Here is a 115343-nt window from a genome sequence, read left to right on the forward strand (position 1 = left end):
CCCCCCTCTAAGCCTGCCGATGAGGTCATTAAAACTGTTTCTTAAAAGTTATACCCTCGAAAGAAAACTGGAAATAAGACCACCTATAATAAAAAAGCGGTTAGGGATAGGGCGAAAAAAAACCGATCCTGTGCCGATTTTCTTTTCGGGAGGGTGCTGCAGTTTGTTGGAGACAATTTATTCCTGATTCAAGCAATGACAGGAAATCAAGTAAAACTGAAGCCATTGACGTATTTTCCCAGGCAATCAGTCTGCAATATTCGTCCGCCCTGCCGTAGAATGCCTATTGGCTATTTCAAGTTCAATTCATCGAACAATTTCCCCCAGCTATTTGAGCGGGCAAAGGGTTGAATCCATTTTCACCTATCACTACACCAAGGTCGGGCTTCTTTTCCAATAAAGGCTTTACGCCGCAAAGATCTGTCAGCTCTGGATTATTTGTTACCTTAAGGGCTGTGGCTGCAGTGCCGGAAATGCTCTCCAACGATTCCAGTCCATCGAGACTTTTCAATAACTCATTACCACTGATTTCCATCATATTTTTAATTGTCTTGATGCCAGATAATCCGTTGATATCCCTTAGCTTGTCATTAAAGGAAATATTCACCACTTCTATTTCTTCAGTAAAAAATAGTCCCTCCAGGCTCTCAATTTGGTCCAAACGGACTATCCCAAGCCCGCCCTTTATCCTTAGGTCTTCAGAAAAAAGACCTTTTAAATCTTTCAGGGGAATGCTGTTTAAAGAAAGAGTATTAATTTCGAGCGGCACAGGATTAAAGCTTCCCGCTAAACTTGTTAATTTATCAAGACGGAAGAGTTGAAGAGACCCAATATGTGACAGAGAGCTTGCTCCCTGAAAAGAGGTCAGTTCAGGTAATTTAGTGAGTTGCAGGAAATCCAATTGGGAAAGGGCTGACAGGCCTTCCAGGTTGACTATGCTGCTAAAGTCGTCGACTCTTAACAAACGACATTTTTCAAGATTTTCCAACCCCTTAAGGTTTCGTACTTTGGCAACATCGTTCATGTATAGCAATTCAACCTCTTTGAGCCCTCTCAACCCCTCCAGAGATTGGACATCATGCAAATATTTAAAGGAAATAACCCCCACCTGTGTGACATTGTGCAAGCCCTCCAGTGATACTAAGGTGTTCCCATTTCCCGGAAGGTACTCTGCTCCCCAAATATACAAAGTGCCTTCAATGGCCCTCAGAGAACTTAACGGTGTCAAATCGAGAGGCCGATCGAAAATGCTAATTCTTAAATCACCATTTATTTCCGTGTAGCAGAGGCTTGCAAATTCATTGATTTCGTCCTGACTAGTAAATGAAACGTTTCCTTCAAAAACCCCTCCATCGCAATCCGGACCCTCCTTAAAAGCAAGCTCAATTCCGGTTAACCCAAAATCCTCAGGTATCCATCCCAAAGTATTCAATACCTTTATGTCTTCGATGCGTTGCGTACCTTCGGAAATGGTAAAGTAAAAAGGCAATGTATTGGAAAAGTCCTTTTCAAGTGTTGAACCCTTAAGAGGAGTAGCATAAAGGACTAAACCCTCATTATCCTTGATCAATAATTCTGATAAATAATATTCTCCAGGGAAAAGTTCGATGCCTTCGACCTCCAAAGCCGTACCATTATCAACTGGCTTATCAACAGCCTTTTCAAACTTAATATCCTCTTGCTGCTCACTGCCTATAGTAAGAGAAATGGTTGAGATATTTTCAATTCTTGTATTGGTTAGCCTGCTATTTGCAGCATCAAATTCCAATAAGTCAATTGAAAAGGTAACTTTAGTGCTAACCGGGACTGGGGGGGATGTCTCTTCACTGCAAGAAAAAAACAGAACAGCACCTAACAACAATAAATGAAAGAATCTTTTAAAATAGGAATACATAAAAATTTATTAAAAGTTAAAAATCCCGACAAATTTAAATAAAAAAATAATTGTCTCAACTATAAAAGATGGAGTTTTTTTTGGGTAAATCTCATCCTTATATTTTCACTTTATACCCTGATGAGTTCGAATTTAGATCGTCAATAAATACCAATTGAATCGTCATTGCGAACCCTTTGTCATGGATATAGGAGCTGGGAAAGGGTGTGGCGGTCTCGTTTGGCCAGAGATTCCCACGGCTTTCACCGCAATAAACTCTCTCTAAGCTTACCAATTACGTTTTTTTTAAATACCTGTAAATCATCGTGTTGAAATCACAGTGTCGTCATCCTGATTTCTGCGTTTTTTAAAAAGTAAATTTTCGCTATGACAGCAATGCCCTGCCACGGTATATTAAGTAACATATAACGAATTGGTATTTAAGATGTAATCGAAAAAATCTCCCTTACCCCCTTAAAAAGGGGGATTTTGGTTGCGATCGATTTGGAAATCTGGGCTTAACTTTTCCAAAGTTTAGAACTTTGGAAAAGTTTGGAGTTACAGGTGATTTTCAGTTTTCGTAAAAAATCTCCCTCCCCCCTTGGAACCTTAGATTTGCCTATTTACCGATGACGTGTTTATTAATCCGCTGAAAATCAACATGATAAAAACCAACACCATCATCCCGATTTCTGCGTTTAAAAAAGTTAATTCTCGGAATGAAGGCTTTTTAACGAAATTCAGTCGAACTCTGGTTTATAAAAGAGATGAAGTTTAAATGTACTCAATAATACCCTGACTTAAATTTGAGCCTTTGCAGAAGGATAATGAACTTCATCCACTTTACTTTCCTATTGTTGGTTGGTTCATAGGGATAAGCCAGAACTGGCTTCACCCAAAATTCAAGCCAAACTGGGCACTTTAAAGCCCATAGGATTGTAGGATTGCTTAGATGAAGTATATACGATTTCAATTCGTTTTTTGTATATCGAATTTAAAATTAAACTGGACCATTTTACCCTGAAGATCGGCAATTTCCAATCTTGGTATGGATTCTACTACCCTTCTGCCCTCTGCCAAAAGGCTTGGATGGCTATAGGATTTTGTCTTTTTGAGTTCCTCAGCACCATTATCTGCATATCCAATAATGACTATTTCATCAAATTCCAAATAATCCTCTTCGGGCCTAACATCCAGGACTTCACTGATGTGGCCATGAGGATTGACCCTGGCATAAATACGTGCGGTTCCGGTAAGAACGGCTTTCCGTGCCTCCGTTGGATATTTTAAGTTCTCTGTAAAAAACCTAATTATCTCGCTGTTGGAATGGATAGGGTCCGATGGTCTTTCCTGCATTAGCTCAATTGATGGGTCAAGATCCGACCCGCTTTCGCTGATCCTTACCGTTTTTTTCGCCGAAAGGGATACCAGCAAAAGGGCAAATACGGGCACAATGGCCAACCTTGTCAGGCTGGAATACCGGTTTTTATTTTTTGTATTCATCATGATGATTCGTTTTTGAAGGTTACTTGAGTTAATTGCGGTAAATAGCTGAGAATTGATCCGATTCAGGGCCATGGACAGCATGGTAAACTGGTATTCCTGTTTATCTGATTCTCTGATCACCCTGTCATCTGCCCGGAATTCCAGGTTATTTCTGATGGCCTGGGCATGAAATCTGGCAATGGGGTTGAACCACTGTAGGATCAAAAGCAATTCGGCCAGGACTATATCGAAGCAATGCCGTTCCCGGGAATGAACAGCCTCATGGTTCAAAATCATTTCCAAAGACGGGTGATGGAGTAAATTTTTTCCTATTATAATATTGTCCATAAAAGTAAAAGCCAGGTCTTTTTCCTGCGCTATCCAAACTTTCCTGCCAGAGACCATTTTTTCTGTACAGCTTTTTCTTATTCTGGCAGCCTTAACAAAACCAAAAATCAACTTAGCCATACAAAATGCCAGCCCACAGAGGTACAAAAAAAATAATAAGCCTGTAATTTCCATTCCGCTGACATATGAAGCTACATTTGTCTCCGCAGGCAAAAACCCTGTACTACCATTCCCTGAAAAATAAGTGGTTGTGCCAGAGAAATAAGAGGTGGATTGAAAGGTGATCAGGGGAATGATAAAACCAACTAAAAATGACCCGGCCAAATAAATGCGGTTAAAAACGAATTGCTTGATCCTTTTTAACAAAAAATGATAGGTGCAAAAGAAAACAACCGTGGATATTGATACTTTAAGCAGGTAGTAAAGGATGGCTTCCATGGGTCATTTTGATTTAATGAGTTTGATAATCGCTTCAATTTCCTCCTTATCTAGTTTCTCCTCTTCCATGAAAGATGCCACTGCTTTGGAAAAAGAATTGTCGAAATAATCGCTGATAATTTCTTTCATGTATCGCTTCCTGTAGGCTTCTTTTGAGAGCAGGGGGAAGTATTCGTAGGTGTTGCCATATTGTTTAAACCCCACAATTCCTTTTTCCTGTAAAATCCTTACCAAAGAAGAAATGGTATTGTATGGTGGTTTTGGGTCAGGAATTTCTGCCAAAATGTCCTTTACAAAGGCTTTCTTCAATTTCCAGAGGATTTTCATGACCTCTTCTTCCTTCTTTGTGAGTTTATCCATTTGCGGTACTTTTTTAAACTGATAAAACAAATATACTCCTGATTAACCAATTTTACAATTGGTTAATCAGTTATTTCACTAATTATTTATTCTTAATCCAAAGCCCAGATGCCTTACTTCGTAAAAACCTATTCACAAAGGCGCTGGTTGGTTTACTACCATATTTCTTTAGGACGAGGTAGTTTACCGTTCTATTTCTGATTTCCATTCAGAAAATCCTTAAGTAAAATAACCTGGTTGGGAAAGTTAAGTGACTGACTGCCATGGATAATGCGACTACATCAGCATACAGAAATTGGTCCTGGGCAAAAGCAAAATCAAAAAATTCCCTTATCTTTTAGATGTCCAATTAATGATTGTTTATCGATATGGTTTACAAAAATCATTAAATGGAATTTATAAGGAGTATGGTTTTGGAAACATCTCGATCCAATTTAAGGCGCCTCCTTTTACCGAAAAAAGCCATTTGAACGGAACATAATTTAACCTATAATCCCTATGAGACCTGCCCACATCCTATTGGTGGAAGACAATGAAGGGGACATCCTGCTAACCCTGGAGGCCTTCGAAGAAAGTAAAATCAAAACTGAAGTAAGCGTGGCAAGAAACGGACAGGAGGCCCTGGACTTTCTGTATCAAAACGAAAATTACAGCCAGGCAAAAAAGCCAGACCTGATATTGCTGGATATCAATATGCCCATCCTCAATGGGCATGAGGTGTTAGAACACATCAAATCGGACCCTAAACTCAAAAAGATCCCTGTAATCATGCTCACCACCTCAGCGCACGAAAAAGACATTAATCTGGCTTATGAATACCACACCAACAGTTATGTGAAAAAACCACTAAATATGGCTGATTTTTTAGAAGCCATTTTAAAAATCGAAGAATTTTGGCTACAATTATCCACACTTGCCAATGAATAAAAATAGTATTCAGACAGTATTACAAAGTAATCCGGGCAAAAACCTTCAGATTTTGCCTGTATCCAAAATACCTTTATCCGATCTGGAAAAACCAGCTCAAAGGGTATTTATTCAGCTCAGTTTACCTGTCAGGCCCTTAAGGTTCGGATAAGTCTAAACCCGGATAATCAGTTGTTTTTTTTAGCGACCCCAGCATTACAAAAAGCTTCACATGGCTATTTTTATGCCTGGAAGCTACTTTAAATCCTCCCTTCATTCAAGCCTTGACAAGACATTTGCGAAAGCCAGGTTAAAAAAAACGGTAACCAGCTTCGAAGGTAATTTAATGCTGAACTTTGGTCTTTCAGGCAAAATCCCCCATCACTAAAACAAATTTTACAACCGCGATAAGGGTAAACATCCATTTAGCTGTCTTTAATCAAAAGACAAATTAATGGTATGAATACATTTTCTAAAATTTTTGCTTTGGCCTGCTTTTTAGTGGCTAATCCACTTGATGCTCAGACATTAACCCAAACAGTAAGAGGCAGAGTGGTTGATCTGGTCAGTAAAACCCCTTTGCCTGGTGCTACTGTCGTGCTGCTCAATACTAATCCGCTGATGGGAACCACTACTGATTTGGACGGAGAATTTAAAATTCAACAGGTGCCGGTTGGTACCCACATTTTGAGGGTAAGTTTTGTAGGGTATGAAGAAATTATCCTTCCAAACGTCATTGTAAATTCCGGAAAAGAGCTGGTTTTAAACATTCCGATTGAGGAAGACTTTAAACAAATGCAAGAAGTCCTGGTGATCGCCACTGAAAAAGACCGGACCGTCAACGATATGGTTGGGGTAAGCGGAAGGACTTTTTCAGTAGAAGAAACCAGGAAATTTGCTGCTGCCGTCAACGATCCGGGCCGGATGGCAACTTCCTTTTCGGGGGTGGTTGGCACAGATGATGGCAACAATAACATTTCTATCCGCGGCAATAGCCCGAATGGGTTGCTTTGGAGAATGGAAGGAATTGATATTCCCAACCCTAACCACTTTGTCAATCCGGGCTCCTCAGGTGGCGGGATTTCAATCTTAAGTTCTCAGTTGCTCACCAATTCTGATTTTCTCACGGGTGCATTTCCTGCAGAGTATGGGAACGCGATATCCGGGGTTTTTGACCTCAGTTTGAGGAAAGGAAATAACGAAAAGCGTGAATTTACTTTCCAGGCGGGTTTTCTAGGGACGAATATCGCCGCTGAAGGTCCGATTGGCAATAACTATAAAGGCTCCTATTTGATCAATTACCGCTATTCAACACTTTCATTTTTGTCTGAAATGGGTGTTCCTCTAGGAGACTTCGTGACCAATTTTCAGGATTTATCCTTCAATTTTCACCTCCCGGCAGGTGAAAAAAGCAGCTTCACCCTCTTTGGATTTGGAGGTTTGAGCGATCAAAACAACCATGCTTCGGAGGACTCCCTGGATTGGACTGGAGAAAACGACCGCTACAGTTCAACCTACTTTTCACATACCGGAGCAGTAGGCATTAAACATACCTACATGATCAACAAATCGAATTTTCTCCAAACCACCGTATTGGCTTCAGGAAATACTATAGGCGATGAGGTAAACCGGCTCAACGATCAGTATCATAATCAGGACTGGACGTATGAAAAATTCAGCAACTCTAAAGTCACCTACAGCAGTGTATGGAATGCCAAACTTTCCTCCCGATCCAATTTAAGGAGCGGTATATATGTCAACCATTTATTCTACAATCTGCATGAGAACGGCTATAACAAAGACTTGGATCAAATTGAAATTGCCATTGACTCTGAAGGAAGCACGCAAAGTGTTCAGGCTTTCTCCCAACTTAATTTCAAGGCCACAAAGAAATTGACTTTAAATGTAGGAATGCATTACCTGCAACTCCTTTTGAATCATTCGAATTCCATTGAGCCGAGACTAAGTGCAACTTATGCATTGGATGAAATGCAGCGATTAAATCTTGGATATGGATTGCATAGCCAGGTTCAACCTTTGGGGTCTTATTTTGCCGAATTGGAGGAAAACGGGCAGATCATCAAACCCAATGAAAACCTTGGTTTGAGCAAATCCCATCATTTCGTGCTGGGTTATGACCGACAGCTAAGTCCCTATCTCCGATTTAAGGTCGAGGGCTATTACCAGTACCTGTCCGATATTCCAATCAAGCCTGGTATCAATGAGACTTATGCGATTATCAACCAACAATGGTCTTTTGTGACAGATCCATTGGTCAACGAAGGATTTGGGAGAAATTATGGTGCAGAGTTTACCCTTGAGCAGTTTACCCACAAAAACCTCTATTTTTTATTGTCGACTTCGCTTTACAATTCACTTTACAAAACCCAGGAAAATAAGTGGAGAAATACACGGTACAATGGAAATGCAAACCTTACCCTGACTGCAGGTAAAGCATTTAATTGGAAGAAAAACCGGATTTTAGGAGTGAACATTAAAAGCATCTATGGCGGAGGATTACGGACCACTCCTATTAACCTGGAAAAATCAATAGCCCGGAGAGAAACGGTTTTTGAGGAGGGAAAAGCTTTCGAAGAGCAAAATCCAGCCTATTTCAGAACAGACCTTCGGGTTAGTCTCAAATGGAACCGCCCTAAATCAACCAGCACCCTGGCCCTTGATGTTCAAAATGTCACCAACCGAAAAAACATATTCGGAACCTATTTTGAGCCCATGGATGGAACCATCAAAACAGCGTATCAGGCACCTTTAATTCCCTTGATCAGTTACCGGGTAGAGTTTTAAATAATAAAAAGAGGTCAGTCGATAGGACTACACTTCATAACCGGAACCGGAAGACTTCAGCAGTAAGGGAATATGTAGTATTTGAAACGGAATAATATATGAATGGCTAAAAAACAGCAGGCATTGTGTTGAAACTGCCTGAAACAATATTCCTGTATTTATTACCCGTCAGGTAACATAAGATTCTCCGTATTTGGAGGCCCCCATCAATAATTTTTTATCCAACTCTTGCAGGATTGTTGGATTTGATTTAACTTTGAAATAAAAAGTACTTTTAAATGAAAAATAATTTGGATCATATACGCGATATAGCCGAGATCCGCTCCATGATGGAACGTTCCTCCAAATTCATGTCGCTTTCCGGTTGGGCAGGCATATTGGCAGGAACTTATGCGCTGATCGGAGCCTTAGTCGCGGCTAAAGTCTTTCATTTTAATCCGGTAACGATAAGCGATGCTACAGTAAATTCCGGCAGCGCGCAGCTGGTCCAATTGATTATTCTGGCACTTGTCGTACTGCTTATGGCATCCGGAACTGCCATATTTTTTTCTTACAGGAGAGCGATACAAAGAGGCGAGAAGGCATGGAATGCTACGGCCAGACGCTTATTGACCAATATGGCTGTTCCCCTGCTCAGCGGAGCAGTAATACTTATATTTCTGCTAACCAATGGTCTTCTTGGCTTACTCGCACCTTTCACCCTGATATTTTATGGTTTGGCTTTGTACAATGCCGGTACCTTTACTTACAAAGAAGTGAAGATTTTGGGCCTTGTTCAGTTAGGCCTGGGACTGATCAGCATCTGGCTTATAAGCTATGCGATCATCCTTTGGGCAATGGGATTTGGCCTGGCACACATCATTTACGGGATTTATATGCACAACAAGTACGAAAGGTGAAAATATCAATAGATGGTTTACATAAAGCGTTTGAAAGCCGAATACGGCTCGGTATCATGTCCTCTCTGGCCGTAAATGATCAGGTAGATTTCAATTCCCTGAAGGAATTTCTTGAGCTTACTGACGGTAACCTGGCAAGCCATCTGAAAGCGCTTGAAAAGGAAAAGTTTATTGGTATAAAAAAATCCTTTGTAGGCCGAAAACCCAATACAAAATATTTTATGACCAATGCAGGCAAAATCGCCTTTGACGGACATTTGGAAGCATTGGAAAATCTGATAAAAGGAATTTCCGAATAATTAAACCCGCTTCAAACCGGTATAAGGTAAAAACAAAAAAATTTCAATGACAACCAGAAACAAAATTGAATGATTAAACTGCGTATAATTACTTTGAATTACAAAGTTCTTTTAAATCACACCTCCTGCTTGAATGTGTTCTTCAGTATAAAAAAGCACTTCAAATAACGGATGAAACCGGGCATAAAGCAAGCAACATACGGTGGGATGATCAGGCATCCGGGATTCTTCCAAAAAAAAAATCCCCGAAATCGGTTCGGGGCAGGCAGGTTCAGGCTATCCCGGCCTATGGTGCAGGCAAGTAGTGGCAAATAAAAAACTATTATAAAAACATGAATCATATGAAAAAGGCAATCATCGAAAAGCGCAATGATCCCAGGGAGCTCGAAAAACTGTATCGGTCCAATAAAACCGCATTTAAAGAGGCATTCATTTCCGTTTACCCGCAAATCAAGGAAAGTCCCTTAGCGGAATATTGGAATGAACGATTAAATTACTCCACTGAGGGATTTGAATGGGGCACAAGTAAGGACCTGTTTTTCCTGTTCATTCTCTGGGCAATAGCTGGCCTTATCGCCAAATTACCCGCTTTACTTCAAATTGAAGAAGATTATTTCTATGCCAGAAATATCGGTTTTATTATTTTCCCGGCATTGACAGCCTATTTTATCCGAAAAAACCAACTGCCCACAGGTAAAATTTTACCCCTTGCCTTGGGCATCATCCTGGGTCTGGTTTTTATCAATCTATTTCCCGATTTGCCGGATAGCGACACCCTGCTCCTATCCAGTATCCATATGCTTCTTTTCCTTTGGGTGATTTTGGGTTGGGCATTCAAAGGCAGGAGGGCAAGTAATCCCGGAAAATGGCTTGAATACCTAAAGTATAATGGCGACACGATCATCATGACTGCGCTGATCCTGATGACGGGGGGACTTTTAACAGCACTTACCATCGGTCTTTTTACCACCATCGGTATCCAAATTGAGACTTTTTATTTTAATTATATTGGTATTTTCGGACTCTGTGCAGCACCCATTGCCGGCACTTACCTGACCCAAACCAACCCTCAACTCGTGGGAAAGGTGTCTCCTGTGATCGCCAAAATTTTCTCCCCATTGGTATTGGTAATGTTGCTGATATATTTGCTAACCATGATTTATTCAGGAAAAGACCCCTACAATGACAGGGAGTTCCTATTGATTTTCAATGGCCTTTTAATCGGTGTAATGGCCATCATCTTTTTTTCGGTCTCCGAAATTGCTGCCAGCACAAAACACAAAAGGGAAATCTGGGTACTCTTGATATTATCCCTACTTACCTTAATTGTCAATGGCATCGCACTTTCCGCCATCCTATTCCGGATTTCTGAGTGGGGCATTACCCCAAACAGGGCAGCTGTCCTGGGCGGCAATGTGTTGATTTTAATCCACCTGCTGATGGTTACTTTCCACCTTTACCGGGTCATTGCCAGACAGGGACAAATAACACAAGTAGGGAAAGCGATTGGCATTTACATTCCGGTATATTTTATCTGGAGCATAATCGTCACCTTTCTTTTCCCCTGGTTATTTGGGTTTGGCTGATAAAAACTGTGTTTAAAGAGATAGTTGATATAAAAGGGAAAAATTTGTATTTTGATTTACGTATTCTTCCCCAACTATGCCAGGAGAAATAAACCTACAATCACCTCAAATAGAAACCAATATCAATTATTCAAAAGAAATTATTATATATTAAAAAATTAACCTGCCTGAGATTAATCATTTGTTAATCAAGCCATGTAAATACGGTTTTTGCACCCGTACCTCCTGCCTTTTTGGGTAAATGGCTTTTGGGGCCTGTGAAACGAAGAAGGAACTTCCCTTTGAAATAGAACGCAAGTTATTCCTTGAACTGGTACAAACCTTTGCAGGTATTGAAGGTAGCCGCATTTAGCAGGTCCCCATACAGGAGGTCAGCGATCTGGTACTGACCATCGAAGAAGAGAATGGGTCAGCATCAGACTATTCCCTTAAGACCATTCCAGTACTTTGCTTTGAAGGTTAACTCATTGTATGAGGAATTAACACTTCCTCAGGAAAATTTTGGAAAAGCTTTGTAAGCAGGATTTTTGCAATGCCGCCCCTTTTACGGAACAGCTATTCAATTCCAATAGCGGTCACCTTTTGAAGCAAACATTTATAAGGGTGACAAAGGCTGTAAATTGAAAAAAATAATCCTATTTTAAAATAGGACCTAACCTACCCTAGCCAAATGGGAACATCAATTTCCCAAAACTTTTCTGTTTTTGGAAGGCTCCTCCATCTCAACTTGATCAGATAACCAGGACAGGGCCTTTAATTTTTCTGATGGGGCATAATACCTGACCTCCCTGAAGCCAAATTTTGTCACAATATCCATCCTGGGTATTTCCCAATCGCCATTTCCTACCAGGGCTATTCTACTGAAATTACAGAAATGGCTGGTATCGAATTTCATTTCCTCCCAAAATGATTGAAAAGCTTCCAGATCAAATTCCTCCATCTCCATGTAAAAAAAAGCCTCCCCATTAGAAGTTATTTTGTGGTTTAGCAAGGGCAAGAGCTTTGAATAATCTTCATGGGTGATGTTTTCCATTATTTTGACGGCGATAATTTTTCCCTCAGTTGGACCTAATATTGTTAACATGGTTTGGGTTTTCTGTATTTGATTTTATGATTGATGTAAATATCCTTTGGTTTATTTACCCTCCACTTATATGACAAAAAAAGTGAAGCACATTTATTAAAGGTTAAACTCGTAATAAAGCCGGGAAGGCCGAAAAATCAGGAAAGATAACTTCTCCAGGAATGGTGAAGCACAAAAAGCAAAACGTGGCTCCGATTGAAATATTTAATCTCCAATTGATTTAAGAAAAGCCAATGGAGATTATTTCCACTCTTCCCCAGGGACTGAAACAGATCAAATCCATGAGAATCCTCCCATTTTTTTTCATCGGTAATTTCTCTTGAATCTTCTTCCCCCATGGGCAATGGATCGTTACCATAGGGGCCAGGGAAAAGAAAGGGACTGTCACCTATCTGACTGACTTTGGTCAGGGCCCTATTATGCTCTCCCAGGGAAATACCTTGCCTGGATGAGCCTGCATACAAGACAACCAACAATCCCAAAAGTATACCGATGGAATATTTAGGAAGCCTTGTAATTTGTTTAATTGTACGGTTAATCAATCCTTACAGGGAAAATAATTATTTGAATCCTGTAAATGTATCATTTTTCCTTGTGCTTGCCAACAAATATGGTTGTTTAGGGATGAAATCCGATGGGAATAGTTAAAATAATAAATTTATAATATCATTACCGAATAATCTTTAAACACCCATTGCAATTAACCAGCGGGCTGTCAAGGTTTGCGCTACATTTCAGATCTGAGCTCCATAAATAAAAAAAGAGCACCATTCACATGATGCTCCTTTGCATGGTAGTACATAAATATTCCCGACAAAACAATACGCATCATTTTGTCAATAAATCTTAAAGATCAAGATCCAGCCTGGATCACTCCACAAGCTACTCTTGAACCAGCTGCGCCAGAAGGTTGAGAGGTGAAGTCATCCGCATCAGCGTGAATGATCACTGCTTTGTTGAGGATATCACTGCTTCCGCCATCCCCAATAGTCCAGCCTTCAACTTCCATTTCGACAGCACCTACACCATCTTCTCCAACGACCATATTGTCAATATCACCACTATGGTATTCATCTTCTCCACGCTTTCCGTGAGGGTCATCAGTTGGATTCCAGTGTCCACCTGCCGAGGTGGCATCTGCAGCACTGCAATCTCCATTTTCATGAAGGTGAAGGGCATGCTCTCCTTCTGAAAGATTTTCTACCTGGATTACCAGGCGAACCTTACCATTCTCCAATTCAGTAAAGGTTGCTGACCCGCTGACATTGCTTCCACTAGCTCCGGAAATCACAGCCACTGCAGACTGAAGCTCCATAGATTCAGTATTGTTTTCACTGTCCATAATTTCCACTTCTTCAATCGTCTCTTCGTTGGAATTGGTACTTCCAGATCCACAAGCGAAGGAAATTGATGCAATTCCTACAAGTAATATGTAATTCAGATGTTTTAACATAATTAAAGCATTTAATTTTGTTGATACGCTAATCCCCGAAAAAAATGTGCCAAGTCTTAATTAGACTCTATATTCTTTAAAAAAACAGCAAAAAATCTTGACAATTGGATCAGGTTGAAGCACCCTTGCCAGGATCAATCGTTTTATTTTGACAAATTATTCCACCCGACCAGTTTTCAACCTCGCCATATTTGCTGGTATCAGCCTGTTTTTTGAAACATTTTGTCAATTTGAAATAATTGGCATTTATTAATTGGACGAGGTTAAAAATACAGAAAAGAAAAACCGATTTTCTTTATTATCCAATTTTATCCCATATTTTTGATAGTACCATTCACAGTCAACTGTTACATTATCATGCTATTAGATTATCAGCACCCCAAAATACCTGCAGGAATAAAACATGTTGAGGTTCCTGTAATTCAAGCAACAGAAAAATCCCTGCAGGGATATGGAAAACTTGTCAGGAAAGAGGAATATTTAAACTATCCCATTGAGATTGTCCGCTGGCCTGCTTCTGGTACCCGGGTGGTAGACGAAGACACAGGAGATGAGGCAGGAACAGTATCAGGTGACTTTGATTTTTACTGGGAAGGAGATTTTTTCAAAGGGAAAAACCATGCTGTAAATTCCGAGTACCTCTTTGGATGGAGCAAGGCACCTGAAAAAGCAAGTGCCTCAGGCACAGAAGAACCTGAACGGGTGATGCTTTGGCACGCCAACTATCATCCGGATGGTGGTCAGCTGTTTTTTCCTTTGGAAGGAAAAACCTTCATTTCACCACTCGCTTTGCCAGGGGATTCGGTTACTCCAGGGGATTTCAAAGCCTTTCGGGTTGAGAATGGATTGGGCTTATACATCCATCCAAATGTATGGCATGAAGCCATAATACCTCTAGAGAAAAAGGCCAGGTTTTATGATGAACAGGGTGCTGTTCATGCCAGGGTCAGCGTCCATTTCCCCAACGAATTTGGGGTCCTACTCAGTATTCCTTTGAAACGGTAAATCCGGGGTTGTCATAAGCCAATCTTTATGAGACATGTATCTGCTGTATTTCTTTCTGGTCTTTTTGGGCAAAATCACATTTTCAAATCTTCGTGAAGTCCCTGCCATACCAACCCCTAACTCCAATACCATACAGGAAAATTTTAACCGGAGCTGCACGAAAGGCCTCCCGCCGGGTTGGGCCGTATACGGGCTGACAGGCAACCAAACCTGGACCTGTACCACTTATGGTCATAAAGCCATTCAAACGGATAATGGAATTTCATATGCCTTACAAATCAACGGCTACGCTGGAAAAGCAGAAGAAAATGAAAGTTGGCTGATCAGCCCGGTTTACGACTTAAGCCATTTCCAGTTTCCATTACTTTCTTTTTATAGCAGGGTAGCATTTGACGGGCCTCGTCCCCAACTTTTTATTTCCACAGATTATGAGGAGGGGGACCCCAATGCTGGCACCTGGACAGCCCTGGGCGACCGCTTTGCGAGAGGGGATCACTGGACGCATTCCGGAAAAATCAATCTGGCCAGTTATAAGTCAAAGATGATTAGACTTGCCCTCGTGTATTTCTCTTCTCCGGAAAAAGGAGCCGCCCGTTGGACTATAGACGACTGGACCATCACCAATGCAGACCAACCTCCGGCCCCCTTTCTCAATACCAACCTGGAAAACACTGCCTACATGCATTTTGAGACGGTGCAAGCAGGTCAATCCGGCACTGACCTTAAAAGTTTTGAGTTTTTGTTATCAGACCCTACAGGAGAATTGACCATTCGGGTAAATGAGGGTTTTGGCATTTCCAAAACGCAAAACGGATTTTCCCAGCAACTTTCCTATACCGCCGAGGAAGCGGTCCGGAACAATACTTTATGGATTCGGTTCGAACCCCAAACGGAAGGAGCCTTTCATGGACCGGTCTCCTTCTCATTCGCAGATAGTATCCAACAGGTCTCATTCCTTTCCGGATCTACCATAAATCAGGAAGAAACATTGGATATTGTTACCTGGAACATCGCCTGGTTTGGCTCGGACCTCCCCTACCAGGGGCCGGAGGATCCCGGGAGGCAATTGGAAAATGTCAGCCAATTAATCAGGGCCATGGATGCTGACATTTATGCCCTGCAAGAAATAACCAATCTGGATCAATTCCAAAAACTGGTAGCTTCACTGGAAGGCTATGAAGCCGAGATTTCCCCCGCCGCTTCCTATGGAGCATCGGATTTTGACGCAGCGCAAAAACTGGCTTTTCTCTATAAAACGTCCACCGTAATCCCTATTACCTCCAGGGTTCTGCTTCAAGGTGTTACTTCCGAAGACATCGGGCACTACCCTGCTGAACCAAATCGCTTTTGGGCCAGTGGCAGACTTCCATTTCTAATGGAAGCAGAAACCCGGGTGGGTGGGATCCAGCAAACCTTGTCCCTGGTCAATCTCCATGCCCGATCCAATGGAGGTGGGGAAAGTGCTGCTAATCCAAGGTATGCCATGAGGAAATTTGACGCAACAGTATTAAAGGATTCCCTGGATCAGTATTACGGAACCGAAGCCCTCCTTATCCTTGGAGATTTGAATGATGACCTCGATAAAACAATAGCCGATACCAATGCCTTCACCGTATCCGGCTCCGAAACTTCATTTATCCGTTTTATGCTTGACAAGGAAAATTATTTCCCGGCTACCCTGGTTCTGACACAGGCGGGTTTAAGGTCTTACATTTTATCGGACAATATCATTGACCACATCATCCTCAGCAATGAATTGGCTGAAAGTTATCTTTCCCAGTCTGCAAGAATAGTAGTGCCGGAGGATGGCATAGCAAACTTCCTGAACAATACCTCAGACCACCTGCCGGTAAAAATACGGCTAGACCTGAAAAAGAACCTGGCGAACAACCTGATTTTGGGACTTCCGGAAGAAATAAATACCAGCGGCATCAGCATATATCCCAATCCGGTAAATCAAACGCTATTTGTCCGGCTTAAAGAACAAAAGCACCAGGTAAGTTTAATCAATCCAATGGGAAAAATCATCCAAACCCGGTCCGGCCAGGACGGAATGATTACTTTTGATGTTTCCATGCTCCCAAGAGGGCTTTACCTTTTACATATCACAAGAGAAGAGTCCAGGAACATCTATAAAAAAATAATAGTCAGGTAAGCAAAACTCAGGAAATTGATCCGCTGTCCTGTAAAAAGACCGGCCACTCATGCTTCTCACAAATGGCCGGTCTGAACCAACAAATAAAACAAAAAAATCAGGACAAAGCTTTTGCCCTTTCTACATGAAAAGATTTCCAAAGAAAATATCCGAATCCCAACTGAGGGACTACCAATAACAACATCTGGGGAAATACCGCTCCGGAACCCAAAGCCAGGCTCACATTCAATAGCTGCGAAACGGTGAGAATCACCAACACAGAGACCAAAGCAAACAAATTGGCCAAAATTAATTTTGATTGATTTTTCATAACATATAAAAGTTAAAAATTTAACAATTCAACAGGTTTTTTATCCTAACAACACCTATCTGAAGGCTAAGTTGAGGCAAAAATAACATTTTTCCAAACCTCTAATAATCATGAAAATCAGCAGTTTATAGCAATTTTGATTACAAAAAATGATAAATGTAAATCGTTTTACGTAAACTGTATTTGGACTCAAAAAAATTCTGAAAAAAATTTAAAAAATTTTTGCCTGCCTTTTATTCAGGTCAATGAAAAGATGATATTTCAAAATAAAATAGTTAAATCTCTTGGTAAACCTACAACAATTAAATTAGCCATCATTTCTGTAATTTACGTATGTTTAGAATTTAATTTTGTATATTTACTTTACTGTTCATGAAAAAATATATAAATGGGATAGTATAAAATTTTCGACTGATTAAAAATGGGTTTTGTCATAAAAATAATGTTGTTGACATGCCTGGTATTGGGTGAAGCGCTAGAAAGTTTTGCCCAGAACCAGGGGCACTTACTTGATCTCAGAACTTGCGGAAAATCCTGTTCCTCCAGTAATTATACTGTGGAATCGGTCTACCTCAGTGATGTAGATGGAAAACCCATAACCAGTGATTTGCTGACTTGTACCCCGGGAGTTGAGCAAACCACTTATATTTCCTTTGTTTATAAAACAAGTTCAGGTAGTGAAGTCAGCAATGGGCGCTTATTTGCTGACCTATCGGTGGGCGATAGTACCATGTTTCTAAATTATTATTTTGGCAATATTCCCCCTGCCAAAACCATAGCGGACACCCTGACCCTATCTGCATTCCCCTTAAATTGGGTCTGTGGAGAAGAAGTAATTTTAAGCAATTCACTCCTGGCATGGACAACAAGTGGATCAGCTGATCTTTCATCAAGTTATATTTGTAACGACTACCCTACCGCCCAATGTCAGTTTACTTCGGATATAGTGGTGAATGCGCCGCTGGCTGTGCAGTTTGAATACGCCTACGATTGTCCGGAAAATGGGACGAGTACGGTATACTTCACAAGTACCACCAATGGCGGAAGGGTAGCCTACAACTATAGCTGGAGCTTTACCAATGCCACGATCAGTAGTTCCACCCTCGCTGACCCCACCGTTGAATATAACGAATCCGGCACAGCGGAGCTTACGGTCACGGATGCCAATGGCACCCAAAATTCCTATAATGTATCTGTAGAAGTACCTCAGGAAATCGATTTGACAGGTACGGTCACAGACCATACCGATGATGAAAACCCCGATGGGACCATCAGCCTGGATATCAACAGTACGGGAGATTATACCTTTTCCTGGACTGGACCGGGTGGTTTTACCAGTGATCAGCAGAACATCAGTGAACTTATTGCAGGTGACTATTTCCTCACGGTTACGGATAGTTTTGGCTGTTTCACGGAGTGGACCTTTGAAGTGCTGTATTTTGGTGCCTTGCCCATCACCTGGGGAAAGATGCGCGTTTCATTAAGTCCTGATCAGTCTGAAGCCATCCTGGATTGGTCCACTTATAAAGAAACAGCCTCAAGTCATTTTGAAATTCAAAAATCCCTAGGGAACATCAATAATTTTGAGCCCATTGCTGAAGTCAATAGCGTTGGAAACAGCCAAAATATTAGCTATTATACTTTTAAGGACAAGTTGCGGCAAGCTAAGGCGCAAAGGCTATACTACCGGATCCGGCAATTTAACCTGGACGGAAGCAGTGAATACAGTGAGACTGTTTCTGCAATTGTTTCTGAAAGGACTCAAAAGGCAGCTGATTGGATAATCTATCCCAACCCCTACAAAGACAAGGCACTCTGGTTACACTATTTGGGCCCGGTTATTCCGGATTCAAAAAAGCTAAAAATCAGGTTGATTTCTGCCACCGTGACTACTACAACGGAAATTGAATGGGACAATAACACCATAGACCTGAAGGAGAAAATGAAAAATTTACCAAAAGGCTTGGTGATTTTGGAAATCCACTATGAAAACATGATCCAACGGTTGAAGTTAATCATTAGATGAATTTTGAGGTAATTTGGCTGAATCGGGTTAACAAATGGGGATTTACTGTTTAAGCTTCACTATTGGCAGCGTATCAAATCGCAGAAGGGATCCCTTTTTTCGGCCTACCGGTTTCTTTCCCAATTTTTGCTGTTATTTTTGTGTTTTGAAAAGCAAGGCATGCCATATCAGATCAAGGAATTAGCAAACGGAATCAGAATTGTTCATCAGGAAGTCAACAGTACCAGGTTGGTACACTGCGGGTTTGTACTGGATATAGGCAGCAGGGATGAAACCCATGAGCAGCAGGGATTGGCCCATTTCTGGGAACATATGGCCTTTAAAGGCACAAAAAAGAGAAAAGCCTTTCACATCATCAACCGCCTGGACTCAGTCGGAGGCGAGTTAAATGCGTATACCACTAAAGAAAAAATCTGTTTTTACGCCACCGTACTTCAACAGCATTGGGACAAAGCCGCCGACCTGCTTTGCGACATTACCTTTCACAGTACCTTCCCACCAAAACAAATAGACAAAGAAAGACAGGTTATACTGGAGGAAATGGCCATGTACAGGGATTCGCCTGAAGATTCCCTGCAAGATGAATTTGACGCATTATTGTTCCCGGATCATTCCCTGGGGTACAATATTCTGGGAACGGAAGAAAGCGTCGGAAATTTTGGTCAGGAGGATTTTAAAGCCTTTGTGGAAAAGCACATGGCTACTTCCAGGATCGTATGCTCTGTAGTAGGAAACATCAGCTTCAAAAAAGTCCTGAATAGACTGGAGCCTTTGCTGGAAAACATCCCGGCAAAGCAAAGTTTTACAGAAAGAAAATCCACCAACGGCTACCAGCCAAAAACCAATATCCTTTATAAAGAAATTACCCAGGTGCACTGCGCCCTGGGCAAACCTGCGCCATCCTTAACTGATGAAAGACGCATTAAATTATTTTTGCTAAACAATATCCTGGGCGGGCCGAGCATGAATTCGAGGTTGAATATGGCCCTGAGGGAAAAACATGGCCTGGCCTATAGTATTGAATCCATTTACCAGCCCTTTACCGATACGGGATTTATTGGAATATATTACGGAACAGAAGAAAAAACTGCCGCAAAGGCCAGGAGAATCGTACTCAGGGAAATCAAGAAAATCCGGGAAAAAAAATTGGGCACCATGCAGCTGCACATGGGAAAGGAACAAACCATAGGCCAAATGGCCATGGCTGAGGAAAACTATTCCGGTTTGATGCTGGTATATGGCAAAAGCCTGCTGGATAAGGGCGGAATCGAATCTTTGGAAGATATTTTTTCTAAAATTCGTTCCTGTACGGCAGAAGACTTGCTAGAACTTGCCAACGAGGTGTATGATGATGAAAAATTCAGTTTTCTCACTTATTTACCCAAAGCATGATGATCAATGAAGATTTATTTACATACTGCTTGCAACATAGCGCTCAGGAAGATGATTTGCTCGGACATATCAGTCGGCAAACACACCTGAAAGTACTAAAACCCCGCATGCTTTCAGGCCCACTGCAGGGTAAACTGCTTGAAATGCTGGTAAAGTTGAGCGGCGCAAAACGGGTTTTGGAGATAGGAACTTTTACCGGTTATGCTACCATTTGCATGGGCCGGGGGCTTGGGAAAGAAGGTAAAATTGTCACCATGGATATCAATGAAGAACTGGAAACCATGGTCAGGGATTTTTTTTCCAGATCAGGTATGGCTTCTAAAATAGATTACCGTATTGGCAATGCCCTGGAATTGATACCAGAAATGGACCAGGCCTTTGATTTTGTTTTTATTGATGCAGATAAAAGAAATTATGTCAATTATTACGATCTTGTCGTTCAGGATATGGAGCCTGGCGGATTGATTTTGGCGGACAACATCCTTTGGTCGGGAAAAGTTTTGGCTCAAAATCGTAAAAAACTGGACAGAGATACGGCTGCTATTCTGGCTTTTAACAAGCGGGTTCAGGAAGATCCAAGGGTGGAAAATGTCGTTTTGCCTATCAGAGATGGTATCATGTTGGCAAGAAAGCTATAAGCAAAAATGATGAGGATATTCATTAGTTGTTTAATCATTTTATTTTTTGACTGGTCTGCTTTGCAAGGTCAGGTTGTACCTCAGGTGCCCAAAACCATTTATTTTGCAGGCATGACTTTGCGGCTCAATGCTGCTGCCCAAAAGGAAATACAGGAAGATGTAGATGCCCAGTACAGGAGCCCTTCCCATTTCCAGGTAAAATTGGACAGGATCAATCTATTTCTTCCAGTAGTAGAACGGGTATTGCAGGAAGAAGGAGTCCCCGAAGATTTTAAATATCTGGTCATTCAGGAAAGCAGCCTGATTTCAGATGCCGTTTCCACATCAAATGCCGTGGGTTTCTGGCAATTTAAAAAAGCGACAGCCGAAGAAGTAATGCTGCGGGTAGACCAGGAGATTGATGAAAGAAAAAGCATAGTAGCCTCTAGCAGAGGTGCCGCCGCCTACCTCAAAAAGCACCAAAGCTACCTCGACAACTGGGCCATTACCCTGGTTTCCTACCAAATGGGCCTGGGGGGTGCCAGAAGCTACTATAATGACAAGTACCGGGGACAGCAAACAATGGACATTGACAGGTCCACCTACTGGTACCTGAAAAAATTCCTGGCGCATAAAATAGCCTACGAAAAACAACTGAACCAAATGGTAAGTGACGGAGGGTACTTACACGAATACCCCGTAAGAGGCCCTACTGACCTGAAGGCGATAGCAAAAACCCTTGGGGTAAGTGAAAGCCATCTAAAAGAGTATAACAAATGGACAACAAAGGGAAAGATACCCGGAGACCGGACCTATGTTGTCAATTACGTTCTCAACGGTATCGTACCTGAAAGACCTGTTTTAGCCAGTAATCCGCCCATAGCTACGGATGAAGGGCTTTCTCCCATGAAAAAAAATGCCCGAGGATACCCTCAGGTAACAGGAAACATCAATAAGGCCGGCGAAGCTGGTCAGATTCGGATAAATGGGATCAAGGGAATATTGGCCTCAGGCAGCAACCTCAGCCAATTGGCACAACAAGCTGGCATTAGCGAAAGGAAGTTGAGGCGGTCAAATGACCTCAAACCTGCTGACCCGGTACAGAGCGGGAAATATTACTACACCAAAAGAAAAAAAAGCAAGGCTGAGGTAGCCGAACATGTGGTACAACCCGGCGAAACGCTTTGGGGCATTGCTCAACTTTATGGCATCCGACTGCATTCCCTGATGGCCAAAAACCGCATTTATAAAGACAAGCAACTGCTTCCTGGCATGGTATTGCGCCTTAGAAAATACTATAAAAGAAATGAAACTATTTCACGGGTAAAACTGGTTCCCGCCAGGCCCCAACAACAAGTCGCAAAATCCAGGATTGAAAAACAGGAGGTCATTGTCCCTGACAAACCTGCCAACAAGAACATCGTCGTACCCGAAAGGGGAGAGCCGGAAAAAGAGATAAGCCCGGTGTTTCATCAGGTTTTACCCGGTGATACCCTCTATGCCATTTCTAAAAAATATGATGTAACGGTCGATGAACTAAAAGACTGGAATAAAATTGGTCCTGACAACCTACTTTCGGTAGGACAAAAACTGGAAATCAGAAAATAAATAAAGGAATTGACTGTATATTTGCCCCATAGCTAAAGACAAACATGCCCGGTAGGATTATTTTATTTTTGATTTTGTTATTGATTACAAGAGCCGGCTTCTCCCAGGATATTTCCAAAGCAGATACGGTCATCATTGGAGGGGATACATTGGTCATGCAGGGTGATTCCTTGATTTTCACCACTGAAGCACCTCCTGTTTACTGGAAAAATGGGGGAAATTTTAATTTAAGCCTGCAACAGGTAAGTTTAAGCAATTGGGCAGCTGGGGGAGCAAGTTCTTTTGCCTTGAATACCGGTGTTCAGCTTTTTGCCAATTACAAAAAAGAAAATATCATTTGGGATACCAAATTATCGGTCAATTACGGCATAAACCGACAAACAGGAAGGGCCTATCCTACCCGGAAATCAAATGACAATTTCAATTTTTCGAGTAAATACGGACGACAATTGAGTGAAAAGGTTTACCTATCCACCCAAATTGATGCCCGGACCCAACTGCTTGAAGGATACCGGTACTTCCGGCCCTCAGGTGCGGAAAGAGAAAGCCGAAACAGAATCTCAGACTTTTTGAGTCCTGGATATGTACAATCCTCCACTGGTTTGAATTACCAGACGACATTTGAAAACGATGGTAAATTCTCCACCATTCTTTCTCCTTTTACCGGCAGGTTTACCATTGTAATGGATGATTCTCTAAGCAGGGCAGGTGCATTTGGTGTTGTTCCCGGAGAAAAAGTCAGGCCAGAGGCCGGTGTTTCCATGGGCACCACGGCGGATTTTCAGTTGATGGAAAACATTCGCTGGAAAACAGATCTCAACCTCTTTTCCAACTATGAAAAACTTGGAAACATGGTTGTCAATTTCAATTCGGTCATCAGCCTCAAGGTAAATAAATACATTTCTACCAGGATTGAAACCATCCTCATCTACGACGAAAGTGTCTTTATAGAACAGGATGATGGCAGCTCTTCCCGGGCCATTCAGCTACAAAATCTCATTAACTTCGGAATTGGCCTGGATTTCTAAAAATCAGTTTCCAGGCCAAAACGATTCTTAAGTTCTTTTAAGGCTGGCGATTTTTTCAAAAGGAAACTCAATTTCTCACTGGAGGTATACAGGTTTTTTGAAGGATCAATAGCCTCTTCTTTCACTTCAAAACTAACTTCCAGTTCCGGGTGTTGCAATTTTCTGCGCAGGATTCCAGTGAGTTCAGGCCTGAGTTTGGAAAAAAGATCTTCCTGAATCCCTTTGCTCAGAAAAAACACTACATGGTATCCCCTGACTTCAAAGGGCTGCTTCAATAGGGCCATCTCCATGTTTTTATGATCTTCACTAAAAGCATGCTTTACCTCTTCCAACATTTGTTGTACTGCCTGCTCAGTGAGTTCTTGTATAGGCTGAACCGAAGTTTCGGCTGATACCGATTGTTTTCCCTTTTCTTTTTCAACCTGCCCCGTCAATGGGCGCTCCTTTATTTGATTCCTGACGGCGGACAAACTGGAGGGAATTGCAATGGTCTTTTTTACAACCGATCCTTCGTTGACCTGACCACTTAAGCTTGAAGGTTTAGGCTGCTGTTTGGTTTCATCTCTATCACCCTTACCTTCAGCTGCTATACTTTTTTTTTTGAATCTGCATCAGAAACAGCCGCAAGATTGATCGCATGAGGAAGTTTGGCCAGTTTCATCAAAACCAATTCTACATGTAACCGCTGGTTTTTACTGCTCTTATAAGCCATATCTGCCTGATTACAAATGTTCAGGGCCGACAAAAGAAAAGAAAGCGGCGCTTTAGCTGCCTGAGCAGTATAGCGGCTTTTTACAGTCTCCGAAACCTCAAGCAATTGTACGGTATCCGGGTCTTTGCAAACCATCAATTCCCGAAAATGCTCACTCAGGCCTACCAAAAAATTATGACCATCGAATCCCTTCTTCAAAATTTCATCAAAAATCAACAGGGCTTTGGAAATGCTTTCTTCCAGCAATGCATCTGTCACCTTAAAGTAATAATCATAATCCAGAACATGAAGGTTATTGATAGTTTCCTGATAGGTCACTTTATTACCTGCAGAAAAAGTGACAATAAGATCAAAAATCGACAAAGCATCCCTCAGAGCTCCATCGGCTTTGGACGCTATCAGCCTTAAGGCTTCATCTTCATAGTCGATACCCTCTTCTTTTGCAATATAAGCCAGGTGTTGGCTGATATCCTGCACCTGAATTCTGTTAAAATCAAAAATCTGACATCTGGAAAGAATCGTAGGAAGTATTTTGTGTTTTTCAGTGGTAGCCAATATAAAAATAGCATGTTTGGGTGGCTCCTCCAGGGTCTTCAAAAAAGCATTAAACGCCGCTGGGCTGAGCATGTGCACCTCATCAATGATGTATACTTTGTACTTGCCCTTTTGAGGCACATACCGGACCTGCTCTACCAAATTTCGGATTTCGTCCACGGAATTGTTGGACGCAGCATCAAGTTCATGAACATTAAAGGAACTATTGGCATTAAACGCCTCACAAGAACTGCAAGTATTACAGGCCTCCCCACTGTCCTGCCTGGATTCGCAGTTAATGGTTTTGGCCAGTATCCTGGCACAGGTAGTCTTTCCCACTCCTCTTGGGCCACAAAACAAAAAAGCCTGAGCAAGGTGGTTGTTTTTAATGGCATTTTTTAAGGTGGTGGTAATATGACTTTGTCCCACTACGCTTTTAAAATCGGAGGGCCTGTACTTTCTGGCAGAAACAACAAAATTTTCCATCACCGCAATTTATAAAATTAATTGAACTTAAATCTGCTCCTCTCTCCTTTTTACCTCTCACAAAAGGTTAAAACGCTGAAAGTTTGACTTTTAAAATCAAAGTGGATTCTGATTATAAATCCATTGACCTTAGTGTAAAAAAGAATGACTCATCCGAATTCTGGTCCGGCAATCAGGTAATATTTTTCTGGCATGCCGGCGGAAGAATTGGTATGTAAATACATCCTTATCAATTCTCTTTGGATTCTAAAACCTTCCTGTTCCAACCAAGCATTCATCTCTGGTCTATTTGCAGCCATATCCAACACCAATTCCCTTCCCCCCCACTGAATCATGGCCTGTTGCAGAAGTGCCCTGGCTACGGCCTCGTTTTCTGCTATCAGTGGCCCAAGCTGTAAGTAGTTACTGCCTTTTCTGCTCAATAAAAAGCCTTTGACAATCCCTTGCTCCCTGAATAAATATGCTCCCCCGGGAAATGAGGTCCATATATGTCTGAGTACTACTTCCCTATCTGCTCCAAAAACAGCAGCATCAAAGGGAAGGATTTCATTAAAACCGGAAGAATCAAGCTTGTAAACCGACGGGGAAAGGTCACTATTTGTCAAAGCACCACCTGTCTTTCTGATCCACCTGAAAAGTGAATATTCTTTTTTGAATCCCAATTTTTCATACACTGCCTGACCTGCAGGGGTTGCATCTAATTTGATGGTTTGGCAGAAGTTCAGTCTGTGAATCACCTCCCGCATCAATCTTTTACTGATCCCTTTCCTTCTGAATTGTCGATGGACGAGCATCATCCCTATCCATGCCAGTTTGTTTTCAAAAGCAAAAGCCGACACAGTCCCCACTGTTTTTTCTTCCAACCTCGCCACAAGACAAAGATCAGGATGGTGGGTAAGGAACAGCTCCCAGTCTGTTTGGGTTTGGTTCCAGCCCTCTGCCGTTTTTAAATCCATTACAGCCGGCAGGTCTTCTTGCTGCATGGTCCTTAAGTATATTTCCGAATCCATAGCCTTGGGTATTCCTCCAAAGATGTAATATTTACCAGTAAACAGGAAATTTTTAACGGCAGTTGTTAATTTTTTTATATTTTAGAAATTGAATTTTGATTCCTAATTGATAGGCGACAATAAAAACCCAATAACGAATATGGTGAGCAACCTGATAAAACTGGAAATATTAAAAAGGATAAGAAGTACTTCCTTTGCCAGAAGCCTTGCCATTGGGATTTTTGTTTTTTTTATCGGTATTTTCCTTTTGGGTTATCTGTTGCTCCTGGGCCTGGTACTTAACAAGCTCATCAGGGAAGTACTCGGAAAAGATGATGCTGTGGTCTTTATCAACAGTTGCCTGTTGTATTTTTTCTTGTTAGAACTCATTTACCGGTATTTTATACAGCAATTGCCCGTCATCAGCCTGGGCAGTTTTCTGCATCTACCCCTGTCCAAATCCAAAATCATTCATTTCCTCCTTGGTAGCAGCTTCATTTCTCCCCTAAACATTATTTCTTTATTGGTTTTCGGACCTTTTGCACTTATGGAGATCAAACCCATTTATGGTGGATTGCCAGCGGGAATTTGGCTGGCAGCCGTAATTCTTACCAGTTGGTCCATACATTGGTTTATTCTTTGGTTCAAACAGCGATTTGAGGACAGCCTGATAGGCACATTGGCCGTTTTCACTACCCTACTGATCAGCCTTGGGGCCAATTATTTTGGTTTCTATGACCTGGGAGCCTTTTTTGAGCCTGTATTTACTTTTGCCCTGGAAAGTCCCGTACCGATTTTCTTGCTGCTCACCCTATTGATTTTGAGCTACTTTCTTTGTTTCGCCTTTTATCGCCAAAATGCCTATCTGGAAGAACTTAGTGAAAAAGAACACCTGCAGTTTGCCAATAAAAACCTGGGCTTTCTGTCAAAATTCGGGCTTGCGGGAGAAATGGCCAATTTGGAATGGAAACTGATCATCAGACATAAAAAAAGCCGGACATACTTGATGTTATGCCTGGTCTTCCTGTTATACGGGCTTATTTTTTATAACAATCCTGCCTTCCAGTCAACATCCGGCTTTAATCATCAATTTATTTTTGTGGGGACCTTTATCACCGGTATTTTCATGTTACAGTATGGACAGCTTTTTTTGAGTTGGAACTCCCCGGCATTTGATTTCTATGTTCACCAAAAAAATGGTTTGAAGGCACTGGTCAGGGGAAAATACCTTTTGTTTACAGGGATTTCCTTTTTGTGTTTCATCCTGTCCATACCTTATGTGTATTTTGGTTGGAATGTTTTACTGATCCACCTGGCCACCTTTTTGTTCAATATAGGTATCACCATTCACCTGGTCATTTACCTGGCTTTATGGAAACCCAAACCCATGGACCTGAATAAAGGTTCTATGTTCAATTATGAAGGCATGGGTTTGTCACAATTTTTGATGTTCATACCACTGATTGCCGCACCATATGCGGTATTTCTACCTTTTGCCTACCTGTTTGGTGATTATGCAGGCTTGTTGGCCATGAGCATTACAGGAGCTTTTGGATTACTGGTATTTCGAAAGGTTTCGACTTCCATGGCAGAAAAAGTCATTCAAAACAAATATGAAATTTCCTCCGCCTTTCGACAGGAATTATGATAAAAATAAATGGATTGAAGAAAATTTATGGGGAGGCCACGGTGCTTAATATTCCTGAACTGATTATCCCCAAAAGCCAGTGTTTTGGCCTGGTAGGGAATAATGGTGCCGGAAAAACTACGCTATTCCGGATCATGCTGGATTTGGTTCGGGCTACCGAAGGTGTAGTAATGGTAGATGAAGAAGATGTAAGCAAAGGTGAACAGTGGAAAACTAAAGTAGGTGCTTACCTTGACGAAAACATGTTGCTTTCCTACCTCAGTCCTGAGGAATATTTTAATGCCCTACGGAAAATCTATCACCTTTCAGATCAGGATCTGAACCTGCATATGGAAAAATTCACCGATTTCTTCAATGGAGAAATCCTTGGGAGTAAAAAATACATCCGGGACCTTTCCAAAGGGAACATCAAGAAAGTGGGCATTGCGGCAGCCATGCTAGGAAATCCCGAAGCTGTCCTTTTGGATGAGCCATTCGAAAACCTGGATCCCAGTTCACAAATCCGGCTTAAAAAACTTATCCTGAAAGAAAAAGCAGACCATCAGGTCACCTTTCTGATCTCCAGCCATGATCTCAACCATGTCATAGAAATCTGTGACCGGATAGTTTTATTGGAAAAAGGGCAAATGATCAAAGACCTTGATGAAAAGAATAAAATGACGGAGGAATTAAACAGCTATTTCAATGTAGGCTAAAACATCCACGGGAAACCGAAAGTTTATGGATTGATTGAATCCTCCACATGCTAATTTGCTTAAAAATTTAATGATATGAGAAAGCCTTCCAACAGAAGAAATTTTATCAAGAAAACATCTTTGGGTTCATTGGGCGCGCTGCTTGGTGCAAAAATTGTTTATGCCCTTCCCGAAGGATATCTTCCCCTGGCTTTAAACCAGGAAAATGATCCGGGCAAACTTTTTGGAAAACATGAGGAAATGGTGGTCCTGAATGACCAACCTTGGAATGTAGAGGCTCAGGCCCATTTACTCGATGATCCCGTTACCCCGGCAGATAAAATGTTTATCCGGAACAATGGAATAATCCCGGAAGATATAAACGTCAATTCATGGACATTAACCATTAAAGGCGAATCTTCCGGTCAGGAAAAAACCTATTCCCTTCAAGAATTGAAAACAAAATTTAACCCACACAGCTACCAATTGGTTTTGGAATGTGGTGGAAATGGGAGAAGCGAATTCTATCCTCCGGCCGAAGGTAATCAATGGACAGTTGGGGCGGTTTCCTGCGCCAGGTGGACAGGGGTCAGGTTAAGAGATGTACTTCGGGATGTGGGCATCAAAGACAATGCTGTCTATGTCGGATATTATGGCGCGGATACCCACCTCAGCAGGGACCCCAATAAAAACCCGATTTCAAGAGGGATCCCCATAAACAAAGCCATGGAAGACCAGACACTGCTGGCATATGCCATGAATGATCAGGATATCCCCATTGCCCATGGCCATCCCCTGCGCCTGATAGCATCCGGATTCCCAGCCTCCGTTTCCGGGAAGTGGATCCATACCCTGGCAGTAAGAGATAGGGTGCATGATGGAGAAAAAATGGCACCACCCTCCTATTCAGTTCCTTGCGAACCCGTACAGCCGGGGACTAATGTCGCCAATGAAGACATGTGTATCATTGAAAAAATGCCGGTAAAATCCCTGATCACCTATCCAAAATCCGGAGCCATTATCGGGGAAAACCAAAAGTTGACTATTCGTGGGCATGCCTGGACCGGTGCTGGAAATATCAGCGAAATGGAATATTCTATTGATTTCGGAGCTACCTGGAAGCCCTGCAAACTGAAAGCTGCTGTCAATCCCTACGCCTGGCAACGGTTTGAAGCAGCAATCACCTTTCCCCAAAAGGGATACTATGAAGTCTGGGCAAAAGCTACCGATAGCGAGGGAATAAGCCAACCCATGCTTACCCCTGGCTGGAATCCCAAAGGCTACCTTAATAATGCCTGCCACAGGATAGCCATAAAAGTATCTTAAAAACATGCAACATCTACCTAATAATTTAAGATTATTGATTGGCGCAGGCCTTTTGGTGCTGATTCTGATTGGTTTTGGCATTTATTTTCAGTCTTTGCCCGATGTGCCTCCCGCCGATGGAGAAATAAAAAATGCAGATAAGCCCCTTGCCGTAGAAGGGATTGAATCTGACATTCAAAACGGCATACATGAACCAACAGGATTAATTGCCAGTGAAGGTTTGGAACTGGTCATTGCCCACTGTACTGCCTGTCATTCCGCCAAACTGGTCACGCAAAACCGTGCAGACCGGGAAGGATGGGAACAAATGATTCGGTGGATGCAGGAAACCCAAAACCTTTGGGAGTTGGGAGAACAGGAAGAGGCCATACTGGATTACCTGTCAGCAAATTATGCTCCGGTAAAAACGGGTAGACGACCACCTCTTACCAATATAGAATGGTACGAGTTAAAAGACTGATTTAGGGCCTTTCGGCCAAAAATACCTGAATAAACCCTTCAATCTTTTTGTTAAAAGCCAATCTGTTTCCATTGCGTGAATAAGCCAGGGCAAAAGGGGCAGAAACAAACCCAGGACTGATCCTAATCGGAAGTCCAGGACTTCCCTGGCCATCCAATCGATTGAGGTAAATTGCATTGTCACAAACATAGGCAAATTCCCTGATTTCAGGATGCCAGCTCACCATGCTTTGTACATGGCTATCATGAAAACTTACCTGGATAGAATCCCCACCCAGACTGGGTACCAAAAACACCTGAACGATTCCCCTGTCGTCTTTGGCCAGGTAACTCACATAAGTCCCGTCCATAGATGAACTTACCCAGTGTCTGGGTTCCGGGGAGACACCAGGATATTTCCTGTTTTCGGTAAATGTCAACCTTCTCCATCTGGCATCCTTCGGAGGCATTGGCATGGTAGTCAGGGTCCCTTCCAGCGGTCCGTAAATACCGGCTTTATGAATATCCTCTGGTACATCCGCTATAAAAACCTCTGTCAATTTCTTTCCATCCCCATTTAGCAAATCTCCTAAAAAAGCCCTTGAAAGCTGCCAGCTTCCATCTTCTCGCTGATATCCTTTTTTACCAACCCACCAATCGCTATATGCACGGCTGATTTCGTCGCTACCGGGTTTAGGCGCAGCCATCACTTTGACCAATACGACGGAAAACCAACTTCCCTGAATATTTTCCACAGACTGATCCATATCCACCTCTATCACTGGAGCCCGCTTTTTGGACACCCCTACTGTTCTTAAGTCATGTACCTTGCCGGTTTTTTCCTCCAAAGCTACCATCAAGGCATCGTTATAGGTAAAGCCCAACCAGTCTCCATCACCGCTCCACTGATGGCGGTGCGTTCCTCCTCTAAGCGCTCCCGGTGTAAAAGGAGCTGAAACATCCCGGCTATCCATCCAATAAGATCGATTTCCAGCGGATTCATCAACGATCATCCCCAGACGCCTGTGTCCAGCGTAAGGAGTATCCTCATCCGAAAGGGGCAAGCCATGAATGAAAACCACCTGGTTATGGTAAGGATGGTAGCTTACCGCCCCTACTCCGGGGCCATAGGGATTCGGGGATGCTACCTGGTAAATGATTTGGGATTCTCCGTTTTCCACATGTACCTTTTCAATCCTGTCATTCAGGGCTATTCCTGCAGGATCCGGCCGGGTATCGTAAACAATCCACTGATCGTCGGGAGAAAAATTTTGGTTATGGTCCAGTTCATGATTTTGAGGTTTAAATGTCAATTGCCGGATATTCCAAAAATCCTGGGAGTAAGCAGGCTGTATCAGGAGTATCATAAAGTAAGTAAACGCACAAATTTTGAGGAAAGAATGGAGCATTGAGCAAGTTTTATCTGTATTTGTTAAATATACTTCCCAATAGCTCATTTTTACCATTTTTCATCAGCCTAATTGCAATCGGTTTTATAAATCCGATTTTTTTCTGAATATTACCAGTCTTACAATAAATCCGGAAAAATGAAATATAACATTTACTGCTTGATTTTTTTTATTGGTTTCTATTCTGTCTCCCAGGCCCAGGAAATCCAATGGGAGTCCATCGCCCCGGGAATCTGGAAAGGCACAACAGGGATTCCTGAAAGCTATGACCTTTTGTCGGCTGCGGATCCCACTACCAAAATGGCTGCCATAGAAAAATTGGGCGCGGCACCGTTCCCTCTGGATAAAAAAGAGGTTACGGCCAGGCAAAAAGATGGTAAAACCTATTTGAGATTTCCCTTAAAGAGGGAGGAACAGCTTTTTGGATTCGGTTTGAACTTCAAAACGGTCCACCAAAGGGGACGTATATTAAGACTCCATGTAGATCATTACGGAGGAGTCGATAACGGCCGAACCCATGCTCCTGTTCCATTTTATGTTTCTGATCTGGGATATGGAATTTTCATCAACTCCGCCAGGTACCTTGATATTTATGCAGGATCTGCCTCCCGGCTGGACAGCAAAGATCCCGCAATTGCAAGGGATCGCAATACAGATCCGGAATGGACCGCCAGTCCTTATTCAGATGGGGTGGAAATCCTTGTTCCTGCCGGGGGTGTCGAGTTTTACTTGTTTGCAGGCCCTTCTCCCTTAGCAGCTGTACAAAGGTTTAACTTATTCAATGGTGGAGGCCCCTTACCTCCACGCTGGGGTCTGGGATTCACGCAACGCGTTCACCGGCTTTATGACCAGGATGATGTCATCTCGGAAGTAGATGAGTTTGAAAAGAGAGGTTTCCCCCTGGATTTTATAGGTTTGGAACCCGGATGGCTGAGTAAATCCTACCCGAATACCTTTGACTGGGATGCTGGAAGGTTCCCGGATCCGGCAGCATTGGCAGCGACCTTAAGAAAGAAAGGCGTAGGCTTAAATCTTTGGATCAACCCTTATGTTTCACCGGAAGCAGATTTTTATGAGGAGCTAAAACCCTATTATGGAAGCCATACGGTCTGGGCAGGAGCTGTGCCTGATCTGAGCATGGAAAAGGCACGAAACATTTACTGGGGCAAATTTAAAAAAGACCATATTGGTGTTGGAGTGGGTGGATACAAGATCGATGAGGTAGATGGATATGACCGCTGGCTTTGGCCGGATGTAGCTACCTTTCCTTCTGGTCTGGCAGCTGAGCAGCTGCGCCAGACTTATGGATTATTGGTTCAGCAACAGAGCGCCAAACTTTTTCGGGAACAGGATCGCAGAACCTACGGATTGGTGAGGGCCTCGAATGGAGGTGGAGTTTCTTTTCCCTATGTGTTGTACAATGATTATTACAACCACAAGGATTTCATTACAGCCCTCATTAACAGTGGCTATGCGGGGGTATTATGGACCCCCGAAGCAAGGGCCTCCGATACTGCTGAGGAATGGTTGAGAAGATTTCAAACGGTGGTCTTTTCTCCCATGGCCATGATCAATGCCTGGGCAAGCGGCACCAAGCCCTGGACCTACCCTGAGGTGGAAGAAGAAGTAAAAGCCATGGCATTATTGCGCATGCAGATGATGCCTTACTGGTATAGCAGCTTTGCCGAATATCATTTTGAAGGCATGCCTCCATTCCGGGGTATGAACCTGGAACCCGGGTTTGAGGAGAAAATTCTGGTGCAGCGCAGCAATGCAATGGACCTGGAATCCAACCCTTATGAAGAAGCGCTGAAGAAAGAGATCAAAGACCAATACATGGCGGGACCCTCGCTTTTGGTAGCCCCTTTTTTTGCTGGCGAAACCTCACGGGAAGTAATACTGCCAAAAGGGAATTGGTATGATTTCTATGATGGAAGCTACGCCGGTAATGGGGAAATCATTTCCATAACTGCCCGACTGGACCAGATTCCTGTTTTTGTCAAAGAGGGAGGAATTATTCCCATGATGGAGCCTAGATTACATGCGCCTGCTAAAGGGGAATCTTTTGACCTGGAAATAAGGCATTATGGAGTAACTCCCTCCATTTATTTCCTTTACGATGATGATGGGGAGTCCTTCGCCTATGAAAAGGGTGATTTTTCATGGAGGGAAATAAAAGTTGAAAAGGATGGAAGAGGAAAATGGAAAGGGAGTGTTTCTAAAGCAGCAAAGGGAAAGCCTGATCATATTGGTGCCGTCAGCTGGAAATTTATGACCAATCAATAATTTGCATGAAAGGTATTTTTATTGGCGTCCTCACGGGGAAAAACATTGATTTAAAATAACTATATTTAAAGGAATATGTTATCCAATTAGATGTTTGGAGGAAATATTCAATATGTTACTTCATTCTTTTAATCATCCATACCTAGATATAAAATGAAAAGCACGACACATTTCAAAAAAACAAACTTATTTCTTATACTTTTTATCTTAGGGGGATTTACATCCTGCTCCACTAAAATCACCTTTCCGGTTTCAGCAGTGGTACCTGCTGCTGAACCTGCTGCCAAAATCGGAAAAAATAAGGAGGGGGTTTATGAAGTGGAGTTGAATGTTAATAATCTGGCCTTACCCGAGAGGCTATCTCCTCCTAAAAAGCATTATCTGGTTTGGATAGATACGGATCAGGGCATCAAAAAGCTGGGAGAAATGTCCAATAATAGTGGCATGTTCAGGAATAGGGGAAAAGCTGCTTTTGAGGCAACCACCCAATACCGGCCCACAATAATCCTGGTAACAGCTGAAAACGATTTGGAAATAAATTTTCCCGGGAGTCATGTGGTATTGAAAAGCCGTCCTTTTGAAGTGAAATAAAAAACGATTGAAGGGTAAAATGATTATTATGAATTCATTATCAATCTTATTTATAAATTAATTTTCAAAATATTATTCGTACTTTTGCACCTTAATTCAATTACACATGCAGAGTATCCGTAATATTGCGATTATCGCACACGTTGACCATGGGAAAACTACCCTGGTGGACAAAATCATTCACGCCTCAAAAATTTTCAGAGAGAACCAACAATTTGAGGACCTGATCCTGGACAACAACGACCTGGAAAGGGAAAGGGGCATTACCATTCTTTCCAAAAATGTTTCTGTCAGGTATCAGGATATCAAAATTAATATCATAGACACACCTGGTCACGCTGATTTTGGTGGTGAAGTGGAACGGGTTTTGAAAATGGCAGATGGGGTTATATTATTGGTGGATGCCTTTGAAGGTCCCATGCCACAAACCCGTTTTGTTCTGGGAAAAGCGCTGGAATTGGGTCTCACCCCTATTGTAGTCGTCAATAAAGTAGACAAAGAAAACTGCAGGCCTGATGAAGTGCAGGAAGCAGTCTTTGAATTGATGTTTAACCTGGATGCTACCGAGGAGCAGTTGGAATTCCATACCCTTTATGGTTCTGCCAAAAATAACTGGATGGGGCCTGACTGGAAAAACCCAACAGATTCCATTATCCCTCTGCTGGATGCTATTGTAAAATACATTCCAGAACCGAAGATTGAAGAAGGAAGCACCCAAATGCAAATCACCTCTCTGGATTATTCTAACTTTGTGGGCAGGATAGCTATCGGAAGAGTAAAGAGAGGACAGATCATAGAAGGCCAGCAATATTCCCTTTGCAAGGCAGATGGAAGCACCAAAAGAATAAAAGTCAAAGAAGTTCATGTTTTTGAAGGCCTCGGTAAAAACAGAGTTTCTGAGGTGCAACCCGGAGATATTTGTGCCATTACCGGCATTGAGGGCTTTGATATCGGAGATACGGTAGCCGACCTGGAAAAGCCCGAACCCTTACCCAGGATCACTATCGACGAGCCTACCATGAACATGCTTTTCACCATCAACAATTCTCCGTTTTTCGGGAAAGAAGGTAAGTTCGTTACCTCCAGGCACCTGAGGGACAGACTGATGAAGGAAACAGAAAAGAACCTTGCCTTGCGGGTTGAACCCACTGACAGTGAAGATAAATTTCTGGTCTATGGCAGAGGCATTCTTCACTTGTCCGTGCTGATTGAAACCATGCGCAGAGAAGGATACGAAATCCAGGTGGGACAGCCTCAGGTTCTTTACAAAACCGTCAATGGGGAGAAACATGAACCCATTGAAACTTTGGTTGTAGATGTTCCCGATACGGCTGCAGGTAAGGTTATCGAATTGGCTACCCAAAGAAAAGGTGAGCTGTTGGTCATGGAGCCAAAAGGAGATTTACAGCATCTGGAATTCAAAATCCCGTCCAGAGGATTAATTGGATTAAGAAATAATGTACTGACTGCCACCCAGGGTGAAGCCATCATGAATCACCGGTTCTCAGCCTATGAACCATTCAAAGGAGTCATTCCCGGAAGAGTCAATGGATCTTTGATTTCTATGGAAGGTGGTGCATGTACGGCTTATGCCATTGACAAATTACAGGACAGGGGCTTTTTCTTTGTAGATCCGGGAGAGGAGTTGTATGCCGGCCAGGTAATTGGAGAGCATTCCCGTGACAATGACATCGTAGTGAATGTACAAAAAGGAAAACAGCTCACCAATATGCGGGCTTCCGGCTCAGATACAAATACTAAAATTGCGCCAGCCAGAAAATTTTCCCTGGAAGAGGCTATGGAATACATTCAGAAAGATGAATATCTGGAAGTTACTCCAAAAAGTATCCGGATGCGGAAAATACACCTGAACGAGAACGAGAGAAACAAAGCTGCAAAAATGCAGGATGCATAAACTTTCAAAAAGGATGGGATTAATTTTCCATCCTTTTTTTATTTCTTGCTGAACGATTGACCATATTTCCTTAAATTTGGGCTTTGATATGAATTATTGATCCCGATTGGAAACCTTGCCATATTTCCAACTTCGGGTCCCCTACCATATAAATCCAATCATGAAGAAAATTGCAGTATTTACATCAGGAGGAGATTCACCCGGAATGAATGCCTGTATCAGGGCGGTAGTCAGAACAGGTATATACCACGAGATTGATGTTTATGGCATCATGTATGGTTACGACGGAATGATAAATGGAAGCATCAGGAAAATGCAATCCCATTCGGTAAGTAATATCCTACAAAGAGGTGGGACCATACTAAAATCTGCAAGAAGTGAGAATTTCCGAACCAAAGAGGGCCGGAAAAAAGCCTATGAGGAACTCACCAAACATGGGATAGAAGGGTTGGTGGCTATAGGAGGTGATGGCACTTTCACCGGAGCAAAAATATTCTTTGAGGAATACGGCATACCTACTGTGGGATGCCCCGGAACCATAGACAATGATATTTTTGGCACCGACTATACCATAGGTTTTGATACTGCAGTTAATACGGCATTGGAAGCCATCGATAAAATCAGGGATACAGCGGCAGCACATGACCGGATCTTTTTCATAGAAGTAATGGGAAGGGATAGTGGATATATTGCCATAGAATGTGGTATAGGTGGGGGAGCTGAACTGGTCATGGTACCGGAGACAACCACCACCATAGAGGATGTGGTAAAGTCACTCAAAGGACTTAGAAAATCCAAAACTTCAAGTATAGTGGTGGTAGCGGAAGGTGATGAAGAGGGCGGTGCAGCGCAGATTATGGATAGGGTTAAATCCCAGTTTAAAGGGGATGATAAAGAATTTAAAGTCACTACTCTGGGCCATATCCAAAGAGGTGGTAGCCCTACGGCCAAAGACAGAATTTTAGGCAGCAGAAGTGGCATGGCGGCAGTGGAGGGATTGCTAAAAGGCGAATCAAATTGTATGGCAGGAATTATTAACGATCAGGTCGTTTATTCTTCCTTCGAGGAATGTATCAATAAAAGCAAACCCCTGAAAGAAGAATACCTCAGGCTTCAGGAACTGTTAAGTATCTGAAATGGGATTCATACCAATTTTTATTTCCCTGGGGGGTTTTGTGTTCCTGTTTGTAATTCTGGTGCATTACAACCTGTTACAAAAAAGAAAAAACATGCAAACAGCCTTGCAGCAAATCTCAGGGCTTATGGGTGATTTAGGCATGGGTAAGACAGATGAACACCAGAATTCTTTCCCTGTTATTGATCTTTCAAAGGCGGAACGACTGTTCAGGGAAATGCGGAATTCGCCACGGACTGCTAATGATCCTGAGCGTACCAACCTTCTTGAAGAAAAGATTCTTCAGGCAAAACGGATAAGGTATGAATACAATAAGCTGCTTAAAACCAAGCCTTATTCCTTTGTGGCTAAACTTCTGGGTCACCGGGACATTTGAACCAATATCCAGGACAGGATGTCAGTAAATGATTGGGGGTGAAACCAAACATAGTCCGGATCCCTTCGCAGCCAGGTCAACTGCCGCTTGGCATATCTTCGGGAGTTTCTTTTCAGCAATCTGATAGCTTCTTCCCTATCATATTCTCTATCCAAATACCCAAATATTTCTTTATAGCCTACCGTCTGAAGTGCATTCAATTCCCGATGAGGATACAATTGAGCCGCTTCTTCAAAAAGGCCATTTCGGATCATTTCATCCATCCTTTGGTCTATCCTTGCATAAAGCTCTTTTCTGTCCCTGCTAAGTGCTATTTTTAAGGCCCTGAATGGTCTTGACTTTTTACTTTTTTTCCTAAATCGACTGAAAGGTTTACCGGTGCTCAGACATACCTCCAGGGCCCTGATCAGTCGCTGAGGGTTATTGAGATCCACCTGATGAAAATATTCCGGATCCAGGTCCAATAACCTATTTTGCAGCGCAGGCAAGCCGCCGTTCCGGTATTTGAGATTTAGCTCTTCCCTGATCTGCTGGTCTGTTTCTGGCATCTCATCCAGCCCATCTACCACTGCATCGATATACAAACCTGAGCCACCAGTCATGATGAGCAAATCCTGATCTATGAAGAGCTTTTCAATTAAATGAAGCGCATCTTTTTCAAAAGCTTTAACATCATAAGGATCGTGAATGGACTTGTTATCAATAAAAAAATGGGGTACTTTTTTCAAATCCTCTGTACCCGGTTTTGCAGTACCTACATTCATTTCCCGAAAAAATTGTCTACTATCCGAGGAAATAATAGAAGTATTAAATTTTTTGGCTAAATTTATGCACAAATCAGTTTTGCCTACAGCAGTTGGACCGGCGACGACTAAAAGAATTTTGTTGATGGGAGTCAAATTTTGTGAAACCTAGAATAGAATCCCGAAGTTAAGGAATTTCAGCCATGAAAAACAAAAAAGTCCTGATCGTAGATGACAATGCACTGAACCGCAGGGTTTTCGAAAATGTAATCGGACACAACTATTTTTTTGAATCTGCCTCTGATGGCATGGAGGCCATTGAGATGCTCAAAACAAAAAAGTATGACATTGTTTTGATGGACATACAGATGCCCAGGCTGGATGGAATCTCCTGTCTCAAAATAATTAAAGAAGAAGAAATCACCAATATCCCCATCATTGCCATTTCCGCCTATTCCAATCAGGGTGATCGGGAATATTTTTTATCTACCGGGTTTGATGATTTTATTGCCAAACCGGTGAAACCAAAAGACCTTTTGGAAACCATCCATTTCCATTTGCAACCAGGCCTTCAGAAAACCGATACTTCAGAAAATGATTCCAATGAAGAAGTCAATCTCAATGAATCTGTCATTCAACAGTTATTAAAATACCATAACCTGGATAACATAAAATCAGTCTATCATGACTTTTTAGAAGAAGCGGAAAGCCTGACTGAAGAAATAAAAAAATTGGCAGATTTGGAAAAATTTGAGGAAATTGGAGAAAAACTTCACATATTGAAGGGTAATTCAGGAACTTTGGGGGTAAATGTGATCCACAAAGTCACTTCCAATTTTGAAAAAAAAATCAAGCAATTGGAACATAACGAATTATACAAGGAAATTAGAAAGTTGGAAGAGGGATTAAAAACCTACCAAAAGCTTATTGAAAACGATAAAATATTTGCAAAATATGAGTGAATCCAAAAAAGTACTGGTAGCGGAAGACAGCTCTGTGATCATCAATTTAACAAAAAACGTTCTGTTATTTGAAAACTTTCATATAACAGCTGTTAAAAATGGGAAACAGGTACTGGATAAGTTGGAAAATGAGGACTTTGACCTGATACTGATGGATATCAATATGCCTGTGATGGATGGCATTGCCTGTACCAAAGCCATCCGTAAACTTCCTGATGCAAAAAAATCAGGAATCCCGATCATTGCCATCACAGGGAATTATAAAAATTTCACCCTTGATGATTTCAAAAAAGCAGGTCTTGATGACTATGTTCAAAAGCCTTTGGATTATGATTTACTGCTTTCTACAGTAAAAAAGCATCTTTTCAAGTAATAAAATGCCCATCAAGTATACCAAAAACTATTTGGACAAATTGGAAAATATTTTTGCTGCCTCTGAATATCACCTTAGGTATGAAAAAGGCAATTTTAAATCAGGTTATTGTATTCTAAAAGACACTAAGATCGTTATCATCAATAAGTATTTCACCTTGGAGGGCAAAATAAATGCTTTGCTGGAAATCTTAAAAACGCTTGATTTTAACCCTCAGTCTTTTGAAAACCAGAAACAACAAGATTTTCTGATTGAACTTAAACAAACTGAATTGAAGCTTTGAACATAACATTTTTAGGGACTGGAACTTCTCAAGGTGTGCCTGTCATTGGTTGCAATTGCGAGGTCTGCCGGTCTTTGGATTTCCGGGACAAACGATTGAGGACATCCCTTCACATTGAAGATCAGGGTACAAGTATCGTCATAGATACAGGTCCGGATTTCAGATTGCAAATGCTCCATAATTCCATAAACAGGCTTGATGCGGTGGTATACACTCATGAGCACAAAGACCATACTGCAGGTCTGGACGATATCAGGCCATTCAATTTCAAGCAGCAAACAGACATCCCCTTATTTGGCACTACTCAGGTACTGAATCAGATCAAATCAGAATTTGCTTATATTTTTGCGAAAAACAAATATCCCGGGATACCCAGGGTGATGATGCATGAAGTCAACAACCTCCCCTTTGATGTGATGGGTATCACTTTCACCCCAATTCAGGTCATGCATCACAAATTACCGGTTTTCGGGTTTAGGATAGGTGACTTTACCTATATTACTGATGCCAATTACATCTCACCCGAGGAGATTGAAAAAGTCAAAGGGACAAAAATATTGGTTCTGAATGCTTTGCAAATTAAACCACATATTTCACACTTTACTTTGGAGGAGGCCCTTGCTTTCATAGAAGAAATCAATCCGGAAAGCGCCTACCTGACTCATATTAGCCATAAGTTGGGCCTGCATCAAAAGGTTCAAACCAACCTGCCTGAAAATGTAGCCCTGGCTTTTGACGGCTTACAAATCAGCACCTGACATGCACCTGAATTATCACTTTCTCCGCTTTCTTTGCCCTGCATTGGAAAAAAAAATTCTCGGCGCCCTTACTACAGCCTGCTTTTCACAGCATAAAGAAGAATTGATACTTGAATTTCAAACCAAAGAAAACCGATCTTTTCATATCAGGGCATTATTGCTCCCATCAAATACCAGCCTGAGCTTTCCTGAGGATTTTAAAAGAAGCAAAAAAAACAATGTTGACCTGTTTCCGGAGATCCTTCACCATACCCTTACCGGCATTCACTTACTGGTATTTGAAAGGGCCTTTTTTCTGGAGTTTGACAATGGCTTGATATTGTTGTTTAAAATGCATGGAAGCAGGTCCAATATCCTGCTATACCCCTCCAGGGTTGATCTTCCTGTACGGTTGTTCAGGAAGGATCTCAGAGAAGACATGACGATTCAACTTTCTGGATTGGAAAAACCACTGGACCTGAGCTGGGCCCGGTTCAAAGCGCTGGAGGGCAATGCCAGCCAGTTTTTGCCGACCTTGGGAAAACTACCCAGAGCCTGGTTGAAAAAGCAGGGATATATTGAAGCTGATCTGGAAACGAGATTCAAATTGATACAGGAAGTAATGGACATGATGGAAAGCCCCCTGTTTTCCATTTATCAGGAGGAAGACAAATACTCACTGACCCTTCTTCCCTGCTCTAATGCGCTATTCTCTACCACTGATCCGCTGGAGGCCGCCAATAGTTATTACCAAAAAGCCGTAGTTCAACAAGCCTTTGACAACCAAAAACTAACCTTGTTGCGATCTTTAGCCGAGCAAAGGAAAAAAACGGAGAATTACCTCCAGAAAACCAGGGATAAGCTAAAAATCATGGAAAGCGAGCCAGCCCTCAGTCAAACGGCAGACATCATTATGGCAAACCTCCATCAAATACCCCCTGGGTCAGAGCAGGTGGATTTGTTTGATTTTTATTCCAATGAGGTTCGGGAAATTAAGTTAAAAAAAGGAACCAGCCCACAAAAACATGCCGAAAACCTCTACAGAAAAAGCAAAAACAAAAAAATTGAATTTGAACAATTAAGAAAAAATCTCGATGTAAAGGAAAAACAACTTGCTGAATTAAAACAGGAGGAGGAAGAATTGCTACAAGTGGAAGATTTCCGCACCCTAAAAGCAAAAACCAAAACAGGAACAATCCATGGTTCAAAACAGGAACAGGTACAATTGCCTTACAAAAAATTTGAAGTAGAGGGTTTCGAAGTATGGGTAGGAAAATCTGCCAGGTCCAATGATGAGTTGTTAAGGAGATATACCTGGAAAGAGGATATCTGGTTACATGCCAAAGATGTTGCAGGCTCTCATGTAATCATCAAACAACAATCGGGCATGGCTATTCCCAATCCCGTTCTGGAAAAAGCCGCCGCCCTGGCAGCCTATTATTCCAAAAATAAGACTACCTCCCTGGCTGCTGTGATATTCACCCCCTGCAAATTTGTCCGTAAAGTAAAGGGTTCCCCTGCGGGCGCAGTAATGGTAGACAGGGAAAAAGTAATAATGGTATCTCCGAAAGGGCCGGAAAACCTGTAAGAAAAAAAGGCAGCCTGATTTCACCAGGCTGCCTAAAAATTTATTGGTCAACTAATCGAACCTTGCGGTTTCAAGACAATCACACCGTTGGGCAGCTATCAATCGACCACATGTATTTTTAGCATATTTGTTTTTCCTTTGGCCTTTAAAGGCATGCTTGCGGTATTGATGATAATATCCCCTTCGGTCACATGGTTCTCCTCTTTCAGCTTATCCTGGATGTCCTGGAAAGTGGCGTCAGTAGAGACCCTGTTGTCGTAATAAAAGGCCCTGATGCCCCAAACCAAACTGAGTTGGGTCAAAAGTTTTTTGTTCCGGGTAAAAACAAATATAGCTGCTGAAGGCCTGTGGGAAGAAATCCTAAAGGCGGTAAATCCGGAAGTGGTGATCCCTACTATGGCCTTTGCTTTCACATTTCTTGACAGCCTGCTCGCCATCAATAACAGGTTATTGCTTAGAAAGCTCTCCGTGTCTTCAGGGATTTTGTACAGATTGTGGTAGATATCTGCATTTACTTCTATATGGTCAATGATCCTGCTCATGGCTTTCACAGCAGCAATGGGGAATTTTCCCGAGGCTGTTTCGGCCGATAACATCACGGCATCTGCTCCATCCAATACCGCACTGGCAACGTCATTTGTTTCTGCCCTGGTAGGTCTGGGGTTCACAATCATACTTTCCATCATCTGGGTTGCAATGATGACAGGCTTGCAGGCGATTTTGCATTTTTCAACCATCCTTTTTTGCCACAGAGGCACGATTTCCATGGGTACTTCCACACCCAAATCTCCTCTTGCCACCATGATGGCATCAGTGGCCGCAATGATTTCATCAATATTGTCCAAGGCCTCAGGTTTTTCAATCTTGGCCACAATTTTACAATCCTTACCGGCATTGGCAATTCTTTCCCTTAAATCCAGGATATCATCGGCTGTGCGGACAAAAGAAAGGGCGATCCAATCTACTTCGTTCTCCAGCCCAAACTCCAAATCGATAAGGTCTTTTTCAGTCAATGAGGGAGCACTGATCTTTGTATTGGGAAGGTTGATCCCTTTACGGGATTTCAAAATGCCTCCATGCACCACTGTACAATCTACATTTTTACCATCCGTCTTTAATACCACCAGCTCAAGATTTCCATCATCTATGAGTATGCGATCACCTTGCACCACATCATTTGGCAGATTCTGATAAACCGTACTTACCAGGGAGGCCGTGCCTACCACAGGATCGTTGGTAATGGTGATGGGATCTCCTTGCTTGATCAGCACACCATTATTTTCCACCTCCCCTACGCGTATCTTTGGTCCTTGAAGATCCTGAAGGATACCTATATTAAATTCTAAATCTTTATTTACCTCCCGTATGGTCTTGACCACTTCTGCGTGGATCCCATGATCTCCATGGGAGAAATTTAATCTGAAAATATCAGCTCCCGCCATTACCAATTCTGTAATGGTTTCTTTGGTGTTGCTGGCAGGACCAACGGTAGCTAATATTTTCGTTTTATTAAAAATAGGTATTCTCATTTTTATGTATTATTTAATATGTTAACAGGTTTTCTTTTGATTTTAACTTATTGATATCAATTTTTACGATGCCATGGATTCCATTAACCTTAGAAAGGCCTTCAATATACGTATTAAAATCCACTTCACAGGTTAAGTCCTGACTGAGTAAAAAGTAATCCATATTCCTGAGCTCAGGAACCAGAAATCTGGACTGCCCCCTTACCGGATATGACTTATTTCTGAGTAATTGTATGTACCCATGTTCTTTTTCTATAATAAATTGAGAAATAATTAAATCCGGCTGATGGAGAAATTCCATTTCATAATCTGCCGTTTTTTTTAAATTGATCCCGAGTGTATGGTTGATCAGCCAGGCCAGTTTATAGTCCTTTAGAGGGGCTACAAGGCCTAAAAGATCAAAATCAAATACCGTTTCGACATGAAGTTTGTTTTTCTTCATTTAGGAAGAATTTAAAAAAACAAAGTTAAAAATTTTATTCCAACTTCAATCTCTGGTGGAAAGTTCTTAATTTAGTTTGCCTTTTTTTTTGACATTCAGGTATTAAATAATTTTCTTTGCGGAGTGTTTAAACTAAACTGATCACAAAATGTCTGAAATTGCACAAAAAGTAAAAGCCATTATCGTTGATAAGTTAGGCGTCGAAGAATCTGAAGTTACTCCCGAAGCGAGCTTCACCAATGACCTTGGTGCCGATTCTTTGGATACTGTAGAACTTATTATGGAATTCGAAAAAGAATTCAACATTTCCATTCCGGATGACCAGGCTGAACAGATCGGTACGGTTGGCCAGGCGGTTAGCTATTTGGAAGCTAACGTAAAATAACCCATACTTAAAATCATTTATGAATTTAAGAAGAGTTGTAGTAACAGGTTTAGGTGCCCTTACACCAATTGGTAACACCGTTGACGAATTTTGGAACGGTTTGACAAATGGTGTAAGCGGTGCTGCACCTATTACCCGTTTTGACGCCTCAAAATTCAAAACCCAATTTGCCTGTGAAGTTAAAAATCTTGATATATCGGATTTTTTAGACAGGAAGGAAGCAAGAAAAATTGATCCTTACACCCAGTATGCCATGGTTGCTGTGGAGGAGGCCATGAATGATTCAGGTTTAAACCTGGAGAAGATTGACCTAAGCAGGGCCGGGGTGATTTGGGGGTCTGGTATTGGTGGGCTTAAAACCTTTCAGGATGAAGTCACCGATTTTGTCAATGGAGAAGGTGTCCCTAGATTTAACCCATTCTTTATCCCTAAAATGATTGCGGATATAGCTGCAGGGTTTATCTCCATTAAATATGGATTTCAGGGACCTAATTTTGCTACGGTTTCGGCTTGCGCATCGGCCACCAATGCATTAATAGATGCCTTTAACTATATCCGTTTGGGCAAGGCAAATGTATTTATCTCCGGAGGTTCCGAAGCGGCTGTAACAGAAGCAGGTGTAGGTGGTTTCAATGCCCTTAAAGCGCTTTCTCAAAGAAATGACGATCCGGCAACAGCCTCCAGACCCTTTGATAAAGACAGGGATGGATTTGTACTGGGAGAAGGTGCAGGTGCGCTGATTCTGGAAGAGTATGAGCATGCCAAAGCCCGTGGAGCCAAGATCTATGCTGAATTGATTGGGGGAGGTATGACTGGCGATGCTTATCATATCACTGCACCACACCCTGAAGGCAGGGGTGCAGCCAATGTAATGAAATTTGCCCTTGAAGATGCCGGGATTTCAGCCGAAGCCATCGACTATATCAATGTACATGGAACCTCTACTCCACTGGGAGATTTGAGTGAAGTCAAAGCCATAAAAAAAATCTTTGGTGATCATGCCTATGAAATGAATATCAGTAGCACCAAATCCATGACTGGACATTTGCTAGGTGCTGCAGGTGCTGTTGAAGCCATCGCCTCGATTCTTGCCATGAAAAATAATCTTGTCCCTCCTACCATAAATCATTTTACGGATGATGAAGAAGTGGACCCAAAATTGAACCTCACTTTCAATAAAGCCCAGGAGCGGGAAGTGAATATAGCGCTAAGTAACACTTTTGGATTTGGCGGCCATAACTGTTCCATCATTTTCAAAAAAACAAAGGAATAAATTTGAAATTACTTCGGTTGCTCAGGGTTCAGGAGCTAACTTACAACAAGAAAGAAAAAAGGCTTGCTTCCGCTATCAAGAACATAGTGGGTAGCAAGCCTTTAAATTTATCCCTTTACAGGCTGGCTTTCCGGCACGTCTCGGTATCCAAAGAAATAAAATCCGGCGTAAAAATCAGCAATGAACGTCTGGAGTATCTTGGAGATGCGGTCCTGGGTACCGTTGTAGCAGAATATCTTTTTCAAAAATTCCCCTACAGGAACGAGGGCTTCCTCACAGAAACCCGTTCCCGAATTGTTAACAGAGAATCACTGAACCAGGTGGGCCAAAAAATCGGTTTACCCATCATTGTAGAATCTGAAATGGATGGCAAAGTACCTAATTCATTTAAATCCCTTTATGGCGATACCCTTGAAGCGCTGATTGGGGCCATTTACCTGGACAGAGGATACTATTTCTGTAAAAAATTCATAAACAAAAGACTCATCAACCCTTTCTTTGATCTGGACAGCATCATCGCTACAACGATAAACTTTAAAAGTAAAATCATAGAATGGTCTCAAAAAGATAACAAGGAGATTGATTTTGAGTTAAAATCCGTAGATGGCAACCAAAGATTCAAGGAATTTACCGTAAGCTTGAATATAGAGGGCTCTTCTTTCTCGGAAGGAAAAGGGCCTACAAAGAAAAAAGCCGAACAGGAGGCTGCCAGAATAGCCTGCGAAAAATTACAAATTATCTTTTAAAAAGGTCATTCATTATTTTGGGTGAAAATCTAAATTTATGTCTTCTCTACATCTTGCAGGCGCAACAGTAAACCAAACACCCCTGGATTGGGAGGGAAACTTTCACCATATTCAGCAAGCCATTCAAAAAGCGAAGGACCAAAGCGTGGACTTGCTTTGCTTTCCCGAACTGAGCATTACAGGCTACGGAAGTGAAGATCTTTTTCTAAGTTACTGGTATCCCAAAAAAGCCCTTGCCTATCTCAAAAAAGCCCTTCCTTTCACCAAAGGAATTACCGTCTGCCTGGGTTTACCCTGCCGCATCAACCAAAAAGTTTACAATTGCATGGCTGTGCTTGAAAATGGCAAAGTCCTTGGTTTTGTCCCCAAGCAATTTTTGGCCAGTGACGGGGTACATTATGAATGCCGTTGGTTTACTCCCTGGAAAGCCGGATTGATGTCAAGCATGGATTTTGACGGGGCCTCGGTTCCTTTTGGGGACATGATATTTGAAAAAAAAGGACTTCACTATGGTTTTGAAATATGTGAAGATGCCTGGAGAGGAGATGCCCGGCCCGGTTACCGGCTGAAAGATCGAAAAGTGAACCTTATACTTAACCCCAGCGCAAGCCATTTTGCTATGGGAAAAAGCCACCAAAGGGAAATACTCGTTACAGAGAGTTCCGAAGCATTAGAGGCTGCTTATTTTTATGTCAACCTGCTGGGCAATGAAAGTGGAAGGATGATCTTTGATGGAGAAGTTCTTTTTGCTGATAAGGGAGAGCTCTTGTATAAGAACCCCTTGTTATCCTTTAAGGATTACCAACTCATTAGCTTCAAATACCCCATACCTAAAACACTAGAAACCCCTGAAAAAAGGGCAACCGAAAGCAAAAACGAAGAATTTACAGCTGCTGTTTCGCTGGCTTTGTTTGATTACCTGCGAAAAAGCAAGAGCAAAGGTTTTGTACTTTCCCTAAGTGGGGGTGCGGATTCTTCCACAATTGCCATTTTGGTTGCGGAAATGGTCAGAAGAGGCATTCTATGCCTGGGTACACCCCTTTTTCTGGAAAAAATTCACCGGTCTTCAGACATTGACCCCAAAAGCAGCGTCAAAGACATTACCGGAAAACTGCTTACCACTGCTTATCAGGGCACAAAAAACTCCTCTGCCGATACATTTAATAGTGCAAAATCACTGGCCGAAAGCATTGGTGCTGTTTTTAACCAATGGTCTATTGATGAAGAGGTAGCCTCCTACACCAGAAAAATAGAAGCTGCCCTGGGTAGAAAGCTGGAATGGGAAAAGGATGACATAGCCTTGCAAAATATCCAGGCCAGAGCGCGATCCCCGATTATTTGGATGCTGGCCAACATCAACAACAGCCTTTTATTAAGCACCTCTAACAGGAGTGAGGGGGACGTAGGTTATACCACCATGGACGGAGATACAAGTGGCAGTATCTCCCCCATTGCGGCTGTTTCAAAGGATTTTATTTTGCAATGGCTGCGATGGGCGGAGAGCACATTGGGCTATGAGGGACTAAAGGAAGTCAATGCGCTACAACCTACTGCTGAGTTGAGACCAAAGGAAAGAAAACAAACTGATGAGGAAGACCTGATGCCCTACCCGGTACTCACCGCCATTGAGCAACTGGCCATAAGAGACAAACGCTCCCCCATAGATATTTATCTGAACCTGAAAGAAGAACTTTCTCTTGAACCATCTATTTTAAAAAGTTACATTGCCAAATTCTTTCGGTTGTGGTCCAGAAACCAATGGAAGAGAGAAAGACTGGCTCCATCTTTTCATCTGGATGAGTTTAATGTGGACCCTAAAACCTGGTATCGATTTCCCATTTTATCAGGAGGGTATCAGGAAGAATTAAAGGAAATGGAAAATACCGAAGAATAACTTTAGGCAATTAGCTAAAAAAAACAGAAGCAATGATCAACAGTATTTTGTATTATGTAGTTTGGAGTCCAAATCCGGCGGTTTTTTCAGGGTTTGACAGGCTTCGTTGGTACAGCCTGCTTTTCGCCCTAGGATTTATCATTTCCCAGCAGATCATGATACACTTTTTCAAAAAAGAGGGGCAGGATGAAAACCTTGTTGACCGGTTGACCATCTACATGGTGCTGGCTACCATTATCGGTGCGCGTTTGGGGCATGTACTCTTTTATGAGCCTGCCAGATACCTGAGCAACCCCATTGACATACTGAAGGTATGGGAAGGGGGCCTTGCCAGTCATGGAGCGGCCATTGGGATACTTTTTGCGCTCTGGCTATATGCGAAAAAGACCCCGGGCCAATCTTACCTTTGGGTGGTGGACCGGATAGTGATCGTAGTTGCGCTGACAGGGGCATTGATCAGGTTTGGTAACCTCATGAATTCAGAAATTGGCGGAAAAGCCACAGGCACGGATTCAGGATTTGTTTTTGCCAGAGATACGGAGGAAATCCTGCTTACCATGAACCTTCCCATTGAAGATATCACCGCTTATAAACCCAATGACCGGAAGGAAGAATTGACTGGATCCGGAAGGGTACCTGTTAACATAGACATAAAGATCAACAAGGGGGGTTTTGATGAAAATAATCTGAGAAACGTTTTGGAAAGGGATATCAAGTATGCCCTGACCCGGTTTAGCAGTTCAAAAAAGTACATGGCAGAAGATCCTGAAGCACCTCTTGATTTGGAGATCCGGGACCAGGGCAGCCACTACCTCGCTGTGGTCAAAACTTTTGGGATAGCCAAACACCCTACCCAAATTTACGAATCCATTACCTACCTGCTGATATTTGCTTTCCTCTTTTTGGGATGGAAGAAGTATACCTCCACCATTCCCGAAGGTTTATACCTGGGAATATTCCTGATATCCGTATTTGGAATGCGGTTTGTTTGGGAGTTTTTCAAAGAAAATCAGGTAGAATTTGAGGACAACCTGGCATTCAATATGGGGCAGGCATTGAGTATTCCCCTGGTTCTTGCTGGAATCGGACTTGTATTTTATGCCCTGAAAAACGGAAGCAAAAAAAACATTGAGGAGTAAATCAGGGGACAGGATCGTGTCCCTGCCCTCCCCAGGGGTGGCACCTGCTTATTCTTTTCAATCCCAACCAGCCTCCTTTGAATACTCCATGTTTCAAAATAGCTTCCTTCATGTATTGACTACAAGTAGGATGATACCTGCAAGACCTTGGAAATAAGGGTGATAAGAGATATTGATAGACCAATATGGGAAATATTGCAATTTTCTTGACTATTTGCTTCACTTTTATCGTATTTATAGGATATAAGAAAAAAAATAACATTAAAGTTCTGTATCCACCTATCAACTTTCGGGTCATTTTGACATTTAAGCCTTTAATATCTCTTTTCTTACTTTTGGTTTTAGGTTTTTTGGCAAGCCAGCAGGGGCATGCCGGGGATATTTCCACCATAGACACTATAAAGCAGTCGAGTCCTCCGGAAAGAGTGACGGTGAACAATATATTCGTGGTAGGAAATGAAAAAACCCGCCGAAGGATCATTTTAAGAGAAATGGATATTGAGGAAGGTGGGGTATATGATTGGAATGACTTCGTACAGCTATTGCTGGCTGATCAAAAAAAAATCTATAACCTGCAGCTCTTTACTACTGTAACACTCACCCCCCTTTTTCTGGAAGATGACCAGGTGGAATTACTGGTATCCTTAAAAGAAAGATGGTACATTCTGCCCAGCATTATTTTTAACCTTGCAGATAGAAATTTTTCGGAATGGTGGATCAATCAAGGCAGGGACTTTTCCAGAGTCAATTATGGTATTAAGCTAGACCACAACAATGTAGGTGGCAGGAATGAAAAACTTCGGATCATCGGACAATTGGGCTTTACCCAGGCCATTGACCTGAATTACAGCATACCTTACTTTGACAAAAACCAGGTGCACGGATTGGCAGCCAAGTTTAACTATTATACCAACAAAAATATACCCATCAGATCTGTAGACAACAAACAATTTTTTTATAAAAACCAGGAAGAAGATGTCCTCAGAAAAACCATCAATGCTTTTTTAACTTACAACTTCAGGGGTAGTTTTTACAATACCCATTTCCTGACGCTTGGTTTTCACAATACCCGGATTCATGAAGATGTGCTGGAGCAAAATCCTGACTACTTTACCCATGACAGCCAAAGGCTCAAGTATTTTCAGGCTACCTACCGGTACCGGCACGACCATAGGGATAATGTGGCCTATGCTACCCAGGGCACATTACTGGACCTGAGCCTGACACAATATGGCCTCTTTGCGGGAGACAATATCAGTGAAACCGAATTCTCTATCCTGGCCAGCAAATACACTCCCCTGGGTGGGAAATTCTACTTTGCAACGGGAATTTCCGGATCAGCATTTTTCAGTTCCAGGCAACCATATACCCTGGTGAGGGGTATAGGTTATAAACCTGATTTTATCAGGGGCTATGAGGTAAATGTCATAGAAGGACAACAAACCTTCGTGCATAAAAACAGTCTTCGGTATGAATTACTCAATGTAGCTTTTGATATTTCTGATTTTATGCCACTTGAAGAGTTTTCCATCATTCCCTTTCAACTCTACCTGAGCGCCAATTTTGACCAGGGTTTTGTCAGGGATGCCAACAGGCTGCCGGAAAATGCCCGGTTGACGAACCGGTACCTATCTGGTTTTGGCCTGGGTCTGGACCTTATCGGTATCTATGATGCCGTTTTCCGCTTTGAATATTCTTTCACCAATACGGGTCCCGGAAGTTTCTTTATCAATGTAAAAGCCCCGTTATAAATTTCTTAATTGTTTTTAATATACATTTTTTTGTATTATATTACTTTGTCAATTTATTTTTCCCTAAGCTTTTTTGACAATGGAGAAATGGGTTTTGATAACAATACTTTTATTTACTGCCCAGATCAGGAATGGCGGGGCACAAAACAGTATGGATCATTTTCCGAAAGGTGCGCAAAGCATGGGACTAGGAAATGCCAGCCTCACCCTAAACGACCCCTGGGCCGTTTTCAACAATATTGGGGCCCTGGGTACAGCACCTGATCAGCTGATCGCATTTACAGGATATGACCATCGGTTGGGATTAAATGAATTGACCACTCTCGCAGCAGGTTTGATCATTCCTGCAAACAAACTGGGTAACATTGGAATCGGGCTTTCTACCTATGGTGCGGCGCTTTTTAACCAGCAGCAAATTGGCATAGGTATAGCCAATCAATTGGGACTGGCCAGCCTGGGAATCAAACTGAGCTATTTCCAAACCAATATTGAAGGTTTTGGCAGAAGTGCCCGGCCCGTTATTGAGTTTGGAGGTACAGCAGAACTCATACCAGGCTTATTTTTTGGTGCCCATATGTACAACCTAACCCGATCATCGATAAGCAAGGACAGCAGGGACTACCTCCCTACCACCATGAAAGCAGGCATCTCCTACCGGCCTTCGGAAAACCTCATGGTCAATCTTGAAACAGAGAAGGAATTGCTTTCACAAGCACAGTTTAAAGCAGGATTAGCATATAATTTCGAGCAAAAATTTTGGGCAAGAACAGGCATCAATACCCAACCCAACAATTTGTTTTTTGGTATTGGGTTCAAGCCCCGGAAGTATCAAATTGACTATGCTATGAGCCGCAATTACCTGTTGGGTTTTACGCATCATTTTTCCCTTAACTATAACCTCTCGGAACCTTGAAAACGCTGATTTTTTCCGGCTTATTTTTACTATTGGGCATATATCGGCTTTCAGCTCAAAATGTTGCAACCGGAGAGTTGGATTTAGAAAGTTTTGTTGAGGAACGGTTCTCCTTTCAGGAGGAAGATATTGCCTATGAAGACCTGTATGAGAGCCTTTTACAGGTGCACTTAAACCCTCTTGACCTGCAAGAAGCCACTGCAGAACAGCTCCGCTCCCTGTATATCCTCAGCCCCATACAGGTAGCGTCCTTTCTGGACTACCGGAATACATTTGGTCCATTAATATCCATTTACGAGTTGCAGGCCATTCCGGGATGGACCCTGGAAACGATCGAAAATATCCTCCCCTTCATACAACATGACGTTTATTCAGGGAATCAAAAAATGCCCGGATTTAAACGCTTACAGGCAGCAGAAAATGCCTACCTCATTTTTAGAAACCGCCGGGTTTGGCAAACCCGAAAAGGATTCACACCTGCTGATACCCTGAGCAACGGTCAACTCAGCAGCCGCTACCTGGGTGGCCCTGATGACCTATATGTCAGGTTCAGGCTACAACAGCCGGGTGACTTCAGCATTGGGTTGACTGCCGATAAAGATGCCGGAGAACAGTTTGTCTGGGACCAAAAAACCAAAAGGTATGGTTTTGATTTTTTGTCCTTTCATTTTATGCTTTTTGACAAAGGGCCATGGAAAACCCTGGCTTTTGGAGACTATCAACTCCAATTTGGTCAAGGGCTGGTATTTGGTTCTGGGTTTTCGGTGGGAAAGGGTGCAGAAACCATAGCCACAGTAAGAAGAAGCTCTCTGGGCTTGAGGCCCTATACTTCAGTTCTGGAATCCGGCTTTTTCAGAGGGGCTGCTGCTACTTACAAAACCGGAAATTTGGAATGGACCGGCCTGTTTTCCCTTGCTCCCAGGAGTGCAAATTTACAGGTAATCCAGGACAGCCTGGAAGCTTCTGAAAGTTATTTGTCTTCCCTGATCAGTTCGGGATTGCACCGCACCAAAAGTGAAATCGAGAATAAGGGACAAGCCAGGGAACAAAATATCGGCATCAACCTGCAATACCGCAGTTCAGACAAGGGTATTCAAATAGGTGCCAATTTCCTTCATTCCAGATACAGCCAGGCCGTACTTCCCTTAAAAAGAATTTACAATCAATTTGAATTCAGGGGCAAAAGCAATTACACAGGCAGTATTTACTTTTCCTACAATTTTGCCAACCACTACTTTTTTGCAGAATCGGCCATTTCAAAAAGCCGGGGAAAGGGCCATGTTTTCGGGATCATGAGCAGCTTAAATCGATTTTTGGACCTTTCTCTGGTTTGGAGAAAATTCGATAGAAACTTTCACTCTTTTTATGGAAATGCTTTCTCTGAAGGCTCCCGACCCATAAACGAAGAAGGCTTGTATTTAGGACTCAATTTTAAACCCAACAGAAAAATAAATTGGTCTGCATATTACGATTATTTCTCCTTTCCCTGGTTACGTTTCCGCATGTATGCACCCTCTTCAGGAAATGAATGGCTAAGCCGCTTCACCTACCGGCCGCATAAAAAACTGGTTTCCTTTATCCAATGGAGAGAGGAAACCAAAAGCAGAAACCTGGTTTCAGAGGAACAATCCAGCAACCAATACCAACTGGCTACCGGAAAACGGAGAAATTTTGTTTGGAGCCTTTCCTACCAACCCAATCAGTGGTGGCAATTCAAAACAAGGGTTCAACAAAGTTCATTTCAAATAAATGGACAGAAAACCAAGGGGTTTGCCATATTGCAGGACCTTTCGGCCAACCTGGGAAACTGGAAATTCAGTGGGAGACTCTCTCTTTTTGATACGGATGACTTTGAAAACAGACAATTCCTTTACGAGAGGAACGTATTATGGGCATTTTCAATACCTAATTTATATGGTCAGGGATACCGGTATTACCTGCTGGGCCAATATAAATTAAATCAACGAATCACCTTCTGGTTGAGATGGGCCAAAACCATTTATACCAACAGGGAGAGCATTGGCACAGGACTGCAGGAGATACCGGGGAATGAAATAACAGAAACCACCTTTCAGGTGCGGTACCAGTTTAACCGGTAAAAGCCACAAAAAAAGCTTTTACCGGTTATTAAACCAGGGGTATCATCCTTGCTTTTTCAATAAGTCCCTGATTTCTTCCAACAACACTTCGGTTTTATTAACCGTAGGAGGTGGAGGAGTAGGTGCCGCTTCTTCCTTTTTCTTCAGGTTATTGATGAGTTTAACGATCATAAACACAGCCAATGCGACAATTGAAAAATCAACAACAAACTGGATAAAATTACCATAATTTATGGTCACTGCTGCAATATCTGTCCCTGCGGGATCCACGTATGCCTCTTTGAGGACTACCATCAGGTCGGTAAAATCCACACCACCGACCAATAACCCGATTGGGGGCATGATAATGTCATTCACAAGGGAGGACACTACCTTTCCGAATGCCGCACCGATAATCACTGCAACGGCCAGGTCGACGACATTGCCTCTGACGGCAAAATCCTTGAATTCTTTAATCAATCCCATACTTTTGTTGGTTGAAGTAAATAAAGATTTAAGTAAAATGTAAGTTTAAAGCCTTTCAATATAGTTATAAATTGAAAACTTTTTCAAATAGCACTGAAAACAAAATTTAAAAATACAATTTAACAAGATGGCAAATCAAAAAAATACAGTTCCCCCTATCGCAAAAATTAAGCCCACAAACCTTGAATTTCACCATCATACCCGAACAGACAATTATTTTTGGATGAAAGAGAGGGAAGACCCTGAAGTTATAGACTATCTCAATAAAGAAAACGAATTTAAAGAAAGATGCCTGGAACCTACCAAAACCTTGCAGAACAACCTTTTCAAAGAAATGAAAAACCGTATTAAGGAGGAGGATTCCAGCGTACCTTATTTTAAGAAAGGCTTTTTTTATTACCAAAGGTTTGAGAAAGGGAAAGAATATCCCATTCATTGCAGAAAAGAAGGTCAACTCTCAGCTGGGGAAAGTATTCTATTGGATGTCAATAAACTGGCGAGGGGCAAAGCATACATGAATGTGAATGCCATGTCTGTTTCTCCAAATACTTACCTGCTTGCCTATGCAGCAGACGCTGTGGGGAGGAGGATTTATACCATCTATTTTAAAAACCTGACAACTGGTAAATTACTGGAAGACCAAATCAGTGAAGTTACCGGGAACGTGGTCTGGGCCAATGACAACAACACATTGTTCTACAGCAAACAGGATTCACAAACCCTTCGGCCAAACCGGATTTTTAAACATATCCTTGGCAAAGACCAGGCGTCCGATGCACTAGTCTTCGAAGAGAAAGATGAAACATTTACGGTAAGCGTAAAAAAATCCAAATCCGGAAATTACCTTTTTATCAGTAGCAATAGTACTGTATCCACTGAATACAGGTTCCTTTCAGCGGACAAGCCGGATGAAGACTGGAGGGTCATCCAGCCAAGGGAACGGGACCTGGAATACGAGGTGGATCACCACGAAGATTCCTTTATCCTACTGACCAATGCCGATGGTGCAAAAAATTTTAAGTTGGTTAAAACTCCTGTGGAAGCACCTGGAAAATCAAATTGGGAGGATCTGGTTCCGGGAAGAGAGCATGTATTACTGGAAGAATTCGAAGTATTCCGGCACCATCTGGTGATCAGCAATCGTTTTAATGGTTTGAGCCGATTGGAAATAAGGTCATGGGATGGTCAAAAAAATCATACCATCAGCATGCAGGACCCCACCTATTCGGTTTGGATCGGGAATAATCCCGAATACTATACCGACGTGCTTCGATATGGCTATAACTCCCTTACTACCCCTTCATCCATCTACGATTATCACATGGACAGCCGGGAGAAGACCCTCATGAAACGTCAGGAAGTTGTAGGTGGGCACGATCCGGGAGATTATCAATCCGAACGAATTTGGGCTATGGCAGCGGATGGACAGGAAATACCAATTTCTTTGGTCTATAAAAAAGACAGGTTTACCAAAACAGGTGAAAATCCTTTGCTATTGTATGGATATGGTGCATATGGTTTCAGCACAGATCCCTATTTCAGTTCCAGCAGACTTAGTCTCCTGGACAGGGGAATAGTCTTTGCCATGGCTCATGTCAGGGGTGGACAGGAATTGGGTAGGCACTGGTATGAAGAGGGTAAAATGTTGCATAAAATCAACTCTTTCACGGATTTTATCACCTGTGGCGAACATTTGATCCAACAAAAATATGTACATCCCCAAAAGCTTTTTGCCATGGGAGGCAGCGCGGGAGGATTATTGGTTGGAGCGGTTATAAATATGCGTCCAGATCTTTTTCATGGAGTAATAGCTGCTGTACCCTTTGTGGATGTTGTGACCACCATGCTGGATGAAAGTATCCCGCTCACCACAGGGGAATTTGATGAATGGGGGAATCCCAAAGATAAGATTTACTATGATTATATCCTTTCCTATTCGCCATACGACAATGTAAAGCCCCAGGCCTACCCGCATTTGCTGGTGACATCAGGATTTCATGATAGTCAGGTACAATATTGGGAGCCTTCAAAGTGGGTGGCCAAACTCAGGGCCTTACGAACCAATGACAACCTGTTGCTCTTACACACCAATATGGAAGCAGGGCATGGGGGCGCCTCCGGACGGTTCAGGGCATTGAAAGAACTGGCCATGGAATATGCATTCATCCTGTGGTTATCAGAAGCGGAAAATCAGCCCGGAAATTCCACCGAAAATGGGTAAAAATGGAAATATCCATTTAAAATTTGTCTTGAAAACACCATGAATTGGCCTAAAAAATTGTAGTTTTAAAAATATTTGATTAAATTTTTAAGCTATTATTTTAAAATCAACTACTGACAAATTCATTTTAAAAAACCAAGATGAAGGTAATCCACAACGACCAACAGGCCTTTTATGATGAAATGTATCATGAAAATCATTCACTTAGAGACCATTACAAAAGTTTTGGGGAACTCATTAAAACCAGTTCCGCAAAAAAACTGAGTCACCTTCAGTATTCCGCAGACAAGGCCCAGATGGCCATGGGCATGACATTCAATGTCTATCATGACAAAGCCGGTCAGGAGAAGATTCTGCACCTGGACATCATCCCAAGGATTATTCCAGGCAATGAATGGCTGATTCTGGAAAATGGGCTTAAACAAAGGATTGAGGCTTTGAATTTATTCCTTCATGATATTTACAATGATCAAAAAATTTTTAAAGACAATATAATTCCAAAGGAATTAATCCTGGGAAGTAAAGATTTCCTGAAGCCCTGTATAGGACTCACCCCTCCTAAGGGAATATGGTGCCACATCACCGGTACAGACCTGGTAAGAGATAAAGATGGTGATTTTTATGTACTCGAGGATAACCTCAGGTGCCCATCAGGTGTGTCTTACATGCTGGAAAGCAGAGAGATTATCAAGCGGGCTTTTCCGGAGCTGTTTAATAAGCTTGGGGTGAGACCAGTCTCGGATTACAGTACCAAACTGCTGGACATGTTGCAATACCTCTCCGATAAGCCAAAACCGGTCATCGGTGTATTGACACCTGGAGTATACAATTCGGCTTATTTTGAACATTCTTATCTGGCACAACAGATGGGTGCCGAATTGGTTTCGGGCCAGGATCTCCTTGTGGTGGACAAAAAAGTATACATGCAAACCACAAAAGGTCTTGAACAAATAGATGTATTGTACCGAAGAATTGATGATACCTTCCTGGATCCATTGGCTTTTAATCCGGATTCTATGCTTGGGGTACCTGGCCTTTTTGATGCCTATAAGGCTGGCAATATCGCCCTGGCCAATGCCCCGGGCACAGGCGTGGCAGATGACAAAGCTGTTTATGCCTATGTGCCCAGGATTATCAAATACTACCTGAATCAGGAACCCATTTTAAAAAACGTTCCCACCTATCTCTGTAGGGAGGAAAAAGACAGGAAGTATGTTTTGGACAATATTGCCGACCTGGTGGTCAAAGAAACCAATGCGGCAGGAGGCTATGGCATGCTCATTGGTCCCAAGTCAGATGCAACAGAACATGAAAAATTCAGGAAACTGATCAAAGCCAACCCAAAAAACTATATTGCCCAACCCACACTTTCCCTATCCACCGTACCTTCCATTATTGACAACAAGGCTATCGAAGGTAGGCATGTGGATTTAAGGCCCTACATACTTTATGGCAAAGATATAGAAGTGATTCCAGGAGCACTTACCAGGGTAGCACTCAAAAAGGGCTCCCTTGTGGTCAACAGCTCTCAGGGTGGTGGCAGCAAAGATACCTGGGTATTGTATTAACCAAGAACAACCGATATGTTAAGTAGAGTAGCGAATTCGATTTATTGGCTGGGCAGGTACCTGGAAAGGGCCGAAAATTATGCCCGGTTTATTGATGTCAATTTTAACCTGATGCTGGATCTTCCCGGTGACCTGAAAGAACAATGGGAACCACTCGTCATGGCCACAGGAGACAAAGACCTTTTCCAGGCCACAAACAAATCCTACGACATGCAGGAGGTCATCTATTTCCTCGCTTTTAGTGAGGAAAATCCCAATTCCCTGATCAGTTCTATTTCGAAAGCCAGGGAAAATGCGCGGATGGTTCGGGAAAACCTCAGCAAGGAAACCTGGGAAAAGCTGAATGAAACCTATCATTTTGTAAAAAAGGCCTCAGAAAACAAAACCTGGAAAAAGGAAGACCCGAGAAGTTTCTTTGAAAGTGTAAAATCCCAGATCCTGCTGTTGTATGGACTTGCAGACAGCACGGTGGCCAGAACAGAGGGATGGTATTTCAGACAGCTTGGCCAGTACCTGGAAAGGGCTGACAAAACTTCCAGAATACTTGATGTTAAATACCACATCCTGCTCCCCTCTCCAAAGGAAGTAGGCTCACCGCTTGACTTCCTTCATTGGATGGCCTTGTTAAAATCGGTTACGGCATTCAACACCTACAGGAGACTTTACGGTAACATCGACCCATCCGGGGTGGTGGAGTTCCTCGTACTGAACAAATACTTTCCAAGATCTGTGTTCTTTTGCCTTAAAGAAGCTGAACAGAGTCTTTTTAAAATATCAGGGTCAAATGGTGACGGTTATTCCAATAAAGCGGAAAAATCAATTGGTGAATTACGGTCCAAACTGGAGTTTGATGATGTCAATGACATCATTGCCACTGGGCTTCATGAATACCTGGAGCATCTTCAGGTTAAAATCAATCATATATCGAATCAGATAAACGACAATTATTTCCAAATAAAAGATAACTTTGTAAGCCAAACCATGGAGCAAGGATGACATTTTGTATTGGAATAAAAACGAAGAACGGGATCGTTGGTTTATCGGACACCAGAATAACCTCAGGAAATGAGACGACCACCTCAAAAAAATTATATACAGTAAACAGAAAAAAGCACGCTTTCTTTATCATGACTTCAGGACTTCGTTCAGTAAGGGACAAGGCCATCACCTATTTTGGCGAACTGATTGAAAAAGAAGATGCCTCTTATGATAAATTGTACAAAGCTGTCAATGGATTTGCCGATCAGGTGAAGCGGGTGGCGGAAGAGGACATGAATTCCCTGGAAAAATCGGGCTTTTCTTTTAATCTCTTCTCCATCATTGGTGGTCAACTGGAAGAAGACAAGGAACCCAAACTTTACCTCCTATATCCGCAGGGCAATTGGATAGAAATCAGGCAGGGAACACCCTTTGTCATTATTGGCAATACGGGCTTTGGGAATCCTGTGCTCAGAAGATCATTGAAATATGATGCCCCGCTTTATTTTGCACTTAAAAGTGCTTTCCTTGCTTTCGATGCCACCAGGATCAGTTCCAATGATGTAGATTACCCCGTGGACACTGTGGTCATGGAGAACGATAGCTATAATATTATTGAAAACAGATTCGAGCAACATGAATTAAACCATTTGTCTGAATTCTGGAACGATTCCTTAAAAGAAACCATTAACAACTTGCCGGCTGACATCCTGAAAAAAGCCTTTTCTCATGTAGAATTAGAAGAAAGTGAATAGGTGCCACAGCACTTGAGACCAATTGATGCGAGGTTTCCTTTTTAAAATTAAACGACAAACCATGCGTCTGAAAATCCAACACGAAACCATTTATGATTACCACAAGTCTGTAGGACTAAACCCCCACAGCATCTTTCTCAAACCCTTGACCAGAAACTATCTGGAAATAAGCAATTACCGCTTACAGGTACAACCTGAACCTGAAGGATTGATTGAAAGATATGACATAGAAGGCAACCCCTATTTTCAGGCCTGGTTTACGGGAGAAACCACCATGCTTGCCATAAAGGTATCTTTTGAGACAGTGCATATACCATTCAATCCTTTTCTGTTTTTGGTGGATCAATGGTTCATCAATAAACTCGATTTGTCTGCAAACACCCCCTTTCAATACCTGCAGGAGGACCTGCCTATACTTCAGGCCTACCTGGGTCACAGCGACAATGCACTGCTCAGAAAGTACGGTATGGATAAATTGACTACCAGGGATCCCATACAATTTTTGACACAGTTAAATGCCGCCATTCATGCCGACTGGCGCCACATCATCAGAGAAGAGGAAAATCTCTGGCCAGCCACCAAAACCTTTGCTGCGGGAAGAGGCTCCTGCAGGGATCTGTCCTGGATGTTGATAGAAATCCTCAGACATTTGGGCCTGGCGGCAAGATTTGTAAGTGGCTATGCCTTTAATCCCGAACTGGATGAAGGCCACGAACTGCATGCATGGGTGGAAACTTTCCTTCCAGGTGCTGGCTGGGTAGGACTGGATCCGAGTCTGGGACTAATGACCGATGAACACTACATTCCTCTGGCCTGTAGTTTTCTTCCTCAAAAAACTTTGCCTGTACATGGCACTTATGGTGGCGAAAATCTGCAAGCAGCCACCTTATCGGCCACAGTCAAGATTGAGGCCTTCTAAGCAAACACTGGGCGTTTTTAAAATACCCTGGTTTTTTTCCCTGGAAATCAAACCTTTTCTATTGGTTTGCGATTAATCAGAGTAACATAAAAACAATGCGTAAAGTGGGGGGCTCCATATTCATTATTATTCTAATGGCTGTACTGTTTTTCCTGAACTGGTATGTATACCAGGCTGTGAAAACGGTATTGCCACACAGTATTCTGGCCACAGGTAAAATGATCTATTGGTTAGTTGCCAGTGGCGTCAGCCTTTGGATAGGTTTTACTTTTTTCACCATCATGCAGGAGGGTAAAATCTCCACCATGTCCCAAAAATCCCTAAACCTTTTTCTTACCATTTCCGTGACGCAGTTTACCGTTATTCTCTTTCTTTTTGGAGAAGACATATACCGTTCACTGAGTTCTTTGTTCGGTTATATGACATCCTCCGAACCTGGCAGCAGTGCAGTCCTCCCCTCCCGGAGGAAGTTTGTGAGTCAATTGGCTTTTTCTATAGCAGCCATTCCTTTCACAGGATTTGTCTATGGCATATTCAAAGGAAAATATGATTTTAGAACGATCCGGAAAACAGTCTTCTTTAAAGATCTACCGGAGGCATTCGATGGATTCACCATCACCCAATTGTCAGATATTCATGCCGGTAGTTTTACTGATTTTGATGCTGTAAAAAGAGGGGCTGACCTGGCCGCAGCTCAAAACTCAGATCTGTTTGTGTTCACAGGAGATCTGGTAAACCACAAAGCAGATGAAATTGATCCTATGATTGCATCTTTTGCCCAGATAAAGGCCCCTTTTGGGCAATTTTCCATTTTGGGCAATCATGATTATGGTGATTACACTTCCTGGCCAAGCCCTAAAGCCAAACAAGAAAACTTTGATAGGCTTAAAGAAAAACACAAAAAGCTGGGCTATGACCTGCTGTTGGATGAAAGCAGAATTATCGAAAAGCAAGGGCAAAGAATCAGGTTGTTGGGTGTAGAAAACTGGGGTGTTGGCTTTCATGCCAAAGGAGATCTGGAAAAATCCCTTGAAAATGTAGACAAGGATGAATTCAAAATTTTACTTTCACATGACCCTTCCCATTGGGACGAGCAGGTTAAAAATCATTCCAAAAACATCCATTTGACTTTAAGTGGTCATACCCACGGGATGCAGTTTGGTATAGAAACCCCTGTTATCCGCTGGTCTCCTGCCCAATACCGGTATCCTAACTGGGCTGGACTGGCCGAAGAGGCAGGCAAGTTCCTTTATGTCAACAGGGGCTTTGGCTTCCACGCCTTCTCCGGAAGAGTAGGTATCTGGCCGGAAATTACCGTCATTGAACTAAGAAAGGGTTAAAGACCAATTATTGATTGGGTGTCTTGTCGACATTTACCTTGTTAACCTCATTCAAAATATTCGAAAGAGCTGTAATATGACTCAATCATCTCAGACAAGCACTTTTTTCTTTACCCAGCCTCTAGCCAAAAACCAATAAGCTAAGGGAACAAAATACAACGCAGTAAAGGTACCAATGGTCAATCCTCCAATGACGGAAAACACCAGTGGCCGCTGCAAATCTGCACCCAACCCTGCACTAAAAACCACAGGAAGTAAGGCCAGAATGGTAGTTACTGAGGTCATCACTATGGGTTTCAACCTGATCTCTCCTGCCATATAAAGGGCTTTTTCCAGAGCTATATCAAGTCCTTCATTGTCTTCGGAATACCTGCTTCTCAACCTGTTGATGGTGTCGATTTTCAATATGGCATCGTTGACCATGATCCCCAGCATGACCACCAGTCCTATGGCAGACATCACATTCAGGGAAGTACCTGTGAGCCAAAGCACCAAAAAAGCCCCACCAATCCCCAGGGGAAGGGTAAGCATTACAATCAGTGGCTGCAGGAAATCTTCAAACTGGGCGGCAAGAATAAAATATAGCAATAGAATAGCTACCAGCAAAATACCCATCAATTGCCTGATGGTTTCTCTGTCCTGAAAGAACTGACCCGTAAAATCGATGGAAAGATTTTTGCCCAGGGCCCATTTTCTTACCTGTGTTTCGTATTGGTTCGGATTTGGACTATCCAGTGTCAGGGACTGATAGATTCCCGCTTTGTCTGCTGTCACAAACTTGTAATTTTCATCATAGGAAAACCGGATAAACTGATCCAGGGCATAAGGAACATCATCCTCTCCATAAAGAAAATTATTTTTTAACAAGGTCTGAAAATTAACCTGATCATTGAGCAGTAATATGGGTGTAATCTCTCCAAATCGCTTGATATCCGTAATCAGGTAATTGCCAAACAATTGTTCGATCTTATCAATCAATTGTTGCACCTCAATACCATATAGCGTGAGTTTTTCCAGATTGGTTTGAAAAATCACTGAAGACCCTTTTTGCAAACCGGGGCCTTTAGACCACGAATCAACGGGAAAATCCTCCAGCCAGGGATCCATGATACTGGCTGTAACCGGCTTGTTTGCTCCCAGGTCTTTCCACCTGACTTCATAGTAAGGCCTGTCAGAATTAAATAATTGATCAAAGGCATTGGGTGCATCCCGGAGATCTATACTGGCTAGGGGAAAATTATTCTGTAGCTGCCGGACCAGGTTCGCACTGACCTGTTCCTTCTGTTCCCTGCTGGTAAACAACAGGTAAAGATCGGCCTGCTGTATGGCATTTTCTCCCTCAAATAGTAGAAACTGCCTCAGTCCTACATCGCTTTCCGCCAATTGGTATTCTCCCTCCATTTGCGTCATTAACTGCTGTATCCTATCCCTGTTTTGACTGGCACTGATGGGTTCATTCCAATCTAAAGCCAACATGACATCAAACTTTTCTATCGGGGGCAAACCTTCCACTTTGAGTAACCATCCGATGGACAATAATAGCGGAATTAGCAGCAATAAAATGAGCAGGGACCAGCCTCTCTGAGCAAATAACCCTTTGTAAACCACTTTATATCTCTTTAAAAGCCACAAAAATAAGCGACTGTCCTGTTTTGCCGCCTGCAGTGGTTTGTTTTTAAAGAACAAATGGTAAAGAAGCGGTAACAAAATAAAGGCCACCATGAGCGATACGGATAAAATAGCGGCCACAGATACTGCCTGGTCATAAAACAAGGCTCCTGCAATACCGCTTAAGAAAACCAAAGGAACAAATACAGCCAATGTAGTCAAAACGGAACTGATCAGGGCAGACATGACTTCGTTGACACCCGTAACACAGGATTCAAACAGGGAGCTCCCTTCTTTATTTTTTCTGCTGATATTATCAAGTACGATGATGGCATTGTCAATCAACATCCCCAGGCCCAGGGCCAGCCCACTCAGTGAAATCACATTGATGGAAATATCAAAAAAGTAAAAAACAGAAAAACTAATGATCAGAGAGGCAGGAAGACTTATCCCAATAATAATGGGAGTCCTATAGTTTCCCATAAATACAAACAAAATCCCAAAGGCGAACAAGCCTCCAAAAAGCAGGCTGGTCTGCAAGTTATTGATTCCGGCATTGAGTAGGGTGGATTGATCCTGAGTCAAGTCAAATTCAACCTGGGGGTAGTCTTTTTCAAACAAGCTTACTGCCTCATACACCAGCGGCATGATCTCATTCATTTTTGCAGCCGCCTGCTTGTGAACCGTCACCACCAGGCCTTCCTTTCCCTGGTAAAGATGGAAACCAGTTGGTTTTGCCAGATCATAATTTACATCCGCCACCTTTTCCAGATTTACAGTGTAACCGGAGGGGCTGCGAACAGGTAGGTTTTTCACATCTTCAGGAGTCTCTATCCTGGTCGCCAGACGCAGGTAATACCGAAACTGTCCGTCCTCCACACTGATTCCGGGCAACTCACTGTTACCCGCCTCTATGGCTCTAATAAGGTCTGCCTCCTGCATTCCCAGCCCTGCCAATACCGGCTTGTTTGGCGTGACAACAATTACTCTTTCCTGTCGGCCATTGATATCCACCAGGGCTACCCCATCCAACTGCTCAAGCCTTTTTTTGATTACATTCTCCGTAAGTAAGGAGACTTCAGCAAAATCCACCCCATCGGAAGGGACCACCTGCAAGCGGACGATTGGAATGTCATTGGTATTGATCCGAACTACCTGGGGTCTGGGCATGTCTTCCGGCAGACTATTGGTAAGGCGGTCTATTTTCTCATTAACTGCGATATAGGCCAGTTCCATTTGCGTCTGGTAGTCAAAGGTCAACCGAACATCACCTACTTCAGAACCTGCTTTGCTCTCCATCTCCTGCAATCCACTCAGTGTTACCATGCCTTCCCTGATGGGACGCAGCACATTTTGTTCTATGGATTCCGGTGAAGTATTGGGATAATTCACCTTGATGACGATCTGAGGCACATCAATTGGTGGCAAAAGAGAAACAGGCAGGGAACGAAACAAGATGATGCTGAAAATAAGCAGTGCCAAAAAGGTCATACCAACCGCGATGGGTCTGGCAAGTAAAAATCGAACCATATCTTATTCCGTTAAAACCTGTACGGGAGCCTGGTGGGCCAGCTGCACATTGTTGCTGATGATTACTTGCTGGCTGGCTACCAATCCATCGAGGATTTCCATCTCCCGGCCATTGTCCTTTCCTACCTCTACATAATTCCAGATGGCTTCATTATTATCTATGGTGAATACCACCGGTCTGCCAGAACGGTATACCACCGCCTCCTTCGGAACCACCAGACTGTTATTCTGCGGTGCGCGGATCACGGATCTTGCATTCATGCCCGGAAGCAGGCTTCCTGATTTGTTAAGGGTAAGTGTGACCTGCACCAATCCATTTTCATCCACTTTTGGGTTGATACTTGTAACAGTCCCCATGATGCCTTCTCCCGTTCCTGAAACCGGGTATACTTCAGCTTTATGCCCTTTGTTCACAAAACCGATATCTGATTCCAGGATTTTTACTTTCATTTCCAGGACATCGGTGCTGAGAACAAGACAAACCTCATCGCCCGTATTGACCAAACTTCCCTTTTTCAGTTGCAAATCTGCAATGGCCCCACTGATAGGAGCTTTTATTTCTGTTTTCTCAAGATTACGTTGGGCTTCTCTTACCGCGATCTCGGCAGATAAAAGACCGCTTGATGCCTTCCAGAATTCATCCCTTTCGGCATTCACAAGAGAATCCAACAGGGAAGTTTCTACATCTGCTGCTATCCTCCTGCTTTGGTATTCTGCTGTAGCCGACCTCAAATCCACCTGCGCCTTTTCCCAGTCCATCTGACTATCCGTCTTGTCCAGACGGGCAATCAACTGCCCTTTCTCCACCCTTTGCCCTTCCTCTACTACCACATCCAGGAGATAGCCGGGCCTTTCCACGATAACCATCACCTCATTGGCCGCTTCAATTTTGCCCGTGGCATTGATCAGGTAGTCAAAGGATTTACTTTCTGAATGCCCCACCCTTACAGTAGTGGCCTTAACCTCATCCCGGAAGGTTTCCATAGGAACTTCCTGGCTTTCTGCTTCAGGTTCGCTGCAAGAAATCAATTGCCCCATTAAAATTGGGATTGCAAAAATTAAAGTGATTTTTTTCATTTCAGGGAAAGGTTTGGACCATTGGTTTTTTTCTGCACAAGGATTTAAGAGTTAAATAACTAAATTATTAAATTATCTGCAAGTGATTGCCCTTAAATTTTGTTAAATAAAAAAATTCAAACAAGAATCAATCTTTCTAACCCTTCATCCACAGCCCGCAGTTTACCCTGGAGCAAAGTCCAAAATTCTTTATCGGGGTCTGCCTTGATTTACAGCATGTTGAAAATAAGCTATCATGTCCATTGGACAGATAATCCACTGATCTGTCATTTGCTTAAACGCCTTAAATTGTCACAAAGAACTGCTGTAGCAATCGCCACATTCAGTGATTCGGCAGCTCCAAATCCGGGAATGGTCAGCTTTTGGGAGACCAGGTTTTTCAAGTCCTCCCGAATGCCATGGGATTCATTTCCCATTAACAATATACCCTCCGGAACTCCCTCAAAATCATGAATGGAGATTCCTTCCAGAAAAGCACCATAAACGGGCACTGAGCAATCCCGGAGTTTTGAATTCAGATCCACATATTCAAAGGCCAGCCTGCTGAATGAACCCATGCTGGCATGCAGTACTTTGGGATTGTAGACATCCGCCGTCTCGGGAGAAAGCAAGATTTTCTTGATCCCGTACCAGTCTGCAATCCGTATTATGGTACCCAGGTTGCCCGGATCCCTGATATCATCCAAAGCGAGGACCAATTCTCCGGGCCGGATTTCCAGGCTTGTGTTGGGCTTGATGCTGGCTACTGCAAGGGCTTGCTCATTACTTGAAAAAATCCCCAGACTTTTCAATTCTTTCGGACTGCTTTTAATTTTTTCACCTTTAAACCTGTCTATCAAGCCCTGCTGATCAGAAAGGTACTTTTCGGTAAAAAGTAAATGAGTAATGGTGAAATCTGAAAGCAGCAATTCCGTTACATTCTTGGCTCCCTCCACAAAAAAAGCCTTTTCTTGTTTACGGAATTTTTTCTGTTGCAAGGATTTAATAAACTTAACCGTATTTTTGCTTAGCATTAGCCATGAGTGTTGAAGTGAAGAATATCAAATATATAAACTTTCTTTTTTTGATCCTGTCGTTGTGGGGCTGTTCGTTGACCAGAGGGCTAAAACAAGACGAGCTTCTGCTGTATAACATCAATACCGAAGGAATTGAAAAGAGCGATGCGGAAGCACTCAAGAACCTTATCCAACAAAAGCCCAATACGAGAATTCCTGTTTTTAATCTATCACCAGGGGTATTGGTTTACGATATGGGTACCGCTTTTTATGATAGCACCAAACTTGCCTCCAGGTTAGAGCAGAAACAACAGGAAGCCCGTGAACTTTCAACCTTGATAAATGAAGGCAATTCTTCGGGAAAAATTGAAAAACGGTACAGAAAACTGGAAGGCAGTATCAATAACCTGGAGCGAAAATTGGAATACGGGAACTGGTTTATGCGGACTGGCAATGCCAAAGTCATTCTGGACAGTACAAAGCTGGCTTCCTCCAGACAACAAATGACCGTCTACCTGCAAAATAATGGTTTTTTCGATGCAAAAGTACATACAGAAATTGACACTTCGGGTAAAAAGGCGGAAGTCAGTTACTTAATTGAAGAGAATGCCGGTTACAGGATCGATAGCATCTTTACCAAATCTGATGATTCTCAAATTTATAAATTACTCGAAAAACACCAACAGTTCAGTCTGGTAAAGGAGGGTGATATGTACACGCAGGCTGACCTAACCAATGAAAGGCAAAGGATTGAAGACCTGTTAAAAGACAATGGGTATTATACCTTTTCCAAATCATTTATCGAGTACAATGTTTTTAAAGACACGCTGGAGAAACAGGTAGTCATAGAACAATTGATCCGAAAAACAAGCCAGGGAAGAAACCATCGCATTTACACCATTGATTCCATTGTCTTTACCATTGCCAGTCCAAACGACATCATTCCCGACGAGAAAATTAGCTCTGAATTTGACAATGTGCAGTTCATCATGTACCAGGACCGATATGCCGAAAAAATTATCCGCTCCCGCATATTCCAGAAAAAAGGTGATGTCTACAGTAAAAATGCGGTCATAGAAACACAGCGGCAATTGGCCAATCTGGATGTTTTCAGGTTTGTAAACATCTCCTTTGATACTTTGGATAATCGCATCCGCACGAAAATATTTACCCGGCCCAACCAAAAATTCCAAATCACCAATCAGCTTGGTGCCAGCGTCACTGAACAGCTCCCCGGACCCTTTTTCAGCCATTCCCTGCGAAACAGAAACCTTTTTCGTGGGTTGGAAATTTTCGAATTTAATTTCAGGGCAGGCCTTGAAGGGGTGGCCTCCGCCACAACCGAAGGAGGGGTGTACAGAAGCCGGGAACTTTCCACTTCTGCTTCCATCATTTTCCCGCAATTTTTGGTCCCTTTTAATTTTGGAACGCTTGAAAAATTTGGCCGTTACAACCCCAGAACCAGGACCTTACTGGGGTACAGCTATGTCAACCGTCCGGAATATGTGAGAGATGCCCTGAATACCATTTTGGCCTATACCTGGGCCACCAGAAACCTGAGACACCAATTTTCAGTCAACTTACTGGATGCCAATCTTATCCGTTCCAACCTGGATTCCTTGTTTCAATCCAGACTGGAAGAACTTCAGGCGCAGGGCAACAACCTGATCAACTCTTTCCTTCCATCGTATGTCAGCAGTATTTCAGGTCAGGTCATCATCAATTTCAATCAGTACGGACTTTACAGAAAAAACCAGGCTTCCCTATGGCGCTTGTTTGTGGAAAGTGGCGGCACTACCTTTAATTTCCTAGACCCCGAAAGGCTGGCTGACAGAAACCTGAATTATTTCCAGTTTTTAAAATTCCAATCGGACTTCAGACGATATATTCCCCTGACCAATAACAGTACCTTTGCCTACAGGCTCAACCTGGGTCTGGCCAAGCCCTATGGTATCAGTGGAGGGGTATTACCCTACGAAAAGTATTTTTTTGCGGGGGGAAGCACCTCTATCCGTGCCTGGCAACCACGAAGATTGGGACCAGGGAGTTTTACCCCGGAAATCCGGGAGGATGGTACTTTTGACTACAGGTTTGAACAGCCCGGAGAAATTCTTTTTGAAGCCATGTTTGAATTCAGAAGGAAATTATTTGGGTATTTTGACGGCGCATTCTTTATTGATGCGGGAAATACATGGACATTTGCAGTAGATCCCTCCCGGGAAGGAACCGATTTTAAATTTAACAGATTCTATAAAGAGTTGGCCGTTGGAACGGGTTTAGGGCTCCGCATGGATTTTGACTTCCTTGTACTGCGCCTGGACATGGGAATCAAGGCTTATGACCCGGCCAGACCAGAAAAGGAGCGATTTATTTTGGACAAAATTTCTTTCAAACAGCCTTTTGGGGAAAAAGGCCAGCAAGTATTCAATATTGGGATAGGCTATCCCTTCTAAATTTTATTGTCAGCGATAAGTAATGGAAAAAATCAGTAAGGAAGCTATTTCGGAAAAATTCAAAAACATACAAAGCCATATTTGCCGTGAGCTGGAAATGGAAGATGGGCAGGGGGAATTTATAGCTGATAATTGGCAACGCTCCCAGGGTGGTGGTGGCACAACCCGTGTGATGAAAAACGGCAAAATCATTGCCAAAGGTGGTGTTGCTTTCAGCGCCGTCCATGGTCCAACTCCGGATAAAATACTGAAAAAACTTAAACTCGACAAATCAGATTTTTTCGCTACCGGAGTATCCATTGTCATTCACCCCATCAGCCCTCTGGTACCCATCATTCACATGAATATTCGCTATTTTGAAATGAGTAATGGTACTTATTGGTTTGGAGGCGGAATAGATCTTAGCCCCCATTATATAAATATGGCAGATGCACAGTATTTTCACCGGCAGTTAAAAACCCTTTGTGACAGATATCATCCTGATTTTTATCCGAAATTCAAGAAATGGGCAGATGACTACTTTTATCTTCCCCACCGGGAAGAAACCAGAGGAGTCGGAGGCATTTTTTTTGACAGGCTGACAGCTGGTGATGACATGCCATTCCCAAAATTGCTTTCATTTGTGGAAGAAGTCGGTTACCTGTTTCCGAAAATTTACCGTTCTTTAATGAAGCAGCATTCAGGTAAGCCCTATGGAGAAAAAGAGCTTCAATGGCAAGCCTTGAGAAGGGGCAGGTATGTGGAATTTAACCTGGTCTGGGATGCAGGTACCAAATTTGGTTTGGACACCAATGGCCGCACCGAAAGCATCCTTATGAGCATGCCTCCACTGGCAAAATGGGAATACAACCAAATCCCTGAACCGGGTTCAGCGGAAGCCTCTACCCTGGACCTATTAAAGAAAGACATGGACTGGATTAATGCTGCGGGATGATTGAATATATAAAAAATTGGGATGAAGCTTTGTTTCTTTTTCTAAACCAGCTGCATGCACCCTGGCTGGATCCTGTCATGTTGACGCTTACCGGGAGATTCATCTGGGTCCCTCTGTATTTATTTTTATTGTTTCTGATTATCAAAACCTACAAAAAAGACAGTGTTTGGTACATCATTGGACTCCTGCTCGTGGTTATACTGGCAGACCAAGTGACTTCCAGCATCATGAAGCCCTTTTTTGAAAGACTCCGGCCCTGTCATGATCCCAGGTGGGACGGTATTATTAACAACTATTCCGGTTGTGGTGGAAGGTATGGTTTTGCTTCCTCCCATGCAGCGAATACTTTTGCCCTGGCTGCCTATCTTTGGAAGGTAGGTAAAGACCATATCAAAGCATTCCGCTGGTTGTTTTTATGGGCTGCCATCATTTCCTACACCAGGGTATACCTGGGGGTTCACTACCCTTTGGACATAGTCACGGGGGCATTGATTGGGATGATTTTAGCCTGGTTGGTTTGGTGGTTGACCGGCAAGGCACAAGAAGCCTGGAAACGATATTTTGGTGCAGGGGCTATTGGTACCCTTTGAGAACTCTCTGGATGTACTTGCCAATGATGTCAAATTCCAGGTTTACCGTATCTCCAGGTCTTAGCAGGTGAAAATTGGTGTGCTCATAGGTATAAGGGATGATGGCGACACTAAAACTACCTTCTTTGGAATTGAAACAGGTAAGGCTGGTACCATTGACACATATGGATCCCTTTTCTACCGTAATATTCCCAGCTTGACTATCGTAGGTAAAATCAAATATCCAACTTCCTTCCTTATTGCTTACCGCTGCTAAAGTGCCCGTTTGGTCAACATGCCCCTGAACGATATGCCCGTCAAATCTCCCATTGGCGGGCATGCACCTTTCCAGGTTAACAACATGCCCCTTTTCCAAATTTCCTAAATTCGTTTTTTGCAGGGTCTCCTCGATTGCAGTAACCCGATAAATATCCTTATCCACAGCCACCACGGTAAGGCAAACTCCATTGTGACTTACTGATTGGTCTATTTTCAATTCTCCTGCCAGAGGACTTTCGATATCAAAATGCACGTTGGTCCCATCAGGTTTTTTCTGTTTGATTTTACCTATGGACTCTACAATTCCTGTAAACATATGCTTATTCTTTTATGAGAAACAAAAGAGAAACCCCAAAAGAGATATTCTTGTTTCCATAACAAAGTAAGCCATTTTTAGCATTAACTTAGCCATTCAATCGGTATAAGATAAGATCAAAAACCATGTTGAGACTGGAAGACAGCTATTTACACAAAGGGCAAAGAAGAAACCTCACGCAAACACTACGCAAAAAAGGGATTAAGGATGAAGCGGTATTAGAAGCGATCAACAACTTCCCCCGTCATTTTTTCTTTGACTCTGCTCTGCTCAGCCATGCCTATGAAGACAAGGCCTTTCCAATTGGTGAAGGACAAACCATTTCCCAGCCTTACACCGTAGCCTTCCAAACCATGCTGTTAAATGTAAAACCAGGAGACAAAATTCTGGAAATAGGAACTGGCTCAGGATATCAGGCAGGCATTTTGTACTGTATGGGAGCAAAAGTGCACACCATTGAGTTTAATGAAGTATTGTACGACAGAACCCGAAAATTTTTACCGAAGATAGGTGTAAAAGTTAAGCATTATTGTGGGGATGGAAGCAAGGGTTTGCCTGAACAGGCTCCTTTTGATAAAATTATTGTGACGGCCGGAGCACCTACGGTACCTAAAACTTTATTAAAGCAATTGGCCATCGGTGGGGTGATGGTCATCCCTGTTGGGGACAGGAATACCCAGCAAATGTTGCGCTTAACCAAGCAAACGGATAAAAAAATCCTGAAAGAAAATTTCGACAACTTTGCATTCGTACCCCTTCTGGGAGAAGAGGGTTGGCAATAAAACAGTGGTTTTATGGAAATGAAAAAGAAATATGTGGAGGAATCAAAGGTGATCATGACCGAAATGGTCCTGCCCAATGATACCAATACCCTGAATAATTTAATGGGCGGGAAATTGATGCATTGGATGGATGTGGTAGCTGCCATAGCTGCCCAGCGCCATTCCAATTCAATAGTAGTAACAGCATCGGTAGATAACATATCATTTAAAAACCCCATTGCCCTGGGAAATGTAGTCACCCTGAAATCTCAGGTTACCAGGGCTTTTGCCACATCGATGGAAGTGTATATAGAAGTATTTGCGGAAGATATTCCAGCCAACAAAAAGTATGCTTCCCATAAAGCTTTTTTTACTTTCGTAGCCGTTGACAAACAGGGAAAGCCGATACAAGTCCCGGAGTTGGTCCCTGAAGGCGAAATCCAGGAGGAATTGTATGCCGGAGCATTAAGGCGCCGGCAATTGCGGCTGATTCTGGCCAATCGCATGGACCCCCAGGATGCAACGGAATTAAAATCCCTTTTTGACCTGGATGGGGTCAGCAAGAAGCAATAATTTTTTGTAATTTATAGCTTTCTAACCCAATTGAAATGAATAGTAAAGAATTATCGCTTTTCCTTTCTGAAGACATTTTTGTTATCAAGGATGAAATCAATGAAAAAATGGCAGCTGACCGAATGGCAGCCCGTATGGATTTGGAATCCGAAACTTCAGCTGTGCTGGAAGAACCGGAAAACGAACAAATAGGAAGTAAGGAACAAGACCCTGAGCCCCTTGAGTATGAGGGTGAGTTCCAAAAATCTATTCTGGTAATTTACCAGGGGGATGTGCTCAGGGAAAGTTCGAGAGCGTTTTTATTTAAGGTATTTAGGGCGGTAAACCTTTCCCTCAGAGATATTGCCCTGGTATCGGAAAAATCATTGAAGGATTGCAATGAAGACCCTTTGTCACAACTTGATCCCAATAAAATGATTCTTTTTGGGACCTTGCATCATCCCCTGATGGGAATGAAAAAAGACAACTACCATATTTCGCAGGAACCGTTTGAATATTTCTTTGCCGATGAGTTGGAGGAATTGGAAAAGAATGAGGGACTAAAAAGAAAACTGTGGAACACCCTACAGGTTTTTTTCAACATTAAAAAACAATAACATGACAAATGAAGAAAGATTGGCCATATTGAAGCGTTTCAGGATCATCAGCCTCACCGAAGGTGTTTCCATGTTGATTCTGGTATTTATCGCCATGCCATTGAAATGGATATTTGAATTACCAGCCATGGTCACTTATGTGGGCTGGATCCATGGGATATTGTTTATCCTATACATCCTGGTATTATTTCCTACTTCCCGAAAATTGCGTTGGACTTTCCGGAATGCATTGTTTGCCCTGATCGCATCAGTGCTGCCATTTGGTCCATTTTTATTTGACAGAAAGCTTAGAAAGCAGGAAGCCCTCATAGAAGACCGAAATTAACTTCAAGGCATGGCAGTCATCAGTAAAAAGAAGATTGTATACCCCATCAGTGAAAACCTGAGGAAATACCTGATCAAATACGGCCGCGAGGTGGATATCCCCATCCATTACAAGGAGTTATTGAGGTACGGTAATTCCATAGCTTTGTATGACTTTAAGGGAAACGACACTTTATGGGAAACGGTGTTTTACGATGAGTCTGACAGAAATGAAATCCACTTAAAGGTCAAAAAAATCTATGCCCTTTTGAAGGCGGATGGAGACATGAGTGTCATGCAACACCTTTATGTGGATAGAATAGACCTTTGTACCTATGGCAATACGCAGCCTTTCAGGGTGAGAATTGTAAACCGCATCAATGATAATTTTGACTATTTTTACATCAAAAACGCAGATGCTTCACGGGTATATGGTTTGGAGCTTGAACACCTGCTCTCTCCCAATAGGATCGGTTACCTGGTCTACAGAGATTCCCTGATTGAGGAACATATTGCCGGCATTCCCGGTGAGCAATTCATGAAACAACAGATCCATGACCCTTTACTGAACCCCATCCGATTGTCAAAGGAATTTGTCAAATTCAATGAAAGGTGTTTTGTGCGACTTCTTGGCGACATGCATTCCTCCAATTTTGTCATAGATGTTACACCGGATTTTGAGGAAACGCATTACAGGATAAGGTCGATTGATTTTGACCAGCAATCCTATGAAGGAAAAAAATCCATTTACTTACCCCAATACTTTAAACAAAATAATGCATTGATACAACTGGGAATCCGGCACATCACCCCTGAATCCATGGCACAGTACCAGAAAGAAGAAAGGGCCTTAATTGCTACCCGCCTGAAAAGTTCTCCAAAAGAAATAGCGGATATTTTAAACAGCATGGAAAAGGATACCATCTCCACCGAAGCCAATACCAACCTGCTCAAACAGGAGTTGGCAAGACATTATAACAATCCGGATTTCTTGAAATGTCGCAATATGGGTGAAATACTGAGAATGAGCCTGAACCAGGTCTTGCATCGGTAATTTTTATTGTCCTTTTTCCGATTAATATTCTGTCTAGTGGGGTAACACCCCTGAAAAACCAAATGAAAATCATGTTTCCTAATGGGAGTAGCATGGAAAAAATCCATAGTTTGGCATAATATGTGTTTCTTTTCTAATGGAATTTCTTTTAAGAACCTATTAAAATAATAGACCATTATGAGCATTACAGCAGAAAAAAGAGTTTTTAAGAAACTTGGATATAATAAAGATGAATCAGAAAAAATTGTTGGCTCTTTAAACAAGTTATTGGCCAACTACCATGTACATTACCAGAAATTGAGGAATTTTCATTGGAATGTGACGGGAAGTGATTTTTTCGATTTACACGAGAAATTCGAAGAATTGTACGATGAGTCTTTTGCCAATATTGATTTGATTGCGGAAAGAATCAGGGTATTCGGAATGACTCCCTATAGTTTGATGAAAGAATACTTGCAGCACGCAGACATTGAAGAAGTAGGTACGGATTTAAGCTCTAAAGAGATGGTTGAGGAAGTCCTGAGAGATTTTCAGATCTTGGTAGACAATATGAACGAATGTGCTGTAAAGGTAGCTGATTTAGGTGATACGGCTACTGAGGACATGTTGATTGCTTTTATCAAAAGTCTGGAATTACATCACTGGATGCTGAGTTCATTTATCAAACCAGAATAAAAAAAAGCCCGGTTGGGCTTTTTTTTTATTCTTAAATTCCAAATCTACTAATAATACCTTACTTCACAATCGGGTAGATCTTCTTTGAATTTTTCTATATTTCTATTGCTAATACGGGTATTGTAGCAAACAAGATTTTCAAGGTTAATCATGTGGCTGATTGGTTTCAGGTTTCTTACGTTTGTGCTTGCAATATCCAGAAAACGCAAATCATAGAGCATTTCCAATCCTTTGAGATTGCTGATATTTGTACCTGACAAATTCAACTGTCTTATTCTACCCAGACTATTCAAAGGATTTAGGTCCTCCACAGAAGTATTGGAAACATCCAACACTTCCAAATAAGTAAGGGGCTCCAGAACTGTGAGGTCCGTAAATGGAGTTTCTACAATTTGCAAAGACTCCAGCCTTTCCAATCTAGCAAGGGCCGAAGGATCCTGCAGAGGTACGCTTTTTATACTCAGGTCCTTCAGGTTAAAAAAGGTCAGTAAAGGTTCAAGATCGTAAATATTTGCACCATCAATGGCAATTTTGTCACTGGCAGTAATCCTGTGCAGGGTCTCCTTGTCGGGTTCATCAGACAAGTCGAAATAAGAACGAAGCAAATTATTCCATTCATTTTCCAAACCATCCCACCAGGAATTCAATGCAGCTGTCCTGAAAATAATATTGGTTTCGGGAAGAATCCTGGCAAGTTCATATACTTCCCAATCAGGCACCTCAGTACTGTCCAGATAAACCAGGCTTAAAGATTGCAATGATTTCAATGGCTCAACAGAACTGATTTTGGTATGCATAAAAGAGATCTTTTTGAGCCCCTTTAATTCCTGCAAAGCCCTTAGGTTATTTACTCCGGATTTATCCCCATGTATATCTGTCAAATTCTTTAATTCAGCGAGTGGGGAAAGGTCCTCCACCATGGTGTTCTTAAAAGAAATGAATACGGCATTTTTGAACTTTAAGGCTGGTCTAAGGTTCACAACCTTGCTATCATCCAGTGTCAATGTATCGATATTGACCAATTCAGAAAGTTCTTCAATGGTGGGCTGTCCCTGACCCAATCGGGGAAATTTTTGGATAAAGACCTGGTTCCACCCATCTGGTAGAGTTTCCCACCATGTCTGCAGGTTCTCCACATTGTGAATGAGTAAAATTCTGCGGTTGACTCTGGAAAATGATTCGGCAGCATTTTCTGAAATACTGGTACGGTCTGCATAAATCCTGGTTACGGATTTTGACCCACTTAAAGGATCCAGTTGACTTACCTCTGTGCCGTTGATATTAATCCGCCATAGATTTGTCAAGGCAGCCAAAGGGGAAAGGTCCAGGATGTTGGTGGCCTCAAGGTTTATTTCCTCGAGACTTTTGAGTTCAGCTAAAAACCCGAAGTTGATCAGGTAATTTCCTTTGAGGTTGAGTAATTTCAGGTTAACGAGATGCTTGATGTTTTCAATATTATTAAAACCGCTCTCTTCCAGATCCAACTCCTCTAATTCAATAAAATTTGACAATACACCAAAACCCATTAATGCCGTTTTAGAAGCTTTAAAAATCTTTAAAGCTTTCAAGCTGGAAAGCTCCTCGATATTGTTCACCTCAGTGCCGGAAATGTTCAAATACCTGAGTTTATCGGAATATTTAATAAACTGAATGTCTGTTGCAGCTGTATGAGAGATATCGAGGTAAGACAGAAAAGTAACATTGCTTACGGGTGCTAAATCTTCGATCTGGGTATGGCTAATATCCAAATATTTCAGGTCTCTGAATACCTGGATCGGCGAGAGATCAATTAACAGGCGATTTCCAGATAGATCTAGGGTATCCAATGCAGCAATTTTATACAACATGTCCAGACCCACTGAATCCTCCTCGATTTGGAATTGCTTCTTTAGCAGGGTTTCCCATTCCAGGGAAAGGGTAGACCACCATTCCAGCAATTCCTCATCCCTGCTCAACTTTGTGGTATAGATGCTTGCTATTTTAAGTTCATTTGAATCCCTGTCTAAATTGATCTCAATATAGCGGGACTTCGTGTTTTCAATCTTTTCATTTTCCAATCCCAAACCCGTCAAAGTCCGGTCAAGCCCTATTTCAAAAAACAATTCGTCATTGTCATTCAACTTTGGCTTTACCTCCTTTATCTTGAATTCAAAAGCCACATCTTTAAAAAAAAACTCTATATCCTTGAGGTAAGCAACGACGTTTTTATTGGTGATTACTTTTCTGTCGGTCAATAGATCATCTTCAATTTGAACATTTTCATCTCTGAAAATCTTTTTATAACTCTCCCTGATGATCACATCTTTGTCTCTGGCAGAGGTCTCACTACTTCCGACAGTATTGAGGAAATATTGCAAAAACCTGACCTGATCTTCGGCTTGCTGGCTAAAGTTTTTAATTTCTTGTTTGCTATATTCTCCCAGATCCTGGGCCAGGAGCAAGGATGTACCACTTAAAAAAATCAGTAGTAGTGAAATATTTATTTTAATTGCGGTCATAGATGTAATTCAATATGATTTCTTTATCCCCTTCCTCAAGCTTCAATAAATTGGCAATGAGCCATCCGGTATTGAATCCCGGTCGATTGAATTGAGTAAGTTCAAAATACCACTTATCGATTTGAAAAAAATGGAATTTAGTATCTTTAACGGTTTCGAATTTCATCCTGTTTTTCTTTATCTCATATAGAAAAATAGTAAGATAATCAGGTTTATATCCGTCCGGGGTGTAGGATTCCGGCTTTGGATTATCCAACATGGCCTTTTTGAGGTTCATAAAGCCCAATTCATGGCTAAGTGGGTGAAGGAATTTTTTATCGTCACCCTCAGGTTTGTCAAATGCCTCCGAAAATGGAGGGAAACTCACATTTTCAACTACCCATTCATAGCCAAGGCCCTGTGGCTGCAGCTTCAGGAACAAGGTTACATCCTGCCTTTTCCCATTGTAGTTAAATACCGTAGTGACTTCGGCAAACCACTCTCCACCATGGAAATTCAAATATTGGGGGTAAACATCGGAAACAACATGATTGATAAATTCCCTTTTAAGGTCATTGGAAACATCTGATGTTTCATTGTCAAAAAGAATATTAATGAAAGATTTTCTCAATGCCGTATCCCGGTAATTTTCATCACCCGGATTATATCTTATGTCTCCTTCTTTACTCTCTTCGGCATTGAATCTTCTGAAAAACTGGTTTACTTGTTTGGTGGCGGCAGCAAATCTGCCGTCATCTATAACCCGCCCGGAGCTATCAAAAGATTGCCCCGGTGCGGAAAATATAGATATAAATATGGTAATTAAAATAATGAATATTAATCTCATGCTGATGTTTCCGTCACTCTCACGTCTCCAAGAAGTACGTCCCAGAATTCAATTGTCCTTCCGGAAATCTGGGTCTGTTTCTTTTCGACGTAAATGGTAATGTCTTTCTTTGTTGTATCTCTATAGTTCAATCCGGCCTCCTGAGAAGTGCCTTCAAACCTCTGGTAAATGGTGATCACTCCAACATACCTGCCATCTGGTTGCCTTTCCAAATCACTGATATAATGGATATCATACCAGCTGATGTTTACCCGGTCATAATTCAAAGCCATCAGCCTTTCAAAATATCTTCTGATTTTGTAATAAGCTATTTCGTTGGTATTGATGGATGAGACGCCCATTTCAGCATCTGGAGCAAAAAGTTCTTCAGCACGGTCCATTACTCTGGTAGCCTCAGAAAACTGGGTCTCTTTACTACCTATGATGCTGATATATTTACTCAAATCCTTAACTTTTTCCAGGGCCAGGGAATCTATAGCCTGCTTTCTTTGAGGACTGATGTTTTCATCCTGAGCAAAAACCGAGATAGCGGTAGCCAGGAAAAAAACCAAAAGGGATGGAATATATTTTTTCATAATCGCTTAATTCTTTTTGTTTGTTTATTATCTTCTTCTTAATTCTAATTCGGTAACCTTCCCTGACCCATCCATTCTGATATCACTGATGAAATTCAGATTCTTCCGGGTATCTTTCAAATAATTGAGGTAGCGTTCTATCGTTGTGGGTTCGTCATAATCCTTGACGCCTGATTCTTCATGAATGACAATCAACACCGGCGTATTCTGATTGGAAAACATACCAAGGGCTTCTCTTATTGTATTGTTGGCACTCTGAATATTTGATGCATTGGCCACAGCGTCAAAATAATTTTCCAGTTTTCCAACAGCCACTTCCTCAGCAGAAGGCTGCTCTGGTTCTGGCTCTGGTGCTGGTGCTGGTTCTTCTACAGGTGCAGGTTCAGGCTCAGCCTCAACAACCTTTTTCTTGCTTTTACAGGCTCCCATGGCTAATAGCACAAATAGCATAACAGTCAATGACCGTGTCAGGGGAAATTTTAGGTGTCTTTTTTTCATAAGAATTGAATGGTTTTTAAGGTTAATGCAAAATCATAATGAATTTTAAGTGAGGTCTTTTCACCCTATTTTTCTTTAGATTTTACATTAAAGAATGAAAATATTAGTACTAACTTTTTTAAGGAATTAAATTTTTATTTGGCAAAGTTTTCAATGGGTGACAATTATATAGATTTGAACTATTGCTATTTCCGATGTTCTATTTCAGGAATTTTTACTACAAACATGATCAATTATAGTGAAAAATTCCTTCAATCGCACAATTGAAACAGCATTTTCTGAATTTGCTTTAATTTTATAGAATATTCATTTTTGATAGGTCCTGGCAAATTATTCCATGTAATATTTAATCGAATAATTCTTCCAATTTTCGTTCCAATGACTTACCTCTTAGGTCTTTCGCCAGAATATTTCCTTCAGGATCTATCATGTAAGTTGCTGGTATGGCATTGATCTGATAGGTGGCAGCAGCCTCTGAATTAAAATATTTAAGATCAGATACCTGAGTCCACTCCAATCCATCCTCTTCTATGGCTTTCACCCACATTTCCCTTGTCCGGTCCAAAGAAACCCCAAATACTTCAAAACCTTCATTCTTGTATTTGTTGTACAAACGTACCACATTGGGATTTTCGTCCCTACAAGGCTTACACCAACCGGCCCAAAAATCGACGAGAACATATTTTCCCCTCAAATCTGACAAATTAACCGTTTCTCCCTGGGGATTGGGTAAGGAGATTTCCGGGGCAGGTTGCCCTATGGACAAGGCCCGTAATTCTTCCAATTCCTGTTTCCAGGAATTGATCAGTTTCATGTCCGGGTACTTATTGCCCAACTCTACGACTACACTGTCAAGGTAGTTAAAATCAGTCCTGGGATTAAGCATACCCAGCCCCGCCAAAGCGGCAAAACTTCCCTCCATTTCTGCTATGGCTCCCTTTATCCGCTCTGCGTGGTCTAATTCCAATTCCATTGCCTTCTCCTGAATCGACTGGATTTTTTCCTGATTCTTCTCTGCCATGGCATCATAAAACTCAGTATTTAAGGCATTACCCTCCTCCTGATATTGAGCAGTAAGTTCATCGATCTTCTGCATCAGCTGACTATCCTTTGATCCGGAAATATCCAGTTCTTCAGATTGAAAATCATACTTAACCTGAACATCCTCATCATAAAGTGCCAAACGAACCGTCTTTTCCCCAAAAAGATCAAGCTCGTAAAAATTAGGAGTATCCAGGCTCAATTCATAAGAAAATCCCCCATCACTGTCCATATCAATCGTATCCAAAACTTCGATCCTGTCATTATTGTATTTAGAGATCAAGAGCTGTCCACCAGGGGCATTCTCAAGTTCTCCGGAAATGGATATTTTTCCATCGAATACCTGCTCCTCCTTTTCTCCACAGGAGAAAATCAATAGTGCAACCAATCCGATGGAAAGCACTGCTTGAATAGAATTCTTCATATTTATTGATTCAATAATTCAGATAAAATTTTACTAGCAACCTTGGGATCGGCCTTTCCTTTGGATTTTTTCATTACTTCACCCATAAACATACCCATAAGCCCCTTTTTCCCAGATTTGTATTCCTGAACCTTTGACTCATTTTCGGCCAGTACTGATTCAATAACGGGCCTTATGGTCCCTTCATCGCTTTCCTGAATCAAATTCAACTTCTGGGCAATTTCCAGAGGAGATTGTTCAGGATGCTTGAGCATCTGGGGGTATATCTTCTGTGATGCCACAGTATAACTTACCTTTCCAGCATCTATCAAGGCTATCAGGGAAGCCATTTGTTTTGGGCCAAGTGGAAAATCGTCAATGCCCAGAGTCAGTTCATTCAGGTATGATTTGATAGGCCCCATCAACCAATTGGATGCACTTTTATAGTTTTCTGTATGGTGGCACAATTCTTCAAACCACAAGGCTATTTCCTTTTGATCAGTCAGCACCCCGGCATCATACTCAGGCAAGCCATATTTTTTGACGAATTTAGCAAAAAGCTCCCTTGGCAAAATGGGCATTTCATCTTTTATGGAGGTCAACCACTCTTCGGAAATAACCACAGGACTTAAATCCGGTTCCGGAAAATACCTGTAGTCATTGAGGTCCTCCTTGGTACGCATACTGCCGGTATTGCCTGTAGTGGCATCAAAGGTTCTCGTCTCTGAAACGATCTCCTTCCCATTTTCCAAAAGCCGTACCTGCCTGTCATATTCATGTTCGATGGCTCTGGCTACATTTCGGAAAGAATTCATGTTTTTTACTTCTACTTTCTTTCCCAGAACTTCATCTCCCCGAAGTCTTACTGACACGTTGGCATCACATCTCAAAGACCCTTCTTCCATGTTTCCGTCACATATCCCCAGGTATTTGACAATTTTTTTGATCTCCGTCAACACATTGTATGCTTCTTCCGAAGACCGCATATCCGGTTCGGTGACAATTTCTATCAAGGGTACTCCTGCCCTATTAAAATCAACCAGGGTATCTACTTCTCCTGCCAGGTGAATAGATTTACCAGCATCCTCCTCCATGTGGATTCGGGTAAGAGCAATGTTTTTCTTTTCACCGCTGGACAACACAATAGGCACATGACCTCCTACACAAATAGGGTTTTTGTCCTGTGTCAGTTGGTAACCCTTGGGTAGATCAGGGTAAAAGTAGTTTTTTCTGGCAAATACGTTTCTCCTTGTTATGGAAGAATCACAGGCAAGGCCCATCTTAATGGCATATTCTACCGCCCTTTTATTTACTTTTGGCAAAGTACCCGGATGACCTAAAGTGATCACAGATATATTGGTGTTGGGCATATTGCCAAAAGTTGTGGAATCAGAAGTATACATTTTGCTTTTGGTGAGCAATTGTGCATGCACCTCCAACCCAATGACCAACTCGTATTTCATTTTGGTTTCTTCTTCCACCTGGGAAATAGACTTCTCTTCAATCATTTTTCAATCATTACATTAATCGTTCCAAAATTGGCGGAGATTTCACCTAAAACCAAATCTGGATGCCGAAAAATCATTTAGTAGACAACTGAAGTATAAGTTCAGCCTTGCTTAGCACATTGGGTAATCCAGAGGAGTCTTTACCTCCTGCTGTGGCAAAAAAGGGCTGGCCACCTCCCCCGCCTTTAATTACTTTAGCCAATTCTTTGACCATTTGTCCAGCATTCAGTCCTCTTTCGTTTACCAGAGAATCACTGATCACAACGGCAACCTGAGGTTTGCCGCCGATATCTGCCGCTAAAACGGCCACCAGACTATCCATCTCATTTTTCAATTCAAAGGACAATTTTTTCAGTGACTCTGCATGAGGCAATTTAATCAAACCAAGGATTAATTGGTAACCGTTCAAGGATTTTGCCTGATTTTTTAAGCTTTGTTTGATTTGTTCTGTCTCCTTCAGCTGAAGCCCCTCTATTTCCCTCCTTAAATTGGTCCGCTCGTCAATCAAACTTTGTATGGCCCCTATCAAATCCTTCGGGCTTTTCATAATTTCCTGTAAATCCTGTATCAATTGAAATTGGCGATTGACATATTCTTCGGCCCTATGGCCCGTTAAAGCCTCAATTCGGCGTACTCCGGCGGCGATAGATGTTTCTGATACAATTTTAAAGTAACCGATTTCACCAGTTGCCTGCGCGTGGGTTCCTCCACACAATTCAATAGAAAAGGAAGGATCAAAAGCGATAACCCGCACATGGTCCCCATATTTTTCCCCAAAAAGGGCAGTAGCACCCATGGCTTTTGCCTGAGCAATTGGCACATTCCGCCGTTCATCCAAAGAAATATTTTCTCTGATCTTTTCATTAACAATACATTCTACCTGATCCAGCTCTTCCGCAGTCATTTTGGCAAAATGGGAAAAATCAAACCTGAGTAGTTTTTCATTGACCAGAGACCCTTTCTGTTGCACATGTTGTCCCAATACTTGTTTTAAAGCAGCCTGTAACAAATGGGTGGCTGAATGATTGTTTTTGGTCCACTTTCTTTTAGTGGCATCCACCTGACAGAAAAATTCACTTTCGGTGAACTCCGGCAATTTGTCCACCTTGTGTACGATCAAGTCATTTTCTTTCCGGGTATCCAATACCCGGATCGTTTCGTTTCCATTGGACAGGGTGCCTGTATCCCCTACCTGTCCTCCGCTTTCTGCATAAAAAGGCGTTTCTGTCAAAACCAACTGAAAACTGCTTTCCTTTTTATCTTTTATTTTCCGGAATTTTATGATTTTAGCCTGTGTGCTTAAGGCATCATACCCGACAAATACCGATGTATCCTCCTCATTCACCATTACCCAATCCCCGGTTTCCAATGTGGCAGCAGAACGGGAGCGGGCCTTTTGTACTTTCATGGACGCCATAAACCCCCTCTCATCTACACTTAAGCCATTTTCTCTGGCAATTAGCGAAGTTAGGTCCAGTGGGAATCCATAGGTATCATACAGCTCAAAAGCCACTTCCCCCGGGAGAATTTGTTCATTTTTTGCTTTCATGGATTCCTGGATACTTTCCAGGTTTTTCAATCCCTTATCCAAGGTTCTGAGGAAGGCCTGCTCTTCTTCATGGATAACCTTTCCGATGAAATCGGTTTGTTCTTTTACTTCAGGGAAAAACTCCCCAAAATTCTCTGACAAAATCGGCACCAAATGGTATAAGAAGGGGGATTTAAGTTCCAAAAACGTGTATCCATACCTCACAGCCCTGCGAAGAATCCTCCTGATCACATATCCTGCCTTATTGTTGGAAGGCAACTGACCGTCTGCGATAGTGAATGCGATAGCACGGATATGATCCACTACCACCCTGAAGGCAATGTCGGTTTTTTCTGACTGCCCGTAGGAAAAGCCCGAAAGTGATTCAATCTTTGCTATGAAGGGAGTAAAAAGGTCGGTGTCATAGTTAGACTTCTTCTGTTGTATCACCCTTACCAGGCGTTCCAACCCCATGCCGGTATCCACATGCCTGGCAGGCAATTCCTTTAAACGCTTATCGGAAAATCTATTGAATTGGATGAACACCAAATTCCATATTTCTATTACCTGGGGATGGTCAGCATTTACCAATTCCCTGCCGGGAATCCTGTCGATTTCTTCCTGCTCACGCATATCGATATGAATTTCAGAACAAGGGCCGCAGGGGCCGGATTCACCCATCTCCCAAAAATTATCTTTTTTGGACCCATACAATATCCTATCCTTTTCAACCAGGCTTTCCCAAATGGAAAAAGCTTCCTTGTCTTCATCCAAACCATCCTCGCTATCCCCTCCAAAAACTGTGACATACATGCGCTCTGTGGGTAATTGATACACATCCGTCAACAATTCCCAAGCCCAATGTATGGCCTCTTTTTTAAAATAGTCACCAAATGACCAGTTTCCAAGCATTTCAAACATGGTATGGTGGTAGGTGTCTACCCCCACTTCCTCCAAATCATTGTGTTTTCCTGAAACCCTAAGACACTTTTGACTGTTGGTAACTCGTAGGATATCCGGAATTTCGTTTCCCAGGAAAAAATCTTTAAATTGATTCATACCTGCATTGGTAAACATCAATGTAGGGTCATTCTTGACAACGATTGGGGATGAGGGAACAAATTGATGCTTTTTTGATTGAAAAAATTCAATAAAATGGCTTCTTATTTGTTTGGAATTCATGTTTATTTAGCTTAAACTTGATAAGTTGGAATCTTTGATATTTTTGGATTATCTTTGTGCCCAAACACCCAAATGAATGGCTCTCAGGATGTAACACGATCACCCGGGTTTTTCAGAATACAAAATTAAGAGTTTTAACGTACTATTTGTTAAATGAGTAGAATAAAATATTATTACGATCCCAAAACCTGCAAGTATGAAAGGTATGTCAGGAGTAAATGGGATGTAACCCTTAACGTTTTAGGTTTTTTATCCCTTTCTTCCATTTTGGCAGTGGGTATCCTTTTGGTTTTTCATTATTATTTTGACAGCCCCAAAGAATTGATGCTGAAGAAAGAAAACAGAGAACTGAAACTGTACTATGAGCTTTTGGAGCAAGAGGTCGGGCAACTGAACACCATGATGGCAGATCTTCAGGAAAGGGATGACAATTTGTACAGGGTTATCTTTGAATCTGAGCCGATCCCCAACTCAGTAAGAAAAGCCGGTTTCGGAGGTTCAGACAGATTCAGGGAGATCAAAGAAAAAGGGCTGAACCAGGAGAAAATGATCATTTCTGTTTCCAGTAAAGTGGAAACCCTCAAAAGACAGCTTTTTATTCAATGGGAATCCTACAATGAACTGTCCGAAACGGCCATGAACAAGGAGGAATATTGGGCTTCCATTCCGGCTATCCAGCCCATTCACAATGAAGAATTAAACAGATTGGCATCCGGATATGGGATCAGGCTACACCCCATTTTAAAAGTAAGAAAAATGCACACCGGGGTTGACTTTTCTGCTCCAAAAGGAACACCCATCTATGCTACCGGAGACGGAGTGGTCAAGCAAGTTCGAACCGAATTTGGAGGTTACGGCAAATCCATTATTATCGATCATGGATTTGGCTTCAATACCAGATATGCGCACATGAATGATTTTAACGTTAGGGTAGGTGATAAAATCAAAAGGGGTGATAAGATCGGAACCGTTGGGAATACAGGTTCCTCTACTGCCCCGCATGTTCATTATGAGGTAATAAAAGACAACAAATATGTCAACCCGGTCAATTATTTCTTTAAGGACCTGGAGCCTAGTGAATTTGATAAAATACTTGAGCTTGCCTCCAGAGAGAATCAATCTCTTTCTTAAGCAGTGTACAGGTATAGCTGATTTTGAAAAGCCTTCCCTCACTTGATGAGTGAAGGCTTTTTCGTTCTACCCGAAACGATGACCTGTTGCTCCAAATTCGAAGACCTGAATTATGTATGAACCGGATAGACAAATTAACTGCCCTGATCGTCCCATTTAGCTCCTTTGTTGGTTATAGGAAGCAGAAAAGAGAAACCAGTCTCTTCATGCCAAGGATTCACAGGGCTTAATCCTTTTCAAGGTCAAAAATGAAGGTTTTTCCTTGAAATTAGATTGATCTCAGGTTATATAAAGTTCAGGTATTACAATTAACGGATTATTTTTTTATTTTTGATTGTAAAAAAGACCAATCCATTGCCATACAAAGAAAAGGAAATAGAAAAGAAATATTATTCTATCGGCGAAGTTGCAGAAAAGTTTAAAGTTGCTACTTCATTGATCCGGTATTGGGAGGGTGAGTTTGATATCATCAAGCCCAAAAAGGATAAAAAAGGAAACCGAAGATTTACCAGGGAAGACCTGGATAAAATCCAGCTGATCTATCACCTGGTAAAAGAAAAGGGGTATACCCTTGCCGGTGCACAGGAAATCATTAAAAAGGACCTGCATAAAATCCAGGATACCGCCTCCATGATTCAAAGTTTACATGAAATCAGAAGCTTTTTGACGGAAATCAGGGATAATCTGGATGCCAACCAAGGAGAAAAATAAGTTATTACACAATCTGGCACTCAGTCTATTCCCAAACTTAGGGCCGAATATATTCAAAACCATCATCAATTATTGCGGGTCTGCTGAGGGTTTCTTCAATCTTTCCCAGGGAAAAGCAATGAAAATACCCGGCATTGGGCCAAAGCTTTTGGCTTACAGGAAAGGGAAAGATACCTATTTGAAAGAAGCTTCAAACTTAATTGAAACTGCTGAAAAACAAGGTATTGAGATTCACTGCTACCTGGAGGCCAATTACCCGGGAAGGTTGAAGTCTGTTCCTGATGCTCCTCCTTTTCTTTTCTCAAAAGGAAACTTAAACCCTAATCCAAAAAGGACCGTAGGCATCGTTGGCACCAGAAATGCCACCGCTTATGGAAGGAGTATTACCCAAAAAATCACTGAAGAACTTGCCAGGTTTCAGCCCACCGTCATCAGTGGGCTAGCTTATGGTATTGACATTGAGGCGCACAGGGCAGCCATTTCAAACAAAATCCCAACCATTGCCATACTTGGCTCTGATGTAAATACCATTTATCCTGCAGCCCACAAAAAAACTGCCGAACAAATGAAAGAAAACGGGGGCCTGATAAGTGAATTTAAAATGGGAGCTGCTTTAAATCCCAGTAATTTCCCCCAAAGAAACCGCATTATCGCAGGCTTGTCCGATGCCCTTATCGTGGTGGAAGCAGCCAAAAAAGGAGGTGCTTTAATTACCGCCGAAATTGCCTACAGTTACAACAGAGAAGTTTTTGCCGTTCCTGGAAACTTACAATCCCAATACAGTGAGGGTTGTAATAATCTTATCAGAAACATGAAAGCTGGTATCTATATGGGGCCTGGAGAAATTGTGGAATCCCTATCCTGGGATAAGGAAAACGATATGCCCACACATGCTCCAACGCTTACGGACACTTCAGATCTGGACCCGATGGAACTAAAAGTACTGGAACGCTTGTATGAAAAAACGGAAGCTGAAATCGACTGGTTGAGCAGAGACCTGAATATCCCCATTCCCCAGTTGGCAGTCAAATTATTAAACCTGGAATTTTTGGGTTTTGTCAAAGCCATCCCTGGCAAAAAATACCAATGGACACGCCCAAGGTAAGATATCTCACCATTAAGCCGCTTAATTAAAGATAAATGTTTAAATTGAAAAAACTACCACTAAACAAACTCATTATGAAAAATTCATTTGTTTTCTTAGGCTTTTTGTTGATTTTAATAAGCTCCTGTTCTCCGGAAACCAAAGAATCTGAGGATAGTCTTCCAATGAAAGTGGCCAAAGCTTATGGCTTTGATCATTTGGATGAAGTCAAATCCATTTCCTATACCTGGAATGTCCGAAGAGACAGTGCCACTGTGCTGGTTAGGGATTGGGCATGGGATTTGGATAAAGGTGAAGTATCCTATTCAGGACAGGACACCACTGCCACCTATTTACTTGCCAACAAAACTGAAGCAGTTGAAAGTGTGGACCAGAAATTCATCAACGACAAATATTGGCTGCTTTTTCCTTTTCAGCTGGGTTGGGATGAGGGTTATGAAGCTGAAATTATTGAAAATCAGCGTTCACCCATTAATGCTGACCCTACCACAAAAATCATTATCCGCTACAACGATTCAGACGGGTATACCCCTGGGGATGCTTATGACATTTATATCGATGAAAACCACATGATCAAAGAGTGGGTGTTCCGGAGAGGAGACGGTCCCGAAGGAAGGGCCTTTACCTGGGAAAACGTTGCTGATTTTGGCAACATTAAAATTGCACAAGATCATCGTTTGGAAAATGGGGAAAAGATCATTTGGTTTACAAATGTTGAAGTAGTAAAAAAGTAAGCAAACCGAATTCAGGTTATCAAGTAAAATCCAGGCACAAAAAAACCGGCAAAACCGGTTTTTTTGTGCCTGGATTATTTTTGCCCCCTACACATAATTACTCAACATTACCGGCATGACCAGCATCAGAATATCCTCATTCTCACTCATATCGGATGGCAAGATCAAACCCGCCCTGTTCGGAGCACTGAATTTAAGCGTCACTTCTTTGGCAGAAATATTATTGAGCATTTCAACCAGGAATTTGGCATTGAATCCTATTTCAATATCCTCACCCTCATGTTCACAGGAAAGCCTTTCATTGGCTTCATTGGAAAAGTCCAGGTCTTCGGCAGATACCTGAAGTTCACTTCCGGTAAGTTTTAGCCTTACCTGATGGGTGGTCTTGTTGGCATAGATGGCTATTCTCCTGAGCGAGCCCAAAAATTCCTGCCTGTTGATAACCATGTCATTATTGTTGTCCTGTGGGATGACATTTTCATAATCAGGAAACCGTTCATCGATCAACCTACAGATCATTTTAATATGGTTGAATTTAAAGTAGGCGTTGCTGTTGTTAAATTCCACAGTAACCGGCACATTCTCTGAAGGAAGAGTGGTCTTCAATAAGTTCAAGGCCTTTCTGGGCACAATGATACTGGTGGCTTCAGGGGAGGCAATGTCCACCCTCCTGTACCTGATCAGCCTGTGTCCGTCGGTAGCCACAAAAGTAGTATTGGTTTCACTTAGGTTGATGTACACCCCGGTCATTGCCGGTCTGAGTTCATCGTTACTTGTCGCAAATATGGTATTGGCAATGGCATTGCTCAGGATCTCAGTGGACATTTCCACAGAAGAAGCATTGGTAACGCCCGGAATCCTGGGAAAATCAGTAGCGTTTTCACCTGACAACTTGTATCGGCCATTATCCGAACTGATTTCTACGCTGTAAGTTTCCTTATCTATGCTAAAAGTCACCGGTTGCTCAGGAAGGTTCTTTAGGGTTTCAATCAATATCCTGGCAGGAACCGCAATATTTCCGTCTTCTTTCGCCTCCACCTCTATCTCAGTCATCATAGAAGTCTGCAAATCTGAAGCTGTAACGGTGAGTTTACTGTCTTTAATTTCAAAAAGAAAATTTTCCAAAATCGGCACTACCGGATTGGTAGTCACTACTCCGTTGATGGATGACAGGTGCTTCAGAAGTGATGAAGAAGAAACAATAAATTTCATATGTATAATCTTTTATAAGTAGGTCAAATATAAATCACTGTTTGTTATAAGCACCACAAAAATGATGATATCAGGAACCATTAGCCTTTCGGCTTCGCTTTATTTGATTCCACTCATTCATCCAATGGATTTAACAGGGTAAAGTTATAAATAAAATCATAAAAGGCCTCATCAGGAATTGAATTGATGGTATAAAATTAACCTGATTGGGCCAATTCTCCTTGTTCACCCCTTTTCATATTTCCTTTTTCTGAAAACATATTGCAGATAACCCAAAAATAAGATCATTGCTACAGGGAAAAAGATATTGATGGATTGCCAGAGCGTTTTTTGCTGCTTTATTTTCACCTTATTCAAAGGCCTGATTTGAAATTCCTTTCTTTTGGCTGCCATTATTCCCTGCGGATCCACCAGGTAGTTTACGGCATGCTGCAAAAATTCCCTGTTGGCCATTACATTTTCCGAGTAAGGATTCGCTCCTAAGGGGACAGGACTTTTTTCCCGGGGGTCTATCCAGCTTTTTACAATATCCGCATCACCAGCTACCAATACCCTGCCCTGATTGCTCTCCGGAATAAATGCCCCTTCATCAAATTCCTCTGGCACAAACCTGTTTTTGAAAAAGGAAGTAAAGTTGCCTTCCAAAAGGTAGACCAGGGGAAGGCTTCCTGAGGTAAAAGAGTTCACATCGGGTTCTGATGACATATCTTCAAAGGCCACCCTGACAGGGGCACTTTGTTTTTTGCTGTATTCACTGCTGAATATCAAGGGGGTTTTACTTACCCCATCCGCTTTTACCGTATCCAGGGTACTCGCAAAGCGAAACTGTACCTGATCCAAACCTTTGGTAATGGGATGATCGGCCATTTTACCCGCCTGTATGTAAAAAGGCCAGGGTAAAGAAATGATCTGAGCCTGATCTCCAAATTCTCCGGCAACTACCGGGTGGTAACCAAAATTGAGATCTTGAATAAGGTCCCGGTTGATCCGTACACCATAACGAAACAGCAAATCATCAAGTCCTGTATCAAAAGGCATGGCTACCGTACCGTCTCCTCCCGCTTCCTCAAGATTTACCGCCATCTGGTCAACGAAAAACAACAGGTTTCCTCCATACATCAGGTACTGATCAAGAAGGTATTTTTCGCGCTCCCCGTAAGCTTCCCTGGGCCCTGCCACCAGTAAAGCCTCAAAGGTCAAAAGGTCCTCTACTGATTCTGCCTGGTCAAAAGGGACTTTATATACCTCATAATCTTCATTCAGTGCCTCCACCATGCCAAAACCTTCGTCCTCATCCATCTCTCCTTGACCGATAATAACACCTACCGCCCTTCTGTTTCGGGTATACAGCCTTTTTATTGCCTGGCTGATTTCGAATTCAAGGTTTTCTATGGATAAATTGAGGATTTCATCCGGCCCCATTCCCATCTCTCCTTTCAGTAACAATACGCCTAATTCGTAGTCCTGGCTTCGCAACATGATGCCCGGAAAAATCAATTTAGTGGTTTGGGCTCCATTTTGTGTGCTGTAAAGATTGGTTGGGTTTATCCCATAAGCAGCCAGCTTCTGAATGTAATTATCTCTGGATGCCTTATCCATTTGCAAAGGATCATTGTATACTATATTGATGTCCTCATTGCTATAGGCGCGAAAGATCTTCAGGGTTTCTACTATTCCCTTTTGAAAACGCATCATTCCGGGCGGTAAATCGCCATTCAGCAACACCTCTACCTCCAGAGGACTATCCATATTTGCCAATACTTCTTTCGTAGCCTTGCCGATAGTAAACCGCCCTTCTTCGGTAAGATCCAGTCTGAATTTCCACCATTCACTCAAGCTCAGAACCAGGACCCAAATGAGCAGGATGGCCAACAGCCCGAGAAGCATATTTTTGTTATTCTTATTCATGTCTCCCGATCAAAATCCATGTAAATACCAGCCAGGTCAGGATCATACCAAAAAAATAAAACAGGTTTTCTGATACGATGACCCCTCTACCCATTTGTTCGTAATGAAAGCTGATCCCCATACTTTCCAGAAATAAAGCCCATTCGCCTGTGGTCAGTGCAGCCAGTGCTCCCAAGCCTCCATAGAGCAGAAAACAAATAAACACAGCAATGACGAATGCCACTATTTGATTGGAAGTGAGGGATGAACTGAACAAACCAATGGCTGCAAATAAGGCCCCCAGCAGTAACAAGCCTATATACGCACCAAAAAAACCAGCACTATCAATATTTCCAACCGGATCACCCAGCTGCACGATGCTCAGATAGTAAATCAAAGTAGGCAAAAGGGTAAAAAATATCAACACCAGGGAGGCAAAATACTTGGCCAATAGGATGTGATGGCTTCTAAGGGGAGATGTTTTGAGCAACTCCCAGGTCCCGGACTTTTTTTCTTCGGCCACCATCCTCATGGTGATCGCAGGAATCAGGAAAACAAAAACAAAGGGTGTATAGCTGAACAAAGGATCCAGATCAGCATATCCATAATCGAGCACACTGGTACCTGGAAAAACCCAGACAATCAGTCCCAGGGCAACCAAAAAGATACTGGTAATCAGGTAAGCGGCAAGGTTGCTGAAAAATGCATTTACTTCTTTAAAGAAAAGGCTCAACATACCTTAATTTTGGGTTAATCTGTAAAATACCGACTCCAGGTTCTTTTCCTCTTGTCTGATACTGACTAAATTCAATTGCTTGTCCCGGATCAATACCAACAGCTCTTGCCTTAATCTTTTTGGGTCCTCACAGGAAAATTCAATCCTGCAGGGGTTGGTGTGGGCAAAATGACTGTAAGCCATTCCTTCCAACCAGGACTTCTGCACCGGTTCTTCTGTTTCCAGAATAAGATGAAAATCTTCCTGGCCGGATTTGAGCTGCTTCAAGAGGTCCTGGGCTACAATTTTACCTTTATGAATGATCACCACTTTGTCGCAAAGCGCTTCAACTTCCTGCATGATATGCGTACTGAGAATCAACGTTTTATTGGCACTTACATGCTTGATCAACTGTCTTATTTCAACCAGCTGATTGGGATCAAGACCAGATGTAGGCTCGTCCAAAATGATGATTTCAGGATCATGTAATAAACTTTTGGCCAGGCCTACCCTTTGTTTATACCCCTTTGACAGCAACCCGATTTTTTTGTTCCGTTCGGCCATCAACCCGCATTGCTCCATCACCAATTGTATCCTTCCCTTAAGAAATTTGCCATCCATCTGGTACAATCCCCCCATAAAAGAGAGAAATTCTGAAATGTACATTTCCGGGTACAAGGGATTGTGTTCCGGTAGATAGCCCATCAATTTACTGGCTGTTTTCGGATGTTTATCCACGGCAATACCATTTACCAATACCTCCCCAGCATCAGCGGTGAGGTAACCAGTCAGAATTTTCATTGTTGTTGATTTCCCTGCCCCGTTTGGACCTAAAAACCCCAGCACCTGACCAGGATTGGCTTGAAAACTTATTTCTTTCAAAACCTGCTGATCACCGAAACTTTTGGAAAGCTGCTGAATGGATATGGACATAATAGCAATTAACGCTAAATTCAATTGAATCTGACAAACTTGGATAGGTTTTAATCAGTAATTACACTTTCCCACATAAGGGAAAAACGCTACCCCTTGCCAAATCTTGTCTACACAAATCCAAAAAATCAATCAAAGGCTGCTTCAAATCCCTATATGCATCTACCAAATTGGAAAACTTTCGCAAAGCAAATGCATCCAAAGGACGGAAGTTCACACTTTTGATTTCAAGCAGCCTCTGTTAAGGAATTTCTATGGCTCAAGTGCCTTGACTCCTGGCAGGACTTTGCCTTCCATGAGTTCGAGTAAGGCTCCCCCACCTGTAGAAACGAATGATACCCTTTCTCCAAATCCGAACTTATTGACTGCAGCAGCAGAATCTCCTCCACCGATCAGTGTAAAAGCTCCTTTTTCCGTAGCGGAAACAACTGCCTCAGCTATGGATTTGGTACCTTTTTCGAAACTACTCATTTCAAATACACCCATCGGACCATTCCATAAGACGGTTTTTGAGGAAAGAATTACTTCAGCGAATTTCTTTCTGCTTTCAGGCCCGATGTCCAATCCCATCCAGCCATCAGGAATTTCCCCTTTTCGGGCAGTCCCTTGTTCTGCATCATTGGCAAAGGCCTTTGAAGTAACAGAATCCTCTGGTAAATAGAGATTGACATTTTTTTGTTTTGCCTTTTCTACCAACTGTAAGGCCAATTCCATTTTATCTGCTTCCAGCAGGGAATCACCTATATTTCCTCCCTGTGCTTTGGCGAAAGTATAAGACATACCACCCCCAATTATCAGGTTATCTACCTTGTCCAGTAATTTGTCTATCAGCAGTATTTTGTCGGAGATTTTAGCCCCTCCCATGATGGCAGTAAAAGGCCTTTCCGGTTCTCCCAAAACCTTCTCGGCATTTTTCAACTCGGCGTTCATCAGGTATCCGGCAACTTTATCGTTAAAAAATTCTGCCACCACCGCAGTAGAGGCATGCGCCCTGTGGGCAGTCCCAAAAGCATCATTGACGTAGATGTCTCCCAATTTGGCCAATTTTCCGGCAAATTCCTTATCTCCTTTTTCTTCTTCCTTATAAAACCTGAGATTTTCCAAAAGCAAAACTTCACCTGGATTTAAACTAGTGGCCAACTGGCTGGCTTCACGACCTATGCAATCTTTGGCAAACTGCACGGATAACTCCAATTGCTTATTCAACTCCGTAATGATATGCCGCAGGGAAAACTTATCTTCAGGACCTGATTTTGGCCTTCCCAAATGGGACATTAGAATGACAGCTCCTCCGTCCTTTAGGATTTTTTTGATGGTAGGTAGAGCCGAAACAATCCGGGTATCGTCTGTAACATTGAAATTATCGTCCAGGGGTACATTAAAATCCACCCTAACCAGGGCTTTTTTTCCCTTAAAATCAACATTATCCACAATTTTAATTCTTTTATTCATACGTTGTAGGTTTAAAACTCATTCAAAAATAAGCATTTTATTTGGCAGAAGCCCGTCTCAACCGGTCATTTATGGCTTTTCCCAAATTAATTTCCGGAAGCTCTTCCGCCAGAATAATTTCCGCTTTTGAATTATCCAATGCTCTCATGGCAAAAAACAGGTTTCTTGCTGCCTCATCGTAGTCTCCCTCAGGGCTCAATACAAACTGCAAGTCAGCGGGCACCTCCGGTATTGACCGGCTAAAAGTAAGGACTGCAAAAACAGTTCCTTTCTGTCGATGCTTGATCATTAATTCGTCCAGATTTCCAAGAACCATTGGTTTTCTGGGAGCATAATGGCTCTTTAACATACCTGGTGATTTGGGGTTGCTACTGGACTGAGGTAAAATCAACACTTTCCCAACGACCGATTCAATGTGATTGACAGAAATTCCGCCAAGCCGGTAAATGATTACCTGTCCCTGCTCCATTCCCACAATGGTGCTTTCCAGTCCCACCTCGCAGGTTCCTCCATCTAAAATATAAGGCACTTTTTTACCCAACTGGTCCTGAACATGTTTGGCTGCTGTAGGGCTGATATAGCCAAATGGGTTTGCGCTGGGTGCTGCCAGGGGAAAATTCAGGGTTTGCAATAGTTCCCGGGTCAATGGATGCCTGGGAACCCTTACGCCTACGGTATCTAAACCACTGGTGACCAAATCAGAAATAGCTTTCCTTTTCGGTAATAATAATGTCAGGGGACCAGGCCAGAACTTTTTGGCCAGTAGTGCCAATTCCTCAGGAATTTCCCTTACATATTCCTTTACCTTTTCAATGTCACAAAGATGTATGATCAAAGGGTCAAAACTGGGCCTTTTCTTGGTTTTAAATATGGCAAGGACCGCATTTTCATCCAGCGCATTCCCCGCCAGTCCATATACCGTTTCTGTGGGTATGGCTACCAGTTTCCCGGAAGACAACAGGGAAGCGGCTTTTTCTATGTCTTTTCCTATCTCTGCCATTATTCCTCACAGAATTCATCAATCCATTCTTTGGCCTGCGTATAGCCCAGAGAAAGGGCCATCTTTAATTGGGTGCATCCAGCTTCCTTGTTTCCCAAAGCACTCATTTCAGTCACTCCAAGCAGGTAATAGGCAGAAGCATTGCGTTGATCCAGCCTGACCACTTCATTTAAAGTGGCAATGGCGGTAAGGGGGTCATTGTTTCCCAATAAGGCTTTTGATTTGTTAAAAAGCACTCGGGTATCCTCTGGGTTACCCTTTAGGGCCATGTCAAAATCCACCAATGCATCGTCGTACATTTCCAATCCCAATAAGGCCAGGCCCCTGTTGTAATAAATATCTGGCTGATTAAAATCCAGGCCATTTGCCATATTATAGTCATACAAAGCCTCTTTAAAGGCCTCCTTTTCCATCAGGGCATTTCCACGATTAAAATAAGGTTTATAATTGGTGCTATCCAATGCTATGGATTTGCTGAAGGAAGCTATGGCTTCGTCCCATTTTTCCAATTCAAAAAAGGCCACCCCCCTGGCGTTATAGGCAGCGGGATAGTCCCCTTCTTTCTGTACCACCCGGTCAAAATACTCAATGGCTTGCTGGTACTCCTGTCTCTCCAAAGCAGCTACTCCGGCATCAAATAAATCTTCAGCAGACGGTTGACAAGCGCTTAGGAGTAATAAAAAAGCGAAAATATTGAAAAGGGGTTTGTGCATTTTGATTTTTTTTGCAAAGATAGGAATTAACGGGTGTAGCATCCCTATAAATCCGGCACAAAAACCAAAAGCAATCGTATGGTCTACAATAGAATTTCTGACCTGCTGGTTTTTTCCAACATCCTTAAAATGGAACCCTCATAACCGACCAATTCGGCCGTCATGTCAAAACCCACCCAGGCCAGGTCTTTGCTCTCGGGACTGATGACCAGGGGTTCATCCATTTCTGCTTCTATCAAAAACCTGACATCATAATGAATGTGTTGGGGATCTTTGGCATTGGCGGGTATAATGTGTCTGTCCAGATCAAAAATGAAACGGTCTACCAGCCGCAGGGAGGTCAGTCCACTTTCTTCCCTGGCTTCATCCATGGCCACTTCCAGGAGATTTTCATTCCCATCTGCATGGCCGCCCAATTGTAACCATTTTTGCAATTTACGGTGCAGGGTGAGTAAGGTATGGGTTCGCCTTTTATTCACAATCCATGCTGATGCCGTAAAATGTCCCTCTTTTCGATCCCTGCTAAAAGCCATGGGATCATCCAGGAGTGCTAAAAAATCAGGTATCATCGCCTTTTCTTCTTCGAAAGGAGTCCTGTAATTCCCGATAAAATTTTTTAGAAGTATACTATCCATATATTTAGTCTGCTTTGAATAATTGATCCATAAACTGCTCGAAAGGTGCTGGTTTGAAGTACAACCTGTCAGCATAAACTGTCACCAACACTTTCAGGAAATTGGGTTTATTGTTCAGGTAAATTTTTTCCAAACTAATGTTACCAAACAATTGATCAATTTTATTTTCAGGATCTGTTACGGATAAGGGAGGTTTAAAATAGTATTTCTCCGTAACCCTTACAAGATCATGTATTTCCTCTATTTTTCGATCCAGGCTAACCTTCCTGTACCCCAATCCCAGGATTCCCTGCCCCAGTGCAATGAATAACCTGGAAAAATCAACATTTGTCAAGGGTGCCTGGAAACTCACCGCAAAGCCATTGGCATAAGGTGACTGCAGCACATGCACCTCCGGTGCTTTATTGACACCGGCCTTTTTCAAATGATAATTATCATAAATACTTTTTAAGGTTGCTTTTCCCTGGGGTGAATTTGCCCAACCGAGGGCCTTGTCCTCTTCCTCTCTGGAAATAGTGAAATTCTCCCTGATGGCTAACTTACTATTTTTTCCGGGAAAGAGACCTCCCAACAAATCATCAATAAATTTCATTTAATTCTGATTTTACCATTTTCCCCGGTAGCAATTAAGCCCTCATCTTCCATCTCCCTGATCAAGCCTACCGTGTGTTCACTTAGCCTTTCTCCTGCAAGTTGTATTAATTCCTCTAAAGAAAACGCTTCTCCCTCCGCTAAAGTTTTAAGTATTTTTTCTCCTATTCTTTTATTGACTACTTCAGCTTCCTTTTCTTTCTTCTTTTGGATACAGGTATCACAAATACCGCAAGTAAAATCATTCTTTTCCTCAAAATAATCCAAAATAACAGCAGTTCGGCAAATTTTATTATTTTTGACATAGGCAATCATTTGCGCTGCTTTCTCCCTGGCCCTTGTCCTTCTAAGGGCAATCCTTTTTTTGTCCAGTGGAAGGGAGCCCGCGTCCAGCCTGGGCGTTAAAAAGGTCACCTGAGGCTGGTCCTTTTTACCGGAATAGGCCGCCAGACCCAGATCCTCCAATTTTCGCAACATTTTGCCTACTTCTTTTTCTGAAACTTGCATCAGTTGAGCGATTTTGTTCTCCTGAATGCGGATATAATTGACAAACAATTCTCCCCCATAAAGTCTGAGCAGCAACTTGATCAAAGGGTCCAGGCTGGCATAGGCAATTTGGGCCTCATATATTTTAGTCTGGGAAACCAGAAAATGCAGGGATGAAGGCAGGAAAACACTTTCAGAAAACAGGAGCAAGCCTTCTTCCTGCAATACTTTAATCGCATTGTAAGCCAGTTTGACATCTAAAGCATAGGCGTTGGCAAAATCCGGGAAATCGAAATCAAAGCTACTCATTTGGGCACTTCCTACGGCTATGCGGTAATAATTGGCCAGGCATTGGTACACCCGCTTGATCAATTCCTCAGGAGGATAGGCATTTTCCGCCATTTCCGTTAAGCCCAGACAATCCTGTTCCCTTGTGATCAAAACTGCATAAGCCTTGATCCCATCTCTACCTGCCCTTCCTGCCTCCTGGTAATAGTTTTCCAGATTTTCAGGTAAATCAAGGTGTAAGACTACCCTGACATCGGGCTTGTCTATCCCCATACCAAATGCATTGGTGGCCACCATAACGCGGGTTTTGCCCTGTATCCAATCCATTTGCCGTTGGTTTCGAACGGTCTGCTCCAGTCCGGCATGGTAATAAGTGGCTGAAATACCCAGTTTTTGCAAGTATTGTGCGGTCTCTTTGGTTCCTTTACGGCTCCTAAGGTAAACAATGGCACTTCCCGGGACTTTCTGCAAAATTGAAAATGCCTGCTCTATCTTGTTTTCTGCCCAGCGCACCACATAGGATAAATTGGATCGCGCAAATGACTGGACAAAAACCCTTGGATTTTTCAGGTGGAGTTTTTCTAAAATGTCCTTTCTAACGGCTAAGGTAGCAGAAGCGGTCAGGGCAATAACAGGTACATGTGGGGCCAGTTCCCTGATTTTTACAATCTCCAGATAAGCAGGCCGGAAGTCGTAACCCCACTGGGAAATACAATGTGCCTCATCTACCGCAATCAAATTGACATCCATCTTTTTGAACCGCTCAATAAATATTTCTGTTTTTAGGCGCTCTGGCGATACATAAAGAAATTTATAGTCTCCATAGACACAATTGTCCAGCAGGGTATCGATTTCCCGTTTTCTCATCCCTGAATGAATGGCCATTGCCTTGATCCCTCTTTTCCGCAATTGATCCACCTGGTCTTTCATCAGGGCTATCAGTGGGCTAATGACAAGGCAAATCCCCGGATTCATCAAAGCAGGTACCTGAAAACAAATGGATTTTCCCCCACCGGTAGGCATCAATGCCAGGGTATCCAGTCCTGCAACAGCAGAGAGCACGATCTCCTCCTGCAAAGGCCTGAAATCCTGGTAGCCGAAATGCTTTTTCAGCATAGCTATTGCCAATGTCTTCAATTGATCCATACCCGTATATAAGGGATTTTCCTTTTGTGTTTAAATTTTCTCCAAATTAATCCGCTTATCTGCCAATCACAAGGAAGCCCGACTATTGTTAAAACTTATTTTTATAGCCGTCTGGGGCAAGGAAGTTGGCATATTTGCGGGATCAAAAACCTGCCAATTGCCGGCTTCCCACAGATGCATATCCAACTTCCTTCCATCTGTAGGCAAGCGGCTATCCTTATCCAATGTCAGTCCTCTGCCACAGGGTAATTCAAGGTGAAGCAGGCTCCCATTATCTCTGAGTACCAAAAATTTACCCGATGTACCGGTAACCTTGATCCTATGGGGGAGGATTTCATAGTTGAATTCATCAGGTTTAACCTGCCAGGCCATGCTGTATAAATTGCCCCGATAGGTATAATCCAGAGCCATTCCTCCTTCAAGCCGGTAAATCACCAGGTAATTTTGATTGATTTTGAGGAAGGTTTTGAAAACCCTAAACCCTGAAAGTAAAAATAAAGTTACGAAAACAAGGATAAGGACAGGTTTCTTTCTTGTCTCAACCAGCAAATAAACAAAAAATAAAAATGCCCAGATCAATATCATTTCGGGTAGCTGAAAATATATCTGGTCAATTTTGGCAAAAGGCAAATGTTGCAGGCTGAATATGCCCGCATTCAGCAACTGAAGGGCAACATCCAGCAGATAGCCCATACCAGAGGCCAATAAGGGAAAAGAGGAAAACAATAAAAAAGGAATGCCCAATGACATGATCACAAAGGCTCCCGGGATGGCCAGTAAATTGGACAACATGAAATAGGTAGGGAAAACATTGAAATAATGAATGGCGAGTGGAAAAGTGGCCAATTGTGCGGCTATTCCTACCGTGATGATGTCCCAGAGATAGCTCAGCCATTTCGTTTCCGGATACCAGAGTTTGGCGATCAAGGGTTGAAAAAGAAGTATTCCCAACAATGCTGTGTAACTCAATTGAAAACCTACAGCATAAACCAAAAAAGGATCGTATACCAGCAAAACCAAGGCAGAAAGTGCTAAAGGATTGAAGATGGAAGGGTTCCTGGATTTGATTTGGGCCATGGAAATAAAGGTAAACATGGTAGCAGCGCGCAGAACGGATGGAGACAGGCCGGTAATAGCCGCATAAATCCAGATAAGGACCACTACCATAGTCAGAAATACCGCCCTTTTGTAACCCCTCATCTGATGCGGCTTAAAAAAGAGAAAGAAAAACCCATATATAATGCCCACATGTAAGCCCGAAACAGCAAGTATATGCATGGCTCCAGCTGTGGCATAAGCTTCCCCTATCTCCTCATCCAGGTCTGCCTTTTGTCCCAAAAGCAAGGCTTTGGCTATCTGGACGGCTGCCTCATCCTGCACATATTCGGCTATTTTTAACTCCAGGTATTGTCGCAATTTTAATATTCCCCCAGACCAGAAAGCCAATTCCTCCTTACCCAATACGGTAAAATCAGTGTCAATGAGATGACTAAAGTAAATCTGCTTTCCTGCCATGAAAGCGGCATAATCGAATGTTTCCGGATTTTTTGGCGGGGAAATCCTTTGCGGAGCACCTGAAACCAACAGGACAGTTCCCGGTTCCAAGGCCTTGCCTGAGCGATGGTAGACCTGTATTTTGCCATTCGCGGGTTTCCAGCCGGTAGTGGTTTCTATGGCAGAGACTTCCACCAAATTACCAATGCTCCTTGCCTTTTGCTGATCCAGCTCCTTTACCTCGGCCAGGTAGCCTGATATGTCTTCCTGATGAATGAGATGTTGCGGGTCATTGTTTACGTCATTGATCGCCGCCACCCATATGCCTGCTAAAAACAAGCTGGCGTAAGCCAAAACAGGCATCACAAAATAATAAGGCTTTCTGAAGGCTGGGCTGTATGCCGCCGACAAAACCGTAAAAACCACCCACAAAAGCAACAGGTAGATAAAAAAAAGAAAGGGCTCTAGCGGACCCCAATAGGGATACAGCAGCACCCCTGAAACAAAGAATACCGTGTACCTGACAAACGGAAATTCATTGAACTTCATAAAAAAAGAAAAATTGAAGCCTTTCCCTTGGTTCACCTATACATTCAACAACATTCCAGGAACCGAAGGATTAATCAGTATTACAATAAAAAGTTAAGCAAAATTCTTAATAAAACAAGGTAAATCCCTGAATTTCAATAGATATTAGATAGATAATTAAAACCTAAAGCCTATACTAAAACCTGCATTGAATTCAACGGGATCAAAACGATCGCTCACCTCACTATTAAAACCCCTGGCGATATTTACATAAGGCCCAAGCGCAAATTTATCGTTGTGTACCCATTTGTATCCCGCTCCAAATCCGATCATAAAACTGTTCAGGTCGGTTTCCATAACCTGATCGTTTTCCAGGGTTTCCGAAAAGGTACCGTTACGGTATTTTAAAAAAGGCAACACATAAAACCCTGAGGGATCGGAAGCCGTGACAAAATAGTAATTATAGGAAAGCATAAAACTGGTAGCCTTAAAATCCCTATCCTCTCCGTTATCAGAAACATAAGAAAACCTGTCCATAAACATCAATTCCAGGCCCAGAGATTGATTTTGGTCCAGGAAACGCTCATATCCCAATTCAAGCGATCCGACAACAATGGTATTGACAATATTGATTTTAACTTCACTTGCCGGTAAAGTGGGATCTGGCAGGCCTTGGGAAAAAGCCGGTTGGTAACCAATTCCAATCATTGCGACAAAAACCAAGGCAAGCTTTATATTTTTCATACTAAAAATAACGTTTAAAAGATTTTATTTATGGTTTGATTATTATACTTTATTTTCCGGCAAAAGTTTCATGAGGTAGTGATCAATATTGCATTCCACAAACAGGTCTCCGGATTTTTGGAAGCCGGATTTTTCATAAAGTCCCATCGCCTGAACCTGCCCGTGCAGGTAAATGATTTTTCCTTTAGAAAGCGGATGGCTATTGATATCTTCTAATACTGCTTTTACAAGTGCTTCGCCGATCCCCTTTCCCCTGAAAGGTTTCAGCACTGCAAAACGCTCCAGCTTAATGCCTTTGTCTGTAAATCTCCATCTGGCGGTACCTACTTCCTGCTGCCCAAAATAGGCCAAAAATTGGGTCGAATCCTGCTCAAATTCATCGTATTCCTCATCAGGTGCTACCTGTTGTTCTTTGACAAATACTTCCTCCCTGATTCTGAATGCTTTTTGCAAAGTGGGCAGATCATTTATTTTTTTTACCGAAATGTTCATTTAGGTTGTTTTTCTTCTACCTCATTCTTTTCATAGGCCTCAATAATGGATTTTACAAGGCGATGCCTAACCACATCCCTACCGGAGAGGTTTACCACTCCTATGCCTTTAACATCTTTGAGGATCCGCAAAGATTCCCTTAAACCGGACTTCTGTTTCAGGGGAAGGTCTACCTGAGATTGGTCCCCGTTAATGATCACTTTTGAATTCGGTCCCATTCGGGTCAAAAACATCTTGATCTGTTCACTGGTAGTATTCTGGGCTTCATCCAGGAGGACAAAGGCATCGTGCAGGGTTCTGCCACGCATGTATGCCAATGGAGCAATTTCTATCACCCTGTTTTCCTGGTAAAAGCGCAATTTCTCGGAAGGAACCATGTCGCCCAGGGCATCATAAATAGGTCTGAGGTAGGGATCCAGTTTTTCCTGCAGGTCACCGGGTAAAAAACCCAGGTTTTCCCCCGCCTCCACGGCAGGCCTGGTAATGATGATTCTTTTAACTTCCCTGTTTTTCAATGCCCTGACCGCAAGGGCCACCGCAATATAGGTCTTGCCTGTTCCTGCTGGTCCAAGCGCAAAGACCAGGTCATTTTTATAGGAAGCATCTACCATTTTTTTCTGGTTTGGCGACTTGGGGCGAACCACCAGGCCCTTGTTGCCAAAAAGGATGACATCATTTTTGATTTCCGTCTGGTTGGGAGGGGTGCCTTCCAGGGCAATATATTCTTTGACATTGTCTGGAGTGACCTGGCCAAACCGATTAAAATGCTCCAGAAGCATGTTGAGAATATCATTGATTTTTAGAATTTCGGGTGCTTGTCCCTTGATCCTGATCTCATTGCCCCTGGACACAATTTTGCTTTGGGGAAAGGCTGCTGATATTTGCCTGATATTTTCATTTTCCGATCCGAGGAAATCCAGGAGGGAAATGTTTTCCAATGTAATGACTTTTTCTACCAATATGTTTTCTTCTGTTTACCTGATTCTAAAAACAAATATAAAATGCTTATTTTTGTTTATTCATAATACAAAAGTACGAATTTTTAATTGACTTGCTTGTATGGCATTGGTAACATTCATATCGGATTTTGGAAACGCAGATTACTACGTACCAGTGGTAAAAGCCAAAATGTTATCCATTAATCCCCAACTATCCATAGTGGACATCAGTCATGATATCGAACTCTATGATATTGCCCATGCAGCCTTCGTGCTCCGTGCAAGTTATAACGAGTTTCCTAAGGGTACTGTTCACCTGGTAGCCCTGAATACCACCAGCAGCATTACCGATGGTTACATAGGCATCAAACTAAACGAACATATATTTATTGGTCCCAACAATGGGGTTTTGAGCATGCTGGCCGACCAGGATCCGGGAATAGTAGTCAAGTTTTCTGATATCCATATCAAAAACAGCAGCTTTCCCGCCAAGGACATTCTGGCACCCATTGCGGCAAAAGTGGCCAGTGGAGCGGCCATCCACGATTTTGGCGGGCCACTGCAAAACATCAAAAAAATGATGAGCCGGCAATTCAAAGCCAGCAAAAAGCAAATTGTGGGATATGTGGTGCGGGTAGATCATTACGGTAACCTGATCACCAATATACCCATGGATGTATTCAACAAACTCAATCCGGGCAATTTTCAGATTGCCTTCGGGCGGGAAACGCTGGAAAGCATTCAAAAAAATTACGATGAGGTAGAGCCTGGAGACTGCTGGGCATTTTTCAACAGCCTGGGGCTGTTGGAGATAGGCATCAACCATGGTCATGGAGCCGATTTGCTGGGTTTGAAATATGACAGCCCGATCTTTATCAATTTCGAGAGTCCGGAATAGAGCCAGTACAAGAAACAGGCTATCCCGGTTTTAAGGCTTGGTTTGCATGTAGGCAAAAAATTGAAATATTCGGGTTTTAAGGGGATAAAAATTTTGGTGGAGAAAAATTCTTTGCCCATATTTGCATCCCGTTCGGCGAGGAACGGGATTAGTTTGAAATGCCTTGGTGGCGGAATTGGTAGACGCGTTGGTCTCAAACACCAATGAGGTAACACTCGTGCCGGTTCGACTCCGGCCCAAGGTACATTATATAAAAGCTCCTTCAATTTTTTGAAGGAGCTTTTTTGGTTTTGTAAGGCTGGAGGAGAAGTTTATCCTGATTCAGTTTAGCGGAATCGGAATTTTCGGCCCTGGTTTCAATAGTCTGATTGATAGCAGACCTTTTTTCTAGCAGATCAGAAGGGTTATTTTGTACCTCATCCGTGAGACATAAATGCTTTATCATCTCATAAAAACGAAAATATGAGATACAAAATAGTTAATAGCTATTTTATGAGGTACAAAATCACTACTGGTTAACAATATCCAATAAAGGTTCGAAAACGTACAAAGAGGGACGTCTTCCAGCCCCTTTTTCAATGCATTTGATCAAATTATTTGCCTCCATAGCAAGCAGGAGCCTGGAAGCCGATGCCCTGGGAACACCTGACTCCTCGTAAAATTTTCCACTATTAAAAATTGGGCGATTGAAAATAAAGTCCAGACAATTTACTGCAAATTGCGAATGGGTTGCATTCACAATTTCCTCCTTCATTAACTCATAAAGTGCCACTATTTGCCGGGTTTGATCATTATTTTTCCTGGCTTGGCTAATAATCGCTCCCAGAAAAAATCTTATCCAATTGGTCCAGCTTCCTGAATCTGTGATATCTTTCAGCGCATCGTAGTAATCCCTACGATGATTCTCAAGATAATCTGAAAGATAAAAAACCGGTTCCCGGATAATTTCCTTATCAAACAAAAAAAGAGGAATTAGAATCCTTCCTATCCTTCCATTTCCATCCAAAAACGGATGCAATATTTCGAATTGGGCATGGATTATTGCTAACTGAACCAGAGGGTCTTTTTCTTCGAAGTGGATGTACTTTTCCCAATTGCCCAAACCATTATGCATATCTTGAACTGCAGGAGGGACAAATCGAGCTGTCTCAATCGTACTCCCAGGGGCTCCAATCCAATTTTGGATTCTCCGAAATTCTCCCGGAGCTTTATTTTCCCCACGGACATCTTGCATCAGTACCGCATGCATCTCACGAATCAATCGAAGAGATAAAGGAAGATCCTCCAATCTGGATTTGGCAGTAAAGAGAGCCTTTCGGTAATTTATAATTTCTCGAATATCACCTTGTTTTTCAGAAGACTGTGCCTTATCAGCCTCGTACTCCAATACTTCTTTTAGTGTCGCCTGAGTACCCTCTATTTTCGAAGACAATACCGCTTCTTGCGTCCGAAGCGGAGATAGCAATACTTCTGGATTTATGATCGACTGAAGTAAACCGTCATATCGGGCAAGTTGCCGATTTGCAGTACTGAGTAAATCAACTAAGGCAGACCAATCTAAATTGGTCAAGGGAAGCTCATCTGGTTTATAAGGTTTCATTTGTATCTCATCTATGCACCACAAGATAGCTTTTCATCTCATATTTACCAAAATATGAGACACAAACTGTTTTGTGTATCATCCATGAGACGCTAACAAAAACCATTTCCCTGCATTTCGATTAAAAAATTCACATCGTTGATTATCGGGGTGGCTCCTAATTTGTCTGAGGTGGACCATTTGTCGAGGGGGGCAAGCCGCATAACTGGTACAGATTTCAGTGTTTTACCCTTGATCAGTCGGGGACTCTTCCAGCAAGAGATGCAACAATTGCCCCGTCTGTTCGGTGGAAAGTAACGATTTCCTTCCCCTTCCTCGCTTATCTCTCAATCCGTCTATTCCCTCATTCTCAAATCGATGAACCCAGTTGGTTATCGGTTTAAAGCTGGTTTGGTACAATTCTTCCAGTTTTCGGCTTGGTTGCCCAAGAGCAACTTGATAAACTGCATAAAGCCTCGAACCGATGGTATTACGTTCGTACCGTTGGATTAGGGCCTTTATCTCCTCAGGAGAATACCCTTGATTTTAAGTACTGGTCTTCCCCTAATTTTTATCTCTCGGGAGGATAACGATTGTTTGTGTAATTTAAAAATTGACATTCTATAAATCAATAAATAGTTAAAACGACCGAACCGGACGAACAAGGAAGAAGTCGAGAAACTTAGAGTTGGCGTTCTGGGCACCGTCGGTGAAGGCCTGATTCCATGCCAGGTTTAAGCTAAACTCGCTGGAACTCCAATAAAGGAAATTCGTAAAACCCCCAACCGCATCTTTATTTAGATATAGCTGGTTCAACTCGTCTTTGCTCGGTAAATACCAATCACTGTAACCTCCTGATTCCAAATCATTACAAAGTTGAGCCGCATAGCTTCCCGCTCCAAAGGTATTTACAATGGTTGTTGTATTTGCCTGCCCTGTACCCAAAGCTGTGCCTGTTGCCCCTGTTGTGCCGCTTACGGTCTCCCAAGCTGCGCTACCTTGATCGCTCGGAGCCGCGATTATCCCGTGGGTTTCGTTTGGCACATAGCCCGGGTCACCAGGCTGGAAGATATAGGCAATGATACCTCCCTGGTATTTCCTACCTATCTCTAGCACTTCCGAACAAACGGGGATTAAGGAATAGCTTTCGTTAAAAGTGATTGGAGTACCTAATCCCTTCTGTTCAATACTGAAGGATATCTCATCACAGCCGGACCAGCCTTCCGGAAGCGGTACCGTATGCCTGACCGTGCAGCCTGAGCGCACACTTGTATAATTCAGGCCATCGCCATCAATAGCAATCGTAATCCTAGCCTTTGCCCTTGATCGTCCGGCAGTGATAGCATAGGTCACTTCCACTACAAAATCTGTTTCGGTGTTGTAAGCTTTGTAGCTGACCGATTTTGTGTTTGGCCCGGCACTTCTCGTAGCCACGCCGGAAACAGGATAGTAAATTTCACTTCCCGCTTCAATACAATCAGCTTCACAGGATCCAGCCGGTGCCATCAGAAATGGACCGTTTTCCAAATCTGTATCTGACATCGTTTGCGCATTTTGCAAATCATCTGATATATTTTCCAGGCTGCAGGAATACATTACACCTGCAGCCGCAAATAACATCGCAAAGGTATTTAGTTTACTCCAAAGATAATTTTTCATAAAGCCCCATTTTTTCTAATTTTCCTACTCGTAAGGCTTTTCGGAACAGGCCCCGTTTTTTAGCGTGGTTTCTGAATTCCACTTTTTGATGCTACTTTGCATCACATTTGGTTGTCAGCCGATGGGATTTTGCTGACCGTAATATTTCCCATTTCACCCGCTTCAATAATGACATTCTTCGATCTCAGGCCAATGAATGCATTGGTTTTTACAACGGAAGCAAAAGTCTGAAAATGCTGTCGGTAATTGCCCTCCCTCAGCCCGGAAAAAGCTCTTAATTACCTTCTCAACTTTTTGCCTCCAGCTATCCTTGAATGCGGCCACGGGCAAAATTGAAAAGATTTAAGGAATTAAAATAAAGGAACAATACCCTATCCTCACCTAAAGCAAGATGCAGGTGAATTTACCTACTCTAAAAAAAAGGATGAATGATCTGGACCTCTTTTTAAAATGATTAATATCAGCTTATTATGACATTCCATCGAAGGTTCAAATCAGCGGGGAACGACTAAAAGCTTCAACTCCTTCATAAATTGAAGCCGGTTTTCCATGTGATTTTATCAACCTCTTGCTTGCGGAAATGCCCATATTTCCAGTCAAAGGAAGAATTCTTTGACTTGATGATATGTTCCAAAAAAATACAATGTAAATGTACTTCTGTTCAATTTTTTCATCCATCTCGTAAAACCCGCACCTACTTTTTCCTACTCCAAAACCCTCAAAAAAGAAGCTAATCATCCTCGTCCGCCGCAAAATCGTCTGTGTATTTTAGGCAGGAACAATACTCCTTAAAAATGCATTCCTCTGGCGAGCCTGAGCAGTAGTCAAAGGACATAAAACCCTCGTTTACGATACTGGTTTTTTGATTGAGGGTGTCTATAGTCATGGTATAGGCTATGGACAGGGGAAGTGCTTTCGGCAGATCAATATCCAGATTCCAGGAAAACATCATTTTTTTAAAGACCTGTAGCACCAATTCCATATCCCCGTCCGATAGCTGTTCGGCAGGAGGGAAATCGACGGTTTTCAACCCACAGTACTCGCCAAAAGTAGTGGTCGGGTCCTCTGAAATCCAGCGTTCGATTGCTTCAAACTCATCCTCAATGGTTTGCAAAGGTTCTCGTTTCAAGGAATCCCGGTTTCGATGGGCTCTGGCTATATCTTCAAGCAGATGGGGGATGTAGGGATGCATGGTTCAAGATAAGTAAATTTTCCTATATCTACACACCCCCAATCCCAATCCAATCAGGGCAACCAATCGGCTCTTCCATACAATTAATGAGGGAAGCCCCATTTAGGAAAGAAAGCAGCTTTTAGGACCCCATGCTATTCGCCAGGGAAAGAACCCCTGCTTGCCTGAGCAGTGATCAATTGGTGATTCAAAAAATGCTCTAAGAGTATCCATCTACTGATCTTGTCGTACTTTTTTCCTACCTTAAAGTGTCCAAAAAAAGGAATCTGTAAAAACAATTACCCCATCAACCAAAAAAAGACTGTAATGAACACGCTTAAACTCGACCTGCTAATCTCAAGAGAAAACAACAACTATAAGGGCAGCCTATCCTACAAAAACAATCCCCTTACCCAGTCTGCGCCAAGCATTCATGGGGTGGAAACCCAGCTAAAAAAACTGCTGTGGGAATTTGAAAGCCTGGATCCGGACACCGTGGAATTCAACCATTACTACCAATGCCCTGCCTTTTTTAGCGAATTCGCCATTCTCAATCGAGAGCAATTGGCCATCAGCGCAGACATAGGTAAAGCACGGCTGGAGGCCTTTTCCTCTGGTAAGGAAAAACCTACGGCGGAAGAAGCAAAAAGATTGGAAAAAGCCCTTCAGGAGCTTGCCGCCAGGCTACTAAAAACCTCGCTGATAATTCCGTGAAAAAATTAATGATACTTCCTGGGAATACTGTATAGAAAAGCTACCCAATTCACCGCCCGGGAAAACTCTCCAAATTCACCAAGAAACCGACGAAATCATTTCTCTTTCAACAACATCGGCCACACGGGACTCTCTTTTTTCCGAATCGATTTGGTCGAATTGTTTTTTCGCGTAAAAAGACATCAAATTCGGCATAAAGAAGCAACGCTGCCCCAGTGTATCCAGCTCGGCTTGGAGTTACAACAAATCAACATACAAAAGGTCACAAATTCGCTTCTAGCTAAAACCCGGCTAGTCAAAATTCCACAATCCCTCCCATTTCCTGTTGGATTCAGATTACGAAATGAGGGAAAAGAAGCCTCCTGCGTCTTGGCAGAGTGCGTATTCATCTCAGAAATGGTCTCGTAAACAGGTAATTGACACATGCGACTAATGTCGAGTGGAGAAGGGAGATGAAAAAAATACTTACTACTACATTAGCACCAATAATTTCAGGCCATTAAGTTTTCAAAATTACTTCGCTCGGGTAATTATAACTGATATTGACAATCATCAATTTTCATCAAGTTATTTCCCAATAAGCTATGGGGGCGATGATCCTTGGTGAATTACTTTCTATTTCACCCCCTCACACTCGCATCACCCACCTACGGTTTCCTGGCACCTCAAACATGCCGCCTCCAGGTCTTGCGCATCATCAGGTATTTGAAGCTGTCGGATGGGTTGGTACTTTCCAACGGCAGCCGGTGGATGGGTAGCTTTGCGGGAGTTTTGTCTTTGGCGAGATGTTCCGGCCCCGGTCGGTGCGCTTTTTGGTTTTAGCCCGCTGCAGGGAGCAGCGCAGGGGCTTGCAGGGAAAGTTATTGATCATCATTTTTTCACATTTTCTATAGTGCTCAAAGAATAGCCATTCTTAAAAATAAATGATTCAATGGATATGATCAAACTCGATTTGGCAAACTAAAAATTGATCCACAGATCCTATTTGCCCTTATCCTCACCGCTTTTCCCTTCTTTTTTGAATTTCTTCTTTTTACCGGATTTCTTTTTGGCTTTATCAAAATAGACTCCATCGGTTTCCATATCGGAGATGCTGCGTTGTATGGTCTTCCTTATTTCCTCCCTGTTTTTCCTGGGAATTTTATCGTCTTCAAATAGGGAACTCAACACATTAAACAAGGCAGCCCTGCTGGGGCCGGTAGCCTTTTCATATTTCCAAGGTTCTTCCTCCATTTTGCCAAATTCCTGCACAGAGGTGACGATAAATACCACAAAGGATACAACCACCACCATTGTCAATAGTATTACGTCTAAGTTTTCCATTTTACCTTTTCATGTTAAATATGATCAAAAAGCCCAGTATGGTCGGGCACCATAAACCAATGAAAATGGCTTTGAGAGGTTCATTTGCGATGAGAAAGTAGTATTCTGACACCCCGATCAGAATGAGCACCAATACCATAAGTACAATCTCGGACTTTTTAAACTTCTTCATGATTTTATTATTGCTTAACAAATGTGTGGCTTTGCTGAGCGGCTTGGGAACAAAATCAATGAGCCCCAATACCGCAATTGAATTTTTCCGTGTATCGGAATAATTAACTGAGCAGTATTAACAGCTGAATGGGCATAAAGTTTTTACTTTATCCGATGCTGCGGTTATATCTTTCCCTACCAGGATAACAGTCAGGGTCAAATCGGCAACCAAAGTGAATTTGAATCCCGTATGATTCGGGTGAAATGCTTCACCCATCTGTAATCATCCAAATGACCTGACTGTGAAAGGCCGAATTTGTAAAGTTTAAAATGGCATTTTAAAAAAATAAAAACCTAACGGTGCAACGTCCAAGACTCAGTAGTAAAAAAGATTTTCTGCCTGCAACAGCAATTAATAATGATCTCCCTACCACAATAACAGATAATCCTTTTTTCAGAATTCAAAATGGATGTCTTCAAGGTTTTAATTGACATCCTTCACTTTGGTATCTCAAAAATAAAAATCAATTGTCCTGTGCGGCAAAAACCCTGCGCAGGAGAGCAGTAGTCCTTTCTGCTGGATTTTCCCGGATGGCCTTTTCTTCCTTTGCAATGAGTTCAAAAAGTCCGGAAATGGCCATGTTGGTGACATAGGCATTGAGATCCGGATCCAGTTTTCTGGCAGTAGTGGGAAATCCATTATAGGTATTCACCAAATCTCCGTAATACCGCGTTGCCCCAACCTGATCCAGTGCAATTTGTACATGCGGGGCAAAAAGCACCTTTAACTTTTCGGTGGAGGTCCTTTGCAAATACTGGGTAGCGGCATCCTGCTCCCCCTTTAGTATATCCCAGGCATCCTTAACAGTAAGCTGCCTGATGGCTTCAATAAAAATGGGTTTGGCTTCTTTGGCAGCATTTTCAGCTCCCCTGTTGATCGTCAGGATGACCCGATCCACTTCTGCTCCCAGACCAATACTTCTCAATGTTCCTTCCACTCTTTGCACATCCGCTGGCAGGGCTATCCGGATCAAATCATTCTTTAAAAAACCATCTTCACGGGAGGCCTGGTCTGCACCAGTAGAAATGCCTTTGATAAGCGCTTCCTTAAGGCCATTTCCCACTTCCTGCTCCGTCAAAGTCGCCTCTGTAGCCCCTTGAATGAACCTGTTGACTTCTGAGGCCGTGCAGCCTGCAAATACAATAAAGAAAAATAGTAAGACAAATTTGATGAAAATTTTCACGCTGTTATATTTAATGGTTTTTTTAAGGAAGATACAAATGGCAATTTCCGCACCTACATCTAACAAATTTTCTTTCGAAGGTACAATCTTTATGCCAGGCAAAATGCCATTACTCCTTAATTAATTCTTGGAATAATAACCATTGGCCTTTCTCACTCAATTGATCGATGTAGTTTGTAAAACTAAAACCAAAAATTTGGCAAAGAATAACTCCCATATCCATCTATTTCCATTAACTTTATTCAACCGAACCATTTAATTAAAAAAAAACAAGCTTCTTAAAGCTACTGCCTTTAAAACTATTGGCGCAGTAAAATGCGTATTCCAATTCAAATTAAATGCAATCAAACCCCTGTGACTAACCATGCAACTATCCTTTCAAAATTTATTCTTTACCCTTGCCTTTTCCGTGCTGTTCATTGCAATCATGGTGGTGGCCAAATCCATCCTTATTCCTCTCGGTCTGGCTTTATTGCTGGCTTTCATTTTGCATCCCCTACATAAAAGGCTGAAAAAAAAGAAGATCGGTAACATCGGAGCGGCCATCCTGGTACTGCTATCATTTTTTCTTATACTGATAGGTATA

Annotated in this window: 104 protein-coding genes and 1 tRNA gene (1 of these 105 running past the window's edge); 57 read left to right on the top strand and 48 right to left on the bottom strand. The window is 42.3% G+C overall.

What is annotated here, in order from left to right; translation table 11 throughout:
* Positions 1–301: 301 nt before the first annotated feature.
* The 3 genes from HUJ21_RS04260 to HUJ21_RS04270 all read right to left on the bottom strand — a co-directional run bounded on the left by HUJ21_RS04260 (position 302) and on the right by HUJ21_RS04270 (position 4504).
* Positions 302–1894 carry a hypothetical protein gene (locus HUJ21_RS04260; protein ID WP_291367626.1) on the bottom strand — a complete coding sequence of 531 codons (1593 nt, stop codon included), beginning with the start codon at positions 1892–1894 and terminating at the stop codon, positions 302–304.
* A 948-nt stretch (positions 1895–2842) separates the two neighbouring features.
* Entirely contained in the window at positions 2843–4144 is a 1302-nt protein-coding gene (locus HUJ21_RS04265) for a M56 family metallopeptidase (protein ID WP_291367628.1), read from the bottom strand.
* A 3-nt stretch (positions 4145–4147) separates the two neighbouring features.
* Entirely contained in the window at positions 4148–4504 is a 357-nt protein-coding gene (locus HUJ21_RS04270; RefSeq protein ID WP_291367630.1) for a BlaI/MecI/CopY family transcriptional regulator, read from the bottom strand.
* Positions 4505–5002: 498 nt separating this feature from the next.
* On the opposite strand from HUJ21_RS04270, the gene HUJ21_RS04275 reads away from it, so the two are divergent.
* The 5 genes from HUJ21_RS04275 to HUJ21_RS04295 all read left to right on the top strand — a co-directional run bounded on the left by HUJ21_RS04275 (position 5003) and on the right by HUJ21_RS04295 (position 10999).
* Complete coding sequence (locus HUJ21_RS04275) at positions 5003–5431, top strand: response regulator (RefSeq protein ID WP_291367631.1); 429 nt, start codon at positions 5003–5005, stop codon at positions 5429–5431.
* Positions 5432–5869: 438 nt separating this feature from the next.
* Positions 5870–8215, top strand: a complete 2346-nt coding sequence (locus HUJ21_RS04280) for a TonB-dependent receptor (RefSeq protein WP_291367633.1) — start codon at positions 5870–5872, stop codon at positions 8213–8215.
* Between the two features lie 278 nt (positions 8216–8493).
* Positions 8494–9114, top strand: coding sequence for a hypothetical protein (locus HUJ21_RS04285; RefSeq protein ID WP_291367634.1), 621 nt, complete (start codon positions 8494–8496; stop codon positions 9112–9114).
* On the top strand, positions 9111–9413 hold the full coding sequence (locus HUJ21_RS04290) for a transcriptional regulator (RefSeq protein WP_291367636.1): 303 nt from the start codon (positions 9111–9113) through the stop codon (positions 9411–9413). Before HUJ21_RS04285 ends, HUJ21_RS04290 begins: the two co-directional genes overlap by 4 nt.
* Positions 9414–9754: 341 nt before the next feature.
* Positions 9755–10999, top strand: a complete 1245-nt coding sequence (locus tag HUJ21_RS04295; RefSeq protein WP_291367638.1) for a hypothetical protein — start codon at positions 9755–9757, stop codon at positions 10997–10999.
* Positions 11000–11678: 679 nt separating this feature from the next.
* Here HUJ21_RS04295 and HUJ21_RS04300 read toward each other — a convergent pair.
* The 3 genes from HUJ21_RS04300 to HUJ21_RS04310 form a co-directional block, all read right to left on the bottom strand.
* Complete coding sequence (locus HUJ21_RS04300) at positions 11679–12083, bottom strand: STAS/SEC14 domain-containing protein (RefSeq protein WP_291367640.1); 405 nt, start codon at positions 12081–12083, stop codon at positions 11679–11681.
* Positions 12084–12220: 137 nt separating this feature from the next.
* Complete coding sequence (locus HUJ21_RS04305; protein WP_291367642.1) at positions 12221–12565, bottom strand: hypothetical protein; 345 nt, start codon at positions 12563–12565, stop codon at positions 12221–12223.
* Positions 12566–12936: 371 nt separating this feature from the next.
* Entirely contained in the window at positions 12937–13536 is a 600-nt protein-coding gene (locus HUJ21_RS04310; protein WP_291367644.1) for a superoxide dismutase family protein, read from the bottom strand.
* A gap of 357 nt (positions 13537–13893) precedes the next feature.
* Between HUJ21_RS04310 and HUJ21_RS04315 the strand changes: the two genes are divergently transcribed.
* Positions 13894–14541 (top strand): ureidoglycolate lyase, encoded by a 648-nt coding sequence (locus HUJ21_RS04315; protein ID WP_291367646.1) that lies wholly within the window; start codon positions 13894–13896, stop codon positions 14539–14541.
* A gap of 34 nt (positions 14542–14575) precedes the next feature.
* On the top strand, positions 14576–16696 hold the full coding sequence (locus tag HUJ21_RS04320) for a choice-of-anchor J domain-containing protein (protein ID WP_291367648.1): 2121 nt from the start codon (positions 14576–14578) through the stop codon (positions 16694–16696).
* Positions 16697–16793: 97 nt separating this feature from the next.
* Here the strand turns inward: HUJ21_RS04320 and HUJ21_RS04325 are convergent, their stop codons facing one another.
* The gene (locus HUJ21_RS04325) at positions 16794–17006 is read right to left on the bottom strand and encodes a hypothetical protein (protein WP_291367650.1); all 213 of its coding nucleotides are present in this window, start codon (positions 17004–17006) and stop codon (positions 16794–16796) included.
* Between the two features lie 442 nt (positions 17007–17448).
* Between HUJ21_RS04325 and HUJ21_RS04330 the strand changes: the two genes are divergently transcribed.
* The 5 genes from HUJ21_RS04330 (at position 17449) to HUJ21_RS04350 (ending at position 23677) form a co-directional block, all read left to right on the top strand.
* Positions 17449–19032, top strand: a complete 1584-nt coding sequence (locus tag HUJ21_RS04330) for a PKD domain-containing protein (protein WP_291367652.1) — start codon at positions 17449–17451, stop codon at positions 19030–19032.
* Between the two features lie 159 nt (positions 19033–19191).
* Positions 19192–20424 carry a pitrilysin family protein gene (locus tag HUJ21_RS04335; protein WP_291367654.1) on the top strand — a complete coding sequence of 411 codons (1233 nt, stop codon included), beginning with the start codon at positions 19192–19194 and terminating at the stop codon, positions 20422–20424.
* Positions 20424–21062, top strand: coding sequence for a class I SAM-dependent methyltransferase (locus tag HUJ21_RS04340; RefSeq protein WP_166143462.1), 639 nt, complete (start codon positions 20424–20426; stop codon positions 21060–21062). Before HUJ21_RS04335 ends, HUJ21_RS04340 begins: the two co-directional genes overlap by 1 nt.
* A gap of 6 nt (positions 21063–21068) precedes the next feature.
* Positions 21069–22649 (top strand): LysM peptidoglycan-binding domain-containing protein, encoded by a 1581-nt coding sequence (locus HUJ21_RS04345; RefSeq protein ID WP_291367656.1) that lies wholly within the window; start codon positions 21069–21071, stop codon positions 22647–22649.
* Between the two features lie 44 nt (positions 22650–22693).
* A complete protein-coding gene (locus HUJ21_RS04350; protein ID WP_291367658.1) occupies positions 22694–23677 on the top strand; it encodes a DUF3078 domain-containing protein in 984 nt (327 codons plus the stop codon).
* On the opposite strand, the gene HUJ21_RS04355 is transcribed toward HUJ21_RS04350, so the two are convergent.
* From HUJ21_RS04355 to HUJ21_RS04365, 3 genes are all read right to left on the bottom strand, one after another.
* Positions 23674–24147 carry a hypothetical protein gene (locus HUJ21_RS04355; protein ID WP_291367660.1) on the bottom strand — a complete coding sequence of 158 codons (474 nt, stop codon included), beginning with the start codon at positions 24145–24147 and terminating at the stop codon, positions 23674–23676. The genes HUJ21_RS04350 and HUJ21_RS04355 overlap by 4 nt on opposite strands.
* A 116-nt stretch (positions 24148–24263) precedes the next feature.
* Positions 24264–25409 carry a DNA polymerase III subunit gamma/tau gene (locus HUJ21_RS04360; protein WP_291367661.1) on the bottom strand — a complete coding sequence of 382 codons (1146 nt, stop codon included), beginning with the start codon at positions 25407–25409 and terminating at the stop codon, positions 24264–24266.
* A 149-nt stretch (positions 25410–25558) separates the two neighbouring features.
* Positions 25559–26419, bottom strand: coding sequence for a GNAT family N-acetyltransferase (locus HUJ21_RS04365; protein WP_291367663.1), 861 nt, complete (start codon positions 26417–26419; stop codon positions 25559–25561).
* Positions 26420–26558: 139 nt separating this feature from the next.
* Here HUJ21_RS04365 and HUJ21_RS04370 point away from each other — a divergent pair, with 139 nt between their 5' ends.
* The 4 genes from HUJ21_RS04370 (at position 26559) to HUJ21_RS04385 (ending at position 30506) form a co-directional block, all read left to right on the top strand.
* Positions 26559–28046 (top strand): DUF5687 family protein, encoded by a 1488-nt coding sequence (locus HUJ21_RS04370; RefSeq protein WP_291367665.1) that lies wholly within the window; start codon positions 26559–26561, stop codon positions 28044–28046.
* Complete coding sequence (locus HUJ21_RS04375; RefSeq protein WP_291367667.1) at positions 28043–28741, top strand: ABC transporter ATP-binding protein; 699 nt, start codon at positions 28043–28045, stop codon at positions 28739–28741. The genes HUJ21_RS04370 and HUJ21_RS04375 overlap by 4 nt, the downstream gene beginning before the upstream one ends.
* A gap of 75 nt (positions 28742–28816) precedes the next feature.
* Positions 28817–30046, top strand: a complete 1230-nt coding sequence (locus HUJ21_RS04380; protein ID WP_291367669.1) for a sulfite oxidase — start codon at positions 28817–28819, stop codon at positions 30044–30046.
* 4 nt (positions 30047–30050) lie between these two features.
* Positions 30051–30506 carry a hypothetical protein gene (locus HUJ21_RS04385; protein ID WP_291367671.1) on the top strand — a complete coding sequence of 152 codons (456 nt, stop codon included), beginning with the start codon at positions 30051–30053 and terminating at the stop codon, positions 30504–30506.
* A gap of 1 nt (position 30507) precedes the next feature.
* Here the strand turns inward: HUJ21_RS04385 and HUJ21_RS04390 are convergent, their stop codons facing one another.
* Positions 30508–31893 carry a DUF3748 domain-containing protein gene (locus HUJ21_RS04390; RefSeq protein ID WP_291367673.1) on the bottom strand — a complete coding sequence of 462 codons (1386 nt, stop codon included), beginning with the start codon at positions 31891–31893 and terminating at the stop codon, positions 30508–30510.
* Positions 31894–32031: 138 nt separating this feature from the next.
* Here HUJ21_RS04390 and HUJ21_RS04395 point away from each other — a divergent pair, with 138 nt between their 5' ends.
* The 5 genes from HUJ21_RS04395 to HUJ21_RS04415 all read left to right on the top strand — a co-directional run bounded on the left by HUJ21_RS04395 (position 32032) and on the right by HUJ21_RS04415 (position 38196).
* Positions 32032–34179: a TIM-barrel domain-containing protein gene (locus HUJ21_RS04395; RefSeq protein WP_291367675.1), complete on the top strand. Its 2148-nt coding sequence runs from the start codon at positions 32032–32034 to the stop codon at positions 34177–34179.
* A 153-nt stretch (positions 34180–34332) separates the two neighbouring features.
* Positions 34333–34770 (top strand): hypothetical protein, encoded by a 438-nt coding sequence (locus tag HUJ21_RS04400; protein ID WP_291367677.1) that lies wholly within the window; start codon positions 34333–34335, stop codon positions 34768–34770.
* Positions 34771–34876: 106 nt separating this feature from the next.
* Entirely contained in the window at positions 34877–36685 is a 1809-nt protein-coding gene (gene typA, locus HUJ21_RS04405; RefSeq protein ID WP_291367679.1) for a translational GTPase TypA, read from the top strand.
* Between the two features lie 160 nt (positions 36686–36845).
* Positions 36846–37820: a 6-phosphofructokinase gene (pfkA, locus tag HUJ21_RS04410; RefSeq protein WP_291367681.1), complete on the top strand. Its 975-nt coding sequence runs from the start codon at positions 36846–36848 to the stop codon at positions 37818–37820.
* A gap of 1 nt (position 37821) precedes the next feature.
* A complete protein-coding gene (locus tag HUJ21_RS04415) occupies positions 37822–38196 on the top strand; it encodes a hypothetical protein (protein WP_291367683.1) in 375 nt (124 codons plus the stop codon).
* Here HUJ21_RS04415 and miaA read toward each other — a convergent pair.
* A complete protein-coding gene (gene miaA, locus HUJ21_RS04420) occupies positions 38181–39095 on the bottom strand; it encodes a tRNA (adenosine(37)-N6)-dimethylallyltransferase MiaA (RefSeq protein ID WP_291367685.1) in 915 nt (304 codons plus the stop codon). The genes HUJ21_RS04415 and miaA overlap by 16 nt on opposite strands.
* A 47-nt stretch (positions 39096–39142) precedes the next feature.
* On the opposite strand from miaA, the gene HUJ21_RS04425 reads away from it, so the two are divergent.
* From HUJ21_RS04425 to HUJ21_RS04445, 5 genes are read left to right on the top strand one after another with little or no spacing between them, the layout of a single operon-like run.
* Complete coding sequence (locus HUJ21_RS04425) at positions 39143–39901, top strand: hybrid sensor histidine kinase/response regulator (protein ID WP_291367687.1); 759 nt, start codon at positions 39143–39145, stop codon at positions 39899–39901.
* Positions 39894–40274, top strand: coding sequence for a response regulator (locus tag HUJ21_RS04430; RefSeq protein WP_166142870.1), 381 nt, complete (start codon positions 39894–39896; stop codon positions 40272–40274). The genes HUJ21_RS04425 and HUJ21_RS04430 overlap by 8 nt, the downstream gene beginning before the upstream one ends.
* A 4-nt stretch (positions 40275–40278) precedes the next feature.
* Positions 40279–40557, top strand: coding sequence for a hypothetical protein (locus HUJ21_RS04435; protein WP_166142868.1), 279 nt, complete (start codon positions 40279–40281; stop codon positions 40555–40557).
* Positions 40554–41315 (top strand): MBL fold metallo-hydrolase, encoded by a 762-nt coding sequence (locus tag HUJ21_RS04440; protein WP_291367691.1) that lies wholly within the window; start codon positions 40554–40556, stop codon positions 41313–41315. Before HUJ21_RS04435 ends, HUJ21_RS04440 begins: the two co-directional genes overlap by 4 nt.
* Before the next feature lies 1 nt (position 41316).
* Positions 41317–42882, top strand: coding sequence for an NFACT RNA binding domain-containing protein (locus HUJ21_RS04445; protein ID WP_291367693.1), 1566 nt, complete (start codon positions 41317–41319; stop codon positions 42880–42882).
* Positions 42883–42980: 98 nt separating this feature from the next.
* Here the strand turns inward: HUJ21_RS04445 and pyk are convergent, their stop codons facing one another.
* Both pyk and HUJ21_RS04455 read right to left on the bottom strand, forming a co-directional pair.
* The gene (gene pyk / locus HUJ21_RS04450) at positions 42981–44411 is read right to left on the bottom strand and encodes a pyruvate kinase (protein WP_291367694.1); all 1431 of its coding nucleotides are present in this window, start codon (positions 44409–44411) and stop codon (positions 42981–42983) included.
* A 13-nt stretch (positions 44412–44424) separates the two neighbouring features.
* A complete protein-coding gene (locus tag HUJ21_RS04455) occupies positions 44425–44853 on the bottom strand; it encodes an IPExxxVDY family protein (protein WP_291367695.1) in 429 nt (142 codons plus the stop codon).
* Between the two features lie 148 nt (positions 44854–45001).
* Between HUJ21_RS04455 and HUJ21_RS04460 the strand changes: the two genes are divergently transcribed.
* From HUJ21_RS04460 to HUJ21_RS04480, 5 genes are read left to right on the top strand one after another with little or no spacing between them, the layout of a single operon-like run.
* Entirely contained in the window at positions 45002–45238 is a 237-nt protein-coding gene (locus HUJ21_RS04460) for an acyl carrier protein (RefSeq protein ID WP_010855324.1), read from the top strand.
* A gap of 19 nt (positions 45239–45257) precedes the next feature.
* On the top strand, positions 45258–46511 hold the full coding sequence (gene fabF, locus HUJ21_RS04465; protein ID WP_291367707.1) for a beta-ketoacyl-ACP synthase II: 1254 nt from the start codon (positions 45258–45260) through the stop codon (positions 46509–46511).
* A 2-nt stretch (positions 46512–46513) separates the two neighbouring features.
* Positions 46514–47257 (top strand): ribonuclease III, encoded by a 744-nt coding sequence (gene rnc / locus HUJ21_RS04470; protein ID WP_291367708.1) that lies wholly within the window; start codon positions 46514–46516, stop codon positions 47255–47257.
* Between the two features lie 37 nt (positions 47258–47294).
* Positions 47295–49151, top strand: coding sequence for an NAD(+) synthase (gene nadE, locus HUJ21_RS04475; protein WP_291367710.1), 1857 nt, complete (start codon positions 47295–47297; stop codon positions 49149–49151).
* 32 nt (positions 49152–49183) lie between these two features.
* Positions 49184–50290 carry a prolipoprotein diacylglyceryl transferase gene (locus tag HUJ21_RS04480; RefSeq protein WP_291367712.1) on the top strand — a complete coding sequence of 369 codons (1107 nt, stop codon included), beginning with the start codon at positions 49184–49186 and terminating at the stop codon, positions 50288–50290.
* Position 50291: 1 nt separating this feature from the next.
* Here HUJ21_RS04480 and yidD read toward each other — a convergent pair whose 3' ends face one another.
* A complete protein-coding gene (gene yidD / locus HUJ21_RS04485; RefSeq protein WP_291367830.1) occupies positions 50292–50552 on the bottom strand; it encodes a membrane protein insertion efficiency factor YidD in 261 nt (86 codons plus the stop codon).
* Positions 50553–50625: 73 nt separating this feature from the next.
* Between yidD and HUJ21_RS04490 the strand changes: the two genes are divergently transcribed.
* From HUJ21_RS04490 to HUJ21_RS04500, 3 genes are all read left to right on the top strand, one after another.
* Positions 50626–52041 (top strand): BamA/TamA family outer membrane protein, encoded by a 1416-nt coding sequence (locus tag HUJ21_RS04490; RefSeq protein ID WP_291367713.1) that lies wholly within the window; start codon positions 50626–50628, stop codon positions 52039–52041.
* 79 nt (positions 52042–52120) lie between these two features.
* A complete protein-coding gene (locus HUJ21_RS04495; protein ID WP_291367714.1) occupies positions 52121–52954 on the top strand; it encodes a hypothetical protein in 834 nt (277 codons plus the stop codon).
* On the top strand, positions 52951–55053 hold the full coding sequence (locus HUJ21_RS04500; protein ID WP_291367716.1) for a helix-hairpin-helix domain-containing protein: 2103 nt from the start codon (positions 52951–52953) through the stop codon (positions 55051–55053). The genes HUJ21_RS04495 and HUJ21_RS04500 overlap by 4 nt, the downstream gene beginning before the upstream one ends.
* A gap of 42 nt (positions 55054–55095) precedes the next feature.
* On the opposite strand, the gene mscL is transcribed toward HUJ21_RS04500, so the two are convergent.
* Positions 55096–55518 (bottom strand): large-conductance mechanosensitive channel protein MscL, encoded by a 423-nt coding sequence (gene mscL, locus HUJ21_RS04505; protein WP_291367718.1) that lies wholly within the window; start codon positions 55516–55518, stop codon positions 55096–55098.
* A gap of 127 nt (positions 55519–55645) precedes the next feature.
* Here mscL and HUJ21_RS04510 point away from each other — a divergent pair, with 127 nt between their 5' ends.
* From HUJ21_RS04510 to HUJ21_RS04535, 6 genes are all read left to right on the top strand, one after another.
* Entirely contained in the window at positions 55646–57739 is a 2094-nt protein-coding gene (locus HUJ21_RS04510; RefSeq protein ID WP_291367720.1) for a S9 family peptidase, read from the top strand.
* 140 nt (positions 57740–57879) lie between these two features.
* Positions 57880–59307 (top strand): circularly permuted type 2 ATP-grasp protein, encoded by a 1428-nt coding sequence (locus HUJ21_RS04515; RefSeq protein WP_291367722.1) that lies wholly within the window; start codon positions 57880–57882, stop codon positions 59305–59307.
* A 15-nt stretch (positions 59308–59322) separates the two neighbouring features.
* Complete coding sequence (locus HUJ21_RS04520; protein WP_291367724.1) at positions 59323–60303, top strand: alpha-E domain-containing protein; 981 nt, start codon at positions 59323–59325, stop codon at positions 60301–60303.
* On the top strand, positions 60300–61040 hold the full coding sequence (locus tag HUJ21_RS04525; protein ID WP_166142837.1) for a peptidase: 741 nt from the start codon (positions 60300–60302) through the stop codon (positions 61038–61040). Before HUJ21_RS04520 ends, HUJ21_RS04525 begins: the two co-directional genes overlap by 4 nt.
* A gap of 61 nt (positions 61041–61101) precedes the next feature.
* The gene (locus HUJ21_RS04530; RefSeq protein WP_291367726.1) at positions 61102–61959 is read left to right on the top strand and encodes a transglutaminase family protein; all 858 of its coding nucleotides are present in this window, start codon (positions 61102–61104) and stop codon (positions 61957–61959) included.
* Positions 61960–62054: 95 nt separating this feature from the next.
* Positions 62055–63299, top strand: coding sequence for a metallophosphoesterase (locus tag HUJ21_RS04535; RefSeq protein ID WP_291367728.1), 1245 nt, complete (start codon positions 62055–62057; stop codon positions 63297–63299).
* Positions 63300–63389: 90 nt separating this feature from the next.
* On the opposite strand, the gene HUJ21_RS04540 is transcribed toward HUJ21_RS04535, so the two are convergent.
* The 3 genes from HUJ21_RS04540 to HUJ21_RS04550 form a co-directional block, all read right to left on the bottom strand.
* Positions 63390–66437: an efflux RND transporter permease subunit gene (locus HUJ21_RS04540; protein ID WP_291367730.1), complete on the bottom strand. Its 3048-nt coding sequence runs from the start codon at positions 66435–66437 to the stop codon at positions 63390–63392.
* 3 nt (positions 66438–66440) lie between these two features.
* Positions 66441–67514, bottom strand: coding sequence for an efflux RND transporter periplasmic adaptor subunit (locus HUJ21_RS04545; protein ID WP_291367732.1), 1074 nt, complete (start codon positions 67512–67514; stop codon positions 66441–66443).
* A gap of 266 nt (positions 67515–67780) precedes the next feature.
* Complete coding sequence (locus HUJ21_RS04550; RefSeq protein WP_291367734.1) at positions 67781–68527, bottom strand: RNA methyltransferase; 747 nt, start codon at positions 68525–68527, stop codon at positions 67781–67783.
* A 5-nt stretch (positions 68528–68532) separates the two neighbouring features.
* Here HUJ21_RS04550 and HUJ21_RS04555 point away from each other — a divergent pair, with 5 nt between their 5' ends.
* The 3 genes from HUJ21_RS04555 to HUJ21_RS04565 are packed head-to-tail and all read left to right on the top strand — an operon-like array spanning position 68533 to position 72486.
* Positions 68533–70962 carry a BamA/TamA family outer membrane protein gene (locus HUJ21_RS04555; RefSeq protein ID WP_291367736.1) on the top strand — a complete coding sequence of 810 codons (2430 nt, stop codon included), beginning with the start codon at positions 68533–68535 and terminating at the stop codon, positions 70960–70962.
* 22 nt (positions 70963–70984) lie between these two features.
* Positions 70985–71896, top strand: a complete 912-nt coding sequence (hemF, locus tag HUJ21_RS04560; RefSeq protein WP_291367738.1) for an oxygen-dependent coproporphyrinogen oxidase — start codon at positions 70985–70987, stop codon at positions 71894–71896.
* A complete protein-coding gene (locus HUJ21_RS04565; protein WP_291367739.1) occupies positions 71893–72486 on the top strand; it encodes a phosphatase PAP2 family protein in 594 nt (197 codons plus the stop codon). Before hemF ends, HUJ21_RS04565 begins: the two co-directional genes overlap by 4 nt.
* On the opposite strand, the gene HUJ21_RS04570 is transcribed toward HUJ21_RS04565, so the two are convergent.
* Positions 72470–73060, bottom strand: coding sequence for a riboflavin synthase (locus HUJ21_RS04570; RefSeq protein WP_291367741.1), 591 nt, complete (start codon positions 73058–73060; stop codon positions 72470–72472). The genes HUJ21_RS04565 and HUJ21_RS04570 overlap by 17 nt on opposite strands.
* A gap of 125 nt (positions 73061–73185) precedes the next feature.
* Here HUJ21_RS04570 and HUJ21_RS04575 point away from each other — a divergent pair, with 125 nt between their 5' ends.
* The 6 genes from HUJ21_RS04575 (at position 73186) to HUJ21_RS04600 (ending at position 77022) form a co-directional block, all read left to right on the top strand.
* Positions 73186–73842 (top strand): protein-L-isoaspartate(D-aspartate) O-methyltransferase, encoded by a 657-nt coding sequence (locus HUJ21_RS04575; RefSeq protein ID WP_166142817.1) that lies wholly within the window; start codon positions 73186–73188, stop codon positions 73840–73842.
* Between the two features lie 12 nt (positions 73843–73854).
* Entirely contained in the window at positions 73855–74394 is a 540-nt protein-coding gene (locus HUJ21_RS04580; RefSeq protein ID WP_291367743.1) for an acyl-CoA thioesterase, read from the top strand.
* Positions 74395–74429: 35 nt separating this feature from the next.
* Positions 74430–74990: a hypothetical protein gene (locus HUJ21_RS04585; RefSeq protein ID WP_291367745.1), complete on the top strand. Its 561-nt coding sequence runs from the start codon at positions 74430–74432 to the stop codon at positions 74988–74990.
* Position 74991: 1 nt separating this feature from the next.
* Positions 74992–75315: a DUF3817 domain-containing protein gene (locus HUJ21_RS04590; protein WP_166142813.1), complete on the top strand. Its 324-nt coding sequence runs from the start codon at positions 74992–74994 to the stop codon at positions 75313–75315.
* A gap of 9 nt (positions 75316–75324) precedes the next feature.
* Complete coding sequence (locus HUJ21_RS04595; protein WP_291367748.1) at positions 75325–76347, top strand: hypothetical protein; 1023 nt, start codon at positions 75325–75327, stop codon at positions 76345–76347.
* A 177-nt stretch (positions 76348–76524) separates the two neighbouring features.
* A complete protein-coding gene (locus HUJ21_RS04600) occupies positions 76525–77022 on the top strand; it encodes a DNA starvation/stationary phase protection protein (protein ID WP_291367750.1) in 498 nt (165 codons plus the stop codon).
* A gap of 47 nt (positions 77023–77069) precedes the next feature.
* Here the strand turns inward: HUJ21_RS04600 and HUJ21_RS04605 are convergent, their stop codons facing one another.
* The 7 genes from HUJ21_RS04605 to alaS all read right to left on the bottom strand — a co-directional run bounded on the left by HUJ21_RS04605 (position 77070) and on the right by alaS (position 87081).
* The gene (locus HUJ21_RS04605) at positions 77070–79520 is read right to left on the bottom strand and encodes a leucine-rich repeat domain-containing protein (protein ID WP_291367752.1); all 2451 of its coding nucleotides are present in this window, start codon (positions 79518–79520) and stop codon (positions 77070–77072) included.
* A complete protein-coding gene (locus tag HUJ21_RS04610) occupies positions 79507–80346 on the bottom strand; it encodes a hypothetical protein (RefSeq protein ID WP_291367753.1) in 840 nt (279 codons plus the stop codon). The genes HUJ21_RS04605 and HUJ21_RS04610 overlap by 14 nt, the downstream gene beginning before the upstream one ends.
* Positions 80343–80921, bottom strand: coding sequence for a hypothetical protein (locus HUJ21_RS04615; RefSeq protein WP_166142803.1), 579 nt, complete (start codon positions 80919–80921; stop codon positions 80343–80345). Before HUJ21_RS04615 ends, HUJ21_RS04610 begins: the two co-directional genes overlap by 4 nt.
* 27 nt (positions 80922–80948) lie before the next feature.
* Positions 80949–81419: a nucleoid-structuring protein H-NS gene (locus HUJ21_RS04620; RefSeq protein WP_166142801.1), complete on the bottom strand. Its 471-nt coding sequence runs from the start codon at positions 81417–81419 to the stop codon at positions 80949–80951.
* A 346-nt stretch (positions 81420–81765) separates the two neighbouring features.
* A complete protein-coding gene (locus tag HUJ21_RS04625; protein WP_291367756.1) occupies positions 81766–82884 on the bottom strand; it encodes a TlpA disulfide reductase family protein in 1119 nt (372 codons plus the stop codon).
* Positions 82885–82886: 2 nt separating this feature from the next.
* Positions 82887–84371, bottom strand: a complete 1485-nt coding sequence (gatB, locus tag HUJ21_RS04630; protein ID WP_291367758.1) for an Asp-tRNA(Asn)/Glu-tRNA(Gln) amidotransferase subunit GatB — start codon at positions 84369–84371, stop codon at positions 82887–82889.
* Between the two features lie 73 nt (positions 84372–84444).
* Positions 84445–87081 carry an alanine--tRNA ligase gene (gene alaS / locus HUJ21_RS04635; RefSeq protein ID WP_291367760.1) on the bottom strand — a complete coding sequence of 879 codons (2637 nt, stop codon included), beginning with the start codon at positions 87079–87081 and terminating at the stop codon, positions 84445–84447.
* Positions 87082–87234: 153 nt separating this feature from the next.
* Between alaS and HUJ21_RS04640 the strand changes: the two genes are divergently transcribed.
* The 4 genes from HUJ21_RS04640 to HUJ21_RS04655 all read left to right on the top strand — a co-directional run bounded on the left by HUJ21_RS04640 (position 87235) and on the right by HUJ21_RS04655 (position 90762).
* The gene (locus tag HUJ21_RS04640; protein ID WP_166142795.1) at positions 87235–88212 is read left to right on the top strand and encodes a M23 family metallopeptidase; all 978 of its coding nucleotides are present in this window, start codon (positions 87235–87237) and stop codon (positions 88210–88212) included.
* A gap of 354 nt (positions 88213–88566) precedes the next feature.
* Positions 88567–88923, top strand: coding sequence for a MerR family transcriptional regulator (locus HUJ21_RS04645; RefSeq protein WP_291367763.1), 357 nt, complete (start codon positions 88567–88569; stop codon positions 88921–88923).
* Entirely contained in the window at positions 88901–90028 is a 1128-nt protein-coding gene (gene dprA, locus HUJ21_RS04650) for a DNA-processing protein DprA (RefSeq protein WP_291367765.1), read from the top strand. The genes HUJ21_RS04645 and dprA overlap by 23 nt, the downstream gene beginning before the upstream one ends.
* A gap of 74 nt (positions 90029–90102) precedes the next feature.
* Positions 90103–90762: a hypothetical protein gene (locus HUJ21_RS04655; protein ID WP_291367767.1), complete on the top strand. Its 660-nt coding sequence runs from the start codon at positions 90103–90105 to the stop codon at positions 90760–90762.
* Positions 90763–90849: 87 nt separating this feature from the next.
* Here HUJ21_RS04655 and dnaN read toward each other — a convergent pair whose 3' ends face one another.
* From dnaN to HUJ21_RS04725, 14 genes are all read right to left on the bottom strand, one after another.
* Positions 90850–91974 (bottom strand): DNA polymerase III subunit beta, encoded by a 1125-nt coding sequence (gene dnaN / locus HUJ21_RS04660; protein ID WP_166142787.1) that lies wholly within the window; start codon positions 91972–91974, stop codon positions 90850–90852.
* Between the two features lie 225 nt (positions 91975–92199).
* Complete coding sequence (gene gldG / locus HUJ21_RS04665; RefSeq protein ID WP_291367770.1) at positions 92200–93882, bottom strand: gliding motility-associated ABC transporter substrate-binding protein GldG; 1683 nt, start codon at positions 93880–93882, stop codon at positions 92200–92202.
* Positions 93875–94597: a gliding motility-associated ABC transporter permease subunit GldF gene (gldF, locus tag HUJ21_RS04670; RefSeq protein WP_291367772.1), complete on the bottom strand. Its 723-nt coding sequence runs from the start codon at positions 94595–94597 to the stop codon at positions 93875–93877. The genes gldG and gldF overlap by 8 nt, the downstream gene beginning before the upstream one ends.
* Before the next feature lie 3 nt (positions 94598–94600).
* On the bottom strand, positions 94601–95509 hold the full coding sequence (gldA, locus tag HUJ21_RS04675; RefSeq protein WP_291367774.1) for a gliding motility-associated ABC transporter ATP-binding subunit GldA: 909 nt from the start codon (positions 95507–95509) through the stop codon (positions 94601–94603).
* Positions 95510–95761: 252 nt separating this feature from the next.
* The gene (locus HUJ21_RS04680) at positions 95762–96961 is read right to left on the bottom strand and encodes a phosphoglycerate kinase (protein WP_291367775.1); all 1200 of its coding nucleotides are present in this window, start codon (positions 96959–96961) and stop codon (positions 95762–95764) included.
* A 37-nt stretch (positions 96962–96998) separates the two neighbouring features.
* A complete protein-coding gene (locus HUJ21_RS04685) occupies positions 96999–97961 on the bottom strand; it encodes an L-threonylcarbamoyladenylate synthase (RefSeq protein WP_291367777.1) in 963 nt (320 codons plus the stop codon).
* Positions 97961–98674, bottom strand: a complete 714-nt coding sequence (locus HUJ21_RS04690) for a tetratricopeptide repeat protein (RefSeq protein ID WP_291367779.1) — start codon at positions 98672–98674, stop codon at positions 97961–97963. Before HUJ21_RS04690 ends, HUJ21_RS04685 begins: the two co-directional genes overlap by 1 nt.
* An 83-nt stretch (positions 98675–98757) precedes the next feature.
* Entirely contained in the window at positions 98758–99309 is a 552-nt protein-coding gene (locus tag HUJ21_RS04695; protein WP_291367781.1) for an NUDIX hydrolase, read from the bottom strand.
* Positions 99310–99313: 4 nt separating this feature from the next.
* Entirely contained in the window at positions 99314–99901 is a 588-nt protein-coding gene (locus HUJ21_RS04700) for a hypothetical protein (RefSeq protein ID WP_166142772.1), read from the bottom strand.
* Complete coding sequence (locus HUJ21_RS04705) at positions 99898–101820, bottom strand: ATP-dependent DNA helicase RecQ (protein ID WP_291367783.1); 1923 nt, start codon at positions 101818–101820, stop codon at positions 99898–99900. Before HUJ21_RS04705 ends, HUJ21_RS04700 begins: the two co-directional genes overlap by 4 nt.
* Before the next feature lie 66 nt (positions 101821–101886).
* Positions 101887–103863 (bottom strand): ComEC/Rec2 family competence protein, encoded by a 1977-nt coding sequence (locus HUJ21_RS04710; RefSeq protein WP_291367785.1) that lies wholly within the window; start codon positions 103861–103863, stop codon positions 101887–101889.
* A 156-nt stretch (positions 103864–104019) separates the two neighbouring features.
* Positions 104020–104586 (bottom strand): DUF3575 domain-containing protein, encoded by a 567-nt coding sequence (locus HUJ21_RS04715; RefSeq protein WP_291367787.1) that lies wholly within the window; start codon positions 104584–104586, stop codon positions 104020–104022.
* Positions 104587–104628: 42 nt separating this feature from the next.
* A complete protein-coding gene (locus HUJ21_RS04720) occupies positions 104629–105078 on the bottom strand; it encodes a GNAT family N-acetyltransferase (protein ID WP_291367788.1) in 450 nt (149 codons plus the stop codon).
* Positions 105075–106037: a PhoH family protein gene (locus HUJ21_RS04725; RefSeq protein ID WP_291367790.1), complete on the bottom strand. Its 963-nt coding sequence runs from the start codon at positions 106035–106037 to the stop codon at positions 105075–105077. Before HUJ21_RS04725 ends, HUJ21_RS04720 begins: the two co-directional genes overlap by 4 nt.
* A gap of 100 nt (positions 106038–106137) precedes the next feature.
* Here HUJ21_RS04725 and HUJ21_RS04730 point away from each other — a divergent pair, with 100 nt between their 5' ends.
* Together HUJ21_RS04730 and HUJ21_RS04735 are read left to right on the top strand one after the other, a co-directional pair.
* Complete coding sequence (locus tag HUJ21_RS04730) at positions 106138–106914, top strand: SAM-dependent chlorinase/fluorinase (protein WP_166142759.1); 777 nt, start codon at positions 106138–106140, stop codon at positions 106912–106914.
* Between the two features lie 160 nt (positions 106915–107074).
* Positions 107075–107158, top strand: a tRNA-Leu gene (locus tag HUJ21_RS04735).
* A 264-nt stretch (positions 107159–107422) separates the two neighbouring features.
* On the opposite strand, the gene HUJ21_RS04740 is transcribed toward HUJ21_RS04735, so the two are convergent.
* The 4 genes from HUJ21_RS04740 to HUJ21_RS04750 form a co-directional block, all read right to left on the bottom strand.
* On the bottom strand, positions 107423–108514 hold the full coding sequence (locus HUJ21_RS04740) for a Fic/DOC family N-terminal domain-containing protein (RefSeq protein ID WP_291367793.1): 1092 nt from the start codon (positions 108512–108514) through the stop codon (positions 107423–107425).
* A gap of 225 nt (positions 108515–108739) precedes the next feature.
* A complete protein-coding gene (locus HUJ21_RS25070; protein WP_366483667.1) occupies positions 108740–109015 on the bottom strand; it encodes a helix-turn-helix domain-containing protein in 276 nt (91 codons plus the stop codon).
* A 117-nt stretch (positions 109016–109132) separates the two neighbouring features.
* Complete coding sequence (locus HUJ21_RS04745) at positions 109133–110152, bottom strand: DUF1566 domain-containing protein (RefSeq protein ID WP_291367794.1); 1020 nt, start codon at positions 110150–110152, stop codon at positions 109133–109135.
* 730 nt (positions 110153–110882) lie between these two features.
* On the bottom strand, positions 110883–111344 hold the full coding sequence (locus HUJ21_RS04750) for a hypothetical protein (protein ID WP_291367796.1): 462 nt from the start codon (positions 111342–111344) through the stop codon (positions 110883–110885).
* Between the two features lie 306 nt (positions 111345–111650).
* Between HUJ21_RS04750 and HUJ21_RS04755 the strand changes: the two genes are divergently transcribed.
* The gene (locus HUJ21_RS04755) at positions 111651–112037 is read left to right on the top strand and encodes a hypothetical protein (RefSeq protein ID WP_291367798.1); all 387 of its coding nucleotides are present in this window, start codon (positions 111651–111653) and stop codon (positions 112035–112037) included.
* 981 nt (positions 112038–113018) lie between these two features.
* Here HUJ21_RS04755 and HUJ21_RS04760 read toward each other — a convergent pair.
* The 3 genes from HUJ21_RS04760 to HUJ21_RS04770 form a co-directional block, all read right to left on the bottom strand.
* Entirely contained in the window at positions 113019–113360 is a 342-nt protein-coding gene (locus HUJ21_RS04760; protein WP_291367800.1) for a hypothetical protein, read from the bottom strand.
* Position 113361: 1 nt separating this feature from the next.
* Positions 113362–113532 carry a hypothetical protein gene (locus HUJ21_RS04765; protein ID WP_291367802.1) on the bottom strand — a complete coding sequence of 57 codons (171 nt, stop codon included), beginning with the start codon at positions 113530–113532 and terminating at the stop codon, positions 113362–113364.
* A 505-nt stretch (positions 113533–114037) separates the two neighbouring features.
* Complete coding sequence (locus tag HUJ21_RS04770; RefSeq protein WP_291367804.1) at positions 114038–114757, bottom strand: DUF4197 domain-containing protein; 720 nt, start codon at positions 114755–114757, stop codon at positions 114038–114040.
* A 364-nt stretch (positions 114758–115121) separates the two neighbouring features.
* Between HUJ21_RS04770 and HUJ21_RS04775 the strand changes: the two genes are divergently transcribed.
* On the top strand, positions 115122–115343 hold the 5' portion of the coding sequence (locus tag HUJ21_RS04775; RefSeq protein WP_291367806.1) for an AI-2E family transporter. The gene runs 888 nt beyond the window's last position; only the first 222 of its 1110 coding nucleotides appear in the window; the start codon lies at positions 115122–115124; the stop codon falls past the right edge of the window.

Origin of the sequence: Cyclobacterium sp., assembly GCF_014762705.1 — a bacterium.
In the GTDB taxonomy this organism is placed as follows: domain Bacteria; phylum Bacteroidota; class Bacteroidia; order Cytophagales; family Cyclobacteriaceae; genus Cyclobacterium.

Coding starts and splice junctions, on each gene's coding strand:
- HUJ21_RS04375 (WP_291367667.1), top strand. CDS start 28,043: ATGATAAAAATAAATGGATTGAAGAAAATTTATGGGGAGGCCACGGTG.
- HUJ21_RS04365 (WP_291367663.1), bottom strand. CDS start 26,419: ATGGATTCGGAAATATACTTAAGGACCATGCAGCAAGAAGACCTGCCG.
- HUJ21_RS04395 (WP_291367675.1), top strand. CDS start 32,032: ATGAAATATAACATTTACTGCTTGATTTTTTTTATTGGTTTCTATTCT.
- HUJ21_RS04605 (WP_291367752.1), bottom strand. CDS start 79,520: ATGACCGCAATTAAAATAAATATTTCACTACTACTGATTTTTTTAAGT.
- HUJ21_RS04495 (WP_291367714.1), top strand. CDS start 52,121: ATGGAGAAATGGGTTTTGATAACAATACTTTTATTTACTGCCCAGATC.
- HUJ21_RS04280 (WP_291367633.1), top strand. CDS start 5,870: ATGAATACATTTTCTAAAATTTTTGCTTTGGCCTGCTTTTTAGTGGCT.
- HUJ21_RS04315 (WP_291367646.1), top strand. CDS start 13,894: ATGCTATTAGATTATCAGCACCCCAAAATACCTGCAGGAATAAAACAT.
- HUJ21_RS04550 (WP_291367734.1), bottom strand. CDS start 68,527: ATGCTAAGCAAAAATACGGTTAAGTTTATTAAATCCTTGCAACAGAAA.
- HUJ21_RS04655 (WP_291367767.1), top strand. CDS start 90,103: ATGAAAAATTCATTTGTTTTCTTAGGCTTTTTGTTGATTTTAATAAGC.
- HUJ21_RS04325 (WP_291367650.1), bottom strand. CDS start 17,006: ATGAAAAATCAATCAAAATTAATTTTGGCCAATTTGTTTGCTTTGGTC.
- HUJ21_RS04740 (WP_291367793.1), bottom strand. CDS start 108,514: ATGAAACCTTATAAACCAGATGAGCTTCCCTTGACCAATTTAGATTGG.
- HUJ21_RS04335 (WP_291367654.1), top strand. CDS start 19,192: ATGCCATATCAGATCAAGGAATTAGCAAACGGAATCAGAATTGTTCAT.
- HUJ21_RS04765 (WP_291367802.1), bottom strand. CDS start 113,532: ATGAAGAAGTTTAAAAAGTCCGAGATTGTACTTATGGTATTGGTGCTC.
- HUJ21_RS04530 (WP_291367726.1), top strand. CDS start 61,102: ATGCGTCTGAAAATCCAACACGAAACCATTTATGATTACCACAAGTCT.
- HUJ21_RS04640 (WP_166142795.1), top strand. CDS start 87,235: ATGAGTAGAATAAAATATTATTACGATCCCAAAACCTGCAAGTATGAA.
- HUJ21_RS04625 (WP_291367756.1), bottom strand. CDS start 82,884: ATGAAGAATTCTATTCAAGCAGTGCTTTCCATCGGATTGGTTGCACTA.
- mscL (WP_291367718.1), bottom strand. CDS start 55,518: ATGGGATTGATTAAAGAATTCAAGGATTTTGCCGTCAGAGGCAATGTC.
- HUJ21_RS04275 (WP_291367631.1), top strand. CDS start 5,003: ATGAGACCTGCCCACATCCTATTGGTGGAAGACAATGAAGGGGACATC.
- HUJ21_RS04620 (WP_166142801.1), bottom strand. CDS start 81,419: ATGAAAAAAAGACACCTAAAATTTCCCCTGACACGGTCATTGACTGTT.
- HUJ21_RS04685 (WP_291367777.1), bottom strand. CDS start 97,961: ATGGCAGAGATAGGAAAAGACATAGAAAAAGCCGCTTCCCTGTTGTCT.
- HUJ21_RS04680 (WP_291367775.1), bottom strand. CDS start 96,961: ATGAATAAAAGAATTAAAATTGTGGATAATGTTGATTTTAAGGGAAAA.
- HUJ21_RS04520 (WP_291367724.1), top strand. CDS start 59,323: ATGTTAAGTAGAGTAGCGAATTCGATTTATTGGCTGGGCAGGTACCTG.
- gatB (WP_291367758.1), bottom strand. CDS start 84,371: ATGATTGAAGAGAAGTCTATTTCCCAGGTGGAAGAAGAAACCAAAATG.
- HUJ21_RS04700 (WP_166142772.1), bottom strand. CDS start 99,901: ATGAAATTTATTGATGATTTGTTGGGAGGTCTCTTTCCCGGAAAAAAT.
- HUJ21_RS04265 (WP_291367628.1), bottom strand. CDS start 4,144: ATGGAAGCCATCCTTTACTACCTGCTTAAAGTATCAATATCCACGGTT.
- HUJ21_RS04350 (WP_291367658.1), top strand. CDS start 22,694: ATGCCCGGTAGGATTATTTTATTTTTGATTTTGTTATTGATTACAAGA.
- HUJ21_RS04555 (WP_291367736.1), top strand. CDS start 68,533: ATGAGTGTTGAAGTGAAGAATATCAAATATATAAACTTTCTTTTTTTG.
- gldF (WP_291367772.1), bottom strand. CDS start 94,597: ATGTTGAGCCTTTTCTTTAAAGAAGTAAATGCATTTTTCAGCAACCTT.
- HUJ21_RS04295 (WP_291367638.1), top strand. CDS start 9,755: ATGAAAAAGGCAATCATCGAAAAGCGCAATGATCCCAGGGAGCTCGAA.
- HUJ21_RS04390 (WP_291367673.1), bottom strand. CDS start 31,893: ATGCTCCATTCTTTCCTCAAAATTTGTGCGTTTACTTACTTTATGATA.
- HUJ21_RS04710 (WP_291367785.1), bottom strand. CDS start 103,863: ATGAAGTTCAATGAATTTCCGTTTGTCAGGTACACGGTATTCTTTGTT.
- HUJ21_RS04720 (WP_291367788.1), bottom strand. CDS start 105,078: ATGAACATTTCGGTAAAAAAAATAAATGATCTGCCCACTTTGCAAAAA.
- HUJ21_RS04585 (WP_291367745.1), top strand. CDS start 74,430: ATGAATAGTAAAGAATTATCGCTTTTCCTTTCTGAAGACATTTTTGTT.
- HUJ21_RS04705 (WP_291367783.1), bottom strand. CDS start 101,820: ATGGATCAATTGAAGACATTGGCAATAGCTATGCTGAAAAAGCATTTC.
- HUJ21_RS04380 (WP_291367669.1), top strand. CDS start 28,817: ATGAGAAAGCCTTCCAACAGAAGAAATTTTATCAAGAAAACATCTTTG.
- HUJ21_RS04695 (WP_291367781.1), bottom strand. CDS start 99,309: ATGGATAGTATACTTCTAAAAAATTTTATCGGGAATTACAGGACTCCT.
- typA (WP_291367679.1), top strand. CDS start 34,877: ATGCAGAGTATCCGTAATATTGCGATTATCGCACACGTTGACCATGGG.
- HUJ21_RS04535 (WP_291367728.1), top strand. CDS start 62,055: ATGCGTAAAGTGGGGGGCTCCATATTCATTATTATTCTAATGGCTGTA.
- HUJ21_RS04330 (WP_291367652.1), top strand. CDS start 17,449: ATGTTGTTGACATGCCTGGTATTGGGTGAAGCGCTAGAAAGTTTTGCC.
- HUJ21_RS04385 (WP_291367671.1), top strand. CDS start 30,051: ATGCAACATCTACCTAATAATTTAAGATTATTGATTGGCGCAGGCCTT.
- HUJ21_RS04715 (WP_291367787.1), bottom strand. CDS start 104,586: ATGAAAAATATAAAGCTTGCCTTGGTTTTTGTCGCAATGATTGGAATT.
- hemF (WP_291367738.1), top strand. CDS start 70,985: ATGGAAAAAATCAGTAAGGAAGCTATTTCGGAAAAATTCAAAAACATA.
- HUJ21_RS04690 (WP_291367779.1), bottom strand. CDS start 98,674: ATGCACAAACCCCTTTTCAATATTTTCGCTTTTTTATTACTCCTAAGC.
- pyk (WP_291367694.1), bottom strand. CDS start 44,411: ATGAGAATACCTATTTTTAATAAAACGAAAATATTAGCTACCGTTGGT.
- dnaN (WP_166142787.1), bottom strand. CDS start 91,974: ATGAAATTTATTGTTTCTTCTTCATCACTTCTGAAGCACCTGTCATCC.
- HUJ21_RS04285 (WP_291367634.1), top strand. CDS start 8,494: ATGAAAAATAATTTGGATCATATACGCGATATAGCCGAGATCCGCTCC.
- HUJ21_RS04300 (WP_291367640.1), bottom strand. CDS start 12,083: ATGTTAACAATATTAGGTCCAACTGAGGGAAAAATTATCGCCGTCAAA.
- HUJ21_RS04590 (WP_166142813.1), top strand. CDS start 74,992: ATGACAAATGAAGAAAGATTGGCCATATTGAAGCGTTTCAGGATCATC.
- HUJ21_RS04425 (WP_291367687.1), top strand. CDS start 39,143: ATGAAAAACAAAAAAGTCCTGATCGTAGATGACAATGCACTGAACCGC.
- HUJ21_RS04345 (WP_291367656.1), top strand. CDS start 21,069: ATGATGAGGATATTCATTAGTTGTTTAATCATTTTATTTTTTGACTGG.
- HUJ21_RS04565 (WP_291367739.1), top strand. CDS start 71,893: ATGATTGAATATATAAAAAATTGGGATGAAGCTTTGTTTCTTTTTCTA.
- HUJ21_RS04575 (WP_166142817.1), top strand. CDS start 73,186: ATGTTGAGACTGGAAGACAGCTATTTACACAAAGGGCAAAGAAGAAAC.
- HUJ21_RS04600 (WP_291367750.1), top strand. CDS start 76,525: ATGAGCATTACAGCAGAAAAAAGAGTTTTTAAGAAACTTGGATATAAT.
- HUJ21_RS04400 (WP_291367677.1), top strand. CDS start 34,333: ATGAAAAGCACGACACATTTCAAAAAAACAAACTTATTTCTTATACTT.
- HUJ21_RS04455 (WP_291367695.1), bottom strand. CDS start 44,853: ATGAAGAAAAACAAACTTCATGTCGAAACGGTATTTGATTTTGATCTT.
- HUJ21_RS04545 (WP_291367732.1), bottom strand. CDS start 67,514: ATGAAAAAAATCACTTTAATTTTTGCAATCCCAATTTTAATGGGGCAA.
- HUJ21_RS04755 (WP_291367798.1), top strand. CDS start 111,651: ATGAACACGCTTAAACTCGACCTGCTAATCTCAAGAGAAAACAACAAC.
- fabF (WP_291367707.1), top strand. CDS start 45,258: ATGAATTTAAGAAGAGTTGTAGTAACAGGTTTAGGTGCCCTTACACCA.
- gldA (WP_291367774.1), bottom strand. CDS start 95,509: ATGTCCATATCCATTCAGCAGCTTTCCAAAAGTTTCGGTGATCAGCAG.
- HUJ21_RS04480 (WP_291367712.1), top strand. CDS start 49,184: ATGATCAACAGTATTTTGTATTATGTAGTTTGGAGTCCAAATCCGGCG.
- HUJ21_RS04310 (WP_291367644.1), bottom strand. CDS start 13,536: ATGTTAAAACATCTGAATTACATATTACTTGTAGGAATTGCATCAATT.
- HUJ21_RS04435 (WP_166142868.1), top strand. CDS start 40,279: ATGCCCATCAAGTATACCAAAAACTATTTGGACAAATTGGAAAATATT.
- yidD (WP_291367830.1), bottom strand. CDS start 50,552: ATGTTATTTTTTTTCTTATATCCTATAAATACGATAAAAGTGAAGCAA.
- HUJ21_RS04415 (WP_291367683.1), top strand. CDS start 37,822: ATGGGATTCATACCAATTTTTATTTCCCTGGGGGGTTTTGTGTTCCTG.
- HUJ21_RS04730 (WP_166142759.1), top strand. CDS start 106,138: ATGGCATTGGTAACATTCATATCGGATTTTGGAAACGCAGATTACTAC.
- HUJ21_RS04540 (WP_291367730.1), bottom strand. CDS start 66,437: ATGGTTCGATTTTTACTTGCCAGACCCATCGCGGTTGGTATGACCTTT.
- HUJ21_RS04750 (WP_291367796.1), bottom strand. CDS start 111,344: ATGCATCCCTACATCCCCCATCTGCTTGAAGATATAGCCAGAGCCCAT.
- HUJ21_RS04370 (WP_291367665.1), top strand. CDS start 26,559: ATGGTGAGCAACCTGATAAAACTGGAAATATTAAAAAGGATAAGAAGT.
- HUJ21_RS04760 (WP_291367800.1), bottom strand. CDS start 113,360: ATGGAAAACTTAGACGTAATACTATTGACAATGGTGGTGGTTGTATCC.
- nadE (WP_291367710.1), top strand. CDS start 47,295: ATGTCTTCTCTACATCTTGCAGGCGCAACAGTAAACCAAACACCCCTG.
- dprA (WP_291367765.1), top strand. CDS start 88,901: ATGCCAACCAAGGAGAAAAATAAGTTATTACACAATCTGGCACTCAGT.
- HUJ21_RS04510 (WP_291367720.1), top strand. CDS start 55,646: ATGGCAAATCAAAAAAATACAGTTCCCCCTATCGCAAAAATTAAGCCC.
- HUJ21_RS04610 (WP_291367753.1), bottom strand. CDS start 80,346: ATGAGATTAATATTCATTATTTTAATTACCATATTTATATCTATATTT.
- HUJ21_RS04460 (WP_010855324.1), top strand. CDS start 45,002: ATGTCTGAAATTGCACAAAAAGTAAAAGCCATTATCGTTGATAAGTTA.
- HUJ21_RS04580 (WP_291367743.1), top strand. CDS start 73,855: ATGGAAATGAAAAAGAAATATGTGGAGGAATCAAAGGTGATCATGACC.
- HUJ21_RS04430 (WP_166142870.1), top strand. CDS start 39,894: ATGAGTGAATCCAAAAAAGTACTGGTAGCGGAAGACAGCTCTGTGATC.
- HUJ21_RS04320 (WP_291367648.1), top strand. CDS start 14,576: ATGTATCTGCTGTATTTCTTTCTGGTCTTTTTGGGCAAAATCACATTT.
- HUJ21_RS04570 (WP_291367741.1), bottom strand. CDS start 73,060: ATGTTTACAGGAATTGTAGAGTCCATAGGTAAAATCAAACAGAAAAAA.
- HUJ21_RS04615 (WP_166142803.1), bottom strand. CDS start 80,921: ATGAAAAAATATATTCCATCCCTTTTGGTTTTTTTCCTGGCTACCGCT.
- HUJ21_RS04525 (WP_166142837.1), top strand. CDS start 60,300: ATGACATTTTGTATTGGAATAAAAACGAAGAACGGGATCGTTGGTTTA.
- HUJ21_RS04515 (WP_291367722.1), top strand. CDS start 57,880: ATGAAGGTAATCCACAACGACCAACAGGCCTTTTATGATGAAATGTAT.
- alaS (WP_291367760.1), bottom strand. CDS start 87,081: ATGAATTCCAAACAAATAAGAAGCCATTTTATTGAATTTTTTCAATCA.
- HUJ21_RS04360 (WP_291367661.1), bottom strand. CDS start 25,409: ATGGAAAATTTTGTTGTTTCTGCCAGAAAGTACAGGCCCTCCGATTTT.
- HUJ21_RS04745 (WP_291367794.1), bottom strand. CDS start 110,152: ATGAAAAATTATCTTTGGAGTAAACTAAATACCTTTGCGATGTTATTT.
- HUJ21_RS04340 (WP_166143462.1), top strand. CDS start 20,424: ATGATCAATGAAGATTTATTTACATACTGCTTGCAACATAGCGCTCAG.
- HUJ21_RS04260 (WP_291367626.1), bottom strand. CDS start 1,894: ATGTATTCCTATTTTAAAAGATTCTTTCATTTATTGTTGTTAGGTGCT.
- pfkA (WP_291367681.1), top strand. CDS start 36,846: ATGAAGAAAATTGCAGTATTTACATCAGGAGGAGATTCACCCGGAATG.
- HUJ21_RS04445 (WP_291367693.1), top strand. CDS start 41,317: ATGCACCTGAATTATCACTTTCTCCGCTTTCTTTGCCCTGCATTGGAA.
- gldG (WP_291367770.1), bottom strand. CDS start 93,882: ATGAATAAGAATAACAAAAATATGCTTCTCGGGCTGTTGGCCATCCTG.
- HUJ21_RS04270 (WP_291367630.1), bottom strand. CDS start 4,504: ATGGATAAACTCACAAAGAAGGAAGAAGAGGTCATGAAAATCCTCTGG.
- HUJ21_RS04595 (WP_291367748.1), top strand. CDS start 75,325: ATGGCAGTCATCAGTAAAAAGAAGATTGTATACCCCATCAGTGAAAAC.